We start from the raw sequence: 84,377 nt of genomic DNA, 5'->3' as shown, positions 1-84,377 counted from the left end.
CCGCTCATCAACCGTATCGCCGCCGAGGAGGGCGTGGACGACTACCTCGTCCAGTGCATCGTCAAGGTCGAGTCGGATTTCAACGCGGGAGCGGTATCGGTCGCCGGCGCGGCGGGCCTCATGCAGATCATGCTCGACGTCGCGCGCGCGTACGGGGTAAGCGATCCGTTCGACCCCGGGCAGAACCTCCGCGCCGGCGTTCGCCACTTCAAGTCGCTGCTCGCCACTTTCAACGGGGACGTCACGCTCGCGCTGGCGGCCTATCACGCGGGAGCCGGCAGGGTGAAGCGGCACGGCGCGGTGCCGCCGATCAAATCGACCGTGGACTATGTGGCGCGTGTACTGCGGTACTATCGCGGGAACGGCCCGGCTGAAAGCGCGGGCGAGATTGAACACAAGGTGAGGCGCCTGTATAAAAAGATCGCGCCCGACGGCACCATCGAGATATACGGGAGATGATCACTCCACGTACTTTTCCTTCTCCTTGCGGATGCTGATGGTGCCCTCCATGTCGAGCCGTTTCATGTGGTCGACGACGTAGTCGCGCGCCTCCTGGATATCGCTGAGACGCTGCGCGCCCAGCGCGTCGATTTCGCCCAGGATGTCGGTGGCGCGGTTTCGGCTCATATTGCGGAGGAACTTGAAGCGGACCTCGTCGCCGGCGCCCTTGAGGGCCATGGCGATGAGCCGGTCGTCGTGGAGCTCGTCGATGAGAACGCGCATCTCCTGGTTGCTGAGATTGGCGATGTTTTCGAAGGTGAAGATGCGCTCGCGGATCTCCTGCGATATCTCGGGCATCGAGCCGTCGAAGTGGTCCATGAGCTTTTTTTCCTGGTCGCCGCTCATGTGCCCCAGGATGCTCACCAGCGCGTCCACCCCTCCGGCCGATTCGAAGCTCCTGCCCGACTGCTGCAGCTTCTCGTACTTTTTACGTATAACGCGCGCGATCTCGAGCACCGCGTCGGGCGAGGTCTTTTCCATGCGCGCCATGCGCAGGGCCGCCTCCTTGGCGTCCCCGGGAGAAAGAAGCTGCAGCACCTCGGCCGCCTTGGAAGCCGGAAGGTACGCGAGGGTTATCGCTATGGTCTGGGGGTGCTCGTTCTGTATGAATGAAAAGAGCGTTTCCGATTCGATGCCGGCGAGGAACTCGAATCCCTTCTCGAGGTTCTGCCGCGTGAGCTTCTTTAAAATGCCCGCGGCCTTTTCCTCGCCGAACGAGGCCACGAGAAGCTCCCTGGCCACGTTCTCCCCGCCCTGGAGGTTTTTCCGCCGCTTGCGCAGACCGATGAGGAACTCGCCGATGAGATCCTCGCGCTCGTGCACGGTGAGTCTCTCGACGACGGCTATCTCGCGGCTTATGCGCTGAATGCTGTCCTCGTCGAGGTGCTTCATTATCTCGGCCGCTGCCGCGGGTCCGAGCGCCACCATGAGCGCGGCCGCCCTCTCGGTGCCGGTCATTTCATCGATGGATTTCATCCCGCCACTACGGGCACCTTCGCGAATTCTATCACCTTCTGCGGGCACACCTCGGCGCACTTTCCGCAGTTAATGCACAGGCTGTAATCGATATCGGCGAGGAAGTTCGATACGGTGATGGCCGTCTCTATTTCGGGATTATCCGCGAAGACCTCCTTGCAGGCTTTCACGCAACGGTTGCACGCGATGCAGCCGACCGAACAGCCCTTTTTCATTACAGGGGCCTTTTCGGTGTTACGGCATATCACATGCACATCGAAATCGGAGTCTACGAGACTGATGATGTTTCGCGGGCAGGCGGTCACACAGTTGCCGCAGCCCGTGCAGAATTCGCGGCTTATGACAGGCAGGCCCGTGGCGCTCATATGGATCGCGCCGAAGGGGCAGGCGTTCATGCAGTCGACCAGGCCCAGGCACCCGTACTCGCAGGTCTTGAATCCCTCGCGAATCTGCTGGGCCGCGGCGCAGCTTCTGGGGCCGTTGTAATCGAAGCGGTTGTTTGCGACGTCGCAGCCCCCCTGGCAGTGAACGCGCGCGATTTTCGGGATCTGCGCCTCGGCCTTGATGTCCATTACACGGGATATCTTCTCGACAGAGTCGGCGCCGCCCACTATGCACAGGTTTATCGGGGCGGAGCCCTCCAGTATTTTCATGGCGTAGCCCAGGCATCCGGGGAGGCCGCAGGCGCCGCAGTTGGCCCCGGGCAGGGCCTCGGCTATGAGGCCCAGCCGCGGATCGCGCTCCACGTGCAGTTTGATCCTGGCATAAGACAGGATCACCCCGAACGCCGCTCCCAGCGCCGTTATGCTGATGATCGAGGAAACCGAGGGGAATACCATATCAAGCATCGTTCACTCCAGATCGATTAAAATCAAGCGGCCCGAAGGAGCGCCGGAAGAACGCTCTTCCGCGCGGTTTTCCGCCGGCGGTCCGTGTTTCATCCATGACGGCAGCACCCCCGTAGAGACAGTATAGCTAATCACGCCCGAAAATCCTGTCAATACATTTAACCTGTTGTGTCACAGGGCAATACGGGAAGTCCCCCGCTCACGAGGAGAGGACCCACCGATTACTACACTGATTCACAAAAAGCCTGTTTAACGAAGCGGGATAATTGTCCAATTTTTCGCCAAGAGATCAATTTATACTTGATATAATGCGGATACTTCCGGTATATAACGGGTGCGGTTACGGCGCAGACGGGCGGGCCCCGGATTTCCGGGCCGCGCACCGACTTCATTAAAACGGTGTTGATTCGATGGAACTGCTCTTAGATAAAAAGAACATTCAGCCCGAGCTGATAAACGCCATCAACCAGGGAAGCGACGTCGTTTTCATCTCCTATTCCATGATTGAAACCACCGAGGAGCATATCAAGTTCACCCTCGCCCGCATCCTCGAAAAATACGGAAAAGAAGAGTACCTCACGCCCATCTTCTCGTGCATAAAGGAACTCACGTCCAACGCGACCAAGGCCAACGCCAAACGCCTCCTCCTCGAGGAGGGGGTAATCACGGAGACCGACGACATCATCGAAATCGTGCGCAAACTCCGCTCAATCCTCAACGAGGAAGCGCTCCTCGAGTACGGCATCAAATCCAAGCTCAGCCGCCTTTCCACCAGGACCTATTTAAAGATGCAGGGAAACCGGCTCGTAATAGAGGTCATCAATAATCTGCCCCTCTCCAAGAGGGACCTGGCGAGGATCAACGAACGCATAGAGAAGTCTTCGAAATACGACAGCATCGCCGAGTTTTACCTGGAGAACCCCGACCCGGCCGCCGAGGGCATGGGACTGGGGCTTTCAATGGTTGTGCTGCTTTTAAAGAGCGTAAATATAAGCTATAAGAGTTTTTCGGTAACCACCGACGGGCGCAACAAGACCCGCGCGCGCATCATTTTTCCGCTTTGATATCGTGCCGCTTTTTCAGATAGGTCGTTACCATCGCCAGGCAGGCCCTGGTGATATGGTCGATGTTGTTGGCGGAATTGTTGAATGTCCACTGGATGGCGACGTTCATGACCATCGAAACCACCAGCCGCGCCACGCTCTCCGAATCTACCGCGACAAACTCGCCGCTTTCGACACCCAGGTCGATGATCTTCTTCACCTCGTCGCAGATGATTCCGTATATCTTGCCGTTGATGTTTTTCACGCGCTCGTTAGTTGAAACCTGCGCCCAGAAATCCACCATGACGGTATAGACCGACGGGTGCCGTTTCGCCGTCACGATGAAGGCTATTATGATGGCCTTGAGTTTCTTCTCGGCGGTACGGTAGCGCTGCGAACGCCGAACGATGGTCTCGTCGATCTGCCGGTAGATGACCTCGAGCAGGTGTATGAGGATGTCTTCCTTTGACTTGAAATAATGGAGGACCCCCCCCTTGGACAGACCGGCGCGGTTGGCGATGTCCTCGATGGTAAAGTTGTTGTACCCCCTCGACGCGATCACCTCGAACGCGGCCTGGACTATCTGTGTCTTTCTCTTTTCCTCTTTTTCGATGTTCCGTGTGGTCATTGGGTGTCCCGCTTTAGTCCCTCTTTTAAGTGAATAGAACGTGCCGCGCAGAAGCTCCCTCACATCGAGAAGCCCTTTCGACGAGAGATCGGCAAGCCCTTTTTCAACGTCGCCGGCGGAGGCTCCCAGCGCCCGGCAGAGGTCATCCATCGTCGACGGCCGCCGCCCTATGGTGGCGGTGACGGCCGCGGCGACATCGCCCGCCTTTCGGGCCGACTCCATCTCGCCCCTCGTTCCAGGTTTTCCTATAATGTCCACGGCAAAGCCCGGGAAAAAGCCCTTTATCCGCTCAAGGCCTTCGGTGGAAAGCGGCTCCACCCATTTTTCAGCGCCCGGCCGGTCGAGTGAATTTATCTGGATCCTGTCGGGCCGTATGCGACCGCATGCCCCCGCAAGGAGCGCAAGTTCCCCGTCCGTATCGTTAACGCCCGGCACGATGAATATCTCGAGAAGGAGCTTTCCGGCGAACTCGCCCCTGAACCTGATGAGGCCGTCTATGAGGCGCTTCGATGTAATGCCGGGCGCGGGCCTCGCTATTTTTTTGAACGCGTCCTCGCTCACCGCGTCGAGGGAGGGAACGATGACGTCGGCGCGCAACAGCGACCGTCGCACGGCTTCGCGCCACAGCAGCGTTCCGTTGGTAAGCACGACCACCGCATAGCCGGGAAACTCGTCCTTGATCACGTCGATGATCCGGCCGATACCGCTGTGAAGTGTCGGCTCCCCGGAGCCGGAAAAGGTGAGCGCGTCCAGACGCGGCCGGGAATCCAGACACATGCGGAGCTCGGCGATTACCTCGTCGGTGGGGGCGAATTCCGCCGGGGAGGCTGTAAGCTTCCCGGTCCTCCCGCATTCGCAGTAAACGCAGTTGAGCGAGCAGGTCTTAAAGGGAACCAGATCTATGCCGAGCGATATGCCAAGCCTTCGCGAATTGACCGGCCCGAAGAGATATTTCATCACGAGCTTCACAGCGCAGAACCGCTATCTATCCATTAATTGCACGCGGCTCAACTCGCTGATTTTACCGATGAGGATTTCATCGGTCTTCGCGAGCCGCTGGGCGAGTATATGCACCATCTTGGCGGCGAAGGACGGGTTTTTCACCAGGAAGGCCTTGAGGTCGTGCAGATTGTCGAGGTAGGCGACCTTTACCTCTCCCAGCGCGGTCGCGGTCGCGCTCCTCGGCGAGCTGTTGAAGAGCGATATCTCGCCGAAGAAATCGCCCCGCACAAGGGTGGCCACCCGTATGGTGTTCTTCCCGTCGCTAAGGGTTATCCCCACCGAGCCTTCCAGGATGATGTACATCCGCTGCTCGACCTTACCCGCCTCGATGATCTTCTCTCCGGCATTGTAACGCAACACGCGACCGGCCATATCCCTCCTTCCCCGCTCCCCGGTTTTCCGCTATACTGAAATCCAGGCCTCCTATCGCCCCGCGGCCTCGAGCAGCTTGAGGGTGACGATGAACGAATAATAATTACCGACCCGCCCGCCCGACAGGGAAACGGTATCGAGCCGGTTTACGAGCCCCGCAACGTGGGGTCCGGCATTGTACGTCAGGAACATCAGGAGGGCCTTCATATAGCTTTCTTTTTCCATTTTAAGGAACGACAAAAGAAACGTGCCCGGGTCGGGATTGCCGAAGAGGCCGGAGACGGTCGCCGCCTGTTTACCTTCTCCCTCGAGCACCGCCCTTAAAAATTCGGTGTTGTTGGCCACAAACACGCCCCGCTCATCGGCGAGCACGCTTATCCTGTTGCCGCGCTTGTCCTTGAACCAGAACGAGGGTATGGCGTCGATCCTTTCATCGCCGAAGGCGCCCTCGTCCGTGTTCTTAGCCTTCACGGCGCTCCTGAGTTTTTTCGTGAGCGCCGACACTTTTCCCCTGTCGGTCATCGGCACGTACATGACGAAATTATCGAGCGTTCCCGCAATTTTGGCCTTCCGCATGATTACGTTGAAATAGCCGCCGAACCAGGGGAGGAAGTCCGCGTCCATGTCGATGCCGAGCGAGCTCCCCGCATCCTTCTTGAATTTTTTATACTGTTCGCACGTGGGCCCGTACTCGGGCGATGAGGCGTTCTTTTCGCAGAATGCATCCAGCGCCCTGAAGTCGAACGACACGTAATGATACGCGAGCGGATCGGAGGCGGCGAGCAGAAATGCCGGAAGCCCCGGGCGAAAAAGCCCGGAGAGAAGCGCGGTGGATTGATTGCCGCCGGTAAGCGACGCGCTGAAATCGAGAGACACCCCCTCCTTCGTCCGCGCGAACGCGACGGCGACGTAATCGAAAAAGCCGGTCGGCGAGCTGACCATCGAGAGGGCGTCTTTAGCCCCGGGGACTCGCTTCTGGGCCTTTTTGTCCGACGTGGACGGCCCGCCGATTTCCCCGGAATCGTCCTCCGGAGTGCCGTCCCCGTCACCCTCCGGGCTGTCGCCGGAATCGTCTTCTTTCTTTTTAAGGCGTTCCTCGCCGATCTGCTGCAGAAAACTTTTTTTAAAAAAAATATCCAGGTCGTTTCCCGCCCGTTTCCTGGCGGCATAGTCGGCGAAGAGCGGTTCGGCCGACAGCGGCGTCGCGCCCATGTCGATCACCGAGGTTATGATGTCCATCGATGAGGCCACAACGAGGTAGCCTTTTATCCCGGTAAAGTAGACGTCTTTCATCATCCGGTACACCGCATGGTTGTTGTGCCGGCTTACCGCCGGATGGAGGTCTATGGCGGGCCTGTCCTTATTGGCCTTTTTCAATACCTCTACAAAGCGCTGCGGGAAGGTCTTCTCGTTATTAACGGGAACGAGGATCATTATCCGCTCCGATTCCTTTTCGGCGTCCAGGTAGGCCATCGCCGCCGGACGGCTTACGTCGATTTCCGCTTTCGTAAGAGAAGCCACATCGAGCACGTCTACACCGGCCTTGGTTTTAAAATCGGCCCTCCACGCCTCTATCTTCTTTGCGTTCTCGGCGGGAAGAAAATTGCCGATGAAGAACACGGCCGCCGGCGCGGCGCTGGAAAGGCGCGATGTCTGCATGTACATGATCGCCGATGAAGGCACAAGGTCGGCCGGTCCATTCCGGTCGGACCGGATCTCCGCACTGGTTACGGATGTTATTAAAACCAGCACAAGGGCCGCCGGTATGCCGCCCCAGGCACGGCCGCGTTTACGCCTCGATTCAGGTTGCATTTACTCTCTCCCCGTGATACGGCACGTCTTCACGCCTGCCGCGTTGCCGCGAGCGTTTCGGCCGATTTTTCGCGATTTATTCGGTCGCCACCGCGCGATCCGGTCTTTTACCCGCCGGGGGCGGACGATAAGTATACCCCCGGCGGAATGCCGACGTATTGACGGTATAATACAGTTTGCGCCGTTAAGTGCAATAAAAATATCCTGAATACCAAACGGTACGGCCACGGCCCGGTCAAGAGGAAAACCCGCCCGTGGCGGCGCGCGCGGCATGAAAAATAAAATTTGACTGCATGGCAGGTCCGCGTAAAATGCGCACGTAAAACGACGCGACCGCAGGCCGCTCCAGGAGAACGCCCCATGGATACCATCCCGATACAGCGAAGCTACGAAGAGATAAACGATAAAATCAGGCAGGGCACGGCGGTCGTGCTGCGCGCCGACGAGATGACCGAGCTGGTTGCCTCCGAGGGCGTGAAGAGCGCCTTTAAAAAAGTTGACGTGGTGACCACCGGCACCTTCGGCGCCATGTGTTCATCGGGGGCGTTCATCAATTTCGGCCACACCAGGCCCAGGATGAAGGCGTCGAACGTGTGGCTTAACGACGTGGAGGCGTATGGGGGCCTGGCCGCGGTCGACACCTACATCGGGGCCACGCAGGTGCAGGACGACGACCCGCTCAATAAAGTGCATCCCGGACAGTTCCGCTACGGCGGCGGCCACGTCATCGAGGACCTCATCGCGGGCCGCCCGGTCAGGCTGCGCGCCAAATCTTACGGCACGGACTGCTACCCGCTTCGCGAATACGAAACCACCGTCACCATCGGGGACCTTCGCGACGCCTTTCTTTACAATCCGAGAAACGCATATCAGAACTACAACTGCGCGGTGAATCTCTCAAAGCGCACAATCTACACCTACATGGGAATTCTCAGGCCCAACATGGGCAACGCCACCTTTTCCAGCGCCGGACAGCTCTCACCGCTGTTGAACGATCCGTATTACTGGACCATCGGCGTCGGCACGCGGATTTTTTTGGGCGGCGCAAGCGGCGTGGTGAGCTGGCGCGGCACCCAGCACAACCCGGACGCCCGGAGGGGCGACAACGGCGTTGTCCGAGAGGGGGCGGGAACGATCGCCGTCACCGGCGACATGAAGGAGATGTCGGCCGAGTTTATTCGGGGCGCGTCGCTGGTGGGCTACGGCTGTTCGCTCATGGTGGGCCTCGGCATCCCGATCCCGATACTGAACGAGGACCTGGCCCGATTCACCGGCGTTTCCGACCTCGATATCGTCTGTCAGGTGGTGGACTACGGCATCGACTACCCCAACTCGATCAACCATACGCTGGGCGAGGTAAGCTACGCCGAGCTTAAAACCGGAAGGATCGACGTACAGGGTAAAAACATCCCGGCCGCGCCGCTCTCGAGCTATCCCATGGCGGTGAAGGTGGCCGAAAAACTGAAAGCATGGATACGCGAAAAAGGATTCATCCTTGGTGTGCCGCAGGTAACGCTGCCCGGTGCGCCCTTCACGGCGCCCTGATGCGCCACGCCGAGCGGTTTTACCGCGAATTCGCCGGCACAAAGCGCTGGACAAGCTTCCGGGTAAAGATCGGGACGAGCGACCTGTACGTCCGCGCGAACGGGGATTATTCCGTAGAGCTCGAACGTATTGTAACCGACGCGCGCGACGCTTTGCTTGACCACATCGCCGGGCAGGACTGTTTCCTCGCTTCCTTCGAGCCCGTGGTGCGAGTGGAGGCCGCGCATCCGGTCATCGAGGCCATGTACCGTGCTTCGGAGGCCGCGGGCGTGGGCCCGATGGCCGCGGTTGCCGGCGCCATCGCCGAGCACGCAGGAAGGGCCATTCTCGACCGCTCGGGCGAGGTTATAGTCGAGAACGGCGGCGACATCTGGCTCGCCTTGCGCGATGCCGTTACTCTTGGGGTCTACGCCGGAACTTCGCTCTTCAGCGGTGCGCTCGGCATACGGATCGCGTCAGAGCGCACTCCCGCCGGGGTGTGCACCTCGTCGGGACGGGTGGGGCATTCCTTCTCGTTCGGAAGGGCCGACGCAGCGACCGTCATCGCCACTGACGCGGCGCTGGCGGACGCGGTGGCGACCGGGACCGCCAACCTTGTGTGCGACGAGGACGACCTCGAGGCGGCGGCGGCCTATGCGATGTCCGTGCCGGGTGTGCGCGGTACGCTCGTCATCAAGGGAGAGCGCATGATAGCGCAGGGCGAAATCGAACTGGTGAGGCCTTAGCGGAACGCTGTACCGGACGCCTGGCATACAACGGCATGTATACGGTAAACCTGTCGCAAGTAATGCCACTATCGGGCATTTCCCCCGCCGGCGACAGGAGGAAGCGCCGAATTCTTTGGACATGCGACAACTCGAACAAACAGGAGCCGATCATGGCATCGAAAAACGTGCTTTTGATATTCAAGCAGAACATCATGTACCGGCCGATCATCTATCGCCTGGCCACCGAGTACGGCATCATCTTCAACGTGCTCGAGGCGAAGATCCTCCCAAAACAGGAGGGACGGCTTATACTCGAGCTTTCGGGGACTGATGAGGAGATAGCGAAGGGTATCGCCTACCTGGAGGCCGAACTTGTTCAGGTGGATCTTCTGATCGACAAGACGCACCGCGACGAGGAGCGCTGTGTGGACTGCGGGGCCTGCACCGCCGTGTGCCGCACCGATGCCCTTTCAATCGACCGCCCCTCGATGGAGATACGCTTTTACCCGGAACGCTGTGTCGCCTGCGGGCTCTGCATTCTCGCCTGCCCCGTAAAGGCCATGTCGGGCATATCCATCGACAACGACAACTAACCGGCGCACCCGGCCGGCTATTTTAAAAATACCTAAAATACACTTAAAAAATTCGTTTCCCCTCTTGACGATTCTTGCGACTGTTTGTACATTACTACTGTTAGCACTCATTAGCATAGAGTGCTAACAAGCGACCAATCAAGAGGAGGTTTGCTATGAAATGGGGCATAACAAGGCGTAATGAGCAGCCCGAATGGGGTGTTGTCTCCTTTCAAAAGGAGATCAATCAGCTTTTTAACGACTTCTTCTCCATCGGCCCTTCCTCTTTGTCCGAAAGCGGGTGGATGCCCACTGTGGACGTGGAAGAGGATGAAAAAGAAGTGCGCATCAGGGCGGAAATCCCCGGAATCGAGGAGAAAGACCTGAGCGTAACGCTCGAAAACGATTTACTCACCATAGCCGGCGAGAAGAAGGAAGAGGAGAAGAAGGAGGACCGGAGATATGTGATATCTGAGCGCCGTTTCGGCTCGTTTCACCGGACTATCCGGCTTCCCGAGGACATCGACAGGGAAAAGATCGAGGCAGGCTTTAAGAACGGCGTTTTAAAGGTCACAATACCCCGTGTCGAGACGCCCGAGAAAAAGCGCGTGAATATCGCGCTGAAGTAATGAAATACGACAAGGAGGAATGTCATGTATACGACCTATGATGTTTTCGACGATGTTGTCCGACTGAGGGATCTGGTGGACAGGTTTTTCACCGAAGCCCCGGCCATGCGGAGAAACTTAGAGTATCCGCACGTCAATCTTAAGGAGAACAACGACGAGGTGATGATCACCGCGCTACTACCGGGCGTCAAGGCCGACTCGCTCAATATTCAGCTTGTCGACAACAGCCTCGTACTCGAGGGCGAAAAGAAGAGCGACGTACAGGACAAGCCCTACATACGCAGGGAGCGGGTATTCGGCAGGTTCCAGAAGGCGGTACGCCTGCCCTACCGCGTGGATGGGGAGAAGATCGAGGCGGGGCTTAAGGACGGGATTCTGACGATCAGGCTCGCCAAGGCCGAAGAGGCCCGGCCGAAGAAGATCGAGATACGGTAAAGGAGGTATCATCATGGCAAACGATGTAAAGAAGGTCAAAAAGGATGCGTATAACTGCGAGGAGTGCGTCATCGTTCCGGCCGCGGACATATACGAAACCGCCGAGGAGTATGTAATCAGGGCCGACATGCCCGGAACCCGGAAAGAGAACCTCGAGATCACCCTCGAGAAGAACCAGCTGGACATATACGGCAGGCTGGACGAAGAGCTGACGAGCGAGGAGAACCTCAAATACGGTGAATACCGGCTATACAACTACCATCGCACCTTTGTGGTTGGAGACGGTATCGACAGGGAAAAAATCAACGCGACGCTGGAAAACGGGGTGTTGGCGCTGACGCTTCCCAAGAGCGAGAAGTTGAAACCGAGGAAGATCGAGATAAAAGTGGGGGCCTAACCCTCCGCTTGCCCCGCCCTCTTCAATGGAGTCCCTCCCGGAACTTCGGAGGATGGCGGGGTTTTTGCTTACATCACCACCGAAAGCCCTATCCATGCCGTGACGAGACCCAGCGCGCACCCGATCACCACGTCGGTTGGGAAGTGTACGCCGTTATAGACCCGGGAAAAACCCACCAGTGCGGCCCAGATGTACAGCGGCAGGGCCCACATCGGATACTGCGAGGTGATAACCGTCGCCATAAGAAACGCCCCGGCCGTGTGCCCCGAGGGGAAGCTGAACCGGTCGGGCGGGTCCACCAGGAATCGGATACCCTGCACCAGCGCTCCCGGACGTTCACGCTTAACCAGGTGCTTCACCACCTTCTGAATAACGAGTTCGATCGCAAGGGCCAGTGCGCCTGCCGCAATAAGCTTTGACCCCATTCCCGGATCCGCCGCGAGGAGGAGGGCGCCGAACACCGCGTACAGGTGGCCGTCGCCGCTTTTAGAGGCATAGCGCATCAGTTTATCCACGAAGCGCTTTCCGGTATAATAGGCTATCTTTCGGGAGAGCCTCACATCGAACGAGTAGACGTTGTCGACCAGTACTCTGATCATAATTCACTTCCTTTCGTACAATTTATTACAATCAACTTCTCAACTCATCCCCCCGGCCCCCTTCTCTTCGGCGAAGAGAAGGGGGAGGTACGACAACCAGACTCATGCCGGATTTCCCCCTCTCTTTCGTTCAAAGAGAGGGGGACAGGGGGTGAGTTCCATGCTTCTTCGCTTGCACAACGGAAATAAGGCGCGACGGGGTGCTGATAGTATCAGCAATACATGAAGTTTCAGTGAATTTTCACGGCGGGGGAGTCCGCGCACGCGCGGGGTGCGAAAGTAGGCCGCCTACCGGCGGGAAAGCATTACCGCGTCCCCGACATCGTCTATGGGCGCCAGACGAACCTTGACCCGATCCTGAATATCCGTTTCGATTTTATAGCCCAAATAGTCCGGCTGGATGGGAAGCTCCCTGTTCCCCCGGTCGACCAGCACGAAAAGCCTGATCGCGCGCGGACGGCCGAAGCTCATAAGCGTCTCGATCGCGGCCTTGGTGGTGCGCCCGGTGAAGATAACGTCGTCCACCAGCAGGATGGTTCTGCCTGAGATATTGAACTCTATGCGCGTCTCCTTGATCGCCGGGAGCACTCCCCTGGTGGCGAGGTCGTCGCGGTAGAAGGTGATGTCGAGAATGCCGCTGTCGATCTTTTTCCCTGACAGCTCCTCGATCTTCGCGCGGATGCGGTTGGCGAGCTCGACCCCCCTGGTCTGAATTCCCACGATCGCGAAGCGCCCGAGGTCCTTTACCTCGTCGCAGATCCTCTTGGCGTTTTCGTCGATTGTCCGGGCGATGTCGGCGGCGGAGAGAAGTGTCGTTTCGGTCACGGCGCTATCGCACCTCCGAGTGATATTCCTGGATCGAGCGCACCGAGACGTCCCGGTTTTTTTTGACCTCGAACAGTCCCTGCACCGCCGCCTTCGCGCCCGCTATGGTGGTGATGATGGGTACGCGGAAGCGCAGCGCCGCCTGGCGGATGGAAAAGGCGTCGTGTTTGGGGATCTTACCCGTGGGCGTGTTGATGATGAGGTCGATCTCGTCGTTCTTAACCAGGTCGATGATATTGGGGCGCCCCTCGCTCACCTTGTAAACCCGTTCACAAGGGATGTTGTGTCCTTTGAGAAAGAGCGCCGTACCCTCGGTCGCCACCAGCCTGAAGCCGTGGTCGTGAAGGAGGCGCATCTCGGGAAGCAGCGCCTCTTTCGAGAGGGGGTTGATGCTGAGAAAGATGGTCCCGGAGAGCGGCAGGGTCTCGCCGGCCGCCATTTCGGCCTTGTAAAAGGCCTCGCCGAAATGCGCCGCGATCCCCATCACCTCTCCGGTCGACTTCATTTCGGGCGTGAGGACGGTGTCGGTCCCCGGAAATTTATTGAACGGGAGGACCGCCTCCTTAACGCTGATGTGAGTGGGGGCTTTTCGTTTATCGAGGCCGAACTCGCCGAGCTTCCTTCCAAGCATGAGCTTGGCCGCGATCTTCGCCAGCGGCACGCCGGTCGCCTTGGACGCGAAGGGCACCGTGCGCGAGGCGCGCGGATTGACCTCGAGCACGTAGAGGCTCCCGTCCTTTATCGCGAACTGTATGTTGAGAAGCCCCACAACCCGAAGTTCGCGCGCAAGCGCCGCGGTCGAACGGGTGATCTCGTCGATCATCGGGCCGTCTATGGAAAGCGGCGGAATGATGCAGGCCGAGTCGCCCGAGTGCACGCCCGCCTGCTCGATATGCTCCATGATGGCGCCGATCTGCACCTGTTCCCCGTCGGAGAGCGCGTCCACGTCGACCTCGATGGCGTCCTCGAGGAAGTCATCGACAAGCATGGGGTGCTCGGGCGAGAGCTGCGCCGCGTTGTTGATGTACTCGACGAGGCTCTTCTCGTCGTAGATGATGCTCATGGCCCTGCCGCCCAGCACGTACGAGGGGCGCACCAGTATGGGGTAGCCGATCCGGTTGGCCACGGCAATGGCCTCCTCCCCGGTGAAGGCGATTCCGTTGTCGGGTTGGAGAAGACCGAGTTTCCGCACCACGTCGGCGAAGCGCTCGCGGTCCTCGGCGCGGTCGATCGAATCGGGAGAGGTGCCGATGATGCGCACGCCGTTCTCCTCGAGCATGCGCGCCAGGCGCAGCGGAGTCTGGCCGCCGAACTGCACGATGACGCCCAGCGGATCTTCTCGTCTATATATGTGCAGTATGTCCTCGAGCGTGAGCGGCTCGAAATAGAGGCGGTCCGAGGTGTCGTAGTCGGTGGAAACCGTCTCCGGGTTCGAGTTCACCATAATCGAGTCGACGCCTTCCTCGCGCAGGGCGAATGACGCATGGCAGCAGCAGTAATCGAACTCTATGCCCTGTCCAATGCGGTTGGGTCCGCCTCCGAGGATCATCACCTTGCGTTTGCCGGTCCTTCGCGATTCGTCCTCGTCGTCGTAGGCCGAGTAGTAATAGGGCGTAAACGCCTCGAACTCTCCGCCGCAGGTGTCAACCAGCCTGTACCCGGGAAGGATATCGTTCGCGAACCTGAACCCGCGTATCTCTTTTTCGCGTCTCTTTAACGCCTTCGAAAGCTCTTTTTTCATCGGTACGCCGAGCGCGTGCAATTCGTCGATCTCCGTCTTTCCTGTGATGTACCCCAGCTGCATATCGGAGAAACCGAACTGTTTCATCGTCCGCACCGACTCAACCGTAAGGCCGACACCCTCCTGTCCGCGTCGAAACGATTCGGCGGCTTCCACGATCTCGCCGAGCTGTTCGAGGAACCACGGATCGATCGCCGTGAGGCGGTGGATGCGCTCGACCTCCCAGCCGAGCTCCAACGCTTTGTGAATGTAGAAGATGCGGTCTTCGCGGGGCGTTACCAGCGCCCGCTCGATGAGGTCGTCGCGCAGCCTGTCCGGAAGGCCCTTCAGCGCGTCGTCGAGCTTCATGTTTCCGTCCGAGCCGAATCCGTGCCGCTCTATCTCGAGCGAGCGAAGCGCCTTCTGGAAAGCCTCCTTGAAGGTGCGGCCGATCGACATGGCCTCCCCGACCGATTTCATCTGGATGCCCAGGCGCGTGTCTGCGCCATCGAACTTCTCGAAGGCCCAGCGCGGTATCTTCACCACCACGTAGTCGATCGTCGGCTCGAAACAGGCCGGGGTCTCGCGCGTAATGTCGTTGGGGATCTCGTCGAGGGTGAGCCCCACGGCGAGCTTTGCGGCGATCTTGGCGATGGGGAAGCCCGTGGCCTTGGAGGCGAGCGCGGAGCTTCGGCTCACGCGCGGGTTCATCTCAATAACGTGCATACGGCCGTCGTACGGGTTTACGGCAAACTGTATGTTCGAGCCGCCGGTTTCCACGCCGATCTCGCGGATTATGCGGATTGCGGCGTCGCGCATATTCTGGTACTCGCGGTCGGTGAGCGTCTGCTGGGGGGCCACGGTGATTGAGTCGCCCGTATGCACGCCCATGGGGTCGAAGTTCTCGATGGAGCAGATGATGACGACGTTGTCCCGCGTATCGCGCATCACCTCCAGTTCGTACTCCTTCCAGCCGATGATCGACTCCTCGATCAGTACCTGGCTTATCGGCGATTCATCAAGACCCCTGCGAACCAGGTCTACAAAATCCTCGCGGTTGTAGACGATGTTGCCGCCGCTCCCTCCGAGCGTGAACGCCGGCCGTATGATGAGGGGAAGACTGATGCGCCCGAGCACCGCGAGCGCCTCGTCGATCGACGAGGCGAGTCCCGAGTCGGGCACATCCAGGCCGATCTTTATCATCGCCTTCTTAAAGAGGTCCCGGTCTTCGGCCTTACGGATGGAATCCACGTTCGCGCCGATAAGCCGGACATTGTATTTTTCGAGCACGCCGCTGTCGGCAAGCGCGAGCGCCGTGTTGAGCGCGGTCTGGCCTCCCACGGTTGGAAGCAGGGCGTCGGGCCTCTCGCGTTGGATGATCTTTTCAACGATCGCAGGGGTGATGGGCTCGATATATGTCCGCTCGGCGAGTTCGGGATCGGTCATGATGGTCGCGGGATTGGAATTGACGAGGACCACCGAATAGCCCTCCTCCCTGAGCGATTTGCATGCCTGCGATCCCGAGTAGTCGAATTCGCAGGCCTGCCCTATGACTATGGGACCCGAACCGATGATAAGTATCTTCTTGATGTCGTCTCTTTTAGGCATTCAGTTCCTCAAAACAAGAGTATTGGTCGCGGAAGCCGGCGGATCGAGACATTAAAGAAAAATCTGGAGGATAAAGTAAAGTGAAAAAAATTGTCAATTACAAATATGTAAAATAGTGGCGGCACCGGATTTCATGTCCGTGGAGAATAAAAAAACCTTTTAAAAGAGTGGACAAAAACGGACTCCCCGCCTACCATGCGAACATCTTCAGTAAGGGAAAAACTTGTTGCTTGGAAATCACTGCTGCCGGGAAGGGACATGAAAGCACTATTTATCGGGAAGACGCGGGTGCGTGAGATCGATTTGCTGGAGCATGGTTTCGACGAAGAGTTTCTCAAGCTGATGAGTGAGTTTAAGATCCTCGAATCGCACATCATCTATTTTTCGGCCGGGGACTCAAAGATCAAGGAGATACTGGTCAAAAAAGATCCTTCGTATTCCGTCTGACCGGCCCCTGTCGCTCCGTCCGGGAAATCGGGCGGCCGCCCGGTGCGTACGGCCGGCCGCCCCTGATTACCGCAATCCACTCAAGCCCTCTTGTACCCCGCCGACCCAAGCGAATCCTTTATCTCCTCCAGAACCACCGGATCGTCGATCGTTGAGGGAACGCCGTACGTTTCCGCATCGGCTATCTTGCGCATAGTCCCTCGCAGAATTTTTCCGGACCGTGTTTTCGGCAGGCGTTTCACGACAACGGCCTGCTTGAAGCACGCGACCGCGCCGATCTGATCGCGCACCATGCGCACCAGGTCGTTCACGATCTCGTTCGGATCGCGCTCCACGCCGCTTTTAAGCACCACGAAGCCCAGCGGCAGCTGCCCCTTGAAGGTGTCCGCCGCGCCCACAACGGCGCACTCGGCGACGTCAGGGTGCTGTGAGATTATCTCCTCCATGGCGCCGGTCGACAGGCGGTGCCCGGCCACGTTGATGACGTCATCGACGCGCCCCATGATATAGATATACCCGTCGGTGTCGTAGTAGCCGCCGTCACCGGTAAAGTAATAGCCGGGGTAGATGTCGAGATATGACTCGCGAAATTTGTCGTCGTTCTTCCAGAGCGTCGGGAAGGTCCCCGGAGGCAGGGGCAGCCTGATGGCCACCACGCCCTCTGTGCCGTTTGGGACGGATTTGCCGTCGCCGTCGAGAATCTCAACATGGAAACCGGGCACCGGCTTGGTAGGCGAACCCGCCTTTATCGGCAGCGACTCCAGCCCCATGCAGCTGGCGGCAATGGCCCAGCCGGTTTCGGTCTGCCACCAGTGGTCGATGACCGGCTTGCCCAGCATGGCGCTCGCCCAGTGGTAGGTGTCGGGATCGAGCCGCTCGCCGGCAAGGAAGAGCGTTCGAAACTTCGACAGGTCGTATTTTTTAAGGTACTCGCCGTTCGGGTCTTCCTTCTTTATGGCGCGAAAGGCTGTCGGCGCCGTGAAGAGTGCGCTGACGCCGTGGTCGGATATCACGCGCCAGAAAGCTCCCGGATCGGGGGTGCCGACGGGCTTGCCCTCGTACATGATGGTGGTGCAGCCGTACAGCAGCGGCCCGTACACAATGTACGAGTGGCCAACCACCCAGCCAACGTCCGAGGCGGCCCAGAATACGTCTCCAGGCTCCATTCCGTAGATGTTCTTCATGCTCCAGGTGAGCGCCACCGCGTGTCCGCCGTTGTCGCGCACCACGCCCTTGGGCATTCCGGTGGTCCCGGAGGTGTAGAGTATATACAGCGGATCGGTTGCCTTCAGCGACACGCAGCCGGCCGGCTTCGCCTTTTTCTCGGCCTCGGCCCAGTCGACGTCCCGCCCCTCGGTAAGCGCCGCGGACGCCTGGGGGCGCTGATAGATGATGGTCCGTTTTACCTTGTGTTCGGCGAGGTCGATGGCACGGTCGATGAGCGGCTTGTATTCGATCACCTTCTTGCCCTCTATCCCGCACGAGGCCGTGACGATGAGCGCCGGCCGCGCGTCATCTATCCGCACCGCGAGTTCGTTGGGGGCAAAACCGCCGAACACCACCGAATGCACAGCGCCGATGCGCGCGCACGCGAGCATGGCGATGAGGGCCTCGGGTATCATCGGCATGTAGATGATCACCGTGTCGCCCTTCCCGACCCTGTTTTCGGCAAGGACCCCGGCAAAGAGCGCGACCCTGTCGAGGAGCTCGCGGTAGGTGTAACGCGCCACGGTCCCCGTCACCGGGCTGTCATAGATCAGCGCCGCCTGATCCGCCCTTCCGCCCAGCACGTGGCGGTCGAGCGCGTTGTAGCAGGTGTTCAGATCGCCGCCGGTAAACCAGCGGTAAAAGGGCTTCTTTGAATCATCGAGCACCTTTTCGTACGGCCGGTCCCAGTGCACGGCCTTCGCCGCCCTTCCCCAGAATTCATCCGGATTTTTAAGCGATTCTTCGTATGCCTTCTGATACGCTCCCTTCATGCGATTCCTCCTTGCTTAACGCACACCCTGCGGCCCGCCTCCGGTTTTAAACGAAAGCGTATTAAAAGTGCGCATTATTGCGAGTTAATGTTATAATACTACTTATTGTGGCTTTAATGGTATTACTACTTTCAAGACCTTTCTAATGGAATATCTTTGGTTGTCAACCAAAGATTTTCCCGGGAGCGCGTGGCCGTAAGGTATTTATTTTGACTTTTTTGCCAAAAGGCGCGCCCAGATTGGTGAATACGTCCGCGCCCGGCTGAGCGGAAAAAACGCGCCGTCGAACCGTTTTACACCACCAAGAAAAAGGAACGCTGCGCCGGGCTCGGCCTCTCGGTCGGCCAACCCCTCTTTTTTGTCTATTAATACCCGGCAATCTTTCCGATAGGTATTACCAAGGAATACGACAATCCCGCTCAAAAATAGAATGTGATGGCGGCTGGCTGCAGACATGCGCAGGGATTCCAGAAATCCTTTCGGTACTCGTTCCATCGACAACTCGGTGCTCCAGGGCGCGTCGACGCATAACATGGCCGATATTTCTCGCAGCGTATTCGACGCCGATCCGAACGCGGTTTTCGTAATCAACCGAAATTTCGAGATACTCGACAGCAATAACGTGTTCCGCGATACCTTCCCCGCATACGAGAGCGGGGAAAAGCAGCACTGTTACCGTCTGGTCGCGCCCGACGATCGCGACACGCCCTGCCCCGACTGCCTCGCCCGGAAGACTTTTCTTGCCGGCGAGGAATCCACCTGCGAATTTAAAGGCGAGAGAAACGGCGCCGTTGCGCATTACCGTAAAAGGGCGATGCCCCTGGGTAAGGCGCGCGGTGGTGTCGAGGCGGTCATGATCGTCATTGAAGACGTCACCGAACGCGTCATTTCCGAGCAAAAACTGCGCCACCGGGCGGATGAGCTCGAGGCCGCCATAAACAGGCGGAATGAGGAGCAGCAGGAGAAGGAAAAAAAACTCACCGTACTGGTGAACACGGTTTACGGGATCAAGGGCGCGCACGACATGCGCGAGAGCGTCGACAAGATCATCTGCGGATTCAAGGAGCTTGGAGCGCGGACAACGGCCTTCGCCCTCTTCGAGGACGAGGACATGTACATATTCAAGATACACCCGCCGGATATCTTACAGAAGCTCAACGGCATTTTCAAGATCGCGATCCCCGGCGTGCACCTGCGGCCGCGTAAAAACCCGGGCAATCCCTTCGTTCAGACGGCCCTCGTCGGGAAACCCGCCTTTTACAGGGGCGAGCGCGAGGTATTCGGATTTTTCAAGCAGTGTTTCCCGGCGGCCTTCGACAACGAGATCGCCGAGGCGGCATATCTCTTCAACGGGCAATCGCAGGCGGTTTTCCCGCTGAAAACCCAGGACGCCACGGTCGGCGTGATCGCGATCTCGGTCGATGACGGGCCATTCGAGGAGAACTTCGAGTATTTCAGCTTCCTCGCCAATTCGGCCGCCGTGGAAATCAGCCGCCAGCGCAACTCGGAAAAGCTTTTCAAATCTGAGCTCAAGTACCGCAACCTCGTCGAGTGTTCGCGCGACATGATCATCCTGTGCAACAACGACGGCAGGATCAAATACTCCAACCGCATCTTCCACGAGCTGACCGGGCTTTCGACGAAGCGGGGCAAGGCCATCGATCTCTATTCGCTTTTTCCCCAGACGCACCGGGAGAGGGTCAGGGAGGTTATAGCCGCGAGCGTGCAAAACGGCTCGCCCACCGAGCCGCTCGAGCTCCGGATGAAGACCCAGTCCCGCGGCGAGCTGTGGATAGAGATGATGGTTAACTCCGTCTCGCGCGAAATGCAGGGGTTTCAGATCGTCGCGCGCGACATCACCCGCCGCAAGAGCCTCGAGACGCTGGTGGGGAACCTTTCGGCCTTCCAGGAGAAGATACTCCAGAACGATTTTATCGGCATCATCACCACCGACCTCTCGGGAAAGATAACGAGCTGGAACACCGGCGCCTCGCTCATACTCGGATACGGTGCGTCAGAGACGCTGGACAGGAATATAGCCGAATTCGTGATAAACGATGACAGACCCGTCTACCACGAATTCTTATCGCGCGACCCGCTCGCCGCCCAGCGTAACCGCGAGATGAAAATGCGCAAAAAGGGCGAAGGCGCCGTCGACATCATGTACATCGAGTCGGCCATGAAGGACGAGAAGGACCGCCCGATCGCGGTCATCGCCTTCTTTTTCGACAACGGAGAGAAGGCGCGCCTGGAAGAGAAGTGGCGCGAGCTCACCTTCAGGCTTCAGCAGGCGCAGCTCATCACGATCGTGTCGCTCGCCAAGCTCGCGGAATATCGCGATATCGAGACGGGGCTCCACCTGGAGCGGATAATGAAGTACACGGAGATACTGGCGCGCGAGCTCTCGCTGACCGACGAATACCGGGATTACATCTCCGAGGACTACATAATCGACCTGGTAAACTCGTGCCCGTTGCACGACATCGGAAAGGTCGGCATCCCCGACGTGATACTCCACAAGCCGGCCCGCCTCTCGCCTGACGAGTTCGAGATCATCAAGCGGCATTCGGTCATCGGCGGCGACACCATCGCCGAGGCGGAGAAGAAGGTGCGCGGGAGGTCATACCTCAACCTGGGAAAGGAGATCGCCTATTATCACCACGAGCGGTGGGACGGCACTGGATATCCGCAGGGCCTTCAGGGCAGGGATATCCCGCTCTCCGCGCGGATCGTGGCCGTTTCGGACGTCTATGACGCGCTTATCAGCAAGCGGCCTTACAAGGAAGCCTATCCGCACGAAACCGCGGTGAACATTATCCAGGAAAGCTCGGGCACACACTTCGACTCCGCGGTGGTGGATGCCTTCATGAAGCTTGAAGGAGAGTTCGCGTCACTCAAGCGAGGGAGCCTCCAGTAGCCGCGTCTTCGGTGTCCTCGCAGCGCTCATGACGAAAAACCGGCGCTCCATCCAGAATCTCAACCACTCCGTATGATCCGCCGATGGCCGGCCCGGGATTGAAAAGAACCGGTCTGTGGTTCCTCAGATACTTGATGTGCGTATGTCCGAACAGCGCCAGGTCGAACCCGTGCGCCCTCGCCGCCTCAATGAGAATGCCATAATCGTTCTCGACCCGAAAGGCATCGCCGTGCGTTACGAGAATGCGCAGCCCTTCCGCCTCCAGCGCCTCCGCCGCCGGAAGAACTATTCCCCTCGCGCGGTCCACATTTCCCGACACGCGAGTCACCGGCACGCCGTGCGGAAGGCGCACGTTCAGCAGGTCGGCAACGCCGTCGCCGCAGTGTACGAGGCAATCGAACTGGGCTTCGCGCTCGATTATGCGCTGCAACATGACGACGCTGCCGTGTGAATCGGAAATTACCAGTATCTTCATGCCCCCCATCGGACGCCCTGCTTCCGGCCATGGATCGCGCCCGCCCCCCTTCCAATAGTGCGGAAAAGGGCGCGGTGCGCAATTCCTTTTCCCGTGGACCGAAAATATCGTGGACAAAAGCCAGTGTGCGGCGTGCTCAACGTTACCGAGCCGCGTCCCCGCCCGCGATAAATTGAAATTGACTTCCACGCCGTCCGGGTGTCCCATCCGCGTATAAATTAAACAAAGGGAGGAGATGATGAAAAAGATCGTGGTTTTACTCGTACTTTTATGCGCCGCCTCGGTCTGGGCGGTCGATTTACGGAACGAGGACTCGCGCCGCTACGAGGTGAAGATCCACTCGGGCGGCACGACGCACACTTCAATCGAGAGCAGCACCACACAGATGAGCGTGTGCTCCGACTGCGAGATCGAGGTGGTCGGGGTGGGAAGCGTCAAAGCGAGCGGCTCGGAAACGGTCGTTATAAAGGACGGTTCGCTCGAAAAGAGGTAGACCCGTTATCGCCGCGGCCTGGTTCACGGGCCGCGGCGAGCCAGGATCATAATTCGAACGAATACACCGCCGAGAACGTGATTCCGTAGAAAGTTATATTCGATTCGGGAAACTCGTCGGGATCGTCTTTCTCATAATTAATATTAAACCACTGATAACGCCCTCCCAGGGTGATTGTGGTGGACGCCGACTCGATGTAGTACGCGAGCGAGAGCGTCGTATTGAAGCCAGCCTCGCGCGCGTCCGAGGACGAACCCCCATCGTGCTCCTCGCGACCGAATCCGTACACTCCCGACACATTCCATAGAAGGAAGAGGCTGTCCGAAAGCGGGATGGTAACACCCAGCCCGAGCGCAGGCCCCACGCCGTAATGGCTACCGCTATCGAATGTATAGCCCATTATTTTCGCACCACCGAACAGCTTTACGTAACGATTGATGGAATAATTGAGTGCGATATCGGAGTCGTACCGTCGCAACGGCTCGGTTTCTCCCGACATCATGGGATAATCGTAGACTCCGTACAAAAACACCGCCGTGAGGCTCCATTTGGGGGCGAAGCCGAGAGCGAACACGGGTCCGTAGAGGAATGTCGGATCCACCGATGGGTCGCTGTTATTGATCTGGTTTTCGCTATACCAAGCGTACCAGACCGAACCGCCGACGCTGAGATCGGCGGCGCCCGCGGCAACGGGGAACAGCAGTAAAGCGATCATAAACAGCCCGGGAACGATGCGACGCAAGGCTTTCATGCAATCCTCCTGATATATCAACCAATCTGATAGAACATCAGGGCCCTTCCCGCCGGGACCCCGTTACAGCGCGAACGCGTACACGGCCGATAGCGTTATACCATAGAACTGGTGGGTCATGTCGGTAAAGTTCTCCTCCTTATTGTAAAACGTCCCGAATAACTGGTATCGGAATCCCAGGGTGATGGTCGTCGACATGGACTCGATGTACCAGGCGAGCGACAGGTTGGTGTTGACGCCCGGTTCGGTGTAATCCGATTTCATTTTCACCCCGCTGTCTTCCTCCTGGTGCTTCCCGAACAGAAACGCCCCGGAGGCGTTCCACAGGATGAAAAGGCTGTCGGAAACCGGAAGGGTTACCCCTATGCCGAGCGCCGGACCGAGCGCCATGTGCGAAAACGAGCTCCCCTGCATGGCATAGCCCATGAACTTAGCGCCGCCGAAGAACTTGATATACCGGTTGATGGAGTAATTGAGCGCGGTATCGGAATCGTAGCGGTCGATTTTCTCGCTCTTATCGCCCTCGTTGTCCATGTCGAATCTGCCGTAGAGAAAAATCGAGGACAGACTCCAGGGGCCGCCGAATCCGAGCGCAAGGACCGGGCCGTAAAGAAGGGCCGGGTCGAACGTTTGCGTCCCGTCCCTATCCTCTAAACGCCACCATGAATACCAGGTGGATGCCCCTACGCTGAGATCGGCCGCATGGGCGACAGCGGAAAACGCGAACAGCACCGCGAGCATCGCGGCGCACAGCACGGATTTATTTCGTTTCATACCTTCCCTCCGGGAATGCGGCATGGCGCCGCCTGTATATTATGAACCGGTACATTTATACCTTTATGTTCATACCCGCAAAAAGTCAATCGTTATTCCCCGCGAGTGGCGTAAAGAGATATCACGAGATGATCAAATGGCTCATTCCAACACATAGTGTTTCATGAAATTGGGGCGACCGGCGCCACGCCTTGGCGATTCCCCCCTGATTAATCCTTTACATTCCGGAGAAACTATCATACCCTGTGCTGTCCGGAATCAATCTTTCGAGAGGTGGTGCGCCATGAAACGTTTCATTCTGGTCTTCGCCGCGTCGGTCTTTCTGTGCACTGCGGGCGGTTTCCCCGGTCACTCCTACCACGGGATACGCGACTGCGCGTGCGCGAAGCAGTCCCTTAAAAAAGGCCTTAAACCCGGTGACGTCATTCCCGCCCTTGACCCCTGGTACGGCTACCAGTGCGCCTGGGCCACGTCGACCCTCGCCGCCACGGGTAAACCACCGGCCAGACCAAAGCCGCCGGCGGACGCTGAAAACGATGAAGACGACTTCCCGGCCAGACGCGCCTACATGGAGTGGAGCTGCATGTACGCCGCCGGGCGGCTCACCGACGGCTCGCCTGAAACCTGCTGGGCCGAGGGGGCGAAGGGCGACGGCACGGGCGAGATCGTGATCGCCCGCGTGGACACGAAAACGCCGCTCGAGATATGGACGGGACTGGGCAAGTCCGAAAAGCTCTATCGCGAAAACGGCAGGCCGCGGAAGGCGAACGTCTATGTTCTCCAGGCCGTGGATTGTGCGGTGGGCCAGTACTCCGAAATCTTCACGGATGTCACCGTCCTCGCCCGGCACACGATTGAGCTTAAAGATATAAACGGTTATCAGCCGCTGTTGCTTCCCGCGCACAAACCGCTAAAAACGAAACCGTCCCCATCCTGTCTCGATCAGCATACGACCTTCGTCGCGATCGAGATTCTGTCGGTATATCCGGGAAGCAAATACCGCGATACCTGCATCTCGGAGATCCGTGCAAAATAAGCGCCCCGGCCGCCCGTGGCCTGCGTCGGGCGGCCGGTACATTACGTCATGACGACGCGCATTGAGAAATACCCGGACATCATTCTCCTCGGCATCAATGCGCGTTACTCGCATTCCAATCCTGCGCTCTACTCCCTGCGCGCGTACTGCCGCGGGCTCGACCGGCGCATCGAAATCCTCGAAACGAGCATAAACGCAGCGTCCAACAGAATACTCGCGGACGTCATCGCCTCGCGTCCCGGCCTCGTCGGAATCTCGGTGTACATCTGGAACGCACGCGTGGTGCGCGGGCTTCTTCCGGGGATAAAGACCGCACTGCCCGATTGTCGCGTTGTGCTCGGCGGGCCCGAGGTCACGCACGCGCCCGCGGAGTGGCTTTCGATGAGCGGGGTCGACTGCGTGGTGGCGGGCCCCGGCGAGGCGGCCTTTCGGAAAATCGCCTCGGGTGATTTCAACATCCGCGAGAGACTCATCCGCGGCGCCAATCCTCCGTTCACCGAACTCCCTTTCCTCTACGACGACACCGACTTCGCGCGCTTCGCCAACCGCTACGTCTATTACGAGTCCGGCCGCGGTTGTCCGTACCGCTGCGCCTACTGCCTCTCATCGCGCGGCGACGCGCGCCTGGAATTCCGCGAACTCTCCATGGTACTTCGCGAGCTCGACGTTCTGATCGCGAAGGCGCCCGGCACCGTCAAGTTCGTCGACCGCACCTTCAACGCCCGGCCCGAACGGGCGCGTGCGATCTGGCGGCACCTCATCGACTCGGGGACGGAAAAACGCTTCCATTTCGAAGTGCATCCGGCGCTCCTCGCGGACGAAGACCTCGCTCTGCTCGAAACCGCGCGGCCGGGGCTCTTCCAGTTCGAAGTCGGCGTTCAGTCCACGAACGAGGAGACCCTCCGCGCGGTGCACCGCGCGGAGGACTGGCCGGCATCGCGCCGCGCCATCGCGCGCCTTATCGCGCCGGGCAATATCCGCACGCACCTGGACCTCATCGCCGGCCTTCCGTACGATACCCTCGAAACGATCGCGCGCTCCTTCGACGAGGCGCATTCACTTCGGCCGGACCATCTGCAGCTCGGCTTTTTAAAGGTACTGCCGGGAACCGAGATGCGCGAGCGCGCAGTCGACTATGAATTATCGTTCAATCCCGAGCCGCCGTACGAGGTCATCTCGAACCGCTGGCTCTTTGCGGGCGAAATCGCCCTCCTTCACCGCGTGGAGGGCCTCGTCGATTCGCTGTACAATTCGGGCCGCTTCCGCGACATGCTTCTGAATCTCGCGCCGCGCTTTGCCGGCCCCTTCGCCATGTTCCGCGCGCTTGCGGACCACTGGGTAAAATGCGGTCTCGATCCGCGCAAAAAAGACCCCGGCATAGCGGTCCGGACCCTCGCCTCATTCGCCGCCGCGGTCTGAATATTTTTGTTGACAGAAGGCCGTCCCGCCCGTCGCTATTTTAGCTGTACTTAATATCTTGTCAGTAACGCTAAACCATAGAGGATTCCCATGCCCAAACGCACCGACATCAACAAGATACTCATAATCGGTTCGGGCCCCATCGTGATCGGACAGGCCTGCGAGTTTGATTATTCCGGAACCCAGGCCTGCAAGGCGCTCCGCTCGCTCGGTTATTCCATCGTGCTGGTCAACTCCAACCCGGCGACGATCATGACCGATCCCGACATGGCTGACGCCACCTACATCGAACCGCTGAACATGGAGATGCTGGAGATGATTATTGAAAAGGAGCGGCCCGATGCGCTCCTCCCCAACCTCGGGGGCCAGACCGCCCTCAACCTCTCGTCCGAACTGCACAAAAAGGGCATCCTCGACAAATACGGCGTGCAAATCGTCGGCGTGCAGGCGGACGCGATCGAGCGCGGCGAGGACCGTATCGCCTTCAAGGAAACCATGAACAGGCTCGGCATTGCCACGCCGAAGAGCGAGCCGGCCTACAGCGTGCAGGAGGCCGAGAGAATCGCCGAGCGGATCGGCTTTCCAATGGTCATCCGCCCCGCCTACACAATGGGCGGCACCGGCGGCGGGCTCGTCTATAACCTGGAGGAGCTGCGCGTCATCGTATCGCGCGGGCTATCGGCGAGCCCGGTGGGCCAGGTACTGGTCGAGGAGTCGGTCCTCGGCTGGGAGGAACTGGAACTCGAGGTTGTGCGCGATTCGAAGGGTAAGATGATAACGGTGTGCTTCATCGAGAACGTCGACGCAATGGGCGTCCACACGGGCGACTCGTTCTGCGTGGCTCCGATGCTCACCATCAGCGCGGAGCTCCAGAAGAAACTTCAAGAGTATTCATACTCAATCGTCGAGTCGATCGAGGTGATCGGCGGAACCAACGTGCAGTTCGCCCACGACCCGGCCACCGGCCGCATCGTGGTCATCGAGATCAATCCGCGCACCTCCCGCTCGTCGGCGCTGGCATCAAAGGCCACCGGCTTTCCGATCGCCTTCGTCTCGTCGCTTCTGGCGTGCGGGATTACGCTCGACGAGATCCCCTACTGGCGCGACGGTACGCTCGACAAATACACGCCCTCGGGCGACTACGTTGTCGTGAAATTCCCGCGCTGGGGCTTCGAGAAATTCGAGGGCGTACAGGACCGTCTCGGCACGCAGATGCGCTCGGTGGGCGAGGCCATGAGCATCGGTAAAAACTACAAGGAGGCTCTGCATAAGGCCATACGCTCCATGGAGACCGGACGCTACGGCCTCGGCTTCGCCAGGGACTTCCACGAGCGCGGCCTCGATGAGCTTATGGCAATGCTCGGCGACGCCACCAGCGAGCGTCAGTTCATCATGTATGAGGCGCTCCGCAAGGGCGCGGACATCGACACGCTTTCCTCGAGGACGTACATCAAGCGCTGGTTCATCGAGCAGATGAAGGAGCTCGTGGACCTCGAAGAGGAAATACTCGCTTACGGGGGGAAGGATCTGCCGGAGGAACTGCTCCGAAGGGCCAAGCGTGACGGCTTTTCGGACCGGTATCTCGCCCGGATAACGGGAATGGCGGAAAGCGAACTTCGGCAGCGCCGGCTTGCGTTCGGAATACGGCAGGCGTGGGACGCCATTCCGGTGAGCGGCGTGGAAAACGCCGCATACTATTATTCGACCTATATCGGCGAGGACCGCGTCGGCGTCTCCGACCACCGCAAGATCATGGTGCTGGGCGGAGGCCCCAACCGCATCGGCCAGGGGATCGAGTTCGATTACTGCTGCGTTCACGCGGCCTTCACGCTCCGCGACATGGGCTACGAATCCATCATGGTAAACTGCAATCCCGAGACGGTCTCGACCGACTACGACACCTCGGACAAACTCTACTTCGAACCGCTCACCGTGGAGGACGTGCTCTCCATCTACGAAAAGGAGAAGCCCGAGGGAATCATCGTCCAGTTCGGCGGACAGACGCCGCTGAACATCGCGGGCGAGCTGTTGCGCGCGGGTGTAAAAATCATCGGCACCACGCCCGAATCCATCGACCTGGCCGAGGACCGCGACCGCTTCCGCAAGGTCATCGACCGGCTCGGCATTCCCCAGCCCCGCTCGGGCATGGCGAGCACCCTGAAGCAGGCGCTTTCAATCGGCGAGGAAATAGGCTATCCGCTCATCGTGCGCCCGTCGTACGTCCTGGGTGGGCGGGCCATGGAGATCATCCACTATCCCGAAATGCTCAAGCAGTACATGGAGGCGGCGGTGGAGGTCTCGCCCGAGCGCCCCATTCTCATCGACAAGTTTCTCGAGAACGCAATAGAGACGGAGGCCGACGCCATATGCGATGGAGAGAACGCTTTCGTCCCCGCGGTGATGGAGCATATTGAGCTTGCGGGAATCCACTCGGGCGATTCGGCCTGTGTCATTCCGCCGGTGAGCATCGGCGAAAAGCACATCTGGACCATCGAGGATTACACACGGCGTATCGCCGTCGAGCTCAACGTCGTCGGCCTCATGAACATCCAGTACGCAATCCTCGGAGAGACGGTCTACATACTCGAGGCCAACCCGCGGGCCTCACGCACGGTGCCGCTGGTTTCCAAGGTGTGCAACATCCCCATGGCGAAGATCGCCACGCGCGTGATGATGGGCTCCAAAATTATCGACATGGTGCTCAAGAGCGTGCGCATACGCCATTTCGGCGTCAAGGAGTCGGTGTTCCCGTTTAACATGTTCTCGGAGGTGGACCCGGTGCTGGGACCCGAGATGCGCTCGACCGGAGAGGTGCTTGGGATGTCGGAAAACTTCGGTCTGGCCTACTTCAAGGCCCAGGCCGCCGCGCAGCAGATACTGCCCATGCGCGGCACCGTGCTCATCACCGTCAACAAGAAGGACAGGCCGCAGGCCCTGGAGGTGGCGCGGGAGCTCGCGGGCCTTGGCTTTACCATCATGACGACCAACGGCACCGGCCGGTTTATGGCCGAAAGCGGGCTGAATTCGACGATGGTGATGAAACTCCACCAGGGACGGCCCAACATCATCGACCATATAAAGAACAACGAGATCCACCTCCTCATCAACTCGCCGCAGGGACGGCAAAGCGAGCATGACGACTCCTATATCAGAAAGGCCGCGATCAAGTATCGCATCCCCTATATCACCACCATGGCCGCGGCCACGGCGGCGGTAAAGAGCATACGCGCCCGCGAGCACGGGCACCTTGAGGTGCGCTCGCTGCAGAGCTACCACGCGGCACCGCCGGCCTGATTCCGGCCGGCGGTTGAACGAAGTGGAGATGTCTGCGCCGGGACCAGCGGCCGTTGACGCCGGAGGCGCCTTACGCCCACATGATAAGCCCCGGTTCGAACTTGCGCACCAGGCCCCGGTGCGCCGGAATGACCCGCACGGTGCACCCGAACTGGCCGGACTTGAGGCAGAGCATGTGGCCTTCGTATACAAACAGGCCGTCGCCCGTCTTTTCGGCCATGTACATTGGAAGCGCCACGCCATCCACAATGACGCCGGCGGCGTTAAGCCCGCCGAAATAAAGCTCCACCTGCACATCCTCAGGCGTGAGGTCGCCAAGGTTCGCCATGCCCCTGACGGTGAGTCTGCTTCCCACCGTAACCTCCTTTTCCTCGCCGAAGATGATGTCCTTTATGGCGACCTTCCCCCAGGCGCCGCGGACCTTCTTTCTCCACTGGGCCAGATCGCGCGCCCTGCGGAAGCCATCATTCGAAAACTTGCGGAAATTCTTGTTGGCATTAAGGTAATAGCGCTCCGTGTATTCCCGCACCATGCGGTTGGTGTTGAACTGCGGGCACAGCGTCTTCATCGACTCCTTGATCCGGCCTATCCACTCGCGCGGGAGGCCGTCGGCGCCGCGGTTATAGAACATGGGGATGACCTCTTTTTCGAGGATGTTGTATAGCGAGAGGCTCTCCACATCGTCCTGGTAATCGGAATCGTCGTACTCCTCGCCCTTGCCGATGGCCCAGCCGTTGGTGCCGTTGTATCCCTCCACCCACCAGCCGTCGAGCGTGCTGATGTTGAGAGCGCCGTTGGGCACGACCTTCATGCCGCTGGTGCCCGAGGCCTCGAGCGGCCGAACGGGGGTGTTCAGCCAGATATCCACGCCCTGCACCAGGTATCGTGCGATATTGACGTCGTAATCCTCTATGAAGACGATCTTATTCCTGAAGCGGTCATCGCGGACCAGGTTGACGATATGCTTGATGAGCTCCTTCCCGGCCGCGTCGCGGGGATGGGCCTTGCCGGCGAAGACGAGCTGGATGGGCCGCTCCTTGTCGAGGAGGAGCTTCTCCAGGCGCGGCATGCTGCGCAGGATGAGTGTCGCCCGCTTGTACGTGGCGAAACGCCGGGCGAAACCGATGGTGAGCGCCTCGCTGTCGAGCACCGCGTCGGACTTCTCGGCCTCGGTCTTCGGCGCTCCCCGCGAATAGAGCTGCTCCTTGAGCTTCTTGCGCGAAAAGCCGACCAGACGCTCCCTCAGGCGCTCCCTGCAGCGCCACAGCTCCGAGTCGGGAATGGAGTCGACGTTGAGCCACATGTCTTTGTCCACCGGGTTGTCGATCCAGCGCGGCCCCAGGTAACGGTTGAGCAGGCGCATCATCTCGTCCGACGTCCACGACAGTATCTGCACGCCGTTGGTGACGTGGCTGACCGGCACTTCGTGCACGGGGAGCGAGGGCCAGATGTTCCTCCACATGTTGCGGGACACCGAGCCGTGCAGCTTCGAAACGCCGTTGCACGCGGCTGCGGTCTTTATTGCCAGCACCGTCATACAGAAGGTCTCGCTTTTATCGAAAGGATTCTCGCGCCCCAGGGCGAGGAACTCCTCGCGTGTGATGCCGAGCTTCCCGTAATAATGCGAGAGGTACCTGTCGATGAGCTCGGCAGCAAAGCGGTCGTTCCCGGCCGGAACCGGCGTGTGCGTGGTGAAGACGTTCCCGGGAAACACGAACTCGAGAGCCTCGTTGAAGTTCATATCGTGCGAGGTCATCGCCATGTGTATCCGCTCCACGGCGAGGAAGGCCGAATGGCCTTCATTCATATGGTACACGGTGATGTTCTTGCCCAGGGCCCCGAGCGCCCGCACGCCCCCGATTCCCAGAAGCATTTCCTGTTTTATACGCATCTCCGTGTCGCCGCCATAGAGCTGGTCGGTGATCGCCTTGTCCTCTATGTCGTTGGCGTCGATGTTGGTGTCGAGAAGATAAAGCCTCACCCTCCCCACCGTCGCCTCCCACACCTGTGCGTGGACGTCCCTGCCGGGAAACTCGACCGATATCATCAGCGGTTTCCCCGCAGCGTCCTTCAGCAATGTAACCGGGATATTGTAGAAATCCGTTTCGGGGAACCGCTCCTGCTGCCAGCCGTCGATGGTGAGATACTGGTGGAAATACCCGAGCCTGTAGAGAAGCCCCACGCCGTAGAGCGGAAGCCCGAGCTCGCTCGCCGACTTGAGGTGGTCGCCGGCAAGAACGCCGAGCCCCCCGGAGTAGATCGGAAGGCTTTCGTGGATGCCGAACTCGGCCGAGAAATATGCGATCTCGCCGCCCTCGAAGTCGGGATAGTTCTCCTCGAACCATGACTTCTTGGTGAGGTGCCAGTCCAGCTCCTCCTCGACGCGGCGCATGTGGGCCAGGAAGCTCTCGGATTCGGCGGCGGCGTCCAGGTCCTTCTGCGATATGGCGCCGAGCAGCGCCACAGGATTATGGTCGTACTCCCTCCACAGCTCCACATCGAGCCTGCGAAAGAGCTCAATAGCCTCGTAATTCCAAACCCACCACATGTTGCGTGCGATATTTTCGAGCGGTTTAAGCCTTTCGGGAAGATATGGTATGACCCTGAATTTCTGGATTCTGCTCATCAAGACCTCGTATGCGCGGCGCCGCTCCGCGATGACGCGGCGCCCGGATTGCGGCGTTATCGGCCGCGTTCGATCAGTAAAGCCCAACTTCAGGGGCATATCAAGTATTTATTTTGAGTGGGCGGCGGTTCAGAAGGCGCGGATTCGAATCCGCACCTTCTGAACCGCCGCTTCTTTTCTGTTTGACACCCGGCGAAGCCCGGTGCAGGGTTCCCCGTCATGGAAACGGTCAGAATCGTCCTGTGCCAGATGCCGCTTGGCGAGCGCCTCACGCACCTGGAGGCGGCGCCGATCCGCGCCTTCGGACCGCACTTCATGTGCTTTCCCGAGTACTTCTTCGTCAACAAACGCCTCGGGAACCACGTCCAGACGGCGCACAACCAGGCGCGTCAGCTCTCGCGCATGCGCGTCATGTCGCGCGCCTTCGACACCACGGTCGTCGGCGGCACCATGCCCGAGCTCGCCGGGGACCTGCTTCACAACACCAGCTTCGTCTATTCGCGGGGGGAGCGCCTCGGCTTCTACCGCAAGCGCAATCTCTTCTTCGCCGAGGAAGGAAAGATCACGCCGGGCGACCGGTTCAGCGTTTTTACGGCCTGCGGCGTAACCTTCGGCGTGCTCATCTGCGCCGATGTTTTCAAGGATGAAAGCTTCCTCGAGATGAAGCGCCTCGGCGCGAAAATCATCTTCATTCCCACCTTCTCGCTCAAACGCGAGGAGAGCGTGGAGGACAAGCACCGGCGCGACGAGGAAATATTCGTGCGCGGCGCGAGGCTCGCCGACGCGCTCATTGTCAAGGTGTGCGGCGTGAAATCGGACTATAAAAACTTTCTGCAGGCGCGAAGCCTCGTGGCCTCGCCGGAGGGCGTGCTCTACCGGGTTAAGCCTGAGGAGGAGGACAGCGCCATGATCATACCGTTTGAGGCGGGACTGCAATGCGTTGAGGTCAAGTAAAACGAACGAAACCAAAACTTAATATATCGGGAATTTACCCCAATCCGGAGCAAGTCTCCACCCGACACAGGGCTTGCGATCGGAAGTTCCCTCCTGAAAAAAGTCCACTCGCCCCGCAAGAAAGCCCTGTCTCCGTGGTCCCAAAAAATTTTATTTTTTCGTGACAGGGATTTCATACGGTAACCTCAAACCCTATTTTTCCGCATTATCGGGACAAGAGTCGAATGCACAATTCGGATCAAAAGGGGCTTGCCTGGATGTCAAGGTTGGTAAGGCCGGCTTCCCGGGCCCAGCGGACGGCGTTTTCATATTCCCCTCTGCGGACGCGCCTGGCTATCTCTGGAAACTCCCCGGCGCGGTAAACCGGCCGGTACTGCGACATGAGATTTACATAGGTGTTCCGTGGAAGGTTTCCCGCAATCCAGCGAAGCACTTCCCTTGTTCCGCTCGCGTTACCCGGAAGGACAAGATGACGTATCATGAGCCCCCGGTACATCAGCCCGTCCGGCGCGTGATGGGCGATGCCGACCTGACGGTGCATTTCCCGAAGTGCGTTTCTCGTAATTTCCGGGTACGATTGCGCACCGGAAGAGTACCGCGCCGCCATAGCGCCGTCGGCGTATTTGAAATCGGGCAGGTATATGTCCACAACTCCGTCCAGAAGCCGGAGTATTTCAGGGCGCTCCCATCCATGGGTGTTGTACACCAGTGGGAGGCGCAGTCCACCGGACGCGGCGCGGTCAAGGGCCAGGAGCACGTGGGCCGAGTAATGCGAGGGCGTGACGATGTTGATATTGGAACAGCCGCGCCGTTGCAGTTCAAGCATCATCGCGGCAAACCGCTCAATCGTGACGGCGCTTCCCATGCCCTCGTGCGCCACTTCCCAGTTGATGCAGAACACGCATCGAAGGCCGCAGTGGGACATGAAGACGGCGCCCGAACCGCCCCTTCCCACCAGGGGGCGCTCCTCGCCATAGTGCGGGCCGTGGGAAGATATCACCAGGTCGGAAGCGGCACCGCAAAAGCCGGCAGTTCCCTTTAACCGATTAACCCCGCACTCCCGGGGACAGAGGCGGCAGGCGCTCATCATAGCCCATAATTCCCTGCCGCGTTTTCTGAGCTCGTCGGTTTCGTGAAGACGAAGATACCCCGGGCGGAAGGACGCGACGGGCGCTTTGCCTCCTTTCACGGGCGTCATTTTTTGAGAAAAGACGCTTTTAGTTCCCTTTCCAAAACCACTCCATCCCGCGAAGGCCAGCGCGATCATGACCATTTTACCGATAAAAGAACGACGCGTTTCCCTGCTCATGAATCAGTGCCTGCATTTTTGTTTATTTTCGATCAATGTACATAAAAAAAAGGTATTCGTCAAACAAACCGCCGGCATGGGTGTGTATTTCTTTCGATCCGGAGTATGGACTTATTGCACGGTCTGGAAAGAGTACGGTGGAGGGGTGACTTAATAACGATACCCCGGCATTTTTTAAAGATGTTAATTGCGATACTGACGACCGCTGTGGTAATTTCCGTATCGCCCTGGTCCTCGAAGACGCAGACTTCTACAAAGTCAGTTCTCACCGACAGTGAAAACCCGCGACCTATGCAGTGCCACTCTGCTCACAACAAAAAAGGCCGGGGCATCGCCTGACCGGCACCGTTTTACATGCATACACCCGGGCCTTCCGGTACTGCATCCCGGACCGGCCCCTGCCCGACCGCCGTCACGCCACGCGCTCGAAGGCGCTGTGACGCCTGCCGTAGACGAAGTAAATAACCAGCCCTATCGAAAGCCATACGAAGAAGCGAAGCCACGTCTCGATGGGAAGGCTCGCCATGAGAATGAAGCAGCATACAATCGAAGCGATCGGAACGAAGGGCACCCAGGGCGTGCGGAACACGCGGCGGTAGTCCGGCCTGGTGCGCCGGAAGACGAGCACGCTGACCGACACCAGCGTGAAGGCGAAGAGCGTGCCGATGTTCGAAAGGTCGGCGAGCGTGCCGATGTCGAAGAGACCCGCGGGGATCGCGACGAAAAGCCCCGCCGTCAACGTGCTTATGTACGGGGTGCGGAAGCGCGGATGCACGCGCGCGAAGGCGCCCGGCAGGAGGCCGTCGCGCGACATGCAGAACCAGATGCGCGCCTGGCCGAACTGATAGACCAGCATGGAGCTTATCATGCCGGTGAGAGCGCCGATGGTCACCCAGCGCTGCACGGACTCGAGGCCCAGGGCGTTGAGGGCGTTGGCGACAGGTGCCGCGTTGCGCAGCGTCGGCCAGTGCTGGATGCCGGTGAGCACCAGCGCCACCATCACGTAGAGCGTGGCGCAGACGATGAGCGAAGCGATGATGGCGAAGGGAATGTCGCGCTGCGGGTTTCGCGCCTCCTCCGAGGCGGTGGACACCGAATCGAAGCCGATATAGGTGAAAAACACGATCGCGCCGCCCGTGAGCACTCCCTGCCAGCCATTGGGCATGAAGGGGCTCCAGTTCTTTACCTCAATATAACGGCTCGCGGCGATTACGAAGACGAGTATGGCCGTAATTTTCACCACTACCATCAGGTTGTTCGCCCCTGCGCTCTCGCGGATGCCGATGACGAGGATAATGGTCATGACCATGATGATGAGAAAGCCCGGCAGGTTGAAGTACGCCCCGGTGAGCGTGCCGTTGGCGAACACCGGCTGCATGAGCGTCTCGGGAAGATGTATCCCGAGGGTCAGTAAAAGCGAATGGACGTAGGCCGAGAAGCCCACCGCGGAGGCCATGTTGCTCACCGCGTATTCCAGTATGAGGTCCCAGCCGATGATCCACGCGACGAACTCGCCCATTGTGGCGTAGGCATACGTGTAGGCGCTCCCGGCGACCGGAATCATGGACGCGAGCTCGGCGTAGCAGAGACCGGCCAGAGCGCAGACGACCGCCACAAGGAAAAAGGAAAGCGCTATACCCGGCCCCGCGCCCGGGCGCCCCGTCATGCTGACGGCGTTTTTGCCGTGCATGAGCACGTCCAGAAGCGGCGCCTTGAGGATGGATTCGAACTGCAGCACCTCGCCCGCGGCGGCGGTGCCGGTAAGGATGAAGACACCGGTTCCGATGATGGCGCCAATGCCGAGCGCGACGAGCGACCACGGGCCAAGGCTCCGCCGCAGTTTATGGTCGGTGTTCTCCGATTCGGAGATGAGGCGTTCAATGCTTTTAGTCCGAAAAAGCCGCTTCATGATTGGCCTGCCGCAGTTGTTTGGCGCCGGCCGGACACCGGCGCCCGCCAACTATCGCCCCGGACGGCTATTTAATCCAACGATTAATTTTGCCTAAAGCCTAATCCTGTCCCGAATGAAGCTTGGCAGCGCAAAGGCCGCCCGGTGAAGGTCGGCGTTGTAATAGCGAAGCTGCGCCTGCATCGCGCTCACCCGCTCCGGCCTGAAGTCCTTTGTTGGATGATATTTCTTCGAGGCGAAACAGTAGCCGATGATGCCGCTGGGATAGGTGGGCACCACGGTGTAGTAATAGCCGGGAATGGCGAAGTGCTTTTTCGCGTAACCGGTGATGCGTTCGATGATATCGCCATGGTAGAAGAAGGACTCGCACTGGGTGGCGATGAGGCCGTCGTCCTTCAGCGCGTCCTTCATATCCACATAGAACTCCTCTGAAAAAAGCACCGCGGCGGGACCGATGGGGTCCGACGAATCGACCAAAATGACGTCATAGGTGCCCTTGCGCTCCTTCATGAACCTGGCGCCGTCTTCGGTATAGAGCGTTACTCGTGGATCGTCGAAGGATGACGACATGGTGGGAAGGTGTTTTTTGCACAGCCGCACCACATCGCCGTCGATCTCGCAGATGTCGACGCGTTTCGTCCCGGGGTGCCGCAGCGCCTCGCGGATGGTGCCGCCGTCGCCGCCGCCGATTACCAGCACATTCTCCGGTTTCGGGTGCGTAAACATGGGCACGTGCGCTATCATCTCGTGGTAGGAATGTTCGTCCCACTCGGTGCACATGATAACGCCGTCGAGCACAAGCATCTTTCCGAACGGTTTCGTATCGTAGATTTCGATGCGCTGAAACTCCGAGTCGAATCTCTCGATCATATCGTTTATCTTAATCTTGAACGCACGGCCGTTGGCGATTTCCAGTATTTCTTCAAACCATAACTGCGATTCAATCCGCATGGCGTCCTCCCTGTATCAGTATTGTCGCGACGGAAAGTTCCGCGGCGGCAAGCGCCGCCGCGGCGTTCGATAGCCCGGAACTACTTGCGAAGGGCGATATTGAGGTTGTAGTCGCTGCCCTTAAAATAGCTCAGCGAAAAATGAGCGACAACCTCGGGGTCGTAATACTTACAGCTGAAGACGTCGATGTACGACGTGTTGCTGAGGTTGGCGAAGTGACCGGAGATGAGCGACGTCTCGATAAGCTGGGTCATGGAGAAACCCGCGACCCTTTCGTCCTCCCCGAAATTCACCACCTGCGTCTCGCCGAAGCGTTTCATCCCGATAACGTCGCAGAGCTGAATCACGTACTGGCGGATCATCTCCGCGTCGCGGATGATTTCCGGATCGCAGTTATGTATATCCACGCTCGAGTAGAGGCCCCATGCCCCCATCTCCTCGAAGTTCTCGATAGTGGGAATCGTCTCGAGTATTTTCCTGCTATTCAACGTAGCCTGCATTTTCAACCTCCCTGAATGCCGAAAGCCCTTTCACCCGATCGGTGTTGGCAAGAATGCCCCGCTGGAATTGAAAAATCGAGCATCGCTCGGCTTCCAGCTCGGACTTGATGTAATCGACCGCTTTCTGGTACTCGAGGTCGCCGCAGGTAAACACGTCGACCGCCGCATATCCGTACTCGGGCCATGTGTGAATGGTGAAATGGGACTCAGCGATCACGATCACTCCGCTGATTCCATAGGGTGAAAACTTGTGGAAGAAGGGTTTTATAATCGTGGCACTAGAGAGTTCGGCAGCGGCCATCATTACCTCCTCAACCTTCTTGACGTCGTTCAGGTGCAACTCATTACAGTCGAAGAGTTCCGCTATTAGATGCGTACCCAAACCCTCCATGGCAACTACCTCTTTGTTACCGAATATCTTCTACACTTGTGTGAGTGTATGCAATTTTAATAAACTACTTAAAATTGAAGATTTGCCCTGGGGATTAGTGATCCCACTCAGCTACGCAGAACAGACAGAACAAGGGTCCCCCCGCGTTCCATCAATTCATTCTGATTGTTGATTCAATCTTCATTATTGGTGGCGTTTCCGCCCGGATGAAATATCACCCCCCCCTTTTCAGGAATGCAACCATACAAATGAACACGGCGCATTTTTCAACAATAATTAGATATATAGCAAGAAAATTTTCCATGACGCAAGAAAATTATTAAAAGGCGCCATATTTTTTATTGGCGACATAATAATGACGCCCGAACGGCGCACTCACGGCTCGATACCGCCCATGTTTTCGTCGTACCCTACGCCTGCAAGCCGCACCGACGCGATCGTCCCTTCGCGCGCCTCGTTTGCAGGCGACTCCGAAAGCTTTATTCTTATGTAATTGTCGCTTACGGCCGTATGGCCGACGCCGTCTTTTCTCCGCTCAACAACGCATGGAAGGAGCGCGCCCTCGAAACGGCGGCGATAGCCCCGCCCCGTCTCCGCGGCCGACCGCCGCAGAAGGGCGCTTCGCCTCGCAATCGCACGCTCGCCGCAGAAGACGCCCGCGGCCGCCGGGGTGCCGGTGCGCGGCGAAAAACTGAACTGGTGCACGTACGCAAATTCCGCGCGCGCGACCGCATCGATGCCCGCGGCGAAATCCTCATCGGTTTCGCCGGGAAATCCGACTATAATATCAGTTCCTATCGCGATATCTGGATCGTGCGTGTGGATTCGGTCCACGACCTCCATATAGCCTTCAAGCGTATAGGGGCGGTTCATGGCGGCGAGTATACTGTCCGAGCCCGACTGTAGAGGGAGATGGATGTGCCGGCACACCTTCGGCGAACCGAGAAGCCCGATCAGCCGGTCGGTGACATGTGAGGGCTCAATGGATGTTACGCGCACCCTGAACTCACCCTGGATCGCCGCAATCGCTTCCACAAGCGCGGCAAGGTCCGCGCCGCCATCATCGTACTGTCCGATCGTGATGCCCGTCAGCACGAGCTCCGGGCAGCCCGTCGCCACCAGGCGCCGCGCGTGATCAATCACTTCGGCGAAAGGCCTGCTCCGCGGCGCGCCCCGCACCGACGGCACGACGCAGTAGGAGCACGTGCCGTCGCAGCCGTCCTGGACGCGCAGGTAGGCGCGCGTACGGTACAGCGGCGCGACGGCGGCCTCGTCGAAGCCGTCCTCACCGTCCCAGGCGCCCGAGTGCGCCATGAAAGCGGCCCTCGCGTCGTCGTCCCCGCCGCCCGTTTCACGCAGCTCCTCGGCATACTCCACGTACGCGGTGATTTTCCGGACGATCGCGCGCTTGTCGTCGTTGCCGAATACGGCAAGAACCTCATCCATCAGCGCCGCCTCCTTCCGTTCGCGCTCCACCATGCAGCCGGTCACCACGGCCTTCCCGAGCCGCGAGAGGCGCGCACCCTGGCGGATGTAATTGCGGCACTTTTTGTCGCTGCGGTCAGTCACGGTGCAGGTGTTGATGACGACCACGTCCACGAGCTCGCCGAACGGCCTCGCCTCCCAGCCCGAAGCGTCGAACTGCCTGGCGATGAGGGCGGATTCGTACTGGTTGAGCTTGCAGCCGAGTGTTTTAATGGAAAAGGTTCTTCTCATCGATACTCTTTTTAACCGGGTGCGCCCCGGCTCTTGAAACGGTCCTTAACCATGGTGATACCGGTCAGGCATCATGAGTATAGCAAAAAAGCCCCGGACGAACAAAAAATCGAAGGGCGCGCCGGATGATCGACCGAACTGCCGGCCGGCGCAGGCCCGCCCTGCATATAAAAAGATAATTGACGTACAAAATTGAACTGATGTATAGTACACCCGGAGTGGATAGGGGTCCGGTTTTCGTTCGCTCCCCGTCCTACAACAATCGGAGCCCGCAAGTCCCGTAATGGATTATTTCCAGAACTACAGCCACATTCGAAACAGGATCGACGACCGGGCCCGTGCGGCGGGACGGAATCCGGAGAATATACGAATAGTCGCCGTGTCGAAGACCTTTCCGCCGGAAGCGCTGCTGGCGGCGATCGACCAGGGCATCAGGCTCTTCGGCGAAAGCAAGGTACAGGAGGCGAAGGGCAAGATCCCCGCGCTGTCGGGCGATTTTAGCTTTCACCTTGTCGGCCATCTGCAGTCGAACAAGGCACGGGACGCGGTCCGCCTTTTCGATCTCATCCATTCCATCGACAAGGCCCCCACCGCGCGCAGGGTCGGTGAGGAGGCGGCGCGCATCGGCAAGATGCAAAGGATCCTGATCCAGGTGAACACCTCGGACGAGGACACCAAGAGCGGGATCGATCCCTCGGGCGCATTCGAGCTCTGCGGAGAGGTCGCATCGATCCCCGGCATCGAGCTTATGGGTCTTATGACCATAGGCCCCCTGGGGGGTGACGAGCGCGCGGTGCGCGCTTCGTTCGCGCTGCTTCGGGAGCTTCGCGACGATATCGCCAGGCGTCTGGGGGTCCGCCTCGACGAACTTTCGATGGGTATGTCGGGAGATTATCTTACGGCCGTCGACGAGGGCGCCACGCTGGTGCGCATAGGCAGCGCGATTTTTGGAGAAAGGAGCTACGGGGAATGAGTCTCGCCGGGCACACAATCGGCATCATCGGCGCCGGCAACATGGGCGGCGCGATCGCAGCGGGGCTCTCCCGGGCGCCGGGCGGAGTACGCATTCGCTGTTTCGACTCCGATGCGGCCCGCTCCGAGGCGCTTGTGCGCGGCTTCGGCGTTGAGACGGCCTCCTCCATCGGTGAGCTGGCCGGCGCGTGCGGCATCATCATCCTGGCGGTCAAACCCGACGCGCTGCAGGCGGTGCTGAAGGAGCTCAAGGGGATTTCGCCCGGGAAGCTCGTCGTCTCCGTCGTCGCGGGCGCTTCGACCGAACTTATGGAAAAAACGCTGCCCCCCGCGCAGAAGGTCGTCCGTGTCATGCCCAACACACCGGCCATGGTCGGAGAAGGCATGACGGTGCTGTCGGCGGGCGCTCACGCTGACGCGGACTCCATGGCCCTTGCCGAGGAATTGTTTTTGAATATCGGAAAGACGATGGTGCTGCCCGAGCGCCTGATGAACGCGGTTACGGGCCTTTCCGGAAGCGGGCCCGCCTACGCCTTCACGATGATCCAGGCGATGGCCGACGGCGGCGTGAAGACGGGCATCCCCCGCGAGCGGGCGATCCTGCTTGCCGCGCAGACGGTGCTGGGCGCGGCGCGAATGGTGCTCGAGACCGGGGACGATCCGGCCGTGCTTCGCGGCAGGGTCGCATCCCCGGGCGGGACCACCATAGAGGGGCTGCACGTTATGGATCGCGCGGGGTTCTCCGGCATTGTGATGGACGCCGTCGAGGCCGCGGCGCTGAAATCCGCGAAGTTAGGAGAGAAATATTGAGCGGCGGCTGGCCCATTACCAACTATCACATATGGCAGGCTAAAAAGGCCCTCAAGGCTATTGTATCCCTTTCTGTCATCGTTATCGTCGTCGGCAACATCGTCGCCGCGATTTTCATCTCGAAGGTGCGCGTCGACAGCGCGGCGTACCGGCTTCGCGAAGGCTTCCCGATCTTCACCGCTCACGACGCGTACATTCGGCTAATCAAATCATATCCGCACGATCCGGGGGTTGAGATCATCCTCCATGCCATGCGCATGAACGAATCGTACTGGGACGTGGCGCGGCGCTATCACGTGACAATCGATACGATCCTCGGGGCCAACCCGTTTCTCGGATCACTCGTCGCGCGCGAGGGCGCCATTATAGCGGTTCCGCGCGAGGACGGCGTGCTTCTGGCGGTTGACAACTTCTACGACGTGCATAGAATGGCCCGAATGGTCGAGCACGACGGCGGCATCAGGGGCGACTACCGTCAGTCGATATTCAGAATCATCTCCCCCGACAACATCCGCTTCGCCTTTCTTCCCGACGCCCGCCCGATGCTGGTAAGCGAAAAACTCCAGGCGCTGTACAACATCAGGCGGATATTCCAGAACCCGATCCGCGGGGGCCTCTATTCCTCACTCTACGGGGACCGCGTGGACCCGATGTTCGAAGGAATGGCCTTCCACAACGGCATCGACATCATGACGCGCATGGGGACCCCGATCCGTCCCGCGCGCGAGGGCATGGTTTCGTTCACGGGCTGGATGGACGGCTACGGCCAGACGGTGGTGGTACAGCACTGGGACGGGTACGTCACCTGGTACGGCCACTGTTCGACAATAAAGGTAAAGCGCGGCGACTGGGTCACCAGGAAGGATGTCATCGCCCTCGTGGGCTCGACCGGCCGTTCGACCGGATCGCACCTTCATTTTATGACCATGCGGCACGGCCAGATGATCGATCCGCTTTTGTTCATCTGGTAGGTCCGCCCGCGGCCGCCGTCCGGCGCCGGCACAAAAATCCGCACGGAGGATGCCCCGGTGATGAGCGATGAACCCGTCGAAATCGATCTGGACGGCGAAATAGACCTCCATCACTTCCATCCCCGCGACGCGAAGGCCGTGCTCAGGGAATTTATTGACATTTCCGTAAAGCGCTGCAAGGCTGAGGTGCGGATCGTGCATGGCAGGGGAAGGTCGGTCATCAAGAATATGGTCGCCGAGGAGCTCGGCAAAAACCCCGACGTCGAGGAATTCGGCGACGACGGCGCGAACTGGGGTGCGACAAGGGCGCGTCTGCGTATCCGTGAATGAGGCCGTTAGTGGAAACTTTTATTATTTCACCACCATGACTGCGGGAAAACGTCCATGAGAAAACTCACCGGCAGAGTGTCGAAAAAGAAGGGCCTCCCGCCGGGGACCCTCGTCCACGTCGGCGATAGAAAAACCGAGAAGACAAAAATACTCGTCATCGAGTACAACGAAAACAGCTATAACATCTGCGACACGGAGAGCATCACCGCCTTCAGTTCGCAGATTGAAAACCCAACGGTGCGCTGGATCGACATCGTGGGCATCGACCGCGTCGACGTGGTCGCCGAGGCCGGGAGCGTCTACGACTTCCATCCCCTGGTAATGGAAGACATCCTGAACACCAGCCAGCGACCTAAGCTCGACGACTGGGGAGATTACTCGTTCATCGTCTTAAAGGCGCTGCACTACGACGAGGTCAGCGACGAAATTACCGCCGAACAGGTAAGCCTGGTGCTGAAGGGAGACACCGTTATAAGCTTTCAGGAAATGGAGGGAGACGACTTCCTCCCGGTGATCGACCGCATCATCAACGACAGGGGCAGGATACGAAAGCTCGGCGCGGACTTTCTTGTCTACGCGATAATCGATTCGATCATCGACAATTATTTCGGCATACTGGAGCGGCTGGGCGACCGGATAGAAGCGCTGGAGGACGAACTCCTGAGCGACCCAAAGCGCGAGACAATCCACCGCATCCACGCCCTTAAAAGCGAGATGATTTTCCTCCGGAAATCGGTATGGCCGCTCAGGGAGGTCATAACAAGGCTTGAGCGTGGAGAGGGCGGCGCGTTCAGCGACTCCACGATCGTGTACCTCAAGGACATACGCGACCACATCGTCCAGGTCATCGACACCATCGAGCTCCTCAGGGACATGCTTTCCGGCATGCTCGACATCTACCTTACCAGCGTGAACAACCGCCTAAACGAGGTCATGAAGCTCCTCACAGTCATCACGACGATCTTCATACCGCTCAGCTTTATCGCCGGCGTATACGGAATGAACTTCCGTTTCATGCCCGAGCTCGAGTGGCGCGGGGCCTATCATGTGGTGATCGCCCTCATGGCGGTGATCGGTGTGTCCATGTTCGTTTATTTCAAGAAAAAAAAATGGATATGAGCACCCGTCTCGTTCGTTTAATTAATGCTTGAATGTATAATGTAAATTTCCTGAAATGCAGCTTATGCGCACCGGCCGGTCGCAGTACCGGCCAGAAATCGTATCGTGCCGTTCATCACCGCGGCACACGAAGGTATATAGATGGTAAATCCATATCTCCTGTGGGGCGGCTTCGTCCTCTTCATCGTCGGCCTGCTGGTCCTCGACCTCAAAGTGCTTCAAAAAGATGATCGCGATATAAAGGTGCGGGAGGCGCTCGCATGGACCGGGTTCTGGATTGTCCTCGCTCTCTGCTTCAACGCGGGCGTCTATTATTTCGAGGGGTCCCAGAAGGCACTCGAGTTCCTGACCGCGTACCTTATCGAGAAATCCCTGAGTGTCGACAACATATTCGTGTTCCTGATGATCTTCTCGTACTTCGGAATTCCCGCAAAGTACCAGCACAGGGTGCTGTTCTGGGGGATCCTCGGCGCGCTCATCATGCGCGCGGCGTTCATACTGGTCGGCGTCGCGCTCGTCACGCGGATCCACTGGATCATCTACGTTTTCGGCGCGTTTCTGATCTTCATCGGGATAAAAATGGCGCTGGAAAAGGAGAAGGAGATACATCCGGAGAAAAATCCCGTGCTGAAATTATTCCGCCGGTTCATGCCGGTGACCAAAGAATTCTACGGGCATCACTTCTTTGTTCGGAAAGCGGGCCGTGTAGCGGCGACGCCCCTTTTTATCGCCCTGCTCGTCATTGAAGCCACCGATGTCGTGTTCGCGGTGGATTCAATACCCGCCGTCCTGGCGATCAGCCACGACCCCTTCATCGTGTACACCTCGAACGTGTTCGCGATCCTGGGACTTCGGGCCCTCTATTTCGCCGTTGCCGGCGTTATGCGGCTTTTCCATTACCTGAATTACGGCCTCGCCTTCATTCTGGTTTTTGTCGGCTGTAAAATGATGCTTTCGGATATCGTCAAGATCCCCGTCGCCATCGCCCTTGGCGTTATCGCGGGCGTGCTGGCCGTCTCGGTAATCGCATCGGTCCTGTTCCCGAAAAAGTTGGAACAGGCGCCCAGCGGGACCCCGGCGAAATGACCATGCATGCCGACGAGCGACTCCATTCGGTACTCGAGTGGGACTCGATCGTTGCCGAGATCGCGGCGAGGTGCGCCTCCGACCCCGGCAAAAAGGCGGCCTCCGGACTGGTTCCGCTGGCCCCCGATCTCATCCGAAAGCGCCTGCGCAAGATAAGCGAAATACGCGGGCTCATCGAGCGCGGCGGATCATTCGACTTCAGGGGACTTCGCGACATCGAGGACCCCGTCAACCGCGCGGCGAAGGGAGCGGTGCTCGGCCTTCCCGAACTCTTCACACTGCGCTCGTTCATCATGGTCTCGCAGCGCATCCAGGCCTTCCTGAAGCAGTACGACGACGCGCTCCCCTCCCTGGCCGAAGAGCGCGAGCGTCTCGATCCCCTCAAAAGAGAGGGAGAGGTCCTAATCCCCGCAATCACCGATAACGGCGAGTTGAACGACGGCCGGTTCCCGAAGCTGCGACGCATTCGAAGCGACATTTACCAGACGCGCGGCGAAATCGAAAAGCGCATGAACGCGATGGTCCACTCGGCCGCGCTCGAAAAGGCGTTACAGGAGAAGGTATTCACCACGCGCAATGACCGCTACGTGCTCCTTGTTAAATCGACCATGCGAAGCCGGGTCCGCGGCGCCGGCCTGGACGTCTCGGCCAGCGGCGCGACGCTCTTTATCGAGCCCGAGGAAATTCAACCGCTCAACAACCGCCTTATCGGACTCAATTTCGACCTCCAGATCGAAACATCGCGCATCATGCGCGAGCTTTCCCGGCAGGTGGGAAGCGGCGCCGCCGGGCTCGTCGAAAACCTCTCCATCCTGGCCGGGCTCGACCTCCTGGCGGGGGCGGCGCGCTTCTCGACGGCCATTCGCGCCAGCGAACCCGAGCTTACCGACGAGCCGGTCATGCGCCTTTATGGCGCGAGGCACCCCCTGCTCTACCTCATGCTCGGAGACGCCGTTGTGGCGAACGACCTTACCCTTGGCGAGTCGTACAACTGTCTCATCATTTCGGGGGCGAACACAGGCGGCAAGACCGTGCTCCTGAAAACGGCCGGGCTCTGCGCGCTTATGCTGCGTCACGGACTGCACATCCCCGCGGGGCCGGATTCGCGCATGGGGATTTTCGATCCGATCATGGCGGACATAGGCGATGACCAGAGCATACAGCAGTCGCTTTCATCGTTCAGCGGACAGATCGTCATCCTTAAAGAAATGATGGACAGAGCGCGCTCATCGGCTCTCATCCTCATCGACGAGATTGTGGTGGGTACCAATCCACGGCAGGGCGCCTCGCTCGCGCAGGCTGTGGTGGAAACGCTTGCCGCAACCGGCGCCAGAATCATCGTGACCACGCACTACAACGAGCTCAAGGAGCTCGCTTCGCGCGACGAACGCTTTAAGAACGCCTCCGTTTCGTTTGATCCCGAAACGCTGGCGCCCGCCTACCGCCTCATGACCGGGATTCCCGGCGTAAGCTATGCGCTGGAGATCGCGCGGATATACGGCATCCCCGAGGACATCCTCGGCCGTGCCAAGGCCCTGCTCGACGAACGGGAAATCAGCGTAGAGGCGCTCATCGAGAAGACCCAGAAACATGAACAGGAAATCGCCGGCGAGCGCGAGCGCCTTGCCGAAGCGAGGGCCGCCGCAACACGCGAGAAGGAGCGCTATATTGACCTTCAGCGGAAACAGGCCGAGCTGATTGAAAACATCACCCGGGGAGAGGGAACGCTCTTCCTCGACGAAATAAAAGAGCACCGGCGTTCGATCGCAGCGAGGATACGTGAACTCCAGCAGGCGGACCTTCGCTCGGCCGGCGAGTTTCGGCGCGATATAGGTGAGATTCAGAAAGCGATTGAGACCGAGATCGCTGACAGCGCGCGGAAGCGGTTTTCTCGCGACTACGCGCCGCTCGACCCCGCCTTGACGAAAGCCGGCGACCGCGTATTCATCGTATCGCTCGAGAAAGAGGCTGTGATAGAGAGCCTCGATTTAGACGGCGAGAGCGCCGAGCTGCGGCTTGGAAATTCCATCCGCGCGCGCTTTAAATTCCGCGACATTCTCGCACGAGCGGAGAGAGGAGCGCCCGCGCCGTCCCCGAAAAAGGGCGCCGGGAAAACCGGCAAAAAAGAGCCGTTGGCCGCGGCAAAACCTGTGCCGTTGACGGTGCAGACGAGCTACAATACCATCGACCTTCGGGGGCTTCGCGTCGACGAAGCGCTCGAGCGCATGGGACGCGACCTGGACCGCATGGTACGCTCGGGCATCCGCTCGGTCATCATCATCCACGGGCACGGGACCGGAGCGCTGAAAGAGGCCGTGCGCGCGCAGCTCGCCCACTCATCCTACGTCAGCGACTTCCGTTCGGGCGAGTACGGCGAGGGAGGCGACGGCGTCTCAATCGCCCTGCTGGGGGATTGAGCGCGTGGATTCGCTGTTTTCGAGCCCGTGCGCGGCTACCGGCAACGGGAGCGCCATCGGTCGTTATCGTCTTCTTTTCATATTACCGAAAGCCGGTTGCGGACCGAAGGCCGCCGCCCATGGCTCGGATTATTCGCCAGCCCGATCTTTTCGGGCTCCGCGCGCAATCTTCGATACAGTTCGCCGGTCCTGAGGGCGCCCCTCCCGGGGGAATGAATGCATTTGCCGGCGGGAAGAGTTCCTCGATCACATCATCGCCCATGGCCTGACAACCGACCGAGTAGTGGCCGCCGCGGATCGGTGCGCCCGCCGCGCGCCGCCTACCCGTACAGGAGGTCCATGATTTTTCCGTACGACGTCGGAAAGAGACGCTGTACGATGTCGATGAGCTTCGCATCCGATCCGATGAGAATGCGCCTTTTCTTCTTTTTTATGGCGCCGATTATCGCATTCGCGGCATCGTCCGCGCTCGTCCGCGCTATGCGATCGAAGCTTTTGGCGAACTTCTTGCCGGCGTCCTTCCCGAACCGCGAGGCGAATTTCGCGTTATGCGCTATATTTGTCTTAATCCCCCCGGGATGAACGGAGATGGCGGTGACCTTTGCGCCCTTCAGCTCGCGCTGGAGCGCCTCGGTGAAGCCCCTCACCGCGAATTTAGTTGCGCAATAGGTGGTCTGAGAGGGCACGCCGATAAGTCCGAACGCGCTCGAGAGGTTCACCACCCACGCCTCGGGGCGGTTTTTGAGATGGGGAAGGAAGGCGCGCGTGCCGTACACCACCCCCCACAGGTTGATGCCCATTATCCACTCGATTTCACGATAACTCACATCCTCGAGCCTGCCGAAAAGCGTAACACCCGCGTTGTTGACGATGATGTCGGCCTGCTTGTATTTTTTAATTACCGCGGCGGCGAAGCGCTCAACCTGGGATCGATTGGCGACATCGATGACCTGCGACATGGCCGCACCTCCGGCCTCCTTGACCATGCGGACGGTTTCGTCGAGCCCCTTTTTATTATGGTCGGCAAGCGCAAGAAAGCATCCTTCCTTCACCAGTCCGAGCGCAAGGCTGCGGCCGATACCGGACGCGGCGCCGGTTATTACGGCGACCTTTTTTTCAAGTGACTTCATTGGAATCCCCCCGGAAAACATGAAAATAGCGCGATATCGCCGGAAAACTCCGGTTATGTTTGCGCGGGAACGCGCCGAACGCAAGAGGATTTCGCCGGGCCGAGGAAAATTTCGGTTGCCGGCAACGACCGGCTTACCCGGAGTCAAGGAGCGAAGAAAGCGACAATCTGCCTGCCGAAATCGCGGCAACGCGCGACCGCATCCCCGTCCGGGTTCCACAGAACGCGCGGACCGCCTTCCATCACCTCGAAGCCGGAGTTCTTCAACATCCCTTCAGGCATCTTTATCGATTCGCCGCTCCATCCGCAGGTTCCTAAAGCCGCGGACTTTTCCCCTTGAACCCGAGTCCGCGGACATCCTCCAGGAGCCCGGCGAGCGAGCTCATAACTCCCCGGTTTACCGTGGGCGTCTTCTCCAGATTGCCGACATATTCCCTTGCGTACGGCGCCCGCACGGTATCAACAAGCGCTGTCTTTCCTTCGCGGACCAGGTACGAGTTGTAAGCGGAGCCCCTGTGGGTGGAATACCCGCTGCCGTGGAAGCGCCTTAGCTCCCGGTCGACTTTCCCGACCCGGCAAACATTGTTTTTGATGTTGATGCTTATATGTTTTGCCCTCTCATAATCTTATTTGTAGTTCAACAGACGCTGCTCTCCTTCCAGACGGCGCTTCTCCGTAAGGTCCTGGGAGACCTCCATAGTTCCCAGGTAAGCGCCCTCCTCGTCCCGCAGCGCGAAGTATTCGATATGAATGAACCTCTTATTCATCCGTATCCAGAAGGCCGCACTGTCCTCCGCGCCGATGCGAAAATCTCTGATTATGCGCTCGACGATGTTCACGCTGTGCGGCGGATGACAGAGCTGCACCTTTCTTCCCAGTATGGCGCGGTTCCGATCGAAGATGCGATGGGGACCCTGGGAGAAATAGCGCACGGTGTCGTCCGCATCGACGAAGGTGATGTCGACCGGAAGAGAGTTCAGCATGGCGGTAAGCTCCTGCGCGGTGAAGCTTCCCGAAGGAAGCTGGATACGGCCGCTCTTTGCGACCGCCGCGCTCGTCATCGCTTCAGCGGAAATCTTCTCCGGCATCCACTTCGTCTTCGGATCGTACAGGCAATACCCGATCTCGTCGCTCTGGCGGTAAACCTCGTACCATTCATCCTCGCCAAGCGTGTCAATGCTCGTCGGCAGGAGGATCTGCTCCTCCTTGTAGATCATGTCGAGCACCGCCCCGGAGGCCGGCTTGAGATCCGCATCGACAAGCCTTTGTAGGTTCTCCGGATTTTTCAGGGCGGTCTCCAGGGCGGCAAGCGCCTTCTTCAGCATGGCCCGCGCCTCGTCGTGCTTGGCCCACATCACCTTGGGCGGTCCCGTTATCCCGTGTTTTTCGAGAAATGGAAAGAGCAGGTATTCCTTTCTCCGGTAGTGCTTGTCAACATCCATAAGCGCATTGAAGTGCCCGCGCATCGTATTGATATACCCCTCCGCGCCATCACGGCCGATGGCTGGCGCCTTCTCATACAGCGCCCCGAGCGCTCCCGCCTCCCGGTTGAGCGCGATGTTCTCCTGGCGGAACGTATGGACCGGGTGGCCTTCGGGAGCGTCTTTTGTGCCCGACTGGTCGATGCTCCCCTTCAGTACGGATGTGTGCACATCGCAAAGCTTGATCACCTCCTCCGCGGGAAGGCCCTCGTTGATGAGCTCCTGTTCCGCCTTCACGACGTCCTCGTAAGGGATGCTTCCCAGCAACTGCTGCAACTGGCTTCGCACCTCGCTCTCGGCCTGGCCGTCGTGCAGCCTGCGTATAAGGTCTTTAAGTATTTCCCGCTTCTTCTTCGCGTTGTCGATAAGTTCACTCATGCGTCTTTCCTCCTTTTGATGATTTTGCCTTCCGGCATTCTCCGGTTTTCAGCACCTGGTCGATCGTCGTTTCATTTATGATGGCCTGGAACTGATCCACAATCGATGTCCATTTTTCGTGTATCGCACACCCGGTAGAACACCGGTTCAAGCCCAAAAAACACCCTCTGATATCGCCGAGATTCATGAAGAGCGACACGATCTCACCCAGGTGAATATCGCCGGGATGCCGGGCCAGGACGAAACCGCCGTTTTTACCGCGCACCGAATGCAACAGCCCCGCCTGCACCAGCCTGTTCGCGATCTTGGATAAAAAATTAAGCGGTATATCCATTTCCTCACCGATTGTCTTCGCGAGTACGGGTTTCTCCATTCCGAAAGCCGCGATATAAGACATTGCACGAATCGAATAGAGCGCGGTTTGTGAAAGCACGGGCGTTCTCCCTGCGTCGATATTCGGGCATTTATATGATATCTTCATCTTTTTGTCAACTATTTATGTTTTCACGAACCACGCCGTTCAGCGGATCATTCATTATATGCTTGCCGAATGCCGCGCCCTGGGACACGATCGGCGCCATGGGCAAAGTTTCACCGCATTCCGTCGTCGTGCCGCTCGACTGGCGCGAACCATGCGACCACTGGGGGCTCTTTCCTTCGGGGCAGGGAACGAAGGGACCGCGCCGCCGCTTCAAGGCGCTCACAGTGCGCAAGGGTAACTGCGCCTTTACGCGCGACGTTCCGCGCGGCATGATCGAATTCATTTACCGCGCGGTCACCCGCCTGGGACTGCGGGAGCGCAGGCTCGCATTTACGCGGGGCATGGTACGGAAAGGAGCGTTCAGCCTCACCAGGGCTGTCGCCGTGAGGGAGCTCGGATGGGGGGCCGGAAGCGCGGTTGTAATCCCGAGGGCGCTTCGATTCGGTGAGCGCATACAGCTTCTCGTCGACGGCGAACCCGCGATTCTGCGCGTAATGGATCTGGTCGTACTGAATGCCCTGCTGCGGCTGGCGCGCCCGTGCGATCGGCCCGACTGGTATCCCGCCATGGCCGCGGCGATCGTTTCCCGGGGATGGAAGTCACTGGAACGAACGGACATCCCCCCCGTCATTCCCGGCAAAGATAAAGACGGGAAAAGCCCGCGGAAACGCCGGCGTGTAAAATAAGATTGTAAAAATCACCCGACTGACACTTTTTACAGCCTGTTTATCCGCGAGGCACGATAAGATGGTACATCCTCATGCCGGCGAATTATTCGCCCTCCTGACAGCCCTCTGCTGGACCGTGGCCGCCATGTCGTTCGAGGCGGCGGGCAGACGCGTGGGGTCGCTCGCGGTCAATTTCATCCGCCTCGTTCTCGCTCTGCTCTTCCATGCGGTTTTTTCGCTCTTAATGCGGGGCTCGCTCTTTCCGCTCGACGCACCCTCGCACGCATGGCTCTGGCTCTCGCTATCCGGACTGGTGGGCTTTACCATCGGCGACTTGCTCCTCTTCCGGGCGCTCGTGGTGGTCGGTGCGCGCGTGTCGATGCTCATGATGGCGCTGGTGCCGCCTATCACCGCGCTTATCGGATGGGCGGCGCTCGGGGAGACGCTCTCCGCGCGAAGCATGGCCGGCATGGCGATTACGGTAGCGGGGATCATCCTGGTCGTGCTTAAAAGGGAAAAGGGAAGCCGGCGCTTCGCGCTGACGCACTCCATTACCGGAATACTCCTCGCCTTCGGAGGGGCGCTGGGACAGGCGGGCGGGCTTATACTCAGTAAGTACGGCATGTCCGACTACGACCCGTTCGCATCAACGCAGATACGGGTAATCGCCGGCACGGTCGGTTTCGCCGCCCTTTTCAGCATCATGGGTTTCTGGCCGCGCGTGGCGTCCGGGCTTAAAAACCCGCCCGCGATGTCGCGCATAACGCTCGGTGCCTTTTTCGGCCCCTTTCTCGGGGTTTCGTTTTCACTTTTCGCCGTTCAGCGCACCGCCACGGGAATCGCCTCGACCATCATGGGAATAGTCCCCGTACTAATCATCGCGCCGGCGATGCTCATCTTTCGCGAGAAGATTACCGCCCGCGAGATGGCCGGTTCGGCCCTCGCCGTTTCCGGGGTCGCGCTTTTCTTCGGCTGACGGCCGCAGGAAACAGGCCACACGCGGGCGTATCATTAACCGATGTGCGGTTTATGAACCACTCTTGCTTCGCGTGAAATATCAAATTCCCGAACGCGCTCCGACAAGGCCCTGGAGCTCTTCCACCACGCATACCATGGAGCCGGATTCGGCCCCTCCGTGATTGACCTGGGGCAGGTGCACAGGCTCTCATCCTCGCAGATCGAATCCCTTGAAAAGCGCCATTCCGGAGAAGTACACATGCTCTCGCATATCAACGGGCGGCAACCCGCGCCGCCATCGACGAGTTGAACGCCATACGCAATCGCTGCGCCGTGCTCGAAAGGGAAAAACGCGCATACCGAAAAAGGATCGGGGAGCTTAATAAAAACCTGGAGGGGCATGGCGCCGTTCGCCTTTCCCCGGAGATCCCTTTCCGGGACGGCGACGAAGACACAACGCTGAAGTATACGACGTATATGCTGGCGATGGTTTGGGAACGGCTGCATATCACAGGCGAGATACTTGGCGAAAGGATCGTCCGCGGAGAGGAGCGCAGCGAGAACAACCTCGACATCGCCGCCGGATTCCGTGTTTTCCAGTTCGATTACGACCACGCGGGATTCGGTGCGGGGATAAAGTACCCACTCGCGGGGCGGGACTACGGCCTGATCTTTTCGCTCATGCATCATTTTTAGAGCGGGCAGACCGACCCGGCCGTTTCGGGCGTTGCGCCGTTTTCCGGCCGGGGAACCGGCGCCTCCCCTCAGCTCACCCGCTCCAGCACCGTCGCCTCGTACGGGGCCAGGCCCATGTCGAGCGTCGGATACTCGATCGCCACGGACTTGTGCGTGGAGAGCGCCACGCGCCACGCCCCCCCGAGGGCGGGTCGGATCCGGCGCGGCGACGCTGAAAAATTGAGCGCGACGAACATCTTTTCCCGTTCGTGCGTTCGCGTATAACATAGAACGTCGTTCTTCGCGTCGCCTGCGCTTTCCCAGCTTCCGCGGTTGAGTGCGGGACATGAGCGCCGGAGCGCGATGAGCTTCCGGTAGAACTCGAGCACCGAACCCCCATCGCCCGACTGCAGCTCCACGTTCACCCCGCGGTAATCCCCGTTCACGCGAAGCCAGGGCTTGCCGCTCGAAAAACCGGCGTTCGGCTCCGCCGACCACTGCATGGGCGTTCGCTCCGGATCGCGCCCCGGGTGAAAGGGCCAGTAGCGCTTACCGACCGGGTCTTGTATCTCCTTGCGGGGGATATTCCCGTTGCTCATGCCTATCTCCTCGCCATAGTACAGAAAGGGCGTACCGCGGAGCGTGAGCAGCATGGCCGCGGCGAGTTTTGCGCGCGCGGGCGCGTCGGTGCCGCCGCCGAAACGGCTTCGGCTTCGGGGCTGGTCGTGATTGTTGAGTACGACGCACGGCCACGAGTTTACCGGAATGAGGGCATCCCACTCCGCGATGCGCCTGAGGAAGCCGCGCGCACTCCATGACTGGAAGACAAACGAAAAATCGAACGAGAGGTGAAGCTCGTCTCCGGAACCGAGATAACCCGCCGCCAGCGCGGAGTCTCCAGGAACGCCCGCGTTCACCTCGCCGACCGACATCCTCTCATCATAGGAATCGAGAAGGCTGCGGAACTCTTTAAGTATATCGTGCAACTCCGGACGGTCGCGGTCGAAGACGTGCCGCTGGAGGTCGTATGGCCTGGGATAAGGGCCCAAGGAGAAGGGATTGTTGCGGAAGCGGTCGTCTTTTACGAACTGGTTCACAACATCGAGGCGAAAACCGTCCACCCCCCTGTCCAGCCAGAAGCGTATCTCAGCGAACATGGCCTTCTTCAACTCGGGATTTCGCCAGTTGACGTCGGGCTGCTCTTTTAAAAACGAATGCAGGTAATACTGTTGCGTCTTTTCATCCCATTCCCACGCGCGTCCGCCGAAGGCCGCCATCCAGTTGTTGGGATATCTCCCCTTCCTGCCGTCGCGCCATATATACCAGTCGCGCTTCGGATTATCGCGCGATGAACGGGATTCCACGAACCATGGATGGAGGTGCGAGGTGTGGTTCATTACGAGATCCAGTATCACGCGAATGCCCCTTCGATGCGCTGCTTCGATAAATGTGTCGAAATCCCGCTGTGTGCCGAAAACCGGGTCGATACCACGGTAGTCGCTGATATCGTAACCGAAATCGAACATCGGCGAAGTATTTATCGGGGAGAGCCAGATGCCGTCGATCCCCAGGTCAGAAAGGTAAGCGAGCTTTTCAATAATGCCGGCGATATCGCCCACGCCGTCACCGTTGGAGTCGTAAAAGCTTCGCGGGTAAATCTGATAGATCACGCCGTGCTTCCACCAGAGCCAGTCCATTCCCATTTTCCACCTCCATCGCCGGGAATCATCTGATCATAGTCCGGCCGTTCTGTCAACCGCTTGTCTGCGGACGCACGTGCCGTTTTTTTGTTTACAGAAGCGACAATGGCCGCATACAGTGTCGGCATACGGCGCTCCCGGGCGCCGCACCGCAATCGAAAATCAAACCATAAGGACGGCTTGATGTCATATAAAATCGCTTTGTATCCCGGAGACGGGGTCGGCCCCGAGGTCATCGCCGAGGCACGCAGGGTGCTCGAGGCCCTTCCGGTTTCCTTCGATTTCACGATTTTCGACTGGAACTGCGGCCTTTACGCCTCGACCGGCAGATGCGCCCCCGAAGACTATCTCGACCGCCTCACGCCCTTTGACGCAATACTCCTCGGGGCCCTCGGAGACGCGGCGAAGGCTCCCGACCATATCGCCGTCGAGCCGCTTCTGGCCATGCGCAAGGGCTTCGACCAGTATGTGAACATCAGGCCCGCCGTGCTCTTCGAAGGCGTTGACTGCCCGCTGAAAAACGTAAAGCCCGGCGAAATCGACATGGTCGTCATCCGCGAGAACACCGAGGGCGAGTATACCAGCCTCGGCGGCCGTCACTACGTGGGAACGCCGCACGAAGCGGCGATGCAGGTCAATTATTTCACGCGAATGGGGACCGAGCGAATCATACGCTACGCCTTCGAAACCGCGCGCAAACGCGAGCGCAGGCACGTTACCAGCATCACCAAATCAAACGCCCTGAAATACAGCATGGTGTTCTGGGACGCGGTGCTCGCCGACGTCGCAAAGGATTATCCCGACGTAACATGCATCTCCATGCTCGTGGACGCGGCAGCCATGAACTTCGTGCGATCACCGCGCATCTTCGACGTGGTAGTAAGCTCAAACCTTTTCGGAGACATCCTCACCGACATAGCGGCGATCATAGTCGGCGGGATGGGTTTTGCGGGAAGCGCGAACATCAATCCGACGCGCAAATACCCATCCATGTTCGAGCCGGTGCACGGCTCCGCGCCGGATATCGCAGGCACCGGCAAGGCGAACCCCATAGCGGCGGTCCTCTCCGCCGCCATGCTGTGCGAGTTCCTGGGAGAGGTGGACTGCGCCGAACGCGTTCGCACCGCCGTGCGAACACATCTGGCGGAGGGAAATGTACGGACTCCGGACCGCGGCGGCTCGGACTCCGCCTCCGCGGTCGGCGACGATATTGTTAAAAAACTATAGGGATGATACAGTGGATTACTCGGTATATGCAGGCGACGACTGTACGGTCAAGGACTATCACTTCACCGTATCCGACGGCGTGGCGCTGAAAATAATTGACTTTATCCCGCGGCGCGACAACGACAAGCGACCGGTGATATTCTTCGTGGCCGGTTGGATATCGGCGATCTCGGGATGGCGGGGCGTTCTGAAGGTGATAAGCTCGCAATACCGCACCATCTACCTCGAGACCCGCGAGAAGCGATCATCCATCATCCCAAAAAACAAGAAGGTCGGTTTCGCCATGGACCGGCTTTCAGCCGATATCAGGGAAACGATCGACGGGCTCATTCCTCCCCGTCGCACGTTCATACTGGCGGGAAGCTCGCTGGGAGGCACGGCCATTCTCGAATACCTTGCCGAAAAATGGCGAAAACCTCTCTGCGCCATCCTCGTGGGCCCCAATGCGGAATTCAGGTTCCCGATGTTTCTGGGGCGTGTCATACCCGCGTTTCCGCCGTCTTTCTATCTTGCATTAAAGCCAATCATAAAATGGTACCTGCGCAACTTCAGGCTGGACAAGAAAAACGAGCAGGAACAGGTCAAAAAATACGAGGCCACACTGGACGCGGCCGACCCATACAAGCTTAAATACAACGCGATCGCGATCCGAAACTATTCGATATGGCACATACTTCCCGCCGTATCGACGCCGGTCCTCGTCGTGGGAGCCGCGCTCGACAAGCTGCACGGTAACGAGGCTCTGAGGAAAATGGTCGGGGCGCTCCCGCGCGCGTCGTACCGGGAGCTTGCGAGCAACAAGGAAACGCACAGCGAAAAGGCCGGCGAGCTCATCGTCGCTTTCATCAATAAACGCGATTATCTCGAGATATAACGCCGGCGCGCGGCTTAAATTACTTGCTCTTTCCACGGCCAGGTCATATTTTATTTGCAGGGTCGGCATGTCCCGGCAAGGAAGGAGCCATGATGTCGCTATGCAGGGTCGACGTGATCAACGTCTTTCTCGATCAGAACTCGGGCTCTCCCGTGGTCCTTCTTCAAGACAGGGATTCGGGGGATGTTCTGCCGATACTCGTCGCCCCGCTCGAGGCAAGCCTCATAGCCATTGAAATCGAAGGCAAAAAGCCGGTGAGGCCGCTCACTCACGACCTGCTGGCAAGCATCATAAACCGGCTCGCCTGGCGGGTGGAGTCCATCGTGGTGGACGATTTACGCGAGAATATATTCTACGCCAAGATACTGCTCGAGAGGAAAGGAGAGCGAATCGAGATCGACAGCAGGCCCAGCGACGCCATCGCGCTCGCGCTTCGGACCAAATCGCCGATGTTTGTCAGAAAAAAGGTCTTCGGACTTTCGATGGGTCTGGACAGGGCCGCTCATAAATATGACGCGGATACGCTCAAAGAGATGCTCGAGAACATCGATATCGACGATGTCGACGGAAAGATCATGTAAAACGTCGTCAGAGCACCGCGTATTCGCGAACAAATCCGACTTTTAGTTCACCCCGGGCACCCGGGGGCTTACTCCCGCCGTCGGCGGGCACGTGGCGGAAACTCCCGGGTTTAGCGAAAACCCTACCATTATTTTGCGGAGGATGCAATGCCCACTCGCTCCGTACCGGCCGGGAAAAACATCGCCCGGATGCACGATATCATCCGCGAACTCACCGAGATAGAAACCAGGCTCGATTCCTTCATCGACGTAACCATGTGGATCAGCGACCCGCACGGCGCCGGCGACCGCTTCGTGTCGATCCTCAAGGGACGATTCGGAGTGGTCTGGCGCATCTGTTACGAGGCGCTCCCCAAGACCTTCTCCAACGAAAAAATTGAGTACCTCGGAAGAATAATCCGCAAGGAAAAATATTTCCGGGCCGAGACCTACGCTATGGAGCGTCAGGACGTCATATCATCGCTGGTCAAGATAATCCAGTACCGCGTCCAGAATGCTGGAGACTTCGACCAGATACGAAACAATATCAACAGGGATCTCAAGCTGGTCCTCGAAAACCTCATACTCAACTTCCCCGTACCCAATATCGTTTACGAAAACCGGCTTATCGCCGACCGGGTGATATCCGCGCTGTGCAAGATCGTGAAACAGGTGATATTGGGAAACCTGATCGTCCTGGGCGACATATTCGACCGCGGCGACGAGCCCGACAAGATCGTGCGCATTCTCAACAGCCGCGAGATACGCCCGTATGTCAAGCTGGTATGGGGTAACCACGACATATTGTGGATGGGCGCCGCGGCCGGCAACCGTTCGATGATCGCGGAAGCGTTGCGCATAAGCGTACGCTACGACAATCTGGATTTCATCGGGCGCCTCGGGATCGATCTGTCGAAGCTGGTGGAATTCGCACAACGCCTGTATCCGGACGACGTCGGAGGAAGCTTCAAGGCCAAAAAGGAGTCCACGCGCAAGCTTGAAAAGACGCTCGCGATGATCCAGTTCAAACTGGAGGAAAAGACCATCCGCGCCAATCCCGACCTCGCCATGGAGTCGCGCCTCTGGCTGGACAGGCTGGCGGACATGATAAGGAAAAGACATACCGGCGGCCTGACCGACACGCATTTCCCCACCCTTGACCTCGACAACCCTCCTCGGCTCAGCGCGGAAGAGGCGGCGGTAATCGACGACCTCGCGCGCCAGTTCACCAACAGCGAGCGCCTCAAGTCAATCATGCGCTTCTTCTTCGACCGGGGAAGCATGTATCATATCAACAACTACATCCTCAACATACACGCACTGATACCCAGTACGGCCGACGGCAGGTTCGAGGAGTTTCTGGGCCGCCGGGGAAAAGAGCTCTTCGATTATCTCCAAAATATGATCAATAACATCGGTGTGAATTATTTTCAAGGGAAGGAGCAGGATGAACGCGACCTTGCGATAATGTTCTACCTCTGGTGCGGACCGAAGTCGCCCTTCTTCGGCAAGGACGCGATGAAGACTTTCGAGCGGTACTTTTTCTCCGACAAGGCGACCCACAAGGAGAAGCTCCTCTACTGGGGCGAGAACCTCAAGAGACCGGATTTTATGGACATGATCATGCGCGAGTTCGACGTCCGGCGCATCGTCTACGGCCACACTCCCGTCGATTTTAAGAAAGGTGAAAAGATCGCCTCGGCCGACGGGCGCGCCATAAACATCGACGGCGGCTTCGCAGACGCGTACCTCAGCCGCGGGCACGCGCTCATCCACACGCCCTACTCAATCTACGCGATCATCCTTCCCACGTCGCAGGAAATCAGGGAAGCAAGGGTGAAGCGGGAGCCGGTCAGGCTCATGGTGGAGACAATCGACACCTTCGAAACGCCCCTGCGGGTAAGTGACACTTATGCAGGCAAGCAGCTGAAAGAAAAGAGAAACTTGCTGCGGGTGGAGCTCGGGGAATACGCGTCCGCCAACGGGGAATTCTGAACCATTACCGTTATGCGATGACCTCAAGACACGATTTCACCGTGCCATACCGCTCGAGGGCGCGGTCCTTGTCGACCATGCTTATCTCGGGATTTTTCTGACCGGCGCCCTTCTGCACGAGAATCCCGTCGTCGACGAGACTGCGAATGGCGCTTTCGTAGTTCGGCATTGAAAGCGATTCGGAGAGTCGCATTTCGCCGGTATGGTACAACCGTACGCCGCTTTTCCTGACATCGGCGACGAGGTCCTTCCTGCCAAGCTTCCGCACGCGCTGGTTCAGTACCGTATGCAACACAACGAGGTATGACTCAAAATACTCCTGTATGATCTTGGCGTGATACCTGAGTGTCTCCGCCCCGTCATCAACGATGGTGAGCGCGCCGCCCTCTTCAGCGACTATGCTTTCCGCGCGGATATGATCATAGACTTTGCGGTCGAACGGAAGGCCGTCCTCTTCAACGACGGGGAGGATGAACTCGTGGGAGAAAAGATGCCTGAGCGTTTCGCATTCTTTCTTCAGCGCGGCATGTCCCGTGTCGCCTTTCTTCCGCGAGGTCAGAATCGCGGCCGAGGCAATGCAGAGCGGCACAAGGTAGTGGATGATGCTGTTTTTATAGAAAACGATTCGGGCCCTGTTGTCTTCCCTCAGCAGGTAAAAATCCTTCACCACTTCTTTCTTCCTGCTGCCCTCTACGCGCAGCTCCTCCACAATCCGGTCCTCCATATAGGCGCTCAGAACATAATCAACTATTTCGTCGAGGTTCGAGAGATTGTGCAGCGATTCGGACATCAGAATTTCCGCCGCCGAAAGGTATCGGTGGATACACAGGATCCTCTCAACGAGCATTTGCCGCGAGAAGCCCTTAACCGAGGAAATCAGCACCGCCGTGGTGGTGAGCGCGAACGGTGTGACGACGGTAACCTCGTTGATGCGCCGTATAACCGTATTCGCCACCTCGAGAGGAACGCGCTCCTTCTCGACGCCGCTATCCCTTATCTCATTGACGCTGAACGGCTTATTGAAAGTGACGTATACCCTGCCGTATTTCCTCTTTAAAAGCTTCCGGCTCTCCACCATCGCCGACACTGATTCGGTTTCCTTCTCGCGCCCCTTCACCTCGGCGACATAGCTCTGCTCCTCGAGAATGCGGTCGTAATTGATCGCCACCGGAACGAACATGAGATCGGTGTTGTAGCCCTCGTCGATCGCTTCCATCAGGTAGTTCAGAAAACCGAGCTTGGGCAGCGCAAGCTTGCCGGTTCTGGTGCGGCCGCCCTCTATGAAGAACTCGATGCTGTAACCCTCGGAAACGAGGGTCTTGACATACTGCCTGAATACGACCGGATAGAGCTTCAATCCCTTGAACGAGCGGCGCAGAAAAAACGCGCCGGAATGCCTGAAAATCACGCCCATCGGCCAGAAACTTAAATTTACCCCGGCCGCGATATGCGGGGGGAACATGTTGTTCATGAACAGAATGAACGAGATGATGAGATAATCCATATGGCTCTTGTGGCACGGGGTGAAAACAAGCGGCCCCTTCTGGGCGGCCTCGCGGAGCATCTTTATGGACTCCGGGTCGTACGTTATCCCGTCGAATATCTTTCGGAGCATCACGCCCACCGATTTGGCGAAATAGCTTATATACACCTGTGAATAGTCCGCGGCTATCTCGCGGTAATACTTGTACGCCTTTTTCCGCAGCTTGCGTTCGGAGGCCCCGTCCTCGCGCACCAGCCGGGCGATCTCATCGAGCACGTTTTTGTGATAGAGCACCTTCTCCATCATTTCCTGATGGGACTTAATCACAGGGCCCAGGGTGGTCCGTTTTTCGTGATGATAGATGCCGAGAAGCTTGTTGCGGACCTCGATGGCGATCTGCCGCGAATCATCGGACTTCGACGCCTCAATCTCTTCCCGCAGGCTGACGGGCTTCGTTATGCGAACGTACGCTGGCGATGTGCTCTTGAGGGTCGCTATCCATCCCGAGATAAGCCCCTTGTCCCCGGTCGCCTTCGACGTTAGAATGTCGCGGTGGGAAGTCCATATGACGTTCTTGCCTCCGGTCCGCTCGGGGTTGCGGTTCCAGAAGATCATCTGCGGGAGAAGGTATATGGGGGTATCTATCCGCTTCTGCACCTCGATCAGGTGCAGGATCGAATCGTACTTGATCTCCATGTACCTCTTGATAAAAAAACGCCGCGACATGAGTGAAAGGATTATACCCTTCCCGCCGAGGATGAGCTCCCTGACATGATCGGTGTCGAGGACAAACTTATATTTACGCCTCAACACAACCTGGTCGAAGAGCTTGACGATGCGCTTCCAGACGAACGATACCGTCTGCAACATGAAAGGATTGTATTCGAGTGAAAATACCGGCGGTTCGAAGCCGTGCCGCTTCAGCAGATTGTAAAGGATGAGAAGCGAGATGTTGGAGCTGTGGAAGGAGGCATAGACGATATGGCGCTTCTCGGACGAGCAGTCCCGGAGCGTCTTTAGGCTCTCGGCGTCGAAATCAACGTTGCGAAAAAGCACTCCCGCGATCTTTTCGACAACCGGGTTGAGCCTGTTGTATATCTCGCCGTCATATATGTTCGAGGTGATGATCCCCGAATCGCCGCCATTCTTCATTAGTTTCCGCTCCTGATCTTTCCAACCGCCGGCGAATTAAAACCGCGGAAACGCGGTTAAGCGAAAAGACAAAACTCTCCACCATCGTACTTCACCGATAGCGCCCATTTCATTGATTGTAAGCTTTTATCGATTTTCAAGAATCAGTAATAGATGCACCCTTCTGACCGATATGCAACGTGGTATTGCATTCCATTCAGTACCTCACCTGACGCCGGTGCCATTGCGGTATTCAGTCAGCCCGGTCCAAATATGGCAAGTAATTTTTGGCCTCCCGGAGGCTGAATATAGTAAATATATTATATGCATTATTTTAATATTTAACATTTATCCGGATTATTCATCATTTTCTCACTCCTTTTTGCATAAAGCCACGGCAGAGGTGCAAGGTACCGGTCCGGACATGCGGCTAAATTTACGCGAGTATGTAAAAAAACGATTGAAAAATAATGCCACGCCGGAAGTAAATACCGGGAAGGTTATATCGGGATGTAGCGCAGCCAGGTAGCGCGCTGCGTTCGGGACGCAGAAGCCGGGAGTTCGAATCTCCCCATCCCGACATGGCTTTTTCCGGGTCGAAGCCGAGACCGCCGGATGCGGGCCGCGCTATAAAGATAAAATATACGAAATTAGGCGCCCTTACTGAATATTAACCCAGGATTCTCCGATATTGAATCGACTGGTCATTATGACTTGGGGTGTTTCGGTAATTTCGCTTGAATTATATTTCGAATTTAGTATATTCAATTCGAAATGTTACGAACCCCGTTGATCAGATAAAGATAAAGACCGTGCCTGCAAACCGTTAAATCAGCGGGGCAGTATCTTGTCGGTGACCCACGATGAGCGGGGAAAGCAAGTAACCGGATATGCCAGACATCAAAGCGGAAGAGATATACAATGTTTCGTTCCCGTCGCTCAAGGACTCACGAAAGGGAGTCGTTAACGCGGTAATCGAAAAAATACTTGAAAATGGCCTGTCCACGAAGCTCTCGCGCGACGAGCTCTATCTCCTTATCGACGAGGCGGTCACCAACGCCATGGAGCATGGCAACAAATGGAACCCCGACAAAATGGTGTCGGTTATCGTAACGAAAAACCCGAGCCATCTCAATATCAGTGTAAGCGACGAGGGGGCCGGCTTCGCCTTGGGTACAACTTCGAATACCTGCGCAGAAATGGAGCCACTGACCATCAGAGGAAGGGGCATTAAAATCATCCGTCAGTTCTGCAGACCCAGATGGAACGACTGCGGAAACTGTATAGAACTCATCATCGATCTGGCATAAGACCCGCCATGAAGCGCTTTTCATTCGCCGCCATCGCCGCGGTGCCGGTCACCGTCATTTTCCTTTTTTTCCACTCCGGGCCTGCCGAGGGGGCGGTTATCCTGGGCGAGACATCGTCAATGTTCGCGGAGATCCGGCAGACGCTCCTGGAGATAAAGGATACTTTCGGGGGGGTCTGGCGCTTCGGGGAGAGCGTTTCCTCGGTGGTGCGCACGATCGCCGATCTGGTCGATCCGCGCGCGCTGGCGCTTCTCTTTTTTGTGCTGCTTTTTTCCGCCGGTTTCGCAGCGATAGGCATACCGCGCGGCAGGGCGTCATTCTTCATTTCGCTCTCGCTCGTCAATGCACTCTGGTTCGCCTGGGGTAAAAGCGCGAGCGCGGAGATGTTTGCCTATTCCCTGGGCATGGCCGCCGCGAACCTCTACCTGCTCGTTCCCTACTTCTCGTACCTGATCCTCCGCCGCTGGGCACCCCCGCTGGCGAAACGCGCGCTTGCCGCGGCGCGTTCCCGCCGGGTCGAGGCCGGGACGGCGACGCCGAAAAGCCGCGAGGAAATCCGCTTCCTCTCGCGCCGCGTCGAGGACGAATGCCTGGGGCTTCTGGCCTCGCTGTCGGGGGACGCCGCCGGTTGCGGCGCGAATGACCCGGTCGCGGTTTCAGAAGAGAGCAAGGAACGCATTGGACGCCTGCGAGAAACACTCGAAAAATTAATTTCATGATCCGTATAGAGGAACGAAATGGAAATAACCCGAAGCACCGGCAGAAAGGTCGCGATAATCCATCTTTCCGGAATTTTTGAATATCACGACGAGTCGAAGCTCCTGACGGCGATGCGCCATTCCGTCGAGGAGGCACCCGACCTCGTTGCAATAGACCTGGCGGGGGTCGACAACCTCAATTCCGCCTGCATGGCCGCTCTATTGTCCATGCTCAAGATCGCCGACGAGGCCAGGCTGCATTTCATTCTTTATGGAATGAATGCGCGCGTCCATATGCTGATCGAAAAGGTGTTTTCGCGCGATTACGTCCCCCTGCTATCGACCGAAGAGTTCGCCGAGCGTTATCTGTAAGTGCCGTAAACGCCTCTTCCCGCCACCGCAACGACTGCACGAGGCCTGTCGAAAAATTCGGTGGACAGCTTCACCTCGATCTGTTAGATATCTTTCTGTCGGCACGTCACCGTCCCCGGGCGATACCGGCATGGATGCATTGCTGGAATGAAAAAGCTCAAACCATCCACATGGCTGACAAGAAACGGCCCCGTTGTCCTCATTATCATGGACGGCATCGGCATCGGCCGCCAGGACCATACGAACGCGTTCTTCGCCGCGCGGACTCCCTGCCTTGACCGCCTCATTGCCGGCGGTATGGCGACCACGCTCATGGCCCACGGCAATGCCGTGGGGCTTCCCGGCGACGACGACATGGGCAACTCCGAGGTCGGCCATAACGCGCTCGGCGCGGGAAGGATCTTCGACCAGGGCGCCAAGCTCGTCAACGCGGCGGTCGCTTCGGGTTCGCTTTTCGCTTCGGACCTCTGGCGGCGCCTCGTATCGCGCCCGTCATCAACAGGGGCCGCGCTTCATCTCATCGGGCTCCTTTCAGACGGCAACGTCCATTCGCATATCGACCAGCTCTTCGCGCTCGTTTCCGCCTGTCACCGCGACGGAGTGCGCCGTGTCCGCGTGCATATTCTGCTCGACGGACGCGACGTTCCCGAGACCTCCGCGCTCATTTACATCGACCGGCTGGAGGAGTTTCTGGCCGGCTTTGTGCGGGACGGAAACGACTACCGAATCGCATCGGGCGGCGGACGGATGGTAACCACCATGGACCGCTACGAGGCGGACTGGAGCATTGTGCAAAGGGGCTGGGAAGCGCACGTTCTTGGACGCGCGCGGAAATTCAAATCCGCGCGCGAGGCGATCGAGACCTTTCGCGCAGAAGAAACGGGAATAGCCGACCAGTACCTTCCCGCCTTCACCATTGCCGATGGCACCGGCACCCCGGTGGGCCCCGTGATGGACGGAGATTCGGTGATACTGTTCAACTTCAGGGGGGACCGGGCGATACAGTTGTCCCGCGCCTTCGACGAGGGGACTTTTAATTCATTCGACCGCATGCGCCGTCCGGACGTCATATTCGCCGGGATGATGGAGTACGACGGCGACTTGAAAATTCCTCACAATTACCTGGTCCGGCCGCCGTCGATCGATAGCTCCATCAGCGAATACCTGGCGCTCGCGGGCCGCCGTCAGTACGCGGTCTCGGAAACGCAGAAATTCGGCCATGTCACTTATTTCTGGAACGGCAACCGCAGCGGTCGCTTCGATGAGAACACTGAAACCTACGAGGAGATACCTTCCGACAGGGTACAGTTCGACCAGCGCCCATGGATGAAAGCGGCGGAAATAACCGACTCGATGCTCGGCGCCCTTAAAAGCGGCCGCTATGATTTTCTGCGGCTCAATTTCGCCAACGGCGACATGGTGGGACACACGGGCAACTTTCACTCCTCGGTAATCGCGGCGGAAACGGTTGATTTGTGCATCGCGAGGCTGCTGCCGGCAATCGCCGCGCGCGGGGGGTTCGCGCTCATCACCGCGGATCACGGCAATATCGACCAGATGTACGAGCTTGCGGCGGATGGCTCTATAAAGACCGATAAAATAACAGGGCGTTCCCTCAACAAGACGTCCCATACGCTGAACCCGGTCCCCTTTATCGTATACGACCCATCCTTCGCCGGCGAATACCGTATGCGCGCCTTTTCCGAGCCGCCCGGACTGGCCAATGTCGCGGCGACACTCCTTTGCTTTCTGGGCCACGAACCCCCGGACGACTATCTGCCGCCGCTGATTGAGCCCGCATGAAAATCGCGTTCGCGACATCCGAGGCCTATCCCTTCGCCAAGACAGGCGGGCTCGCCGATGTCTCCAACGCCCTGCCGGTGGCGCTCGCGCGCCGTGGCCACGACGTTCGGATCATCATGCCGCGCTATTATGTTGTGGACCGGGAACGCTACGGGCTTCGCGTTGTCGGGGGGCCTCTCGGCGTTCCCCTGGGCGGCGGCGAGAAGTGGGCGGCGGTACTCGAGTCACGCCATATCCCCGAAGTCCCCGTATACTTCATCGAACACGAATTCTATTTCGGGCGGGACGGGTTGTACGATGACGGGCACACCGCATACGCCGACAACGCCGAGCGTTTCATTTTCTTCTGCCGCGGCGTTATGCGGGCGCTTAAAGACATCGGTTTTGTCCCCGACATCATCCACTGCAACGACTGGCAGACGGGACTGATCCCCGTTTACCATAAAACACTGTATAAGAACGATCCTTTTTTTGATAAAAGCGCCACCGTAATGACCGTACACAACGCCGGCTACCAGGGCGTCTTTCCGGCCGAACACTTTCATCTCACCCGGCTCGATCCGGGCCTTTTTACCGATGACGGGCTCGAGTTCTTCAACCAGATGAATTTTTTAAAAGGCGGCGTGCTCTTCGCCGACGCGGTCACGACCGTAAGCAGAAAGTATGCCGACGAGCTTTCAACGCCCGATTTCGGTTACGATCTGACGGACGTTTTTCAAAAGGTTAAGGGCCGTTTTCGCGGTATCACCAACGGCGTCGATTACTCGAGGTGGAATCCCGAGACCGACCCGTTCATCCCCGCACGCTATTCCCGGAAAACGATCGATGGCAAATGGGCGTGCCGGGAAGCGCTTCAGCAAAAAATGGGGATCGATATCGACCCGGCGGCCGCCCTGGCGGGAACCATCTCCCGCGTCACCTATCAAAAGGGCATGGACGTGCTCGCCGACACGCTTCGTCCGCTGCTCGCCGACGAAAATCTGCAGTTCGTCCTTCTCGGCCAGGGAGATGACTGGATACTCGACAGGTTCGCGGAGCTCAAGCGCCTTTTTCCGGGCCGCGTGGGCCTTTTCCGCGGATACGACGAGGGACTGTCGCACCTCATTGAGGCGGGGCTCGACATCTACCTCATGCCGTCGCGCTACGAGCCGTGCGGGCTCAACCAGATGTACAGCATGCGGTACGGGACCATTCCGGTCGTGCGCGCGACCGGGGGGCTCGACGACACCGTGGTCGAATGGGACGATAAAAGCCTGCGCGGAAACGGCTTCAAATTCGCCGAGCTGACGGAGAAGGCACTGTACGAGAAGATTCGCTATGTTATCCGCTGTTTTCACAATACGCGATCGTGGAAGGCGCTCCAGCGAAACGCGATGGAATTCAGCTACTCATGGAGCGACGCGTCGGTCGAGTACGAAAAGATGTACGAGGCGATCCACGCGGCCGCAAGGACGCGCGGCGGGTCCCCGGCGGTCGGGAAAGGCCGGGGAAAATCGAACGCCTGAATTGCGGCACCGTACTGTTTAATTAAGGAGGATTCAGATGTCACAACGACCCGCATGGTGGCTCCCGGTGCTGGCGAAGATATGGCCGATCACCTGGATGAGCGCAAAGGCCACGACCTGGCCGGTCGTCGGAGGGCTTATCGCTCGCCTTACGCTTCCTCTCTTCAGCGGCAGAAATTTTAACGTCAGCTACATCCCGATCAACGAAACGCTCACGCCCCCGGGGAGCACCCCGCTTCCGGTCGCCGTAGTGGAGGAGCTCATTCGCCGCTCGGCACACCGCGTCATCATCAACAAGTGCACCTGCCGCGACGCGCGTCAGTGCGATGCGCATCCGGTCGGGATGGGCTGCACCCTGCTGGGGGAGGGCGCCAGGGAGATCGATGAACGCATCGCCAGGCATGTATCGGTCGATGAAGCGATCGACCACCTGCACGCGACATTGCGCGACGGCCTCATCCCGATGACCGGCCGAGTAAAGATCGATAATTTCATCTGGGGCGTCCGCGACCGGGGGAAGCTTCTCACCATCTGCCATTGCTGCCGCTGCTGCTGCACCATCCTCAATTCCGGAAAATATTTTCCGGCGACCGCCTCGGCGTCGCTTGTGCCCCTGAAGGGCGTCGGCATCTCGGTCGACCGGTCCCTGTGCACGCGTTGCGGGACATGCGTCACCGAGTGCTTTATGGGTGCGATCTCGATGAGCGGTGGTTTCCCGGCGCACGACACGGCGCTCTGCAAGGCCTGCGGGCGCTGCGATGCGGTGTGTCCGTCCGGGGCCACGCGGATCAGCATCAACGACGTCAACGCGGCGATCGACGAGATCGTCGGCCGCATACGGGAACGCATTAATTTCGAATAGGAGATGACCATGTTCAACAAAAAGCCCTTCTGGTACATGCTCATGGCCGGCGCAATCGGCCTCTATTTGATCGTTCTGACGGGTTTTTATTTTATTCCGAACACCGCCCTGATCGGCGCGGTGCTTATCGGCCTCCTGGTCCTGCATGCCAGCGAGATACCCCACGCTAAGCGTATAGCGCTGCCGAAAGGAATCAGCGCGCGTACTACGGTGATCAAGACGATGCTCTTCGGCTTTACCTGGTGGCTCCCGCTGAAAAAGGGAGTAATTGACCGATGAGGAGGCGAGCATGAACCCGTTCCGCTACGGCCCCGGACGACGATTCGTTAAAACCGCTGTCTGGCTGTCATGGCCGATCATCGTTGCGGCAAAGCGCCTGAGCGCCTTCCCAGTTTTCAAATGGATTATCAATCCGTTTTTCGCATATCCGCATAACGAGGTAACGGCCATACCGATCAACGTATCGCTCCCCGCTCCCGACAGCGCACCCCTTCCCCGCCGCCTCGTGGAGCGCGTGATACGCGGGGCTTCCGAGATATTTATCCTTGACGAATGCATATGCCGCGGAAAACTCGACTGCGCAAACCATCCGAAAACCATCGGATGCATGGCTCTCGGCAGCGCCGTCGGCCGGATGCATCCCTCGCACGGACACCGGGCCACTATCGACGAGGCCTTCGGGCACGTTAAAAATGCAGCCGACGCCGGGCTGGTGGCCAACGTGGCCCACGTGTGGATCGACCCGCTGGCCTTCATGCTCACTCCCTTCAACCGGCTGATGTTCATCTGTTTCTGCGACGACTGCTGCTGCCTTTACCGAACGCACATGAAGCGGCGCGGACCGAACCTCGACAGGGCCTACCGGCGGCTTCCCGGGATATCGATCACGCTCGATGCCGCGTCCTGCGACGGCTGCGGCATCTGCGCCGAACGGTGCTTTGTGGCGGCGATACGGATGGAAAACGGCAAACCGGTCATGGGACCGGACTGCAAGGGATGCGGCCGCTGTGTGGAATTGTGCCCGCGAGGCGCGCTCTCGCTTGTTCTCGCAGAGGAGGAAACGCTTGCGGGAAGACTGCTCGAGCGGATCAACCGCCTTGCCGATATAGGGCCGGGCCAAGACAAAGAGCCGAAATCAGGATAAAATGGGCGACAGATGGTTCGTCGGACCGTGCCCGCTGCCCAGCCGCAGCGAATTCCGGATCGCCGCGGTGATGTATCGCTTGGCGCTTTCGACCGCTCCGTACACCTCTTCACCGCGCGCCAGGGCCGTCGCTATTGCGGCGGAATAGGTGCATCCGGTGCCGTGTGTATCCCCGGTCACAACGCGTTCGACGCTGAACGTGTGGAAGTCCTTTCCATCGAAGAGGATGTCGATCGCATCGCCGTCCAAGTGGCCGCCCTTCACCACGACGTTTCGAGCCCCCATGTCGCGAATCTTGCGTGCGGCCTTTTTCATGTCGTCCACCGACTCGATCGGGTGGCCGCACAGTGCCGTTGCTTCGGGGACGTTAGGGGTGGCCACGAGCGCGAGCGGCAGAAGGTCCCTCATCAGGCTCTCACGCGCTTCGTCGCGCAACAGGTGCGCGCCGCCCTTGGCGACCATGACCGGATCCACGACCAGGCGGTCGATGCCGTATTCCCTGATCTTGCTCACCACGGCCTTGATGATCTCCGACGAGGAGAGCATACCCGTCTTGGCGGCATCGGCGCCGATGTCCGAAAGCACCGAATCGAACTGCCGCTCGATAAATTCAACTGGGATGTCGAGCACGCCCTGCACTCCCGTCGTATTCTGCGCGGTGAGGGCGGTGATAACCGTCATACCGAAGCCGCCAAGCACGGTAATGGTCTTGATGTCGGCCTGTATGCCGGCGCCGCCGCCGGAGTCGGAACCCGCTATGGTCAATACGCGCGGTATGGTCATGCTGTTCTCCTTGTCGATGTGGAATCCCCTCAGCCCCCGGCAGCTCCCCTTTGCTGAAGGGGAGCCTTATTCATGGAACTGGTCGGCTGGTCCAATACAGAATTTTCATTTAGCCCATCAAACAGGAGCCCACTTTACTAAAAGTGGCGCGCCGGCTTGTCCTGAGCTCGTCGAAGGGAGGCGGGGGGATTTTATCCCTCACGCTCCCTCGCCCTCGTCGTCCTCGGCCAGCAACCCGGCGGTCTCGAGGACGGGCATCTCCTGTACCTTTTTAAGCTTGCGCTCGATGGTACGCGATTTCCGCGCCGCGTCCTCTATCGTATTGCTCGCCTCGCGGAGCTTCTGCTGCGTCCTGTCCAGGATGTCGCCGAACCTGCCGAACTCCAGCTTGACCGCCCCGAGGAGCGCCCATACCTCGCTCGAGCGTTTCTCGATGGCGAGGGTGCGGAACCCCATCTGCAGGCTGTTCAGGAGCGCGGCGAGCGTGGTGGGCCCCGCCACGACAACACGGTAGTCGCGCTGCAGGGTTTCGGTAAGACCGCTCCTGCGTATTACCTCCGCGTAGAGCCCCTCGGTGGGCAGGTACATGATCCCGAAATCCGTGGTCTCGGGAGGGTTGAGGTACTTCTCCCTGATGTCCTTCGCGGACGCCTTTATCCGCAATTCGAGTCCCTTCGCGGCCTCCTCCGCGGCCCGGGCATTCGCCTGGTCCTGGGCTTCAATTAAACGCTGGTAATCCTCTTGTGGAAACTTGGCGTCTATGGGAAGCCAGACCGGCCCGGATTCGTCCTCGCCGCGGCCCGGAAGCTTAATGGCGAACTCGACCCGCTCGCGGCTGCCTCGTTTTGTCGCAACGTTGGACTCGTACTGCTCGGCCGTGAGTATCTGGTCGAGTAACGCTCCGAGCTGAATCTCGCCCCATGTCCCCCGGGATTTGACGTTGGTCAGCATCTTCCTGAGGTCACCGACGTTCGAGGCCAGAACCTGCATCTCACCCAGCCCCCTGTATACCTGTTCCAGCCGGTCGCTCACCAGCTTGAACGATTCGCCCAGGCGCTTCTCGAGCGTCGACTGGAGCTTTTCGTCCACCGTCGCGCGCATCTGTTCCAGTTTGCGGGTATTATCGTCCTGCAGCGACCCGAGGCGCTCCTCAACCGTGGCGCGCATTCGCTCGAGCCTGGTCTCGTTGGCCGCGGTAAGCGTGGCAAGCTGCTGCGAGAAGGTGTCGAGCTGGTTTTTCTGCAGACCGGCGATCTCACTCATGCGCGCAAGGAGCGAGTCGCTGAAGAGCCGCAGGGAACCCGAGGCCTCCTCCCTGCCCAGACGCGCGCTGGCGGCGGCCTCCATCCTGCCGCGCGCAATTTCTTCTTTTATTCCCTGCTCGGCGCGCTCCTGGTTTTTCTCGAGCGCGGCGAGTCTCTGCTCGATGTACGCTCCGCCCTGCTGTCCCCCCCGGACGAGGACGAACAACAGAAGTATGAGATTGATGACAAGTATCGCGAACACGGCGATTATCAGATACGGGGACATGGTCGCTCCTGTATTGCTGCTCGATGGTACGTTCTGGTATTAATACGCCCGGCGCGTGATTAAAAATCAACAATTTCCGGGAATCGGGCGGGGATGAATGAAAAAAATACGAAAAGTTCCGGGGGAGGCGGGAGATACGCGAGCTTCTCCGGCCGCTAAAAATCTGTGATGATCTTGCCGCCGGAATTCGGCTTGATGATGCGGGCCTGTTCGACCGGCTCGCCCACGGGCTCGCTGATGATCTTCTGTATCTGCATCATCAGGTTGAGAAAATAGCTCTGCGTTGCGATGTATTCTTTTATAAGCTGGTTCTGTGAGACTTTTTCCGTAAGTTCCTGGAATCCTTTTTTTTCATCGACCTCGATCGGACCGCCCGATGACTCTTTAACATAGAGCTCCTCGCTTACACGCGCGTATTCCTCGAGGAGCTTCTTCGCGGCATCATCTGCGTCCATTTTTACGGAGAGCTCCTCGTAGCGCCTGTACAGATCGGTGCCGCGGATCATCAGGCCGAGTTCGTTCGCTTTGTTTAATATTTCTTCCATGGAATTCATCCGGAATAATGGCATTCGGCGCTCACGGCCGCCGGATGTCATTAGCCGGAGTGGAGACGGGATTGCAAGGATTTTTTCGAACGACGGGCGGAACGAATCGGGCGCGCGGCGACATCGCGCCGCGCGCCCGTTTTTGTCCGGACTTATACGCTTGCCGGAGAAACGGCCACTTCGCTGAAGGCCACTTCCTCGATCTGGAGAGCGGCGAAATCGTCGTCCTTAATCGACTTGACCTTGGCCTCCTGCAGGGGAAGGATTTTCGAGATGAAAAAGCGCGCCGAATGCACCTTGCCGGAATAAAAGGCGGCTTCGCGATTATCATTGATTAAGGCCTTTTTCTCATCCTCGGTCACCGCGTTCGCCTTCTCGAATATCTCGCCGAGTTTTTTATGGGCGATGGAAAGCTGCCACAGGTGCATCCAGCCGAGTATCGTGTCGCCGACCACTTCGAGGAACGGCGTAGCCGAAACGAAGGCCTCGGGAATCTGCATCTGCTGCATGAGCCCCATGAGGTGCTGTGCGCAATCGACCATACCGTCCTTCGCCTTCTTTGTCAGATTGGCGTATTTCTGAAGGGCCATGTCTGCGCCCACCTCGTTTATGGTCTTTTCCATCTGGCCTACGATATATTTGAAGAACTCGCCCTTGGCCATCGAGAGCTTCCGGCCCACGAGGTCGATCGCCTGGATGCCGTTGGTGCCCTCGTAGAGCGAGGTGATCTTGCAGTCACGCGCGAACTGTTCCACCGGATAGTCTCCGCAGAAACCATAGCCGCCGAAAATCTGTATCGCCTGCTCGCAGACGTCGTATCCCATATCGCTGGAGTAGGCCTTGCAGACCGGCGTGAGGAATTCGAGGAACCCGTTGGCGGTCTTCGCCACGGCTTCGTCGGTCTCGGCATTGCGCAGGTCCATGCAGAAAGCGGCGTAGTAGTTGAGGGCCCTGAGTCCCTCAACGTAGGACTTCATCCAGAGAAGCCCGCGCCGGATGTCAGGATGCTTGATGAGGTTGAGGAGCTTGGTCGATTTCCCCTTCAGGCGGATGTCGGCTCCCTGCAGCCTTTCCTGTGAATATTTAAGCGCATTGAGGTACGCCGTGGAAGCTATGCCGAGCGCCTGTACGCCGACATTGAGCCGCTCCTCATTCATCATGTGGAACATGACCTCGATGCCCTGACAGGGCTGCCCCAGGAGCTCGCCGATGCAGTCCCCGTTGTCTCCGAAACTGAGAGTGCATGTGGCCGATCCCTTGATTCCCATCTTGTGCTCGATACCGGCGCACGCCACGTCATTGTACCCGCCGATCGAACCGTCGTCGTTTACCCTGTACTTGGGCACGATGAAGATCGATATCCCCTTGATCCCCTCGGGATCGCCCTCGCGGCGCGCGAGCACCGGATGCACGATGTTGGGCTTGGCGTCGTAATCGCCGCCGGTGATGAATATTTTCTGTCCCGAGATTTTATAATGCGTGTCGTCGATCCGCGCTGCCTTCGTCGCGATGTGCGCCAGATCGCTTCCCGCGCCCGACTCGGTCAGGCACATGCTGCCGCCCCACTCGAACGAATACACCTTGCCGAGGTATTTTCTCTTCTGTTCGTCGGTTCCGTAGAGTTCTATGAGTTTCCCCGCGCCGTGGGCGAGACCGGGATAAAGATTGATGGCGGTATTTGCGGCGTGAAACATCTCGTTACATGCGGTGAACACGGACATCGGAAGCCCCTGTCCGTCCACTTCGGTATCGTCGGCGGCGGACACCCAGCCCGCCTCTCCGTAGGTCTTCAGCGGCCCGTGAAACGACGGGGGAACGGTCACTTTGCCGTTGTCCCATTTCGCGCCGATGCGGTCGCCGTCCTGGTTGATGGGGGCCAGCTCGTTTTCAGCGAACTTGAGCGCCTGCTCTATCGTCATGTCGAATTCGTCTTTCGAAAAATAGCTGAACTTGTCCTTTTTAGTAAGCTTCAGAATATCAAACTGTTCGTACAGGATAAAATCAATATCGCGCTTCTCGACCAGTAAGCTTGCCATATACGCCCTCCTCGATTGTAAGATGCCGTATTTGTCCGATCCCGCGCGCCGGTTCCACGGGACGGGAACCGGCGCGTCCGAGATCTGGCCAATGCTTATATGTTTCCCGTCTTTTTCAAGTAGATTTTACTATTTTGTCGTATATCACCATATATTATTATTTGTATATTAACCTGCATTGTATGTATATTAATTAAGATGGATGTATTTGCATTATTTCACATTCCCGCCAAAGCAGCCCTTTTTAATTTGACATACGCCCGCGCCGCTGCGATACTACGCGGCGTTGTTGAAATAGTATTGACACCGCCCCGCGGGGTGTTCATTTAATATCCGGGACAATCACGAAAAGGAGCATCGAATGAACGAGATACGAGAGATCGTCGAGGACGAGAATAAAATAACCACCGTCATCGCCGACGATATCGAGTTCCGCGGCAGACTCATCTTCAAGAGCTCGCTGAAAATAAAGGGCTTTTTCGAGGGGAAGATCGAGACGAAGGGCCATCTGATGATCGGACAGGAGGCCCGGGTAAGCGCCGACGTCAAGTCGGGCGTCGTATCGGTAAACGGGGCCTTCAACGGAAAGATCAAGGCGACGCAGAGGATAGAACTCTTCAACAAAAGCGTCTCCAACGGCGATCTGATCTGTCCCGAGCTTTTTATCGAAAAGGGCTCGGTTTTCAACGGAACCTGTATAATGACCGAGAAGCCATGAAATCCGGGACCATGTACAACAGGCGGCCTTTCGCAGCATGGACATCTGCCCTGGCCCTCGCGATCGTTTTCTGCGCGTCGGCGATCGGCGCGGAGGAACCCATCCCGTCAGCCCCGCGGGTTTCATTCGGCATTGGAGCGCTCGCGGGCACCTATGACGTCGCTAACGCCGGCGACGGCCCTGGTGCGATTGAGTCATCAGTCGCGCTGGGCGGCGGCCTGGTCTTCGAAGCGATGGCCAGCCGCCATTTCGGCATTCACTCGGGCCTCTGGTACTCGATGATCGATTTTAAATACGAAGAGGAAGGATCCGCCAAAATCCAGGGGGTATCGATTCCGTTCATGCTCCTCGCCACCGCCGACTGGCGGCGCCTGTCCTTCGGCCTGCTCGCCGGCTTTAATCTGACCCACTACCTGACCGCGTCCATCGAGTTTGGCGATATCGATGTCGATGTTTTAAAATACATCAACAATACCCAGTTCGGCATCGCCGGTGGCTTCGAGATCAAGTTTGCCGTCGGCCGGTTCACCGACATATTCGTCTCGCTGGTCGGCGAACGCTGCCTCACCGCCTTCAGCAAGGACAATGAGGCCTCGGACCACCTTTATGGCGCGGTAATCCGATCCGGGGTAATGTTTCGCACGTTCTGACGCGCCACCCGCAGCATTTGCAACGAGACATTGTTTGCATCGAAATAAAAAGGGCCGCGACTGTTTCGCGGCCCTTCTCTGTTCCAATCCGTAAAACGGCTCAGCCAAGCGCTTCCATCATCGCGGGGATGACTTCGAAGAGGTCTCCCACGATCCCGTAGGTCGCGATGTTGAATATCGGCGCCTCGGGGTCCTTGTTGATGGCTACGATGCACTGCGAGCCCTTCATGCCTGCAACATGCTGAATGGCACCGGAGATGCCGGCGGCGACATAGAGCACCGGAGCGACGGTCTTGCCCGACTGCCCCACCTGGCGCGCCGCGTCTGTCCAGCCCGCGTCCACGACCGGACGGGATGCCGCGAACTCGCCGCCGAGCTTCTTGGCGAGATTGACGATGACATCGTTGTACTTGTCCTTTTCCTTGGTTCCGCGACCGCCCGCAATGATGACCTTCGCCTGGCTGATGTCCACCGAGCCGGCAACGGTTGCGATGATTTCCTTGATCTTACGGCGGGAATCGACGAGCGATACCGAGACGGCGGTCACACTGCCCGCTCCGCCGGCGGCTTCCTTGTCGTAGGCACCCTTTTCGAAGGTAGCGACGAACTTATCGGTCTTTACCGATTTCTGCTCCTGGATCTTTCCGTTGTAAGTATTGCGGGTGAAAACGACCGCCCCCCCCTCGACAACGGCCTTGTTGCAGTTCGAGACGATACCGGCACCGATGGCGAGCGCCGCCTTTCCGGCATAGTCAACACCGTCGTAGCTGTGAGGAATGAGAACGCCCTTGACGTCCTTAGCCTCGACAACGGCCTTTACGGCCTGCGAATAGTAGTCGGCGTCGTATGCGCCGAGCTTTCCGTCAACAACCGCGAAAACTTCGGGAATATAGGTTGCGACTTCTTTCGCGAGGCTGTCGTCCTTAAAAAATACAGCAGCCGCAGGGGTCGCGCCCAGTCCCGAAGCGATTTCCTTCGCCGCCTTGCAAAGCTCGAGAGTCGCTTCGCTCAGCTTACCGTCTCTCTGTTCCGCTATTACGAGTATTCTGGCCATGTGCATCCACCCCCTTATATCACTTTCGCTTCATTTCTGAGTTTGTCGACAAGAGTCTTCGCCGCGGCCTTCGCGTCTCCCTGGATGATCTCGGCCTTGTGTTCGGAAACCGGGAAGTACATCTTGTGAAACTTGGTCTTGGAGCCGGCTTCGCCAAGGGCGCTTACGCCGAGGTCCGCGGCCTTCTTGAGATCCAGTCTCTTTTTCTTCGCCTTCATGATGCCGGGCAGTGTGGGATACCGCGGCTGATTGATGCCGGACTGAATGCTAAGCACCGCCGGCATGGCCATTTCGAGAACCTCGTTAAGGCCGCCTTCAAGCTCGCGGTTGACGGTGAGCGCCTTCTGGTCGCCGCCGACTTCTATTTTAACGACGTTCGTGCAGTGCACGAAGTTCATCATATCGGCCACGAAAACTCCCGTAAGCGCCGCCTGATCGTCATCCGCCTGAACGCCCGTCAGCACCAGGTCGACTCCGCCCACGCTTTCGATCGCCTTCACCAGCGCGCCGGCGACGACAAAGTTGTCCCCTTCATCGATCTGCGGATCGCATACGTGGATGCCCCAGTCGGCGCCCATCGCGAACGCCTGGCGCACTTCCTTGGTTACACGCTCGGGACCGGAGGACAGGATAACGACCTCCCCGCCTAATTTCTCCTTGAGCTGAAGCGCCGCCTCGACGGCATACTCGTCGAAGTCGTTCATCTTGAATGCAATCTGGGATTCGTCGATCTTGGCATCGCCAATAATTTTGAATTTGGATTCCATATCCGGAACCTCTTTGACCAAAACCACTATCTTCATTGGCCCACTCCCCTTATGTAAGATTTTAATAGAGTTGCCTCAAAACCAGGGAAATTCCGCGAAATTTCCCTGGAATGAAGCAAATTTAATAAAGAATGTCCGAAAAAACCGATACGCCCATAGGGGCAATGGTACAAATGCGGAAAATCCTGTCAAGAGTTATTAATAATAAGGTTCCGTTATGTTAATGAATATTTGTATTTTTTGTACGAAGAGGCCTGCCGGCCGGCTCCCCAAAAAGCGGACCCGGCACCGGCCAGTGCCGGAATGCGATAAATATATTTGACAAATAGAGGCCCTGTCGATAGAGACTTACGCGTATCAGGGGTTTCCGCCAGCGTAGCTCAGTTGGTAGAGCGGCGCACTCGTAATGCGCAGGTCACCAGTTCGATCCTGGTCGCTGGCTTATCCTGGAAGATGATTTACCGCAACAGCCCGGGGCCCCCGGGCTGTCTTCTTAAATGGCGTCCGCAGCCACCGCGGTTTTCCCCGCCACACCGATCAATTCCAGAATCGTCGTGCAAGTCAGGCATATCCGGAGCCATAGGGTGATTGGAAACGCGGGGAAAACGGGCAGGATTCGATAACAATGTTTTCGGCAGATCTCCGCAGCTACAACCGCTCGCGAACTCTCCGGTAGAGCTCGGAATCCACAAGCGATGCGAGCGATTTCAATATATCCTCTTTCCTGACTCCGCGGCCGATTTCGGCCCGTGCGCTGGAAACGAGCGCGTTTACCAGCAATTCTTCCTGTTTCATTCCGAACCTCTTTGTTCGCCGGGGATGTTATATTAATGATCGTCATAATTCCCCGGAACCTCAAGATACGGAAAGAAATGCCGGCAGGGCCTATTTCCCCGGAAGGTAGATGCACATCAGGTGTTTCCCTATCTGGGCAAGAGCCACCTGGAGGCCAATGCAGAGAACGGCAAGGCCAAAGACATACCAGCGCACCGGGTCGAGCGCCTCATTGAGAATCGCCACCAGCGAAAGCAGGAACGAAGCGGCAAGAAATGTACAGCCAAGGACGATCTTCCGGACCAGGGAGGGGGCTCCCAGCCGCTTGAAGCGGGTCATCCCGTCGATAATGCCGCTGGCAAAGGCCGCAAGCGCAAAAGGGAACACCAGGACCGAAAGCAGCCGCACCGCCTGCGACACCTCGAAGCCGAAAGGAAGCGGCATCATTAGATCGGCAATGATGAACACCGGAATCATGGCCGAGAATGCCTGCGGAAAATGAAGCGCAATAGGATGAAGATTGAGCGCAAGGAGCGTCCTTCTGCGGGGGGACATGTCATCTGTCCACGGCTCGAAAGCTTTTTTCGGAACTCCGCAGGCGGGGCAGACATCGCCGAGCCTTTTTTCGTCTATGATATATCCGCAGGCTTTGCATTTTAATTGCGCCATGGGTGTCTTCTCCCTGTCTGTTTTGTTAAATGACCGGAACCCGGGCAGGCCCCAGGTTCATTCCCGAACGATCCACGTATCATTCCATGATATCATTGCGGGAAGGAAAGGTCAAGCAGTATCGATGGCAACTCCATTACACCTTTCCCAGGCTGGCGGGAGAGCGCCCCCAGGCTGCATATCCCTGCCGCAGATATTCTCTAAATTTTCAACCGGATTATATCGATCATTATACCAGTGCCGGTACCGGGTTGACCGGTGTATAGCCCCTTTTCGGAGAAAGCCAGCGTCACGCTTCAGGCGCAAGCAGCCATGCTCACCTCATTCATCACAGCCCTCCTGCCCGTACCGCTGATTTATCTCATTTACTTCCGCCATTTTTTCAAACATTACCGGCGGGAATCCATCACCCCCGAGTACGCCCGGCACCTCGAGTCGCTTCTTTGCGGGATTGCCCTCGCGCTCATCATCATCCTGCTGGCGCCATTCATCAATTCGATGGTCTCAACACAGTCAATCGTTACGGAGGCGTTTATTAAAGCCGCCCTGGTCGAGAAGCTCGGCGCCCTGATCGCATTGTTATTTATCATCAAAACCAAATCTCCCATGCGACTGCTGGACTGCGTTATCTGCGGCATTTCGGTGGGAGTCGGTTTTTCCATGGTCGAAAATGTTTTTTATGCGTCCAATTACGGTCCCTCGGTCATTCTTGTGCGCATCCTTTTTTCCGTGCCTCTTCACCTCACCACGTGCGCGCTCATCGGTTATTTCATCGGCCTATGGAGACTAAGTGACAGCGGTTCCAGCCGAATGCTGAACCTGGCGCGCGCCGTTTTCATACCGCTGATCCTGCACGGCCTGTTTGACCTTTTACTCATCAGTGGCGGAACGCACTCGTACTGGATCGGCCCGCTCATCATTTTTACCGTGGGGGCGCTCGAACTGCTCATAGCCCGGGCCAAGATGATCCCGGAGCGCGCGCAGCTTGACGGCATGGGGCTTCGACTGGAAGACTGGCACGTGCTCTTTCGCCAGCCCCGGTATGAACGCTGGATACTGAATTCCATGGGGACACCCACCGGTTCCGGGGCCCGTCTGTTCAAATCGCAGGGAGGCGCCGGGCTCTGGGCATTGACGGCGCTGTTCATTATCGCGGCCGTGATTCTGTTCCCGTTCAGGAACGAGCTCATTTCCCTGCTGGGACTGGAGATGGCGTCGGAGGAGCGGGTGCTGATAGTGTCCATATATCCGGCCTCGATCGGATTCATTCTCATGATGGTCGGTACCGTCAACCCGTCATTTTTCAAGTACTCGGCCATGCGCATTCCGATAATCTTCGACGCCGTCCTGCGTCGCGATGACACCGAGGAGAACCTGGTAACCTTCGACATCACGGCGGCGAACTGCTTTCTCCGGACATTCGAGCCCTTCCCCTCCACGGGCGCATTGACCATATACTTCGAGACACGAAGCTTCCGCTCGCCCGAAATACCCGTTTCACTCATCTGGGAAAACCATCTGCCGCAGAACGGCCCCACGGGTTCGATAGTCAGGCTTATCGGCGCCGGGACGGCCTTTTATCGCTTTCTCGCGCGTTATTACCTGTACAGGCTTAAGAAGGGATTGGTCTTCAATCTCAAACTTCCGGGATTCGAGGGGATACGGCGGCTCTTCATGCGGCCCGCCACCGTAATGCAGAAGGAGGTTGCCTATCAGCCCGGGGCGGTCGTATTCAGACAGGGCGACGAGGTTAACACCTTCTATTTCATCAGAAAAGGAAGGATCAATTTCTACAGGGAGCTCGAATCCGGAGAGCGGGTGTTCCTCGAGTCCATGGAACAGGGCCAGATATTCAACGAGCTCGCCCTGCTCGGAGATACGAAGCGTACGGTAACCGTGGTGTGTGAGACACGCTGCATCCTTGCCCAGGCCTCGGCGGACAACCTCGAGGCGCTGATAAAGAACAATCCCGATTTCGCCCTTGCCCTCGCGCAAAAGCTCGCGCACAGGGTCGACCAGAGCCAGGCGGCGCTGTCGGAAAGTATGGACTACATGAGCAAGCTGCTGAGCGTGAGGAGCTGGAAGGCGAGAAACGCATTGCTGCTCGTGCTCGGGATGCTCGGCCAGAATCGCATCGATTCCACCTACGCGGTCGAGCTGGACCCGGGTTTCCTGAACGGGGATATCCCCGCCGCACCCGACGACCTGCTTCGCTACATCCACCAGGCCCTGAAGTCGGAAGAACTTAATGAGGACGCGGATGATGAGATCGACTCCGACACGGTTTCAACTATCGAGGAATACCTCGGTGAATTCGATCTCGAGCTCAGAATAAAAGAAAGCGGGCGCTGATCGCGCCCGCTCCTTCATTCATCTCCCGAAGATCGATCAACCGGCCGAACGCATGCGCCGCCGGTTGTACACCGATACGAGCACCAGAAGCGCTATCACCCCGAGAAGCGAAGTGACCACGAGCGATGTATTCCGCGACGGCGCCGAGAGCAGATAGGCCGTCAGCGCCGTCCCTCCCGCCGCCTCGTAAACGGCATACCGGTTCGCCACTTCTTCCGCGTTCATCGCGCTTGCGTACAACGCCACTCTGTCGAATATTCCATGGAAGCCCAGATTGCCGTAGGTGCTGTTGTATTTCTTGTCCAGCTGGGCCCCTATAACCAGTCCGCCCGCGCTGTCACGCACCGCTCCTACGGTATTCTTTACCGTGCCCTCCAGCTTCCCATTCATATAAATAGCCAGATCCGAAGAATTCCAGGTAGCCACAATATGATACCATTCTCCGTTTTCAAGCTTACGCGCGGCATCCACGTAAGCCCACTGGCCTTTTTCATTGAATATCCCGAGACGCAGGGTGCCGTCCTTCCCCCATAGCTGTAAAGTATATGTTTCGTCGCTGAAGTCTGTCTTTACTCCTTTGTGCACAATCCCGGCGTAGTCCCTGAGCGACAGCACCTTGAGGAAAACCTCTATACTACCGGCATCGGCGAGGGTGAGCCGGTCGCTGTCGGGGACAAGCATGTAATCGCCGCGCCCATCGAAGAAGAGCGCGTTGCCGAACAGTCCCTCCACCGGCCTCGCGCCGCTGATCAGATATTCACCGTCGGCCGGATATTCGAAATTCCAAAGCCCGGCCAACTCCTCGGTGCGGCGCGCCTCGACGACATAGCTTTGCACCGAACCATCGTCGGCGGTAACGTCATAATGCACGGGGCCCGAGAAATTATTTTGGGTAAGACCGCTCTTCTGCTCCCTTCCGTCTACGGTAACCAGAACGCCAGTCGTCACAAATGAAGCGGTGAGTTTCGAGAGGTTCTTTCCTGCGGGCAGATCAACCCGTATCGAGCGGGCAGATTCGTCGATAAGGCCGGGTTCGCCGTCAAGCTGATACCGCGTGATCGACTTCGCATCGCTTTTGGCGATGGTGGCGGCCACCAAGTATTCGCGGGTGCTTCCATCCTCGGCGGCCACCAGGAACGCGAGCGGCGCGGAATAATCGTTGGGGCTGACGCCCGACTCCTGAATTTCACCTTTCACGGTTACGCTTTTTCCCGTGGTGGCATACGATGCGACAAGGGCGGTCGGATCCGATCCGTGCGGCAGGACAACCGATATGTCGGAATTATCGATCACTCCCGGCACATCAATCCCGAGGCCAGGATTTCCGTCCGCTAAAAACGCGAACGAGGTGATTTCCTTCCACGGAGCCGGAAGTATGCGGACCGTCACTGCATAATCGCGCATGGAACCATCGTAAGCGACAACCGTGTACGTTACGGGTCGGGTGAAGTCATTCGCGCTTTTTCCGCTCGTCTGAACGACACCGTTCACCGTCACGCTCTTCCCTGCCGCGGAGAAAAGCGCGACCAGCGACGACTGGCCGGTCCCGGCCGGGAGGTCGAGCGCGATCGTGCCGGCATCGGCGTCGATGCTCCCGTCCACTCCGTTTATGGAAAACGAGCTTATCCGCTTTTCAGGGCTTGGCGCGCGACCGACCGTTACGGTATAATCCTGCGTATCGCCGTTGTCCGCGATTACGCGATAAACGACAGGCGAACCGAAATCGTTCGCCGTAATCCCGCGGCTCTGCACGACACCGTTCACTTCAACCGTCACGCTGTTGGTAAGGTAGTCGGCCACAAGCGAGTCGACCGGCACGGAATGCGGCACGGTGAGTGAAATGGTGTCGCCGCTGATGACGCCGGACACGTCGCCGCCCAGGGACGCATTCAACGACGCGGGAAACGAAAAGTCTATTATCTCATTGTCGCCCCCGGCAAAGCGGGGATACTGCTTCCCGCCACCACCTCCTTCGCCGCATCCTGCGAGGCCGGCGATCAGAAAAACGCAGCCGACCACAAGCACTGTCTTTTTCATAATACCTCCCGCCATATGTATTAATCCGTCTTTAACGCGGTGGTAAAACCGTCGAATATCCTCACCGCTGCGACCGCCGATTCCCCATACGCGTCGACACCCATCTCATCGGCAAGCGACTGCGTACAGCATGCGCCGCCGATGGCGATCTTCACCCTGTCCCGG

At 58.4% G+C, this 84,377-nt stretch carries 74 protein-coding genes, 2 tRNA genes and 2 pseudogenes; 42 read left to right on the top strand and 36 right to left on the bottom strand.

Features of this window, described 5'->3' with window-relative positions:
• Positions 1-459 (top strand): lytic transglycosylase domain-containing protein (locus tag VLM75_11135; GenBank protein ID HSV97470.1); only part of this gene is annotated, 459 nt, incomplete at its 5' end.
• Here VLM75_11135 and fliG read toward each other — a convergent pair.
• Complete coding sequence (fliG, locus tag VLM75_11130) at positions 460-1,476, bottom strand: flagellar motor switch protein FliG (protein HSV97469.1); 1,017 nt, start codon at positions 1,474-1,476, stop codon at positions 460-462. It abuts the gene before it with no gap.
• Positions 1,473-2,324 carry an RnfABCDGE type electron transport complex subunit B gene (locus VLM75_11125; GenBank protein HSV97468.1) on the bottom strand — a complete coding sequence of 284 codons (852 nt, stop codon included), beginning with the start codon at positions 2,322-2,324 and terminating at the stop codon, positions 1,473-1,475. The genes fliG and VLM75_11125 overlap by 4 nt, the downstream gene beginning before the upstream one ends.
• Before the next feature lie 410 nt (positions 2,325-2,734).
• Between VLM75_11125 and VLM75_11120 the strand changes: the two genes are divergently transcribed.
• On the top strand, positions 2,735-3,388 hold the full coding sequence (locus VLM75_11120) for a hypothetical protein (GenBank protein HSV97467.1): 654 nt from the start codon (positions 2,735-2,737) through the stop codon (positions 3,386-3,388).
• Here VLM75_11120 and VLM75_11115 read toward each other — a convergent pair.
• From VLM75_11115 to VLM75_11105, 3 genes are read right to left on the bottom strand one after another with little or no spacing between them, the layout of a single operon-like run.
• Complete coding sequence (locus VLM75_11115) at positions 3,372-4,952, bottom strand: TetR family transcriptional regulator (GenBank protein HSV97466.1); 1,581 nt, start codon at positions 4,950-4,952, stop codon at positions 3,372-3,374. The two genes, VLM75_11120 and VLM75_11115, sit on opposite strands and share 17 nt — an antisense overlap.
• Positions 4,953-4,976: 24 nt before the next feature.
• Positions 4,977-5,369 carry a cyclic nucleotide-binding domain-containing protein gene (locus VLM75_11110; protein HSV97465.1) on the bottom strand — a complete coding sequence of 131 codons (393 nt, stop codon included), beginning with the start codon at positions 5,367-5,369 and terminating at the stop codon, positions 4,977-4,979.
• Between the two features lie 51 nt (positions 5,370-5,420).
• Positions 5,421-7,181: a hypothetical protein gene (locus VLM75_11105; GenBank protein HSV97464.1), complete on the bottom strand. Its 1,761-nt coding sequence runs from the start codon at positions 7,179-7,181 to the stop codon at positions 5,421-5,423.
• Between the two features lie 360 nt (positions 7,182-7,541).
• On the opposite strand from VLM75_11105, the gene VLM75_11100 reads away from it, so the two are divergent.
• The 6 genes from VLM75_11100 (at position 7,542) to VLM75_11075 (ending at position 11,466) form a co-directional block, all read left to right on the top strand.
• On the top strand, positions 7,542-8,726 hold the full coding sequence (locus VLM75_11100; GenBank protein HSV97463.1) for a homocysteine biosynthesis protein: 1,185 nt from the start codon (positions 7,542-7,544) through the stop codon (positions 8,724-8,726).
• Positions 8,726-9,451 carry a UPF0280 family protein gene (locus tag VLM75_11095; GenBank protein HSV97462.1) on the top strand — a complete coding sequence of 242 codons (726 nt, stop codon included), beginning with the start codon at positions 8,726-8,728 and terminating at the stop codon, positions 9,449-9,451. The genes VLM75_11100 and VLM75_11095 overlap by 1 nt, the downstream gene beginning before the upstream one ends.
• 152 nt (positions 9,452-9,603) lie before the next feature.
• Positions 9,604-10,026 (top strand): NIL domain-containing protein, encoded by a 423-nt coding sequence (locus tag VLM75_11090; protein HSV97461.1) that lies wholly within the window; start codon positions 9,604-9,606, stop codon positions 10,024-10,026.
• A gap of 155 nt (positions 10,027-10,181) precedes the next feature.
• Positions 10,182-10,634: an Hsp20/alpha crystallin family protein gene (locus VLM75_11085; protein ID HSV97460.1), complete on the top strand. Its 453-nt coding sequence runs from the start codon at positions 10,182-10,184 to the stop codon at positions 10,632-10,634.
• Between the two features lie 24 nt (positions 10,635-10,658).
• On the top strand, positions 10,659-11,069 hold the full coding sequence (locus tag VLM75_11080; protein ID HSV97459.1) for an Hsp20/alpha crystallin family protein: 411 nt from the start codon (positions 10,659-10,661) through the stop codon (positions 11,067-11,069).
• A gap of 13 nt (positions 11,070-11,082) precedes the next feature.
• The gene (locus tag VLM75_11075; GenBank protein ID HSV97458.1) at positions 11,083-11,466 is read left to right on the top strand and encodes an Hsp20/alpha crystallin family protein; all 384 of its coding nucleotides are present in this window, start codon (positions 11,083-11,085) and stop codon (positions 11,464-11,466) included.
• A 68-nt stretch (positions 11,467-11,534) separates the two neighbouring features.
• Here the strand turns inward: VLM75_11075 and VLM75_11070 are convergent, their stop codons facing one another.
• The 3 genes from VLM75_11070 to carB (VLM75_11060) all read right to left on the bottom strand — a co-directional run bounded on the left by VLM75_11070 (position 11,535) and on the right by carB (VLM75_11060) (position 16,218).
• Complete coding sequence (locus VLM75_11070) at positions 11,535-12,065, bottom strand: phosphatase PAP2 family protein (protein HSV97457.1); 531 nt, start codon at positions 12,063-12,065, stop codon at positions 11,535-11,537.
• Between the two features lie 288 nt (positions 12,066-12,353).
• Positions 12,354-12,890 carry a bifunctional pyr operon transcriptional regulator/uracil phosphoribosyltransferase PyrR gene (pyrR, locus tag VLM75_11065; protein ID HSV97456.1) on the bottom strand — a complete coding sequence of 179 codons (537 nt, stop codon included), beginning with the start codon at positions 12,888-12,890 and terminating at the stop codon, positions 12,354-12,356.
• A gap of 4 nt (positions 12,891-12,894) precedes the next feature.
• Positions 12,895-16,218, bottom strand: a complete 3,324-nt coding sequence (carB, locus tag VLM75_11060; GenBank protein ID HSV97455.1) for a carbamoyl-phosphate synthase large subunit — start codon at positions 16,216-16,218, stop codon at positions 12,895-12,897.
• Positions 16,219-16,476: 258 nt separating this feature from the next.
• Between carB (VLM75_11060) and VLM75_11055 the strand changes: the two genes are divergently transcribed.
• Complete coding sequence (locus VLM75_11055) at positions 16,477-16,665, top strand: hypothetical protein (GenBank protein ID HSV97454.1); 189 nt, start codon at positions 16,477-16,479, stop codon at positions 16,663-16,665.
• Between the two features lie 80 nt (positions 16,666-16,745).
• On the opposite strand, the gene VLM75_11050 is transcribed toward VLM75_11055, so the two are convergent.
• Complete coding sequence (locus VLM75_11050; protein HSV97453.1) at positions 16,746-18,644, bottom strand: propionyl-CoA synthetase; 1,899 nt, start codon at positions 18,642-18,644, stop codon at positions 16,746-16,748.
• A gap of 204 nt (positions 18,645-18,848) precedes the next feature.
• On the bottom strand, positions 18,849-19,139 hold the full coding sequence (locus VLM75_11045; protein ID HSV97452.1) for a hypothetical protein: 291 nt from the start codon (positions 19,137-19,139) through the stop codon (positions 18,849-18,851).
• A gap of 37 nt (positions 19,140-19,176) precedes the next feature.
• Between VLM75_11045 and VLM75_11040 the strand changes: the two genes are divergently transcribed.
• Positions 19,177-21,561, top strand: coding sequence for a PAS domain S-box protein (locus tag VLM75_11040; GenBank protein HSV97451.1), 2,385 nt, complete (start codon positions 19,177-19,179; stop codon positions 21,559-21,561).
• On the opposite strand, the gene VLM75_11035 is transcribed toward VLM75_11040, so the two are convergent.
• Positions 21,539-22,036 (bottom strand): YfcE family phosphodiesterase, encoded by a 498-nt coding sequence (locus VLM75_11035; protein ID HSV97450.1) that lies wholly within the window; start codon positions 22,034-22,036, stop codon positions 21,539-21,541. The two genes, VLM75_11040 and VLM75_11035, sit on opposite strands and share 23 nt — an antisense overlap.
• A gap of 238 nt (positions 22,037-22,274) precedes the next feature.
• Between VLM75_11035 and VLM75_11030 the strand changes: the two genes are divergently transcribed.
• Entirely contained in the window at positions 22,275-22,529 is a 255-nt protein-coding gene (locus VLM75_11030) for a hypothetical protein (GenBank protein ID HSV97449.1), read from the top strand.
• 46 nt (positions 22,530-22,575) lie between these two features.
• Here the strand turns inward: VLM75_11030 and VLM75_11025 are convergent, their stop codons facing one another.
• Positions 22,576-23,280 (bottom strand): hypothetical protein, encoded by a 705-nt coding sequence (locus tag VLM75_11025; GenBank protein ID HSV97448.1) that lies wholly within the window; start codon positions 23,278-23,280, stop codon positions 22,576-22,578.
• 63 nt (positions 23,281-23,343) lie between these two features.
• Positions 23,344-24,054: a hypothetical protein gene (locus VLM75_11020; protein ID HSV97447.1), complete on the bottom strand. Its 711-nt coding sequence runs from the start codon at positions 24,052-24,054 to the stop codon at positions 23,344-23,346.
• Between the two features lie 283 nt (positions 24,055-24,337).
• On the opposite strand from VLM75_11020, the gene VLM75_11015 reads away from it, so the two are divergent.
• From VLM75_11015 to carB (VLM75_11005), 3 genes are all read left to right on the top strand, one after another.
• Entirely contained in the window at positions 24,338-25,090 is a 753-nt protein-coding gene (locus tag VLM75_11015; protein ID HSV97446.1) for a hypothetical protein, read from the top strand.
• 48 nt (positions 25,091-25,138) lie between these two features.
• Positions 25,139-26,509 carry a DUF4080 domain-containing protein gene (locus VLM75_11010; GenBank protein HSV97445.1) on the top strand — a complete coding sequence of 457 codons (1,371 nt, stop codon included), beginning with the start codon at positions 25,139-25,141 and terminating at the stop codon, positions 26,507-26,509.
• Between the two features lie 90 nt (positions 26,510-26,599).
• Complete coding sequence (gene carB / locus VLM75_11005; protein HSV97444.1) at positions 26,600-29,803, top strand: carbamoyl-phosphate synthase large subunit; 3,204 nt, start codon at positions 26,600-26,602, stop codon at positions 29,801-29,803.
• 70 nt (positions 29,804-29,873) lie between these two features.
• Here carB (VLM75_11005) and glgP read toward each other — a convergent pair whose 3' ends face one another.
• Positions 29,874-32,429, bottom strand: coding sequence for an alpha-glucan family phosphorylase (glgP, locus tag VLM75_11000; GenBank protein ID HSV97443.1), 2,556 nt, complete (start codon positions 32,427-32,429; stop codon positions 29,874-29,876).
• A 219-nt stretch (positions 32,430-32,648) separates the two neighbouring features.
• Between glgP and VLM75_10995 the strand changes: the two genes are divergently transcribed.
• Positions 32,649-33,383, top strand: coding sequence for a carbon-nitrogen hydrolase family protein (locus tag VLM75_10995; GenBank protein HSV97442.1), 735 nt, complete (start codon positions 32,649-32,651; stop codon positions 33,381-33,383).
• 238 nt (positions 33,384-33,621) lie between these two features.
• Here VLM75_10995 and VLM75_10990 read toward each other — a convergent pair whose 3' ends face one another.
• The 6 genes and pseudogenes from VLM75_10990 to mtaB all read right to left on the bottom strand — a co-directional run bounded on the left by VLM75_10990 (position 33,622) and on the right by mtaB (position 40,159).
• The gene (locus VLM75_10990; protein HSV97441.1) at positions 33,622-34,692 is read right to left on the bottom strand and encodes a radical SAM protein; all 1,071 of its coding nucleotides are present in this window, start codon (positions 34,690-34,692) and stop codon (positions 33,622-33,624) included.
• Between the two features lie 412 nt (positions 34,693-35,104).
• Positions 35,105-36,601: an amino acid permease gene (locus tag VLM75_10985; protein HSV97440.1), complete on the bottom strand. Its 1,497-nt coding sequence runs from the start codon at positions 36,599-36,601 to the stop codon at positions 35,105-35,107.
• Between the two features lie 93 nt (positions 36,602-36,694).
• Complete coding sequence (gene speE / locus VLM75_10980; GenBank protein HSV97439.1) at positions 36,695-37,552, bottom strand: polyamine aminopropyltransferase; 858 nt, start codon at positions 37,550-37,552, stop codon at positions 36,695-36,697.
• A gap of 80 nt (positions 37,553-37,632) precedes the next feature.
• Positions 37,633-37,983 (bottom strand): annotated as a pseudogene (locus VLM75_10975) (S-adenosylmethionine decarboxylase).
• A gap of 49 nt (positions 37,984-38,032) precedes the next feature.
• Positions 38,033-38,443, bottom strand: a complete 411-nt coding sequence (gene speD, locus VLM75_10970) for an adenosylmethionine decarboxylase (protein ID HSV97438.1) — start codon at positions 38,441-38,443, stop codon at positions 38,033-38,035.
• 375 nt (positions 38,444-38,818) lie between these two features.
• Positions 38,819-40,159 (bottom strand): tRNA (N(6)-L-threonylcarbamoyladenosine(37)-C(2))-methylthiotransferase MtaB, encoded by a 1,341-nt coding sequence (gene mtaB, locus VLM75_10965; protein HSV97437.1) that lies wholly within the window; start codon positions 40,157-40,159, stop codon positions 38,819-38,821.
• 283 nt (positions 40,160-40,442) lie between these two features.
• On the opposite strand from mtaB, the gene VLM75_10960 reads away from it, so the two are divergent.
• The 7 genes from VLM75_10960 to VLM75_10930 all read left to right on the top strand — a co-directional run bounded on the left by VLM75_10960 (position 40,443) and on the right by VLM75_10930 (position 47,864).
• Positions 40,443-41,132, top strand: coding sequence for a YggS family pyridoxal phosphate-dependent enzyme (locus VLM75_10960; GenBank protein HSV97436.1), 690 nt, complete (start codon positions 40,443-40,445; stop codon positions 41,130-41,132).
• Positions 41,129-41,941, top strand: a complete 813-nt coding sequence (proC, locus tag VLM75_10955) for a pyrroline-5-carboxylate reductase (GenBank protein HSV97435.1) — start codon at positions 41,129-41,131, stop codon at positions 41,939-41,941. The genes VLM75_10960 and proC overlap by 4 nt, the downstream gene beginning before the upstream one ends.
• On the top strand, positions 41,938-42,912 hold the full coding sequence (locus VLM75_10950; GenBank protein HSV97434.1) for a M23 family metallopeptidase: 975 nt from the start codon (positions 41,938-41,940) through the stop codon (positions 42,910-42,912). The genes proC and VLM75_10950 overlap by 4 nt, the downstream gene beginning before the upstream one ends.
• 60 nt (positions 42,913-42,972) lie before the next feature.
• Positions 42,973-43,242, top strand: coding sequence for a Smr/MutS family protein (locus tag VLM75_10945; protein ID HSV97433.1), 270 nt, complete (start codon positions 42,973-42,975; stop codon positions 43,240-43,242).
• 54 nt (positions 43,243-43,296) lie between these two features.
• The gene (gene corA, locus VLM75_10940; protein ID HSV97432.1) at positions 43,297-44,361 is read left to right on the top strand and encodes a magnesium/cobalt transporter CorA; all 1,065 of its coding nucleotides are present in this window, start codon (positions 43,297-43,299) and stop codon (positions 44,359-44,361) included.
• Between the two features lie 141 nt (positions 44,362-44,502).
• Positions 44,503-45,447, top strand: a complete 945-nt coding sequence (locus VLM75_10935; protein HSV97431.1) for a TerC family protein — start codon at positions 44,503-44,505, stop codon at positions 45,445-45,447.
• Between the two features lie 2 nt (positions 45,448-45,449).
• A complete protein-coding gene (locus VLM75_10930; GenBank protein HSV97430.1) occupies positions 45,450-47,864 on the top strand; it encodes a Smr/MutS family protein in 2,415 nt (804 codons plus the stop codon).
• A gap of 320 nt (positions 47,865-48,184) precedes the next feature.
• Here the strand turns inward: VLM75_10930 and VLM75_10925 are convergent, their stop codons facing one another.
• From VLM75_10925 to VLM75_10905, 5 genes and pseudogenes are all read right to left on the bottom strand, one after another.
• Positions 48,185-48,994: an SDR family NAD(P)-dependent oxidoreductase gene (locus VLM75_10925; protein HSV97429.1), complete on the bottom strand. Its 810-nt coding sequence runs from the start codon at positions 48,992-48,994 to the stop codon at positions 48,185-48,187.
• A gap of 143 nt (positions 48,995-49,137) precedes the next feature.
• Positions 49,138-49,275 carry a hypothetical protein gene (locus tag VLM75_10920; GenBank protein ID HSV97428.1) on the bottom strand — a complete coding sequence of 46 codons (138 nt, stop codon included), beginning with the start codon at positions 49,273-49,275 and terminating at the stop codon, positions 49,138-49,140.
• A 128-nt stretch (positions 49,276-49,403) separates the two neighbouring features.
• Positions 49,404-49,598: pseudogene (locus tag VLM75_10915) on the bottom strand (anaerobic nitric oxide reductase flavorubredoxin).
• 21 nt (positions 49,599-49,619) lie between these two features.
• Positions 49,620-50,852, bottom strand: coding sequence for a DUF438 domain-containing protein (locus VLM75_10910; GenBank protein ID HSV97427.1), 1,233 nt, complete (start codon positions 50,850-50,852; stop codon positions 49,620-49,622).
• A complete protein-coding gene (locus tag VLM75_10905; GenBank protein HSV97426.1) occupies positions 50,845-51,285 on the bottom strand; it encodes an Rrf2 family transcriptional regulator in 441 nt (146 codons plus the stop codon). The genes VLM75_10910 and VLM75_10905 overlap by 8 nt, the downstream gene beginning before the upstream one ends.
• Positions 51,286-51,431: 146 nt before the next feature.
• Between VLM75_10905 and VLM75_10900 the strand changes: the two genes are divergently transcribed.
• The 3 genes from VLM75_10900 to VLM75_10890 all read left to right on the top strand — a co-directional run bounded on the left by VLM75_10900 (position 51,432) and on the right by VLM75_10890 (position 53,654).
• A complete protein-coding gene (locus tag VLM75_10900; GenBank protein HSV97425.1) occupies positions 51,432-52,019 on the top strand; it encodes a hypothetical protein in 588 nt (195 codons plus the stop codon).
• Positions 52,020-52,080: 61 nt separating this feature from the next.
• Positions 52,081-52,977, top strand: coding sequence for a DMT family transporter (locus tag VLM75_10895; protein HSV97424.1), 897 nt, complete (start codon positions 52,081-52,083; stop codon positions 52,975-52,977).
• 287 nt (positions 52,978-53,264) lie between these two features.
• The gene (locus tag VLM75_10890) at positions 53,265-53,654 is read left to right on the top strand and encodes a hypothetical protein (protein ID HSV97423.1); all 390 of its coding nucleotides are present in this window, start codon (positions 53,265-53,267) and stop codon (positions 53,652-53,654) included.
• A gap of 68 nt (positions 53,655-53,722) precedes the next feature.
• Here VLM75_10890 and VLM75_10885 read toward each other — a convergent pair whose 3' ends face one another.
• Positions 53,723-55,336 (bottom strand): alpha-glucosidase, encoded by a 1,614-nt coding sequence (locus tag VLM75_10885; protein ID HSV97422.1) that lies wholly within the window; start codon positions 55,334-55,336, stop codon positions 53,723-53,725.
• A 180-nt stretch (positions 55,337-55,516) separates the two neighbouring features.
• Here VLM75_10885 and VLM75_10880 point away from each other — a divergent pair, with 180 nt between their 5' ends.
• From VLM75_10880 to VLM75_10865, 4 genes are all read left to right on the top strand, one after another.
• Entirely contained in the window at positions 55,517-56,560 is a 1,044-nt protein-coding gene (locus tag VLM75_10880; GenBank protein HSV97421.1) for an isocitrate/isopropylmalate dehydrogenase family protein, read from the top strand.
• A 10-nt stretch (positions 56,561-56,570) separates the two neighbouring features.
• Positions 56,571-57,434: an alpha/beta hydrolase gene (locus tag VLM75_10875; protein ID HSV97420.1), complete on the top strand. Its 864-nt coding sequence runs from the start codon at positions 56,571-56,573 to the stop codon at positions 57,432-57,434.
• A gap of 89 nt (positions 57,435-57,523) precedes the next feature.
• The gene (locus VLM75_10870; GenBank protein ID HSV97419.1) at positions 57,524-58,015 is read left to right on the top strand and encodes a bifunctional nuclease family protein; all 492 of its coding nucleotides are present in this window, start codon (positions 57,524-57,526) and stop codon (positions 58,013-58,015) included.
• A gap of 147 nt (positions 58,016-58,162) precedes the next feature.
• On the top strand, positions 58,163-59,989 hold the full coding sequence (locus tag VLM75_10865) for a fructose-bisphosphatase class III (GenBank protein HSV97418.1): 1,827 nt from the start codon (positions 58,163-58,165) through the stop codon (positions 59,987-59,989).
• Positions 59,990-59,999: 10 nt separating this feature from the next.
• Here VLM75_10865 and VLM75_10860 read toward each other — a convergent pair whose 3' ends face one another.
• Complete coding sequence (locus VLM75_10860; protein ID HSV97417.1) at positions 60,000-62,624, bottom strand: 1-acyl-sn-glycerol-3-phosphate acyltransferase; 2,625 nt, start codon at positions 62,622-62,624, stop codon at positions 60,000-60,002.
• 485 nt (positions 62,625-63,109) lie between these two features.
• Here VLM75_10860 and VLM75_10855 point away from each other — a divergent pair.
• The 9 genes from VLM75_10855 to VLM75_10815 all read left to right on the top strand — a co-directional run bounded on the left by VLM75_10855 (position 63,110) and on the right by VLM75_10815 (position 70,297).
• Positions 63,110-63,183 (top strand) — tRNA-Pro (locus VLM75_10855).
• 310 nt (positions 63,184-63,493) lie between these two features.
• Positions 63,494-63,913, top strand: coding sequence for an ATP-binding protein (locus VLM75_10850; GenBank protein ID HSV97416.1), 420 nt, complete (start codon positions 63,494-63,496; stop codon positions 63,911-63,913).
• 8 nt (positions 63,914-63,921) lie between these two features.
• Positions 63,922-64,632, top strand: a complete 711-nt coding sequence (locus tag VLM75_10845) for a hypothetical protein (GenBank protein ID HSV97415.1) — start codon at positions 63,922-63,924, stop codon at positions 64,630-64,632.
• Positions 64,633-64,650: 18 nt separating this feature from the next.
• Positions 64,651-64,983 (top strand): STAS domain-containing protein, encoded by a 333-nt coding sequence (locus VLM75_10840; protein HSV97414.1) that lies wholly within the window; start codon positions 64,651-64,653, stop codon positions 64,981-64,983.
• A 147-nt stretch (positions 64,984-65,130) separates the two neighbouring features.
• Positions 65,131-66,786 (top strand): 2,3-bisphosphoglycerate-independent phosphoglycerate mutase, encoded by a 1,656-nt coding sequence (gene gpmI / locus VLM75_10835; protein ID HSV97413.1) that lies wholly within the window; start codon positions 65,131-65,133, stop codon positions 66,784-66,786.
• Positions 66,783-68,291 (top strand): glycogen synthase GlgA, encoded by a 1,509-nt coding sequence (gene glgA / locus VLM75_10830; GenBank protein ID HSV97412.1) that lies wholly within the window; start codon positions 66,783-66,785, stop codon positions 68,289-68,291. The genes gpmI and glgA overlap by 4 nt, the downstream gene beginning before the upstream one ends.
• Positions 68,292-68,328: 37 nt before the next feature.
• Positions 68,329-69,153, top strand: a complete 825-nt coding sequence (locus VLM75_10825) for a 4Fe-4S binding protein (GenBank protein ID HSV97411.1) — start codon at positions 68,329-68,331, stop codon at positions 69,151-69,153.
• Positions 69,154-69,162: 9 nt separating this feature from the next.
• Entirely contained in the window at positions 69,163-69,432 is a 270-nt protein-coding gene (locus VLM75_10820) for a hypothetical protein (protein ID HSV97410.1), read from the top strand.
• Positions 69,433-69,442: 10 nt separating this feature from the next.
• Positions 69,443-70,297 carry a 4Fe-4S binding protein gene (locus tag VLM75_10815; GenBank protein ID HSV97409.1) on the top strand — a complete coding sequence of 285 codons (855 nt, stop codon included), beginning with the start codon at positions 69,443-69,445 and terminating at the stop codon, positions 70,295-70,297.
• Here the strand turns inward: VLM75_10815 and thiD are convergent.
• The 4 genes from thiD to VLM75_10795 form a co-directional block, all read right to left on the bottom strand.
• Positions 70,289-71,080, bottom strand: a complete 792-nt coding sequence (gene thiD, locus VLM75_10810; protein HSV97408.1) for a bifunctional hydroxymethylpyrimidine kinase/phosphomethylpyrimidine kinase — start codon at positions 71,078-71,080, stop codon at positions 70,289-70,291. The two genes, VLM75_10815 and thiD, sit on opposite strands and share 9 nt — an antisense overlap.
• A gap of 198 nt (positions 71,081-71,278) precedes the next feature.
• Complete coding sequence (gene rmuC / locus VLM75_10805) at positions 71,279-72,610, bottom strand: DNA recombination protein RmuC (GenBank protein HSV97407.1); 1,332 nt, start codon at positions 72,608-72,610, stop codon at positions 71,279-71,281.
• A gap of 155 nt (positions 72,611-72,765) precedes the next feature.
• Positions 72,766-73,155: a YlbF family regulator gene (locus VLM75_10800; GenBank protein ID HSV97406.1), complete on the bottom strand. Its 390-nt coding sequence runs from the start codon at positions 73,153-73,155 to the stop codon at positions 72,766-72,768.
• Positions 73,156-73,307: 152 nt separating this feature from the next.
• Entirely contained in the window at positions 73,308-75,191 is a 1,884-nt protein-coding gene (locus tag VLM75_10795; GenBank protein HSV97405.1) for an acyl-CoA dehydrogenase, read from the bottom strand.
• A gap of 361 nt (positions 75,192-75,552) precedes the next feature.
• On the opposite strand from VLM75_10795, the gene VLM75_10790 reads away from it, so the two are divergent.
• Positions 75,553-75,909: a polymer-forming cytoskeletal protein gene (locus VLM75_10790; protein HSV97404.1), complete on the top strand. Its 357-nt coding sequence runs from the start codon at positions 75,553-75,555 to the stop codon at positions 75,907-75,909.
• Positions 75,906-76,559 carry a hypothetical protein gene (locus VLM75_10785; GenBank protein HSV97403.1) on the top strand — a complete coding sequence of 218 codons (654 nt, stop codon included), beginning with the start codon at positions 75,906-75,908 and terminating at the stop codon, positions 76,557-76,559. The genes VLM75_10790 and VLM75_10785 overlap by 4 nt, the downstream gene beginning before the upstream one ends.
• A gap of 100 nt (positions 76,560-76,659) precedes the next feature.
• Here VLM75_10785 and VLM75_10780 read toward each other — a convergent pair whose 3' ends face one another.
• Positions 76,660-77,613 (bottom strand): electron transfer flavoprotein subunit alpha/FixB family protein, encoded by a 954-nt coding sequence (locus tag VLM75_10780; protein ID HSV97402.1) that lies wholly within the window; start codon positions 77,611-77,613, stop codon positions 76,660-76,662.
• A gap of 14 nt (positions 77,614-77,627) precedes the next feature.
• Positions 77,628-78,416 (bottom strand): electron transfer flavoprotein subunit beta/FixA family protein, encoded by a 789-nt coding sequence (locus tag VLM75_10775; GenBank protein HSV97401.1) that lies wholly within the window; start codon positions 78,414-78,416, stop codon positions 77,628-77,630.
• A gap of 333 nt (positions 78,417-78,749) precedes the next feature.
• Here VLM75_10775 and VLM75_10770 point away from each other — a divergent pair.
• A tRNA-Thr gene (locus tag VLM75_10770) sits at positions 78,750-78,822 on the top strand.
• Between the two features lie 206 nt (positions 78,823-79,028).
• Here the strand turns inward: VLM75_10770 and VLM75_10765 are convergent.
• Together VLM75_10765 and VLM75_10760 are read right to left on the bottom strand one after the other, a co-directional pair.
• The gene (locus VLM75_10765; protein HSV97400.1) at positions 79,029-79,175 is read right to left on the bottom strand and encodes a hypothetical protein; all 147 of its coding nucleotides are present in this window, start codon (positions 79,173-79,175) and stop codon (positions 79,029-79,031) included.
• Between the two features lie 90 nt (positions 79,176-79,265).
• Entirely contained in the window at positions 79,266-79,823 is a 558-nt protein-coding gene (locus VLM75_10760; protein ID HSV97399.1) for a rubrerythrin, read from the bottom strand.
• 312 nt (positions 79,824-80,135) lie between these two features.
• Here VLM75_10760 and VLM75_10755 point away from each other — a divergent pair, with 312 nt between their 5' ends.
• Positions 80,136-82,175 (top strand): cyclic nucleotide-binding domain-containing protein, encoded by a 2,040-nt coding sequence (locus VLM75_10755; protein HSV97398.1) that lies wholly within the window; start codon positions 80,136-80,138, stop codon positions 82,173-82,175.
• 36 nt (positions 82,176-82,211) lie between these two features.
• On the opposite strand, the gene VLM75_10750 is transcribed toward VLM75_10755, so the two are convergent.
• On the bottom strand, positions 82,212-84,212 hold the full coding sequence (locus VLM75_10750) for a LamG-like jellyroll fold domain-containing protein (protein HSV97397.1): 2,001 nt from the start codon (positions 84,210-84,212) through the stop codon (positions 82,212-82,214).
• Positions 84,213-84,377 lie beyond the last annotated feature (165 nt).

Source organism: Spirochaetota bacterium, assembly GCA_035477215.1.
Classification (GTDB): domain Bacteria; phylum Spirochaetota; class UBA4802; order UBA4802; family UBA5368; genus MVZN01.
The sequence above is the reverse complement of the archived record's forward strand: the minus strand, read 5'-3'. Positions and strand labels throughout refer to the sequence as shown.

Excerpts from the sequence above, each read along its gene's own strand:
- carB (HSV97455.1), bottom strand. The coding sequence starts at position 16,218 with ATGCCTAAAAGAGACGACATCAAGAAGATACTTATCATCGGTTCGGGT.
- VLM75_10845 (HSV97415.1), top strand. The coding sequence starts at position 63,922 with ATGAAGCGCTTTTCATTCGCCGCCATCGCCGCGGTGCCGGTCACCGTC.
- VLM75_10820 (HSV97410.1), top strand. The coding sequence starts at position 69,163 with ATGTTCAACAAAAAGCCCTTCTGGTACATGCTCATGGCCGGCGCAATC.
- VLM75_11015 (HSV97446.1), top strand. The coding sequence starts at position 24,338 with ATGAAACGTTTCATTCTGGTCTTCGCCGCGTCGGTCTTTCTGTGCACT.
- VLM75_10885 (HSV97422.1), bottom strand. The coding sequence starts at position 55,336 with ATGGGAATGGACTGGCTCTGGTGGAAGCACGGCGTGATCTATCAGATT.
- VLM75_10815 (HSV97409.1), top strand. The coding sequence starts at position 69,443 with ATGAACCCGTTCCGCTACGGCCCCGGACGACGATTCGTTAAAACCGCT.
- VLM75_11030 (HSV97449.1), top strand. The coding sequence starts at position 22,275 with ATGAAAAAGATCGTGGTTTTACTCGTACTTTTATGCGCCGCCTCGGTC.
- VLM75_11010 (HSV97445.1), top strand. The coding sequence starts at position 25,139 with ATGACGACGCGCATTGAGAAATACCCGGACATCATTCTCCTCGGCATC.
- proC (HSV97435.1), top strand. The coding sequence starts at position 41,129 with ATGAGTCTCGCCGGGCACACAATCGGCATCATCGGCGCCGGCAACATG.
- VLM75_10895 (HSV97424.1), top strand. The coding sequence starts at position 52,081 with ATGGTACATCCTCATGCCGGCGAATTATTCGCCCTCCTGACAGCCCTC.
- VLM75_10880 (HSV97421.1), top strand. The coding sequence starts at position 55,517 with ATGTCATATAAAATCGCTTTGTATCCCGGAGACGGGGTCGGCCCCGAG.
- VLM75_10910 (HSV97427.1), bottom strand. The coding sequence starts at position 50,852 with ATGAGTGAACTTATCGACAACGCGAAGAAGAAGCGGGAAATACTTAAA.
- VLM75_11070 (HSV97457.1), bottom strand. The coding sequence starts at position 12,065 with ATGATCAGAGTACTGGTCGACAACGTCTACTCGTTCGATGTGAGGCTC.
- VLM75_11085 (HSV97460.1), top strand. The coding sequence starts at position 10,182 with ATGAAATGGGGCATAACAAGGCGTAATGAGCAGCCCGAATGGGGTGTT.
- VLM75_10935 (HSV97431.1), top strand. The coding sequence starts at position 44,503 with ATGGTAAATCCATATCTCCTGTGGGGCGGCTTCGTCCTCTTCATCGTC.
- VLM75_11110 (HSV97465.1), bottom strand. The coding sequence starts at position 5,369 with ATGGCCGGTCGCGTGTTGCGTTACAATGCCGGAGAGAAGATCATCGAG.
- VLM75_10785 (HSV97403.1), top strand. The coding sequence starts at position 75,906 with ATGAAATCCGGGACCATGTACAACAGGCGGCCTTTCGCAGCATGGACA.
- VLM75_11050 (HSV97453.1), bottom strand. The coding sequence starts at position 18,644 with ATGAAGGGAGCGTATCAGAAGGCATACGAAGAATCGCTTAAAAATCCG.
- glgA (HSV97412.1), top strand. The coding sequence starts at position 66,783 with ATGAAAATCGCGTTCGCGACATCCGAGGCCTATCCCTTCGCCAAGACA.
- VLM75_10750 (HSV97397.1), bottom strand. The coding sequence starts at position 84,212 with ATGAAAAAGACAGTGCTTGTGGTCGGCTGCGTTTTTCTGATCGCCGGC.
- corA (HSV97432.1), top strand. The coding sequence starts at position 43,297 with ATGAGAAAACTCACCGGCAGAGTGTCGAAAAAGAAGGGCCTCCCGCCG.
- VLM75_11115 (HSV97466.1), bottom strand. The coding sequence starts at position 4,952 with ATGAAATATCTCTTCGGGCCGGTCAATTCGCGAAGGCTTGGCATATCG.
- speE (HSV97439.1), bottom strand. The coding sequence starts at position 37,552 with ATGCGGATTGAATCGCAGTTATGGTTTGAAGAAATACTGGAAATCGCC.
- VLM75_10760 (HSV97399.1), bottom strand. The coding sequence starts at position 79,823 with ATGGCGCAATTAAAATGCAAAGCCTGCGGATATATCATAGACGAAAAA.
- thiD (HSV97408.1), bottom strand. The coding sequence starts at position 71,080 with ATGACCATACCGCGCGTATTGACCATAGCGGGTTCCGACTCCGGCGGC.
- VLM75_10925 (HSV97429.1), bottom strand. The coding sequence starts at position 48,994 with ATGAAGTCACTTGAAAAAAAGGTCGCCGTAATAACCGGCGCCGCGTCC.
- VLM75_11075 (HSV97458.1), top strand. The coding sequence starts at position 11,083 with ATGGCAAACGATGTAAAGAAGGTCAAAAAGGATGCGTATAACTGCGAG.
- VLM75_10930 (HSV97430.1), top strand. The coding sequence starts at position 45,450 with ATGCATGCCGACGAGCGACTCCATTCGGTACTCGAGTGGGACTCGATC.
- VLM75_11020 (HSV97447.1), bottom strand. The coding sequence starts at position 24,054 with ATGAAACGAAATAAATCCGTGCTGTGCGCCGCGATGCTCGCGGTGCTG.
- VLM75_10790 (HSV97404.1), top strand. The coding sequence starts at position 75,553 with ATGAACGAGATACGAGAGATCGTCGAGGACGAGAATAAAATAACCACC.
- glgP (HSV97443.1), bottom strand. The coding sequence starts at position 32,429 with ATGAGCAGAATCCAGAAATTCAGGGTCATACCATATCTTCCCGAAAGG.
- VLM75_11090 (HSV97461.1), top strand. The coding sequence starts at position 9,604 with ATGGCATCGAAAAACGTGCTTTTGATATTCAAGCAGAACATCATGTAC.
- VLM75_10825 (HSV97411.1), top strand. The coding sequence starts at position 68,329 with ATGTCACAACGACCCGCATGGTGGCTCCCGGTGCTGGCGAAGATATGG.
- VLM75_10840 (HSV97414.1), top strand. The coding sequence starts at position 64,651 with ATGGAAATAACCCGAAGCACCGGCAGAAAGGTCGCGATAATCCATCTT.
- VLM75_10900 (HSV97425.1), top strand. The coding sequence starts at position 51,432 with ATGGGCAAAGTTTCACCGCATTCCGTCGTCGTGCCGCTCGACTGGCGC.
- VLM75_10990 (HSV97441.1), bottom strand. The coding sequence starts at position 34,692 with ATGAGCAGGGAAACGCGTCGTTCTTTTATCGGTAAAATGGTCATGATC.
- VLM75_10765 (HSV97400.1), bottom strand. The coding sequence starts at position 79,175 with ATGAAACAGGAAGAATTGCTGGTAAACGCGCTCGTTTCCAGCGCACGG.
- gpmI (HSV97413.1), top strand. The coding sequence starts at position 65,131 with ATGAAAAAGCTCAAACCATCCACATGGCTGACAAGAAACGGCCCCGTT.
- VLM75_10860 (HSV97417.1), bottom strand. The coding sequence starts at position 62,624 with ATGAAGAATGGCGGCGATTCGGGGATCATCACCTCGAACATATATGAC.
- VLM75_11080 (HSV97459.1), top strand. The coding sequence starts at position 10,659 with ATGTATACGACCTATGATGTTTTCGACGATGTTGTCCGACTGAGGGAT.
- VLM75_11025 (HSV97448.1), bottom strand. The coding sequence starts at position 23,280 with ATGAAAGCCTTGCGTCGCATCGTTCCCGGGCTGTTTATGATCGCTTTA.
- VLM75_10780 (HSV97402.1), bottom strand. The coding sequence starts at position 77,613 with ATGGCCAGAATACTCGTAATAGCGGAACAGAGAGACGGTAAGCTGAGC.
- VLM75_10800 (HSV97406.1), bottom strand. The coding sequence starts at position 73,155 with ATGGAAGAAATATTAAACAAAGCGAACGAACTCGGCCTGATGATCCGC.
- VLM75_10865 (HSV97418.1), top strand. The coding sequence starts at position 58,163 with ATGCCCACTCGCTCCGTACCGGCCGGGAAAAACATCGCCCGGATGCAC.
- VLM75_10920 (HSV97428.1), bottom strand. The coding sequence starts at position 49,275 with ATGCCTGAAGGGATGTTGAAGAACTCCGGCTTCGAGGTGATGGAAGGC.
- VLM75_10995 (HSV97442.1), top strand. The coding sequence starts at position 32,649 with ATGGAAACGGTCAGAATCGTCCTGTGCCAGATGCCGCTTGGCGAGCGC.
- VLM75_10870 (HSV97419.1), top strand. The coding sequence starts at position 57,524 with ATGATGTCGCTATGCAGGGTCGACGTGATCAACGTCTTTCTCGATCAG.
- carB (HSV97444.1), top strand. The coding sequence starts at position 26,600 with ATGCCCAAACGCACCGACATCAACAAGATACTCATAATCGGTTCGGGC.
- VLM75_11100 (HSV97463.1), top strand. The coding sequence starts at position 7,542 with ATGGATACCATCCCGATACAGCGAAGCTACGAAGAGATAAACGATAAA.
- VLM75_11105 (HSV97464.1), bottom strand. The coding sequence starts at position 7,181 with ATGCAACCTGAATCGAGGCGTAAACGCGGCCGTGCCTGGGGCGGCATA.
- VLM75_10795 (HSV97405.1), bottom strand. The coding sequence starts at position 75,191 with ATGGCAAGCTTACTGGTCGAGAAGCGCGATATTGATTTTATCCTGTAC.
- VLM75_10775 (HSV97401.1), bottom strand. The coding sequence starts at position 78,416 with ATGAAGATAGTGGTTTTGGTCAAAGAGGTTCCGGATATGGAATCCAAA.
- VLM75_10850 (HSV97416.1), top strand. The coding sequence starts at position 63,494 with ATGCCAGACATCAAAGCGGAAGAGATATACAATGTTTCGTTCCCGTCG.
- rmuC (HSV97407.1), bottom strand. The coding sequence starts at position 72,610 with ATGTCCCCGTATCTGATAATCGCCGTGTTCGCGATACTTGTCATCAAT.
- VLM75_10985 (HSV97440.1), bottom strand. The coding sequence starts at position 36,601 with ATGAAGCGGCTTTTTCGGACTAAAAGCATTGAACGCCTCATCTCCGAA.
- VLM75_11125 (HSV97468.1), bottom strand. The coding sequence starts at position 2,324 with ATGCTTGATATGGTATTCCCCTCGGTTTCCTCGATCATCAGCATAACG.
- VLM75_11035 (HSV97450.1), bottom strand. The coding sequence starts at position 22,036 with ATGAAGATACTGGTAATTTCCGATTCACACGGCAGCGTCGTCATGTTG.
- VLM75_11095 (HSV97462.1), top strand. The coding sequence starts at position 8,726 with ATGCGCCACGCCGAGCGGTTTTACCGCGAATTCGCCGGCACAAAGCGC.
- VLM75_11045 (HSV97452.1), bottom strand. The coding sequence starts at position 19,139 with ATGGAACGAGTACCGAAAGGATTTCTGGAATCCCTGCGCATGTCTGCA.
- VLM75_11040 (HSV97451.1), top strand. The coding sequence starts at position 19,177 with ATGGCCGATATTTCTCGCAGCGTATTCGACGCCGATCCGAACGCGGTT.
- VLM75_10755 (HSV97398.1), top strand. The coding sequence starts at position 80,136 with ATGCTCACCTCATTCATCACAGCCCTCCTGCCCGTACCGCTGATTTAT.
- mtaB (HSV97437.1), bottom strand. The coding sequence starts at position 40,159 with ATGAGAAGAACCTTTTCCATTAAAACACTCGGCTGCAAGCTCAACCAG.
- VLM75_10945 (HSV97433.1), top strand. The coding sequence starts at position 42,973 with ATGAGCGATGAACCCGTCGAAATCGATCTGGACGGCGAAATAGACCTC.
- VLM75_11055 (HSV97454.1), top strand. The coding sequence starts at position 16,477 with ATGAAAGCACTATTTATCGGGAAGACGCGGGTGCGTGAGATCGATTTG.
- VLM75_10960 (HSV97436.1), top strand. The coding sequence starts at position 40,443 with ATGGATTATTTCCAGAACTACAGCCACATTCGAAACAGGATCGACGAC.
- fliG (HSV97469.1), bottom strand. The coding sequence starts at position 1,476 with ATGAAATCCATCGATGAAATGACCGGCACCGAGAGGGCGGCCGCGCTC.
- VLM75_11120 (HSV97467.1), top strand. The coding sequence starts at position 2,735 with ATGGAACTGCTCTTAGATAAAAAGAACATTCAGCCCGAGCTGATAAAC.
- speD (HSV97438.1), bottom strand. The coding sequence starts at position 38,443 with ATGGAGGGTTTGGGTACGCATCTAATAGCGGAACTCTTCGACTGTAAT.